Genomic DNA, 115,343 nt, shown 5'->3' on the forward strand with positions numbered 1-115,343 from the left:
CTTGAGGTGCTCGGCGGCCTGCGCGATCCCCTGCGACAGCGAGATGCGCAGCTCCGGCAGCCCTTCGACGTGCCGGTTGACCAGGACGGTGGGCATCTCCGCGCCCAGCTCGCGCAGCCTTTCCGCGGGCAGCGTGGAGGCCCACAGGATCAGGCCGTCCACCTGCTTGGACACCGCGGCGATGGTCTCCAGCTCGTCGTACTCGCGCTCGTCGGTGTCGGCGGCCAGCACGGTGTAGCCGAGCCGCCGGGCGCGGGCCTGCATCGCCTTGAAGATCGGCGGGAAGAACGGGTTGGCTATGTCGGGGATGATCAGCCCGAGCGAGCCCGTCCTGCCGCCGCGCAGCGAACGGGCGGCCGGGTTGGGCGAGTAGCCCAGCTCGGCCGCCACCTCACGGACGCGCTTGAGGGTCTGCGGCTGTACCTGATCCGGCGCGGTGAACGCGCGGGAGACCGTCGAGACGGACACCCCGGCCGCGCTCGCCACCTGCTTGATCGTTACCGCCACCGCGTCCGCCCTTCCGTGTCATTGGTAGAGAGGATGGTTGCAAACGTTCCCGGAACGCGTCAAGAGTGTCCGTACCTGACCTACCCAACTCCCGGCTGCTCTGCCATGATGCGGTGCTGAGTGTTTGCGGGATCGTTTTCATGAGGAGTTGGGTGAATGAAGATCACCGGCTGGGAACTGCTCACCCTGCCCGATCACGGCGACAGCATGATGCTGCTGGTCATCGACACCGACGAGGGGCTGTACGGCCTCGGTGAGGTCGGCATCCGGTCCAGGCAGAAGGCCGTGGCCGGGGGCATCGAGCACCTGGGCGAACTCCTGATCGGCGAGGACCCGGCCAGGATCGAGCACCTGTGGCAGGTGATGTTCCGGCGCGGGTTCTTCCCGGCCGACCGGTTCCTTTCGGCCGCCATCGCCGCGGTGGACGTCGCCCTGTGGGACATCCGCGGCAAGGCCCTCGGCGTGCCGGTGTACGAGCTGTTCGGGGGGCGGGTGCGCGAGCACGTACCGGCGTACACCCACCTGGGCGACGACTACCACGACGTGGAGGCGTTCCTGGACAAGGCGCGCGGCCTGGTCGCCGAGGGCTGGCGGCACCTGCGCTTCGCCGTGCCGCACGAACCGGACGGCGTGCTCGACCAGCGGGCGGCCATGCGGGCCGGGATCTCGCTGTTCCACCGGATGCGGGAGGCGGTGGGCGAGGAGGTGGAACTGATCCTGGACGTCCACACCCGGCTCGACCCGCCGGAGGCCGTCACGCTGTGCCGGGAGATCGAACCCGCCCGGCCGTACTTCGTGGAGGACCCGCTGCGCAGCGAGAACCTGGACGCCTACCGCGCACTCCGGGCCCGCACGGCGGTACCGCTGGCGGCGGGCGAGCAGTTCGGCTCCAAGTGGGAGTTCCAGCGCCTGGTCGAACCGGACCTGATCGACTACGCCCGCGTGGACGTGGGCGTCGCGGCCGGCCTCACCGAGGCCAGGAAGATCGCCGCGATGTGCGAGACCCACTACATCAGGCTCGCCACCCACAACCCCCTCGGCCCGGTGACCGCGGCCTCCTCACTCCACCTCAACCTCGCCACCCCGAACGCCGCCGTCCAGGAACACCAGGCCCACCCCGAACCCGCCATCGACGCCCTCTTCACCGCCCGCCCGACGATCAGAGCCGGCCGCGTCGAACCCCCGACCCTCCCCGGCCTCGGCGTCACCATCGACCGCGCCGCGGCCCGCCACCACCAGGCCACCGCCGCCGAACGCCCCCACCTCCGCACCCGCGACGGCGCCTTCACCAACTGGTGACCAACGACAGGGGAAGCGCTTGTCAGGGGTGGTATGGGTCGTGAATTCAAGTCGGATCACGATTCGATTCGATTGGCTGCGGCCGTATCGTTAAGTGTTGTTTTGTAATGTGTGCCGCCCGGTGTTGTGGTCGCGGGAGTGACCAACCGGTAGCCCTGCCACCTTTGCCGAATGGTCGATATGCGTAATATGATGTGATCGTCGCAGCAGGTCAGGCCTTGCGGCTACCCGTCAGTGCGCCGTACCTTGGTGCTTCTTTGGGAAGCATCGAACGCTCGGGCGATGAACGGGACGGTATGAAAGCGAACGAAACCACCCTTCGTAAGCTAATTCAGGGGGACCAGCAGTTACTGGTCCCCCTCTACCAGCGTCAATACACCTGGGAACGCCCGCAGCTCACTCAGTTATGGTCCGACATCACTGCCCAGGTCGACGTGCTGGCCGAGCACCGGCAAGATGCACCCAGCCACTTCCTGGGATCGGTGGTCCTCGCTCCGGGGCCGGAACTGGCGCCGAGCCGGTCCCAATGGATCATTGTGGATGGTCAGCAACGCCTCACCACCCTGATGCTCGCACTATGTGCGATCCGGGACCATCTGGTGGCCGAAGATCCCACGGCTCTGGAACGAATCAACGAGCTGCACCTGATCAACAAGTTCCAGCAGGGGGAACTACGCTACCGGCTCCTGCCCACCCAGGCAGACCGAACCGCCTTCAAGGCGTGCGTGGATGGCGCCATTGACGGAAAGTCCGACAGCCTGGTCGGTAACGCTTACCAGTTCTTCCGCGGGATGCTGAGGGAGTTCGACGATCCGGCCGATCCGCATGACATCGCACGTGTGGAGTCGGTGCTGCTGGATCGGCTGAATCTCGTGCAGATCCTTGTGGAAAGGGATGACAACGCGTTCCGGATCTTCGAGTCGATCAACAACACGGGCATGCGGCTAAGCCAAGTGGATCTGATCCGCAACTATGTATTCATGTGTCTGCCCACTCGTGGTCAGCACGTCTACGACGAATACTGGAAACCGATTCAGGACCTGCTGGACGCCAAGGCGATGGAACAACTGATGTATCTGGTCCTGGTCCTGAAAGAAGGAGGCGAGGCCCAATATAATGCCGTCTACCGTGGGCATCAGCGGCTACTATTGACGCTATCCGGGAGTGAGAGCCGCATCGAGGAGTATGCTCAGGACCTTTATCGGCGTGCTCGTCATCTCAAGCAGATTCTCTTTCCGGCCGACGATCTGCCGTTCGCGGAGCGATTGCGCTTCCTCAAGGAATGGCAGGCCTCGACAGTGTACCCGCTGGTGATGCGCCTACTGGAGTTTCGGGAGGACGACCACATCGGCGACGAGGAGCTGAACGAAGCGCTGGCCTATGTCGAAAGCTTCCTCGTCCGTCGCCTGATCGCTGGGGTCACCACCGGAAACCTCAACCGCATCTTCCAACGCCTCGCTGTGCAACTGGCGGCCGAAGAGGAGGTGCCACAAGCGATACGGGTGGCGCTCTCTCCGGCAAGGCTGTACTGGCCTTCGGACGCACAGCTTCGCGAGGAGGTTCGCAGCCGCGCCTTTTATTGGCAGGGCCGTACGGTTCAGCAGAAGCTGGTCCTGCGGCGCATCGAAGAGTCGTTGGGCAGCAAGGAGCGGGTGGACCTCGCTGACAAACGCATCACGATCGAGCATGTCCTGCCTCAGTCCATGACCGCCGACTGGCTGAGCGAGCTTGCCACTGGAGGAGACGATGCCGACCTCTTGCATCGCCAGCTTGTTCACACGTTGGGCAACCTTACGCTCAGTGGCTACAATTCCGAGCTGAGTAATAATTCCTTCGCTGCCAAGCGTGAACAGCTCGGACACAGCGGGTTGGTCATGAACCAGGAGATCGCCGCCTGTGAGCGCTGGGGCAAGGCCGAGATCCTGACCCGTTCCGACCGGCTCGCGGATCGGGTGATCGCGATCTGGCCCGGGCCGGAGGAGTCCGGCTGGGGCAGTTCAGCATCCCGCGACTGGACGCTGCTGCACAGCGCGGTGGCAGCGCTGCCGGCCGCCACCTGGACCTCTTACTCGGACCTCGCCGAGTTGATCGGCTCACATCCTGTTCCCGTCGGCGTGCACCTGGCGAGCGTTCCGGTGCTCAACGCGCACCGGGTACTCACCAGATCCGGGCAGGTGTCCGACAGTTTCCGGTGGGCCGATCCTGACGATGATCGAGACGTGTACGAAGTGCTGCGCGCGGAAGGGCTGATCTTCGATGAGGCCGGACGCGCCTCTGCGGACCAGCACATCAGCGTCCGCGAAATCGCTGAATTGCTAGGCCTGCCCATCGTTGCGGATCTGGCTGAGACGGAGACCACCGGTGATGAGTCCCTCTCGCCACAAGCGATGACGACGCTGGAGCAGCGTTTCATGAATCAACTCAACGAGCAGAGCGGGCCTCAGGCAGCAGGCGCAGTTCAGCGGCTGCTGGAGCACTGGCGCTCACGGGGCGGCGAGGTCCAGTACGGCACCTCCGCCAATGCCTCCTGCGCGCCGGTCATCAAGGTCGGCGGGCGGTTGCTGTACGCGATGCGCTTCTATCCCAAGACCACCGAGATTCCTTTCGGACTCCTGCGCAACCGCAAGCCGTTCAACGACCCGGCACTGCGAGAGGAGCTTCGGCAGCGGCTCAACGATGCACCCGGCGTGGACATCCCGGTCGCCAAGCTGGAGCTGTATCCCCCGATCAAGAACACCCTGCTGGCGAGCATCGCTGTGTACGACGTGGTCGTTGCGGTGCTCGATTGGTTCATGGCCAAGGTGACCGTATCGGAGGATTAGGAGGGGCGACCAATGCGTGCCCCGAGTCTCGGGGCGGTGAGGCACCAGATCAAGAACTCTCGAAGGGCTCCAGCCGACCGAGTGCTGATGGACGAGCTCACCCGGCGGAGCATCCTCCGCCGGGCGAGCGGAACAGCTGGCAGGCGCCGATGACCAGGCTGCCAGCCTGTGCCTCACACGTCAGGAGGTGACGCTTGCCGATCCTCCTCGGGATCGGGCTCCGTGAAGAGTCCTGCTCCCAGGGCCGGGGCGCCGTCACTCGCAGGAATCATGTCGGCATCAGTGGGCTGCGGATCCTCGACAGCGGAAGCCTCATCCTCGACCTCCTCCGCGAGCGTCGGCAGGACGTATTCTTGGCCAAGTTCCGCCAAATGCAGCGGCAGAGGCAGAGCGAGGGCCTGAGGGTAGTCCGGTGGCTGGCGCAGCTGGTGTACGGCGAGCGCCAGCGTTTCCGGATCGTCACCGTCGTCTTGGTGGCATCCGAGAACGGCGATTTCCACCAGCCCGGGGTTCCAGCCGGGGATGTTAGTGTCAATTCTGGTATGACCCTTGTGCTCGCCGACGCGACGGGGGGCCAGTTTGTCGGCCTCAATGGCCGAGGTCCTGAACTGTGCCGGCTTGGGCGTGGTGCTGTAGAAGACGCGGCTCGCCCCGGCACACTGCGGTACCCACAGGTGTGATGGCAGTCCGTTCGCCTCGTCTTTCGGGTTGACGCCCCACCACTGAGGGGTCTCCCGGCCCTGCACGGTTCGCACACGGACGAGCCGCAGGTTCGGGTGCAGCCGCCGAGCCGGCGCGTGGCCGTCGCGGATGCGGTCTGCTTCCACTTGGCCGTCCTGAAGCCACGTCCAGTGCGAGCGGGCGTTCTGCCCGTGGGCGAGGAGCAGTGTGGGAGCGCCACGCAGGGAACGAAGCATCTTCTGCAGCCACTCCTCCGTGTCGCGCCGCTGCTTGTCCATGGCGCGGTAGTAGCCGCCCGGCTCGCCGTTCTCAGCACCGGGCACGGTGACCTCCGCAAGTCGCGTCAGCTTCAGCAGCAGCGCGGGGTATGGGATCCACGCATTCGCCTCGGGGTCCCAACCCTGGACAGTGGCGATTCCGCTGCCTGATCCCTGTGGTGTCACGAGCACGGCGATCGGGACGTACGCCGCCCATCGATTGCGTGCCGTGCGATTCTTCCTGACGAGCCAGACCGCGGCGTATCGTAGTCCGACGGGCAAGTTCTCACCAAGGCCATGCTCGGGGTGCACACGAATGCCGAGCTGCCGCAGGCCATCGTCCCAGGCCATGGAAACGCGGTGATCGAGGGTTTTCACCGAGTCGTATCGCCCAGCCTTCTTGGGCACCGTCACGAACTGGGTGAGCGCGCCGGCGTCCGCGAAGCCGAGCCTGAGCGCGAACTTGGGGTCGTGGTCGCCAGTCTCGAAGTCGGCCCTGCGGTCGAGTTCCACCAGTGCCAACGTGGGAGCCGTGCCTGTGATGTCGTCGGCGAGCCAGGAGCGGGCGCTGGTACGCCGGTCACGGACGGCCGCGCCGATCGCCGAGGAGGTACGGGGCCTCCCCTTCGGCGGGAGGGCAAGCCCTTCGCCGAGGCCGGCCGTCAGTTTGACGCAGTGCAGCCGCACGGTGAGCTCGGCGGACTGCCACTCAAGGGTCACCGGATCGGCGGGGCGTGCGGCCTCGTACTGCGCCTCGCTGAAGACGCCGCTCTCACCTTTCAATCCAAGTCGTTCGACGAGTCCCGTGACCGCTGCCTCGCGTAGTTCACAGGTTTGCCAGAGAAGCCGTGCTTCCAGTGTGGGAAGCGTCCCCGGATCGGCCTTTGGGGTCAGCGAGGACATCGCAAAGGCCGCGCCTACCCGCCGTTCCTCTGCCCTGCGGGCGTCTTCTGCAGGCTTGTCCTCCTTCTTCACACCGGTGGGAGGAGCGTTGAGGGGTTTCGCGGACCTCACTCGCCGCGTGCGAACCAATGTGGAAGTCGCCCGCACCTCGGGGGGAAGGGCCTGCTCGGCCCACTCGGTGAGCTCAGAACGCTGATGCGACATGAGGCCCGCCTTGACCTGGTGGCCGCCCATGGCCGTGCTGTACACGATGCCCGCACGCAGCCCCTGGTCCAGCCACTTCTCAGGCTGGGAGAGGATGTCGTCCGCACCGGGGAAGGGCTCGGCCAGCGAGATCCCGCGAAGGATGCCGGTCGGTCCGCCGTTCACCCAGCCGGTGGTCCACTCTCCTCGCTCCTTGTTCCAGCGTCTTTCCACCTTGGCCAGCGCGTAGCGCTCACTGAGCGGGGCGCCCGGCAGGTACGGTGTTCGCGGCCGCAACAGCACCGTCGTCCTGCGCCGATACGGCAGGTGGACCATACCGGTCGCCGAGCTCACCCTCGTCGCCCAGCGGCGGATACCGAAGTGCAGGTGAAAACGGGGGAGAGGGTCGAAGGGAACGGTGTGCAGGGTGATGTTGAGAACGACCGAATACCACCAGGTACGTGCGCCGGACTGGGACGGAAGCGGTTGAGAGACCAGTTCGGCGCCCTTGTCGCGAGGGCCGCGGGGCACGGCGCGGAAATGGAGCCGACCGGCGGCGTGCTCGTACGGACCGAGGGCCAGGACGCGTCTTGCCAGCCAGTCGGTGCTGAGCGGGAATTGGTGCGCAAGGGGTGCGGCCGTGCCGCCGATCAAAGTCGTGGGGCATTGGAGCAACTCGGCTTCGACCGGTTCCCAGATGGGTGGGGATGCCGACAGCTCGGCGCGGACGCCCTTGAGGAAGGCGCGGTGTTCCGGCTCCGGCCGTAGGTCTCCCAGCCAGCGGTCCAGCAGCGCACGAAAGACAGGGGCAGGAAGCGGGTCCACGACTTCCGCGGGCACGTACAGCCAGTGCTCCGACGGGCGGGGCAACGCCAGGAGGTCGGGGGCGAAGGCCTGGATCACCTGCTCGAAGCGGTAGGTGGGCACCGTGCGGTAGGGCTCGGTTTCCTCGGGACGCCCCAGGTTGCAAAGCGCGAGGATCGCGTCGCGCCAGTTCTCGGGGAAACGCAGTGCGCGGTAGCGGCCCACCATGGTGGCATCCGGCGAGACGGGTTGCCAGGAGGAGGTGCGGATGGAGTCGTAGTTGACGGGCACGGTGTCCTCAGCGGTGGTGTTCGAGGTTGGACAGGGCGTTGTACAGCGGTTGGTAGAGCAGCCGGGCGAGGGCCGCGTCCGCCGGGTCCGGGAATGCCAAAGAGTCGGCGTCGGCGTCGAAGTAGGGAGTGAGGATGGAGCGGAGGGCTGTGAGGAGGCCGTCCTCAAGGGGGACCGGGCCCGTGGCGCCGGGAGACAGCGCGCGGGCCGTCTCCGGGGCGAAACTGGCATCGACGAAGACGACCCGGGCAGGCACTCCGCCCCGTACAAGCCGGCCGATGACCTGCCACATGGTGACGAGCTGGTCCCAGGCGAACGCCCGTTTCTCCCAGGGCGACAGCCGCGAAAAGATGTAGCGCCGGGACAACAGGCGACGCCATTCCTGCCGCGCCTCGTGGCGGAAGTCGAGCCCGGCCCTGTCGAGTCCGGCGGCCTTTGCCACAAGCTCGCCGAACGTGGCCGGACCCGTGCGGTTGTCAGGCCGCCTCTGGTTCCGGACGAAACGGCACACCCAGTCGTTCACGGCGAAGATCGCCAGTGCCAGGTCGTCGGGACGGGGGTGCGGTCGGGCCAGGAACAGTACGGTGCCGAAAGCCGCGTTGCGCTCGGAGTTGAGGATGTTGTGCCCACGCTCGACCGCCAGCAGGGGCGCCACCAGCAGTTCGGCATCGTGGTCCTCGGCGAACATGGCGAGGTCGCCCCGCCGCAAAGTGGTGGCGTGCTCAGCGATCGCTGGTTCCGTGCCGCGTACGGACTGGTCGAGGTCGGCGTCGTCGGCGGCCAGGACCCGTACCCTGCCCCGCCAGCGGTCCAGCCCGTGCAGCGTGTCGGCGACGGCGTTCGCCTCCCTGTAGCTACCGACGAGCAGGATCGCCCGGCGCCGGTTGTCGTCCCCGACGAGGGCCAGCTCTTCCTCCAGCGGGCTCGCTCCGCCACCTCGTCCGGGGCTGCCCAGGCGCATGGCGAGAGCCCTGGCGGCCACTGGCCGGACCTTGGGGGCGGTGCCGGACAGCCTCATGGGTGTTCCGTCGGCGTCATAGAGGAAACGCGTGGCGAACCGCGATTTTCCCACCGCGTCGAGCGAGCGTTCCGACGGCATGAGCACGGCGCCCACGGGGGCCAGGACGTGGGCGCGGGTCGAAGCTCCGGCCCAGCTGGTGCCCGACATGAGCACCACGTGCGGTCCAGGGCGCCCCTGCCCCGGGTCCGCACCCAGCTCGTGGAGGGAGAGAAGCAGTTCCCGGCCCACGCCCGCACACCGGAAGAAGCGCAGGGTGCCGCTGTTGTTGCCGTCTTCGTCGCGTTCCCGCTCGTCCGGGAGGTATTGGAAGCCGAGGACGTTGCCCATTGGGGCCTCGGGGATGAGCGGTGCGTAGTCGAGCGGCGGGCGCCTGGCCAGCTCGTTGCCAGTGGAGTCCAGCCGGAGGGCGGCCTCGACCTGGGGCCAGAGGAACGTCAGGCGCTCCAGCCGCTGGTGGAGAGCCGACAGCATGAGCAGGAACTCAAGCCGCCTGCAGGTCAGGTCGCGCCACGTGTCGCCTCGCGTGGAGGCAGGTGTCCCCTCGATCAGCTTGTCGAGCAGAGCCTTGACACGGGCGCGGGTACGGGCCGTGTTGAGGGTGTGCAGGAGGTCGCGCGTGGTGTCGATCAGGTCATCGGTGCTGGTGCCGTACGGGCCGGAGCCGCCCAGCGGATCGTCGCGGAAGGCGTCCAGGAGCTCAGTGAGCTGTGAACGGAGAGGGTCCCGGAAGCTCTGGCTCTCGTCGGCGTCGGGTGAATCGTCGTCGTAGGGCTCGTAAAGCTGACGTTCGTCATGCACGCCTTCGGAGCCCGCGTGCTGCTCGTCGAACCAGTCCCCGAGCAGCTTCTCCTGCAGGGTCCACGGGCTGAAGTACTCGATGTCCGCCCAGTCGCGCAGTTCCTCTTCCGAGATGAGCAGCCGGTAGAGCCGGTCGGTTGCGGCGGTGACAACGGTCAGCGCCGAGTTCCACCGCTCGATGTCCTGGTCCGTGAGGGGCAGTCGGCCGCGCCGCGAGAGCTCCTCGATCTTGTGGGTGTGCAATTGGTCGAGCCAGGAGTCGGGATCCGGGCGGACGAGTGTCGCCGAGGGGGCGAAGATCTCGTCCAGCTTCATCTGGACCGAGTCGGCCTCGTCGACGATGACGATGTCGCTGAGCAGGCAGGCGAGTTCGAGATAGCGCAACCGCTCTTCGTTGAGGTGTTGCGGGACGGCGCTCTGCACGAGGCTCGCCGGGTTGGCGACCCAGATCAGTCCTTCGACGAGGTTGCGCGCCGCGCGGTGACGTGGGCATTTCGCCCACACCGGGCAGCCACGCCGGCTGCCCCGCAGTTCGTCGGCCGGGCGTTTCCGCGCGGCCTCGCCCGGCTGGTACGGCGCAGGCAGAACGATGTCGGAAGTGTGCTGCACTTTCCGCTGCTCCGGGTGGAGAGCAGTGCACGGCGCGTCGGCGTACCGCAGCGGCTGGATGGCTTCCGTGCCCCGCAGCGCGTCGATCACACACGTCGTACTGAGGTCGTCGAAGCCCGCCGCGTCATGGTCGAGAAGGTTGTCCAGACCGCGTGAGGCGAGCCGGCGATGCAGTCGCTGCACATGGGTCTCACGTGTGGTTGGTCCCAGCACTGGGACGGCGGCAAGCTCCAGGTCGTTCAGCAGCTCGCAGAGTCGCAGCTGCTCGGCGACGTCGCCGACGACGAGGGTGACGCGCAGATTTCGCCGGGCGGCCCAGACCGCGACGAGCGTCATCAGCGTGCTCTTGCCCGCACCCACCATGCCGGCCAGATGCATGAGCCCGTTGAGGTGAATATCGTCCCGTTCGCTGAAGTTCCGGCCGTCGGCACCACGAGGCGCGAACCGCAGCTCGTTGGTGCGCCCCTCCCAGTTACCGGGCCGCTCCACGCCCAGCTCCCTTTCCCGCTCATCCATCCAGACGGCCGTGGCGAGCAGCGCGGAGCGCTTGATCGTCAGCGGGGCACCTCCGCCAGGACGTCCCTGCGCGAGGTCGTGACCGGGGATGGGATCGAAGATCAGCGCCTCGGGGATGGTGACGGACGTGGGACGGCGGCGGTCCATGAATCCGCTGCGCCCCGCAGGGGCGAGGGGAAGCGGCTTGCGTGCGTGTTGTGGCAGCCGGGCGAGCGCGTCGTCGTAGACCGTGACGCGGTCGAACGCGATCGTCGGGGTCAGCTGGAAGGCGGGGCCGCCGTCCTCAGAAACGTCGTAGGCGCGCAACCTCGTGGGCACCTGGCGGTACAGGTCCAGCGCCTGGTGCCAGGCGCGGCGTCGGCGCAGCGTCCAGAGCAGGTGCCGGGCGGCGATGAGCATCGTGTCGTGCTCAGCCGTGCGGGCCAGCCCGGCCGCGCGGGCGAAGGGGTAGCCACCGAGCAGCGTGTATACGCCTTCGGCAGGCTCTTCCGGGGCCAGTCGCTGCAGGAGCCGCAGGGCCAGTTCGACCTGGCACAGGTGGGCCGGTTTCATGCCTTGCAGCGCTACGGTCAGGCCGCTCCAGACCTGGCTGAGTTCGCGGCTGACCGGTCGATGCCAGCTTTCGCGGTCACGCACGAGTGTCGCCCTTCTGCCTGCGGAGCCGGGCCCTGGCCCGTCCGATCAGGTCTGTGTCGGAGAGGAGAGGCAGGTCGCGGGCCTGAGAGGGGCGGTTCCGCTCGTACACGGAGATGTAGTCGCGCCTGGCGGCGACCCGGTGGTGGGGTACGACCCAGAACGCCTCGTCGTACGGCGGCTCCTGCGGCACCGGGCGTGCAGAACGGCCGAGAAACAGCGGGTTGGCCCAGTCCTTCACGTCGATGGCCCAGCGGTGACCGTCGGGAAAGGTGACGAGCAGGTCGTAGGCGTCATAGCCTGGCCACATCCGCACGGCTGGCCCCAATGCCGTCAACTCCTTCTGCAGAGCCGCCTCGGCACGCCCAGGCCCGGTGACGAACTGCCGCACCGGCCGCTCGACCTGGTGCACCTCGCCCATCTCCGCCGGGCGCAGCCGTCTGCCCAGGGGCGCCGGTCCCTGGCGGCGGCAGCGGTCGCGCTCGCACCACCACTCCCCGTCATGGATGGGGATGAGCAGTGTCAGACAGCGCCCACAGCAGACGTAATCACCGTCGTACCGATAGCTGTCGGGAACCGGCAGGTAAATGCGCCGGATCAATTCGTGGACCGGCTCCAGGACCAGGTCGTTGAGGACCTCGAAGCTCTCCGGCGCGGTCAGGACAGGGCGCTTGACGAGCAGCTCGCGGAAGGCGCTGTAAGCCTCCTCCTCCCCGAACGCTCGGCACAGGCGAAAAGCGGTGTGAAGGATCTCGCGGTCGCGGAAGGCCAGCGCGCTGTCGCGGGTGCGCTCGGCCCACTCGTGGCAGAGCTCGGTCGGCCGCCCGGAGTCCGCGTCCAGCAGCCGGTCCTCCTGGCCGATCGCGTCCGCAGGCAGGTCCACCGGCCAGTCGGCGAGGGGCACTTCCTTGCACCAGGACACGAGTTCGGTGAGGCTCGCCGGGGGCGTGGCCTCCCTGAGCAGACAGGCGAGGACCGTGCGGTCCAGCGCCCGCTGGGCCTCCGGCGGGTAGGGCAGGGTGAACGCGTCGAGACCGGTCTGCGCGTCGAGCGCGAGCATGGCGCCGGCCAGCGTACGGACCAGCGGAATGCCTTGGTGGGCGGCCCATTCCACGGCGGCGTCAGGCAGCGTGTCGGTGGTCATCGGGCTTCTCCTGAAGCGGTGCACCAACGGCGGGCTTCGCAATCAGCACAGTGGTCGCCGGGGGTAGGGGTGTAGGTCTCGTCGCTCGCCCATCCGGCGGCGAGTCCAGCGACGATCTCGTCTGCCTCGTCGCGGATCGCCTGGTCAAACGGATCGAACTCCTCGCAAACCGACCCGTTCTCCCGAAGAATCTCCAGCTCGATACGTGAGCGGCGGGGATCGCCGCCGGGGACGCCGGCCGCCATCAGTAAGACGGCCAGTGCAAGCTGCGGATATTCGCGGAGCAGGGAACGGCCTTCCCAGGTACGCCGCGACGCGGTCTTCGTCTCACGCCACACCCAGCCGCCCGCTTCGGTGTAGAGCAGGTCAGGATCGGCGATGACGACCGCATCCACGACAGGGTCGTAGGCGGCCAGACGCCACTGCGCGCGGACGAGTTCACCCTCCGGAAGCTCGTCGAGCGGGCAGAAGGCGCGGTGCTCTTTCACCATGCGGACAGCGGAGCCCAACTCGTCCTCTGCCAGGCCCGGCAGTTCCGTGGGCAGTGGCACCTCCCGGCAAGGGATCCGGGAATGTTCGCTGTGCCGGTCGTTGAGCCAGGCGTCGACTGCGCGGCCGCGGCGGATCGCCTCGTTCTCGACCCGGCCGTCCTTGATGTACAGGGTCCGTGTCAGATGGAAGCGCGCCGGGCAGGACTCGTAGGCGCGCAGGTCGCTGATGGAGACGCTGCGCCGCTTGCGTGGACGGCGAGGGGCCGGTACGCCGAGCAGCCCTGGAACTTGGGGAAGAGCCGTGCAGCCGAGTAGTCCTTCACAGGTGGTGCAGTCCGAGCCCGGGCGCAGGGCCTGCCCGTCAAGGATGGCGGCGTACCGCTCCTTGGCGTGTTCCTCGAACTGGCGTACTGCCTCTTCGGCATCCCAATCCGCCAGGACGAGGGGCTTCCCATCGGCGAGGCCGACGCCGATGACGCGAACCCGCTGCGGCTTGACCGCATCGGTCTCGACCTTCCGGTAAGGCTCGCCGAAGGACCCGCGAGCCGGTACTCCGGTCGCCGCGATCGCGGCGGCGCCCGCGATCTCCGCCTCCGCCCGGTTCTCCTTGGCGGAGCCGATGGACGGAATCCAGATTTCCCGCACGGAGCCGTCCCGGGTGGCGTACCTTCGGCACCAGGCGGTGCGCTCGTACTGCATAACCCCTCTCGTGTCCGGTTTGCGCAGCCGACTCAGTCCCACCCATTCAGTGGCCACGGGGAACGTGACCGGGTATCCGGCAGCCTCATGCCGAGCGCGAGCGGCGAGGTAGGCCGGCACGGCTTCGAGCGCCCACGCGCGGTGCACGGGGTGACAGTTGCGGGTGTGCCGGCCGTCCGTCAGCGCGGCCTGCACGCTGCTGCCATGGTGCTCGATCGCGTCGAGCATGCTCTGCACCGGTGCGAAGAAGAAGTCCTGGACGGGCTTCCTACGGGAGCGTTCGGGGGTCTGCGTCAACAGCGGGCGGGCCCGAAGGGCCCTTCCCCAGGCGCAGGCGTCCGCTTCCGAGCGCAGCAAAGGCAGGCCGATCCGGACCACGTCGGATCGGCCGCTGAGGCCGGAAGGCATCGGGTGAGTGCTCACGACAACAGGGAACCGCATCCTGTGAACTTAGTCAAGCGACAGTAAGTCTTCTGTCTTGGTAACGTATGAGCGTGAACACCACGGAGTGGGAGGACGCGATGCGGCCGGGAGACGTTCTCTTCGAGAGGTTCCGGATCGGCGCCGGCCTGAAGACGGGCGGCATGGCACGCGTCTGGCTGGCCGAGGACTTGCACTCGGGGGAGACGGTGGCGGTCAAGGCGCTCGGTCGCGACTACTGGCCCTCTCTGTATGACGTTGATGAGCGGAGTGTCCGCAGCGAAGCGCTCAAGCGCTTCGAGCGCGAGCGGGATCTCCTGGACAAGTTCGCAGGCCCTGGCATCCCGCGGTTGCTCGGCTACGGCTTCTTCCGCGGGGACCCGTGCCTGGTGATGGAGCTGATCTCGGGGAAGAACCTGCGGGACTTCCTCTCCCTCCACCAGCCGCCGCCGATGATCGCGGCCGCCGCGATCGGCGTGCAGATCCTGGAAATCCTCGACAGGATTCACAAGGGCGGTGTCGTGCACCGCGACCTGAAGCCGCAGAACGTGGTACTCGCCAACAGCGGCACCGTGCACATCATCGACTTCGGCATCGCCCTGCCGACCGACCCGCAGGCCACCCGCTACACGCGCCACGGCCACACCCCCGGAAGTACCGGCTACATGGCACCAGAGATCATCCGTGGTGTGAAGAACCCGACCCCTGCTGCGGACCTCTACGGTTTCGGCTGCATGCTGTACGAGTTCGTCACCGCAAAGCAGGTCTTCAGCGAGCTTCCCGACCGCAGCATCGAGGACCAGCACCGCAACGATCTCGCCCCGCGCCTTGACCCCGCGCGGCACCCCGTGGGCGCCGACCTGGCCGAACTGACGGGGGGCCTGCTGCAGAAGGAGGCCGCCGACAGGCCGAGCCTGGCCGACGGGCTGGAGGTGTTGCGCCGCTACCTTCCCCGGCTCGGGGACCCCGCCCCCTCGCCCCGGTTGCACCCGGATCCCACTCTGCCGTTCAGGGAAGGCCGCGAATCACCGCCTGTGCCCGTACCACCGGCGCCCGTGCAGAGGCAGCGTCCTTCTGTGAAGCGCAGGCTCATGCCGAGCCGTCGCGAGTTCGGTGATCTGCTCGAAGCCGCCGAGCGCGAAGTGATGGCGCAGCAGCCTGGCACGCAGACGGAGCGGGTGGCGGCGCAGGCGAGGGAGGTGGAAGCGGCCTGGGGCCCGCGTGAGCGTCTTGTCGTGCGGGCTCAACTGGTCCGTGCGGATCGTGCCAGGCTCGAAGGGGACTGGCCGGGAGCCGGCAGGCTGTACCGCACAGTGGAACGGACGCCTCTCGATGCAAAGGACGTAGACCTTCTCCTGGAAGCCCGCGTCGGCGTCGCCGAATGCCTCGTGCCGGAGAAGGACGACACCGAGGCGGCCTTCACCTTGTGGAAGGCGGTGGTCGTCGACCTTCGAGGCCTGTCCCGCTCGTCCCTCAAAGTGCATTGGCGCTGTCGCGAGTTCGCCGCGGAACTCGCCGAATGGGGCCACCGCGATGAGGTCGAGACGATGCTCGGCTCTATCTCAGCCGTCCGGCGGCCAGAAGTTCCGTGAGTGTCCGGCTCAAGGTCGCACCAACGCCGCCCACATTCGCGATGGCATGTTCAAAACGGACCAGCCGACGATGGATGTCGCCGTATCGGCGCTGCTCACCGATGGGCAGACGAGGTACCAGCAGGCGTCGCGGGTCCACTCGCGATGTGGTGGTGGCGTGTGTACCGGCCTGTCGGGCGTTAAAGTGCGCACGCAGGCAGGCGGCCAGGAACCATGGGTCGAGATGCTCGGTGTCGGGCCGGAGTCGATGGATGTGCGGCCCCAGAACCGTAGGTGCCGCAACATCCACCCATGCGCTGAACTCGGCAGATGGAACGACCACCACCACGTCGTTGGACGATGTCAAGGTGATGCCCTTGTCCCGTTCGAGCTGTTCGACGTCCTCGGCGGTTATCCAGAACTGGGGGGGCTGCCCCTCGCGCAGATCCGCGACGGTGAGCACCGGAACGCCGTCATCTGGCCGCTCACCTCGCCGTATGTATCCGTCCGGGATCGCCTGCCCTGGTGCCAGCGCGAGCGTGCCGGCTTGCTCCAGGTCGGCGACCGCGACGGCGTGGGCATCCGCCACCTCCCGCACCACCTTGAGGTCGCGTAGGACCTTTCCTAGATCCTGAGCTTCTTGGAGGCTTGAGTCGAACTGCCGCCAGGAACGGCGCTGATTGATGACCGATACCGACACGTTGGTGGGCGCATGCCGTGCGGGAGTCAGGTCGGTCTCCTCGCCCAGCAGGTCAAGAACCGGTACTTCGATGCTGCTCTCCCGCGTCTTACCTGCCATCGCGCCGAACACCCGGTCACGGACGGCGTCCCAGTCGACAGCCTGAGCGCCGGCGGCCGACAACGTGGCCCGGCAGTCGGCCGTATCCACCATGAGGAGCGAAGGAGCGGTCCGGCGCTGGGTCGGTGGCTTCAGGATCCACAGGTGCAGGCCGACCCCGAAGGGTGGAGCCGCACCCGGGGGCAGGGCGATGGCAGCTCTGAGCGATCCTGCGCGCAGCATTGCCGCCCTGATGCGACGGCCCGCGCGGCGCGAGGCCACGGCGGGCGGTAGAAGCACGACGGCGACGCCGTCATCGCTCAGCGTGGAGACGATGTGCTGCACCCAGGCGAGCTCGGACTCGGTTCGTGGTGGCAGTCCGAACAGCCATCGTCGATCGGTGGCCAGTTCCGCGTGCCCCCAGTCACGTTCATTGGTGGGCGGATTGCAGAGGATCACATCAGCGGCGGCGACCGGGGATTCGCTTCGCAAGGTGTCGATCGTTCTGAGGTCGATCTCGGGCGCCTCGGCCAGCAGGGACAACCTGGTTCTCGCCAGCATGGCGAGAACGGGATCGCGCTCGTGGCCGAGAAGCCGGTATGCGCCCTTCCAACGCTCCGCGCCGGCCAAGAGCAGTCCGCCGGCACCGCAGGCGGGATCGAGCAGTGTGCTGATTTTGCCCGGTCTAGCGTGAGCTGCCACTTCCGCCATGAACGAGGCGAGTGGAGTCGGTGTGGTGGTGATCTGGCGTATATGCGTGCCGAGCCACCGGTCGAGAAGGTATTGAAAAGTCTCCTGGCCGCCTTCATGCACGGAGAGCTCAAGAGCCTGATCGACCAGATGCTCTTCGCTGGGATCAAGCTCGCGATGAGACGCGTCTCGCAGTCGGGCGCCGAACTCGGCGACGACCCGCCCCATGCGATCACGATCGCCCAGAGCCTCAAAGGCCGGCCAGAGGCGTTCGAGTGAACTGGTGGACGATCCGAGCTTGTCGTGCTCACGCAGCCACTCCTCGACCTGGACCAGGGAGAACTGTGGGCTGGTGTCCGTACCGCTGACGGGCGAGGGGAAGGTGCGATGCCGTCTACGCCAATTGCTGACGGCGGCCCGTCCGACTCCTGCGATTCGCGCGATCTCGGCGAGTGTCACCACGACAGGGCGCTCGCCCATGGATATCAAGCCCTTCCTGAAACCAGCCCGCTCAGGCTCCCACATCTAGCGCGACTCTGTTGACCTAGTTTTCATCATACCCAATCAGTAGGCAGAGTGGCCAGGAAGCTCGTACAAGAGTTCTAGATCTACGGCTGAGCTCGCTGTGAGACGAATGTACTGGGCGCGTCGCTCCACGACACATAGAGCGCCTCGCGCGCCGGCGTGCAGGTGTGCTGGCGACGAAGAGTGCGTGGCGCTCACGCAGCATGTCACTCTCGTGCTGGAGCCGATCCCTCTCTACCGGTGTGATCTCCATGGGGCGCGTACCGGCCGCGCGCCGAAGATGATCCAGGCGGCCTCTGCGCGCCTCGGCACGGCGATCGGGCCGCCCCCTCGAACAGCGGGCTTCCCGTGCCAGGAGGCCGAGGGAGCGGCGCTCGTGGAACGGGTGCGGAAGTGGCTCGGACCGGGGGTCCGGCCAGGCGAGATCGCCGTGCGCGCGTTTCAACATCCTGTCGAACAAGGGCCGCGACCGGTTGGTGTCCGAGGCATGAAGGGACGAGTTCCGTTGTGTGGAGCTGGAAGGGCGACCGCCGACGCGGCGCCGTGTGCCGCCGCTGCGACGGATGTAGGAAGACTCGCCACGCGGCGGACGGCTTGCTGAGCACGTAGCACTGCTGCGGAGGATCGGCGTGACGGCGACGGTGGCGTTGCCGTCACGCCGATCCTGCGCGCGGTGAACCTCTCCCATGTTGCCCTTACCCAGGGGAGCCAGCAGTCGGAACCCGGTCCACCCCACGTCTAGGTTCGCCATCGCCGCTCAAACACGTTGAATGTGAACGGAGTCAACGTATAGGCTGGATGACTTGGATGCTCCCGTCGAGAGCTATTCGTCGACGTGCGGGTCGTCATTCTTGGTTGGGCCTCTGACGCCTTGTCCCATAATGACACCTGCTGGCTCATCTATTACGCTACACACTCCGGTCTCGTTGGTCGTGATGGGTGACATTCGCTGGATCGATCCACTGACCTTCTTGACATTCTGTGGACACCGTTCCGTCAAGAAAGGATACGGCTGTTCGTGATGAATCACGCGCCCGCTGCGGAGCTCCGGAAGCTTGCCGCAGAACCGTTCTTGGAGGCACGTGCCGACCAGCTCCGCTCCCTGGCCGATGCGGTCGATGAACCGGCCGAGAGCGAGCGCTGGTGCGAGGTGGATCTGTTCGCCGCCTTCCCGCCCGAGGAGACTGTCCGGCTTGTATCCCACCGGCCCAGGTGGGCGGGCCTGCTGAACGCCCTGGACCTTTTACAGCCCGTCCTGGTTTTCCTGCCCATTGGGATCACCTGGCTCGGGCTCCAGCGTGCCACCACAGCTTACGGTGAAGCCCTCAAGTCAGGCGGAGCTGAGATTGCCCGTCGCCCCTTTCTGGAGATGTGGCAGCAGGGCTTCGATGGGCGTTTGTCCGGTATTTGGCAATTTGACAGGGTTGCACTGGCCACACTGATGGCGATAACCCTTCTCATCGCTGTCACGCTGCTTGAGCGGCTCTTACGGCGCAGGGAGGAGAACCGTGCCGAGCTGCAGGCCGTGGAGCTTCGTCTCAGATTGCGGGCCGCGCTGACGGAGGCGACTCTGACCCTCGGGCAGGTACGGCTCGCGAGCCCTGCGCGTTTCCAGGCAGAACTCACCAAGAGTGCCATCGAGATCGGTGAGGTCGGATCGACCTTGCGGCGGATCCAGGAGCAAACGGTGCGATCCATGGAAGTCTCCCTGGAGAGCACCAGGCAGGCGATGGAGAGCCTGCTGGAGGCCACGGCCGATATCCAGGCGGCGACGTGGAAGCTCGATGAACACGTGGCGTCCGCGACCGCTGCCACCGTAGATCTCACGCAGACCATCGATCGAACGACGTACGCAATCGACAAGGTGGGTGAAAGGGCGGAAGCAGCGATGGACCAGGCCGGTGACCGCCTTGGCGTTCTGGTGGCCGACTCGACGGGCAGGGTCCGGGCCGCGATGGAGGAGGCCACCACCCGGGCGGGCGCGGCCGTTCGTGACACCACGAAGCAACTGGACGGGCATGTCGGGGAGCTGACCAAACGCGTCAATGAGCTGGCCACGGTCGGTAACGGCATTTCATCCGCGCTGGACGGGCTGCATCGCGCCGTGGCGGACGTCACCTCCATGACACAGGCGACGATGAACCAGGTCGGAGAGCAGATCACGGGGGCGCTCAACGACACGACCAGCGCTGTCACCCACACCTTTGGCAACACCGGTGAGGAGGTTCGTCACGCGCTGGAGGGCTGGGCCGACGCGGTCGGAGATCACGCGTCCCGAATCGAGATCGCATCTGATGCGTCGGGGAGGACGGTGCGGCTCCTGGAGGAACTGCGGGACGTACCCGCCGCCCTTACCCAAGCGATCGAAGAGATCCCTGTTTCGATCCGCGACGTCACCAGCGTGGAGCTGGACCATCTCCGTAGCGCTGTCGGTCAGCTCCCGCTGGCGGTTTCGAGGACCGTGGCCGAGATCTCGCCTGTGATCAGGAAGGCGACGGAGGCCGAGCTCATCGATCTGAGTCAGGCCATCGGTCGCCTGCAGGATGCGGTGAATCAAGTGGGTGAGGTCATCGTCGCGAGTGCGCTGCGTGACGAAAGGGACCCGACATGAGGCGCCACCGCGGACCGATGCCTTTGATCGCGCTGGCCGGCTGGCTTTTCGCGGACCTGTTGCTCGGGTTGACCATCATCATGCTCGGAGCGCAAGCGGCCTCCCCGGCGTCCCCCAAGCCGTCCCTTGGACGTACGGGCTCGCCCGTCGCGTCCCCAAGCCCGTCAGGATGTGCCGCACGCATGGCCGGGGTGGGCTCGAAGCCCTTGAAGCTTTCGTTCCAGGTCGATCCCTCGGCGGGTGGGAGGCGGCTTGTCACTCTGGTGAAGACAGCGCTGCGTACACACAAGCGGCGGCTGGCCGGGCGGCACGCGGGCATGGTTCTCACTTTCGGCGCGAACGGTGCCGCGGGCAATGGGGTGCATCTGGCCGGCCGGGTGAACGAGGCGGCACGGCGCGCCTACCCCGGCGTCTTCAAGGCCGCCGCGACCCGCAACTTCCATGATCTTGCAGCTCCGAGCGGATCGATCTCCATGGAGATCTATTTCGTGACGGAAGGCTGCGCCGACAAGTGATGAGGATGATATGAGCGAGCAGGTACTGCCCTTCTACCTGGTCTGTGACGAGTCAGCGTCCATGGACGGTGAACCCCTTGACGCGATCAACAACGAGTTGCCCAAGATCCACCAGGAGATCGCCAGCAATCCGATCGTCGCCGACAAGGCCAGGTTCTCCATGGTCGGGTTCAGTGACACTGCGGAAGTGCTGCTGCCCCTGACCGACCTGGGCGACATCGATAGCCTGCCGATGCTCTCCTCGCGCGGGCTCACCTCGTACGGCGCGGCGTTCTCGCTATTACGTCAGGCCATCACCACCGACATCGCCGAACTCAAGCAGGCCGGGCACACACCGTTCCGGCCGACGGTCTTCTTCCTGACGGATGGACAGCCGAACGACTACGGCTGGGAAGATGCCTACGGTGAGCTCGTCTCTCCGAATTTCACTGCCCGACCGCACATTCTGGCCTTCGGCTTTGGAGACGTCGAACACCAGACGCTCACCCGCATCGCGACCTTCAGGGCGTTCGTCGCCCAAACCGGTGTGTCGCCCGCGCAGGCCCTCAGCGAGTTCGCCCGGCAGCTGACCAAGTCGATTGTCCGTTCGGCGACTCTGTCGGCTTCTAATCCGGCGAACGCCCCACAGCTGGTCCTGCCTCATGAGAACGTCCCAGGCTTTACCGTACTGGCTGCCGACCCGGTCTGACCTGGAGAGGTTCACACGTGGACAAGGTGATGACACCCCACTTCCCGGAGCCCCTGATCATCGGCAAGCCCCCTCGCCTGCGATCCGCGCCCGGTCCGCTGCCCACTGCGGAACAGGCGGGCCCCGATACTGAGATCGATGGCGCCGATTTGGAGGGGCTCATCATCCGTGGCGCGTCGGTACGGGGTGACTACCATCGCTACGACGGACTGCCCCGGCAGGACGCCATGCTGATCAGGAAACTGGGGGAGTCCCATGTCCTGCTGGCGGTGGCCGATGGGCTGGGAAGCCGGGACATGTCGCATCTCGGTGCGGCCCAGGCATGCCGGGCAGCGTTCGAAGAGTGTCCAGCAAGCCTGCTGGACGGCTACGAGACGCGTTCCGATCCGGTGGTCTATTTTGCCGACATCGCCGAGTCGATGATGGATTTTGCCCGGGACAAGGGTGTCGCGGTGGCGCAGACGGCCACCACGCTTACCGTCGCGGTGATCGACGTTCAAGTTCAGCAGGGGGTTCGCCTCTGTCACATCATGCGCGTCGGCGACAGTACGGCGATGCAGCTACACGGCGGAGAGTGGACCTCCTGCTTCCCGCAGGACGATGACCAGACCCTTGCTTCGTCGGCCACATACGCGCTGCCTGGCGACGCGGCACGCGTGGAGGCGACCACATGGGTTCTCCCTCCCGGGGTCATGCTGCTGTTCTGCACGGATGGGCTGGCCAAGCCGATGGCCGGTCGGGCGGTGCGGGAGCAACTGGCCACATGGTGGCAAGAGGGCACCCCACCATCGCTGCCTGAGTTCCTGTGGCAGCTCAGCTTCCGGGTCAAGACTCATGACGATGACCGCACCGCCATCTGCGTTTGGGGCGTCTGAGGTGGCCTTCGTTCCGCACCCGCTGGATCGCCCGCGCTCCTCGCTTCAGCTTGAACGAGAGCCATTGAACGACGGCGGGCAGGGTGTGGTCACCCGTCTGGTCGGCCCGCAGGACGTGGTGTACAAGGAGTACCTGAAGTCGGCGGGAACCGTGAACGGCCAGGCCCTGGCGGGCTTGGTCGAGTTCGGTGCGAGGCTGCCCCACGATGACCAGAAGCGTTTGTTCTTCTCCTGCGCCTGGCCGACCGCACGAATCGTTGAAGGCAACAGGGCGGTGGGCTTTCTCATGCCCGAGGTTCCCGACGAGTTCCACGATCTCATCCAGGGCCGGCCGCGTCTGGTGGAGCTGCAGTTCCTGTTGTTCCCGCAGAAGCGTGCCTGGCAGGAACTACGCCTGCCGGACCTCGAGGGGCGGATCCAACTGGCGCGGAGATTCGCCGAACTGGTTGATTTCCTGCATGGACACCAGTATGTGATCGGCGACGTCTCCGCCCGTAACCTGCTCTGGTCCACCCACGAGCCGTATAAGGTCCACATTTTGGACTGCGACGGCTTCCGTCGCCTCGGCGCGGAGTCGGTGCTCAAACAGGCGCACAGTCCAGACTGGGAAGACCCCCTAGAGCCGCCAACGGGCCCAGACCTCGATACCGATCGCTATAAGCTCGCCCTGCTGATCGGCAGGATCCTGGCCAGGAACGCCTATGTGCGGCCCGGTGGAGAACTACCGCTACTCCCTGGCTTGCCGGACGACCTTGTGGGACGCGTGCGGTCCACGTTCGCGAGAGCAGCGGGCCCGGTCGGCACCAGACCGTCCGCCCGCGAATGGGCACGCGTCATCGAGGGACGTGAGTGGATCGCCGTGTCCCGGCCGCCCGTCCGGCCCCGGCCCGGTCCGGCCATCAGTTCGCCACCGAGGCAGCGTGCCAGCCAGCCGACGCTGCCACGGATCACGGGGAGAACGCCGTTCCCCACCTCACCGCCGGTCGCGGAGCGCAAATGGATTCCGGTCTCTCCGGCCGGGACCACCGCTCGCCTCGCCCGGCCGGTCCCTCAAGCCGGCATCACCCGGCCGGGCAACACGGTGCGAGCCCCGGAACCTGTCCAGACTCCAGTCCGTGGGCACGGGCTCGGGCAGAAGGTCGTCGAGTCGGCCGCATACGCCGATCAGCGGGTGAGCATCCTCGCCAAGATCACCGACCAGCAGATGGTACTGCTGCTCGACGGTCTTGAACAAGCCGCCGGCGCACTGTCTGTCAAGCAGGCGGCTCGGCTGATCTCCGAGCCTGAGGACCGCACACGACTGCTGATCGGGGAGGCCAGAAAGCTCCTCGACGTCGAGGGCATCTCCGTACTGGTGCTCAAGGACGGCGACAAGACGCTCGACCTGAACATCGCGTTGCTCGTGGAGCAGTTTCTGGAGGACGAGGGATGACGGCGACCAAGAAGGTCAGCCGCGCCAAACGGCGCGAGATCATCGCTGCCCTTGGCCGTGGGACCGTCCCGCGGCTCGGCCTCGATCTGTTCGCGGTGGGCATGGAACGGTTCGAGAAGGGCCTGAACGAGGAACTCGCCGCCGTCACGACTGGCGGGAGCGGTTTCAAAGCCGTGCGCGGTGAGTACGGCTCGGGAAAGACCTTCTTCGCACGCTGGCTCGCCGAGCGTGCCAAGCGCATGCGGATAGCGACCAGCGAGATTCAGATCTCCGACACCGAGACGCCGTTGTTCAAGACCGAGACGGTCTACCGCAGGCTCATAGGCGCGCTGTCCACTGCAAGCAGTCAGCACGGTGCCTTCAGAGAGGTCATCGATTCCTGGCTGCTTACGCTCGAAGAGGTCGTCCTGGCCGCCGGTGATGTGGACAAGCATGACCGGGCGGGCATGGCCGATGCGGTCGACAAGCTCATCGAGCGCAGGCTCGCCGAGGTTTCGAAGAGCGCGCCGGCCTTCGCCGCAGCTCTCCGGGGCTATCGTCGGGCGAGGCTCACAGGAGAGCACGACATCGCAGACGGATTGCTGGCCTGGGCCGGTGGTGAGCCGAATGTCGCGGCACCCATCCGCCGCTACGCAAATATCCGAGGCGACATCGACGCCACCAGCGCGCTCGACTTCCTGCGAGGTCTACTGGTCGTGCTGCGCGATTGCGGATATCCCGGCCTGCTCGTCATCCTGGACGAGATCGAGACGCTGCAGCGGATGCGCTCCGATTCACGGGAGAAGAGCCTCAACACGCTCAGACAGCTCATCGACGAAATCGACAAGGGTAGGTTCCCCGGCCTGTACCTGGTCATCACCGGAACCCCCGCCTTCTACGATGGTTCCAAGGGCGTGCAGCAGAGCACACCGCTGGCACAGCGCCTGGCCGTGGACTTCAGCGGTGATCCTCGTTTCGACGCCACCCGTGCTTCGCAGATCCGGCTCACAGGACTGGACCGGGGCAAGCTCGTCATGCTCGGCCGGGCCGTACGGGATCTTTACGCACGAGGCGCCTCAGCGGAGGCGAGGATCAGGGCGTTGGTCGACGACGCATACGTCGAGGAATTGGCACTCGCCGTGGCAGGCCGGCTCGGCGGCCAGATCGGCAGCTCACCACGGGTCTTCCTGCGCAAACTAGTCACTGAGGTGCTCTATAAGGTGGACGAACATCCGGATTTCAACCCGCGCCGGGATTACCGGCTCACCGTAAAGGACACTGAGCTGACCGACGAGGAACGCAATGCGGCACGAGGAGGACACCGCCCCCGATCAGCCGACGACGTTGAACTCGACTTCTGAGCATGCACCCGACGCTGGCATACCACGTCGCCAACACGCTGGGCTGGTCCCAGCTCCGCCCGCTGCAGATGGCGGCAGGCGAAGCGATCCAGCGCGGCGACGACACGCTCCTTTTGGCTCCGACCGCAGGGGGCAAGACCGAGGCTGCGGCCTTTCCCATCCTGACCATCATGGAGGATCAGCATTGGAGCGGCCTGACGGTCCTCTACATCTGTCCCATGAAGGCTCTGCTGAACAACCTGCACCCTCGGATCGAGCGCTATGCCGCCTGGCTGGGACGCGACGTGGCGATATGGCACGGTGACATCTCTGCCTCTCGGAAGCAGACGATACTCAGAAACCCGCCTGACATCCTGCTGACCACTCCTGAGTCCCTGGAGGCGATGCTCATCTCGACCAGGGTCGATCAGCGCCGTCTGATGCGGAACTTGCGGGTTGTGGTGGTCGACGAGGTCCACGCCTTCGCCAGAGATGATCGAGGTTGGCATCTGCTGGCGGTGCTGGAACGCCTGCACAGGCTCGCCGGTCGGCCACTCCAGCGAGTCGGCCTCTCAGCCACCGTCGGCAATCCGCGGAACCTGCTCTCGTGGTTACAAGGATCAGGAGCAGGGCGTCGCGCGCAGGTCGTCAGTCCTGATGAGAACCACTCGGCCACTCAGCCGGACCTCGAACTGGACCACGTTGGTACGGTCTCGAACGCGGCCAAGCTCATCGCGGTGCTGCACTACGGTGAGAAACGGCTGGTCTTCTGCGACTCGCGGCAGATGGTGGAGGAGCTGGGCGCCCTGCTCCGCGAATACGGGGTGACGACATTTCTTTCGCACGCCTCCCTCTCGGCGCAGGAGCGGCATCGGGCGGAAGAGGCGTTCGAACAGGCGCGTGACTGCGTCATCGTCTCCACCTCGACCCTCGAGCTCGGCATTGACATAGGTGACCTGGACCGTGTGATCCAGATCAACGCGCCATGGTCGGTCGCCTCGTTTCTGCAACGACTCGGCCGTACGGGCCGTCGCTCGAACACGCCGCGCAACTGCCTGCTGCTCGCACTCGACCATGGCGACCTCCTCAGCGCGGCGGGACTCCTGCAACTGTGGAGTACGGGCTACGTGGAGCCGGCACAGCCGCCGCCTCGACCCCGTCACATCGTCGCTCAGCAAATCCTGGCGGTCGCTCTGCAAGACGGAAGGATCGGCGACCAGACGTGGCCGGACTGGTGGAACGGGCTCGAAGCGTTCAAAGACGCAGAGCCCATCCTCGACTTCCTTGTCTCTGCAGGCTTCCTTGAGCGGGACGGGGGCATGCTGCTCGTCGGTACCCAAGCCGAGCAGCGCTTCGGTCGTCAGCACTTCAGGGACCTGGTCGCAGTGTTCACCGCGCCCCCGGAATTCACCGTGCTGCACAGGAATACGGAGATCGGCAGGATGGACCCGAGCCTACTGACCGCGCCGGCCGTCGGGCCGCGTCTGCTCTTGCTCGCCGGCCGTACCTGGCAGGTCGACTGGGTCGACTGGAAGCGGCGCCGCTGCTTCGTGGACCCTGTCGAAGGACTTGGGGGCGAAGCCCGCTGGCCTTCTTCCGCCTTCGGCGGGGCCTCCTTTCGCCTGGCACGGGCGATGCGCGATGTGGCACTCGGCACAGATCCGCCAGTACGCCTCACGGAGCGGGCGAGAAGAGGGTTGGAGAAGGTCAGAGGGGAGTATTCGGATTTGGTTTACGCAGGTGGCACTGTCGTGGTCCGAGAGGGAGGAGACCTGCGTTGGTGGACGTGGGCCGGGCATAGGGCCAACGCGACATTGAGAGCGACGCTCGGCCCACTGTCCGATCCGGCTCAACGAACTGACGCCTTGAGCCTCCGGCTACGCAACGACCTGGACGCTCAGGCCTGGCGCAGCGCTGTGAACCGACTTCCGGTGTGCCTCCCAGAAATCGATCGAAAAGCACTGAACGGGCTGAAGTTCAGTGCCGCACTGCCTGTCGAGCTCGCGCTCGACACCTTGCAGTCTCGTATGGCAGACGTCACGTCCGCCACAGAAGTACTTGGAGAATCCGTCAAATTCTTGATGCGAGAACACTGAATCCGTGACCGCTGTCCTGGCGAGTGGCGACATCGGTAACGGCACCAGATACCTCGATTCACCCGCACGCGGGGCAGTCGAAGCAGGTCACTACGGGCAGGGACAGACTGCGGCATGAGGAGATGCGGGAACATCGGGGAGCATGATCTTGTAGGGATCACCTTGTCTCCGAGCGATATGCACTCGCTGCTCCAGACGGTGTCCGGGGAATTCTCAGGACAGCAGCACGGGCAGTGCGCGCGGACCCTCGGTGATGATCGACGAGGTGTAGGTGAGGTCCTCCTCCGGTACGGCCAGACGTAGGTCGGGGAGGCGGGTGAACAGCGTGGACAGCGCGACGCGGGTCTCCAGTCTGGCCAGTGGGGCGCCGAGGCAGAAGTGGGTTCCGCGGCCGAAGGCCAGGTGGGGCGGGGGTCTCGGGTGACGTCGAACCGCTCGGCCTGCGGGCCGTATCTGGCGGGGTCGGTGCCGCCGGCGCCGAAGGCGATCACTACCGGCTCGCCGGCGCCGACGTCCACGCCGGCGATGCGCACGTCCTGTAGTGGGTAGCGCGGCACGGTGTTGACGACGGAGTTGCGTGAGCGCAGGGTCTCCTCGACCGCAGCGTCCCAGTCGCCGCGCTCGCGTACCCGGGCGAGCTGGGACCGGTCGGCGCAGAGGGCGACGACCGCGTTGGCGATCAGGTGCATGGTGGTCTCGTGGCCTGCCACGATGACGGACCAGAGGATCCAGCGGAGTTCGTTGCCGGAGAGGCGGTCGCCGTCGGCGTCCTGCACTTTGAGCAGGCCGCCGGTGAGGTCGTCGGCGGGGTCGTGGCGGCGTCGTTCGACGTGTTCGGCCAGATATGCCAGCAGTGCCGTACCGGCCTTGGCGGCGTCGGCGGGCGCGGCGTCGTGGGAGACGAGCACCTGGGTCCAGGCGCGGATCCCGGCGCGTTCCTCCGGCGGCACGCCGAACAGCTCGCAGATCACGATGATCGGCAGCGGGCCGGTGTAGCAGCGGACCAGGTCGGCCCCGTCGCCCTCGGCGAGCAGGTCGCCCAGTAGCTCGTCGGCCAGCGCCTGGACGCGGGGCGCGAGCGCCTGGACGCGGGCGGGGGTGAAGGCCCGGCTGACCAGGCCGCGCAGCCTGCGGTGGTCGGCCCCGTCCTTGATCAGCAGGTGCTCGCCCTCGATGACCTGGCGCATCGGCCAGTCGGCGGGGATCCGGCCGTCGTGCAGCGCGGTGAAGTTGCGGGCGTCCTTGCTGTAGAGGACGTCGTCGCCGGCCAGGACGCCGGTGATCGCTTCATGGGTGGTGACCAACCAGGCCGGTACGCCGCCGGGGAGCTTGATCGGCGCGATCGGCCCCACCTCATCGCGGAGGCGGCGTACCGTCCGCACGGAACGTTCGCCGGGGACGGGCAGTTGCTCGGGCGGAAGGTTCATGGACGGACTCCCAGGGGCCGGCGGGACGGATGGCGGACCTTCGCACTGTGCGTGCCGATGCGGGCGGCGGCCAAGGCCAGGACGATGTCACCCCGCGGACACCCGGCCCTCATCCGATGGCGACCACGACGGCCACTGGCTGCGCCGATCGTCGCCGGGTGAGGGTCGTCCGGCTCCGACCCCGGGCTGTCAATGCAGTCAAATGACGGATGCTCCCGTCCGAGGCCGGTCAGAGGATGCGGCCATGGACCTCGCCCAGGAAATCTCCCACCGGCCTCCCGACGTCCCGGGAGGGTGGCCGCTGCTCGGCCACATCGTGCCCATCCTCCGGCGGCCCCTGGAGTTCCTGCCGTCCACGGCCGCGTACGGCGATGTCGTCAAGGTGCGTTTCGGGCGGCTTCCCATCTACGTCGTCACCCATCCGGACGCGGTGCGCGAGGTGCTCGTACCAGGGGACCTCGACTACACGCGGGGACGCATCTTCGACAAGCTGGAGCCGGCCCTCGGCAAGGGCATCGCCACGGTGTCCGGCGCCGAACACCGCAGGCAGCGCCGCCTGCTGCAGCCGGTCTTCGCCCGCGAGCGCCTGATCGGCTACGCCGCCATCATGCGGACCGCGGCCGAGCAGGTCACCGCCTCCTGGCGGGACGGCCAGGTCCTCGCCATGGACGAGGTCATGAACGACCTGGCGCTGACCGCCCTCACCCGGAGCCTGTTCTCCTTCGCCGCGCGCCCGGACACGGCGGAGGCGATCAAGGAAGGCATGCGGTCGCTCACCCACGGGCTGCTGCTGCGTACCGTGCTGCCGACGGCGTGGGAACGCCTCCCCACCCCTGGCAATCTCAGATTCCGGCGCGCGATGGCCACCATGCACCGCGCGATCGACGATCTGATCACCGCCTACCGGGACGCCGGGCAGGACCGCGGCGACGTGCTGTCCGCCCTGCTCACGGTACGCGACGAGGACGGCGGGGGCCTGCCCGACGAGGAGATCCACGCTCAGGTGACCACGCTGGCGCTCACCGGGATCGAGGCGCCGGGGGCGGCGCTGGGCTGGGTGCTGTACGAGATCGGCCGCGCCCCGGAGATCGCCGGGCGCGTGCGGGCGGAGATCGACGGCGTGCTCGGCGACCGGACGCCCACCTTCGACGACCTTCCCGCCCTCGGGTACCTGAACCGGGTGATCAACGAGGTGCTGCGGCTGCGCACCCCCCTGGTCTTCATGCGGCGCACACTGAGGCCGGTCCGCGTGGGCCGGACGACCATCCCGGCGGGCTCGGAGGTCATCTACAGCCCGTACCTGCTGCACCACGACGCCCGCTGGTTCCCCGACCCGCTGCGCTTCGACCCCGATCGATGGCTGCCGGAGAACGCGGGGCGCATTCCCAAGGGGGCCTACGTGCCCTTCGCGGCCGGGGCGTACCAGTGCATCGGCAAGCTGTTCGCCACCACCGAACTCGCGATGGCGGCCGCCACGATCTTCGCGCGCTGGACGCCCCGGCCGGTCGAGGACGCCCCGGTACGCGAGATCGCCACCGCCCTCGTCCGCCCGAGTCGACTGCCCATGACGGTCCACCTGCGGACCCGTACGGATCGGGGATAGCCGCCGTGGAGACCTACGAGATCCCCGATCTGAGGCTTCCGTTCGCCACGTCCGCCCATCCTCAGGCGCAGCTCGTCCAGGAGATGACGGAGCGCTGGTGCCGCGCCCACGGCCTGCTGCGTTCTCCGGAGGTCGCGGCCAAGTTCAGGGCCCTCGGCTACGGCCGGGTCATGTCCACCCTCTGCCCGCACGCCCCCCTCGCCGGCCTGGCCCTGATCACCGACTGGAACAGCCTCTTCTTCATCACCGACGACCAGCAGAACAACGCGATCGTCACCGGCCGCACCGAACTCTACGAGGACCTCGTCGCCCGCATGCGCGCACTCGTCGCGGGCGGCGACCCGGCCGCCCACCTCGGCCATCCGCTGCCGGCGGCCCTGGGCGACCTGCTGCGCCGCACCCTGCCCGGACAGCGCCCGGCCTGGGTGTCCAGGTTCCGCCGCGACCTGGACCTGTGGCTCACGGGCCACCTGACGGAGAACGCCTACCGGGCATCGGGCACCGTTCCCGGCGTGGCGGCGTACATCGCGCTACGGCGCGACGCCAGCACCGTACTGCCCACGCTCGACCTCGTGGAGTCGGTGGAGGGCGCCACCGTGACGGACGCGCTCTACCGGACCCCGGATTATCAGACCCTGGTCACGGGCACCGCCGACATCATGTGCTGGATCAACGACATCCACTCACTGCACATGGAAGGCGACGACCCGATCAACCTCGTCACCGTACTGGACCATCACCACCGCCTTGGCGTGCCCGGCGCGATCGAGGCCGTGGCCGCGCGCATCGCCGCCCGCGTGCAGGACCATCTCGCCGCGGCCGAGGCGCTGCCGTCCACGATGGACCGGCTGGGGATGACGGCGGCGGCGCAGGTCCCGGTCATGCGGTGCGTACGCGACCAGCGGTCGTGGGCGGCCGGCATGGAGAACTGGGACCGCACGGGCACGATCCGCTTCGCCGCCTCCGAGCGTCCCGGCCCCCGGCAGGACCGCCTCGTACGTGCAGGACCTGCTCGACCGACCCACCACAGGAGGCCGATCATGACCGTCGTCCCCTTCTCGCTCCCCGTGGCCGACGAGCCGCTGCCCCGCACCCACGCCCGGTTCCGCGAGGCCGGGCCGGTCGTCCCCGTACGGCTGCCGGGCGGCGTCCACGCCTGGGCCGTGACCACGTACGCGGCCGTACGTGAGGTGCTGAGCGGCGATGACAAGGTGTTCGGCAAGCACTCCTCGCACTGGGCCGCGCTGCGCGACAGCACGGTGCCGCCGGACTGGCCGCTCCTGCCGCTGGTGCTCGGCGAGCACATGCTGGCCCGCGACGGCGCCCAGCACCGGCGGCTGCGCGGCCTGCTGTCCAAGGCGTTCACTCGCGCCCGGGTCGAGGCGCTGCGCCCCTGGATGGAGGAGATGACCGAGACCCTGCTGGACCGGGTGGTCGCCGAGAGCGACGGCGGCCGGGCGCCGGTGGACCTGGTCCCGCTGTTCACCGAGCAGGTGCCGATGGCCGTCATCTGCGAGTTGTTCGGCGTCCCCGGACCGTGGCGTGCCACGTTGCGCGGCTGGACCCGGACACTGGTGGCGCACGACGTCACCTCGGAGCAGATCCAGGCCGCCGTCCAGGAGCTCATGGCGTACCTGGGACGCCTCGCCGAGGAGAAACGGCACAAGCCGGGCGACGACCTCACCACCGCGCTGGTGCGCGCCCACGACGACCAGGACCGCCTGTCCGCCGGGGAACTGGTCGACTCCCTGTTCCTGCTGCTCATCGCGGGCCATGAGACCACCGTGCACCTGCTCGGCGACGCCGTCGTCAACCTGCTCGCCCACCCCCGGCAGCTCGGCCTCGCCCGAACCGGCGACCTGTGGCAGGACGTCATCGAGGAGACCATGCGCCTGCGCCCGCCGATCGCCGCCGCGATCTTCCGGTACGCCCTGCGGCCGGTGGAGATCGCCGGCGTGCCGATCGCGGCGGGCGACGCGGTGATGGTCTGCTACGGCGGCGCCGCCACGGACCCCGCCCGGTATGGGCCCGACGCCGGGGAGTTCGACATCACCCGCGGCAAGGTGGACCATCTGGCGTTCGGCCACGGGGTGCACACCTGCCTGGGCGCGCCCCTGGCCCGCATGGAGGCCGGCGTCGCCCTGCCCCGCCTGTTCGCCCGGCTGCCCCGCCTCAGGGCGGCCATCCCGCTCGACGAGATCCCGTACTCGCCGTCCTTCCTGACGTACGGCCCGCAGTCGATCCCGGTCCACACCGGCACACCGGCGTTCCAGCACACCCGCCGAAAATGACGCCTGATTCCAGACGCCGCCTGACGTACCGACCGCGGATCAGGGCAGGGAACGCATATGACCGGAGACCGCCCGCCGGTGGCCGGCGGGCGGTCGGTGACCGGCTGGTCAGCTCCGCGTGGGCAGCGACCAGATCTCGTACGGATTGAACTCGCAGGTCGCGAGCGTGAACGGCTCCCGGTAGGAGAATCGGCGAACGCTCACGCACAGTCCGGACGCCGTGTTGAGCACGGTCCCATTCGCCTGCTGCCGCCACAACCTCGACGTGTCGCCGGAGTCACAGGGGGCCATCACGATCTTCGTGCCCGGGGCCCGGCCGCGGTTCTGGGTGGTCATGCACCTGCCGCCCCTGCCCTTCACCTGGCCGTCCGAGGCCATGGTGAACCGCTGAGGCTCGGTGTGGTTGCAGTCCCATACCGTCAGGGCGGCGCTGTCGCCGTCGTCGGCGCACCAGATTTCGCTCATGTGGGTGATGTTGTCCGCAGCCGCCAGGCCGCGGACCGCCATCCGGAATTCGGCCGTCGCGGCGCCCGTGCCGTCGGTGACCTTGACGGTCACCTGGTGGAAGTTCACGGTGGTGGGCGTGCCGGAGATGGTGCCGGTACCGGCGTCGATGGCCAGGCCCGGCGGCAGGCCGTCGGCGGTGAACGTCTTCCTGCCACGGCCGCCGGTCGCGGTGACGGTGATCCTGACCGGCTTGCCGACGTCCGCGACCTGCTCCCCAGGCACCTTGACCGCCAGCTTCTCCCCGGTGTCGGGGCCCTGGATGGGCAGCTCCCACTGCTGGGCGGGGGCGCCGGTGCAGTCGGCCAGGGTGAACTGCGTCCGGCTCTCCAGCTTCGGCGCGTTGAGGCAGCGCCCCGAGGCGGGGTTGCGCAGCGTGCCGTCCTCGCTCTGCTGCCAGATCTGCGAGGCGGCGCGACGGCATTCGTCGATCACGATCGGCGATCCGTCGCCGGTGGCGTCGGCGGCCACCGTGAGGCACTTGCCCTTGACCTCCAGGGTGTCGTCGGCGCGGACCGTCCAGCGCTGCGTGTCGCCCGAGTTGCACTCGTACACGATGACCCTGTTGCCGTTGGTGGTGGCGCCGACCCAGTCGTCGACGCACCAATTGTCCGGACCGGTGATCAGACCGTGGTGGACGCTCCAACTGAAGAACGCCCGGCCGGTGGTGCCTGCGCCGTCCGTGGCGGTGACACTGGCCATGCCGTCGCTGACGGTGGCCGCCTTGCCGGTGATCCGGCCGGTGGTGGCGTTGATGGACAGCCCGGCGGGCAGCCCGGTCGCCCGATAGGTGAGGTTCGCCTTGCTGCCGGCGGTGCTGATGTTCATCTCGGTGCCGACAAGCGGGTCCTGGCGGCCGGGATTGGCGATCGCGCCGAAGTCCGGGGCGGTGGGCAGCGTCCACACCTGGGTCCCCGCAGCGGCGCAGGCGGCCAGAACGGTCTGGTCGCCCTGACCGGTGGCCGATGCCGCCAGGCACCGGCCGGACGCCGGGTTGCGCAGCGTGCCGTCCGCCTGCTGCCGCCAGACCTGCGACTCGGCCTTGCCGCACGCGGACAGCACGATCGGGGTCTTCTCCGCGGTGCCGTCCTTGGCCGGCGTCAGGCACTTGCCCATGCCGAGCAGTCGCCCGTCCTCGCGTACCGTCCAGAGTTGCCCCAGGTCGTTCGTGCCGCAGGACCACAACTGGATCGGCGTGTCGTCGGCGTCGCGGTCGTCGCGGATGTCGAGGCACAGGCCGTTGACGCCGGTGATCGCGCCGTCGACCACCCGCCAGGTGAAGGTCTCCGTCACGGTTCCCGCGCCGTTGGTGGCGGTGACCGTCACGTCGGCCGACTGCGAGGTGGTGGGGGTGCCGGAGATCAGCCCGGTGCTCTGGTTGATCTTCAGTCCGGCCGGCAGCCCCGTGGCGCCGTACGTCACGGTGCGGGAGCTGACGTGGTTGGTGACCGAGATCAGTTGCGAGACCGAACCGCCCTTGAGCGAGACCAGCGTGCCGGGATTCTTGATGGCCAGCGAGGGCTTCGGCTCGTTCGACAGTTGCCAGCGCTGACCGGCGCCGCCGTCGCAGGGAGCGAGGGTGAGCTGGGTTCCCCAGTGGCCGGCGGGTGCGGTCAGGCAGTTTCCGGTCGCGGGGTTGCGCAGGGCTCCGTCCTTCTCCGGCCGCCAGACCTGCGTGGCGGCGCCCTTGCACGCGGACAGCACGATGAGCCGGCCGGCGGCGGAGGTGTCGTCCGAGGCGGTCAGGCAGTAATTCGTCGCCGTGCCGTTCCAGAACATGATGTTCCCGTTGTCCCGGGCCAGCCAGTTGTGACCGCAGCCCCACACCTGGACCTTGTTCCCCTCGGCGACGCGCGAGGAGTTGTTGTCGATGCACAGGCCGTTGAGGCCGGTGATCCCGCCGAACCCGTGGATGACCTCCCAGACGAAGCTCGTCGCCGCCGACGTGGTGCCGGCGGTGGCGACGACCTCGACCGTGGTCGCGCCGGTCGCGGTCGGCGTGCCCGAGATGACCCCGGTCGCGGCGTCGATGGACATCCCGGCGGGCAGCCCGGTCGCGCTGTACCGCAGGCCGCTCGCGCCGGTCGCCTTGATCTTGGAGATCGTCACCGCGTGGCCCGCGGCCGTGAGCTGGCGTCCCGGGTTGGTGATCCGGATCGGCCCGCAGGCCGAGTTGAGCAGGCGGTTCGGCGATCCCGGACCCGCGTTCCCGACCACGTCGGTGCTCGCGCACTCGATCAAGGCGTCGGAGACCTGCTGCGGAGTCGCCTGCGGATGCGCCGACAGGTAGGCCGCGGCGGCGCCGGCCACCAGCGGCGCCGCCAGCGAGGTGCCCCCGGCGGTGCCGACGGCGGTGTCGCTGTCCCAGGCCGACGTGGTGATGTCCATGCCGGGCGCGAAGAGGTCGATGCACTTGCCGTAGCTGAAGCCGGGCCGGTTGCCGTTGCGATCGATGCCGCTGACCAGGATCGCCTCGGGGACCCGTTGCGGCGACAACTCGCACGCGTCTTCGCTGTCGTTGCCCGCGGCGATCACGTACGTGATCCCGGACCTGCTGGAGTTGCGGATCGCCTCTTCCAGATCTAGCTGGATGGCCTTTCCGGTGGTCCAGCTGATGTTGACCACGGCCGGGCGCTGCGCGCTGCGCGTGATCCAGTCGATGGCCTCCAGCGCACTGGCCGACTTGCCGTGCGCCGCGCAATCGGCGATCACCCGCACCGGGTGCACCTTGGCGTTCTTGGCCACGCCCCAGGTGCCGGCGGCGGCCGCGCCGGCCACCGCCGTGCCGTGGCCCTGGCAGTCGCCGTGGTCGGTCCCCGGCGGGCCGCTCGTCACCCGCCCGCCGAACTCCTGGTGCGTTGCCCGCACCCCGGTGTCCATGATGTAGATGCCGGCCGCCGACGCGTCCGCGTAGTCGAACGTCCCGCTCAGCGACTGCCCGATCTGGTCGATGCGGTCCAGCGCCCAGTACGGGTCGTTCTGCCTGGACTGCGCCCGCAGCGCCTCGCTGGGCGTGGAGCGCGGCCGCGAGGCCGCGTCCTTCTCCGGCTTCATCGGCGGATCGGACGGCACCACCAGGGCGACGTCCTTGCGGACCGAGGCCACCAGCGGGTCCTTGGCCAGCGCCGCCGCCTGCTCCGGCGACAACTGCGCGGAGAACCCGTGCAGCGCCGTCGTGTACACGTCCTTGAGCCGCCCCCCGACCCGATCGGTCAGGTCGCGGGCCGCCTTGGTGATGCGGTCCTCGCCCCGCAGGGCCGGCCGGTCGGCGAACCGCACGATGTAGCTGTTCGGGATCGGCTTTCCGGCGATCTCCTCGTCCTTGGCGGACAGGCCGTTCCCTGGGGGAGGAGAGGCGGTCGGCGTGGCCGATGGTCGTGGAGGCTCGGGGGCCGCCTGGGCCGCGGCCGCGCCTTCGGCGAGGAACGCGGTGGTGAGCACGGCGAGGGCCGTGACCCGTGACAACGCCGATATGGTCCTGGCGGGTAATGGCCTTCCTGACGTTCCGAACATCACCCGTCGCAGAATGCGAATCATTGACTTCCTGTTCCGGCTAAGTCGTGGAAATGCACCGGAATTAGTGCGGCCATAGCCTAGTGCAACGGTCCGTCAATTCACAAGAGAAAGTAGTGCCGCCAGGGTAGAGCCATTCCTGCGGCAATTGATAATTGAGCGCGGAATTCCGTTAGAGGCTCGGGACGCCTATGCGTTCACGCCCTTGGCAGGGCCTTGGACCAAGGGGAGGAGGTTCTGCGAGCCTCCGTCCGGTCTGCGCTCCGGGCAACGGCCGCCATGGGTTCCGGCCCGGTGGCGACCGCGTGAACAGGCCGGGCCCGGATTCGGGGCGGACACCTCGGGGCGAGCATGCGTTTGAGGCTCGGCGCGCGGGCTCTCGGTGTGCTCGTGGCCCGCCTCGGCTTCACCGGTCATTCTCCAGGCGTCAATTCCCGGAAAGCGTGGAAACGGTTTTACAAATTCGGCCGCGAGCCCGCGGCCGGCGGTGCCCTCCGCTTCGTCCCGGCCGGGGTCCGACCATGCTCCATCGGATCTCGAAGCCGCGGTGCCACGCTCGGTGCGAGTGATGCGACACGGGTGAAGAGGGGAGCGCGACATGACTCTGCCACAGAGGGTATCCGGCGGCACGGGTGTCTCCGAAGGCGCGGACGGCCCGAACGGTACGGCCGTCTCCGGTGACACGGCCCTCTACCAGGAGGTCCAGCAGTTCTACGCGCGCCAGATGCAGCTTCTCGACGAGGGCGTGGTCGAGGGGTGGGCCGGTACGTTCACCGAGGACGGGGTGTTCACCGCCAACGCCCACCCCGCCCCGCAGCGCGGGCGGTCCACGATCGAGGAGGGCGCCCGGAAGACGGCCGCCCAGCTCGAAGCCCGTGAGGTACGGCGACGCCACTGGCTCGGCATGCTGACCGTGGACGAGCGGCAGGACGGCACGATCGCCGCGCGCACGTACGCGCTGGTCCTGGAGACGCCGAAGGGCGGGCAGGCGGGCGTCCTCCTGAGCTGCACCTGTGACGACGTGCTGGTCAGGCAGGGCGGCGAACTGCTCGTACAACACCGCAGCGTGCACAGGGACGACCTGCCCGCGTAGCGGTGGCGGCGCCACGGCCCCGCAGCGCCGAGACGGCGCCTCGAACGGTCGTCGAGGCCGCCCGGTCACTGTTGCGGGCAACGGCGAGCACCCGCGAGGCAAGCAACGAGCGAACGCACGAAAGGGCCGGCCATGCGCAAGCAGGAGGGTACGGCCGCCGTGGACAGCACCGTCCACGGCGCGCCGCTGGAGACGATCGAGCACCTGGTCGGCGGGCCACGCGTCGACGACCTCCTCACGCGGGCCGCCCGCCGGGCCCCCGGCAAGCCCGCGCTGGTCACGGCGGCAGGCGTCCTCAGCTTCGCCGACCTGGACGAGCGGGCCACCCGCTGCGCCTCGGCCATCACGGACCTGGCCGGGCCGGCGACCGGCGAGGAGGCATCGCGTCAGGTGGTCGCCATCGCGACCACGCTCGACCCGGCGTTCGGGATCGCCTTCTTCGGCATCGCGCGCTCGGGCCACATCCCCGCGCTGATCAACCCGCTGCTGCGCGAGGAGGGGCTGGTGCACGTGCTGCGCACCTCGGGTGCGAGCATCGCGATCGTGCCGCCCGAGGTGCACCGCAGGCTCGCGGCCGTGCGGGACCGCCTGCCCGGCCTGCGGCACACGATACTCAACGGCGACGACGGCCTGGGCCCTGAGCCCGGGGTCCCGCTGTTCAGCGAACTGATCGAGCGGGCGGTGGACGGGGCCGCGGGCGGGATGCCCGACGGGCCGGGCGGCGATGAGGAGGAGGTCGCCTGCATCCAGTTCACCAGCGGCAGCACGGGCGCACCCAAGGCCGTCCTGCTGAGCCATCGCAACGTCACGCTCAACGCGGCGCAGTCAGCGTACGCGCACCGGCTCGACGCCCGGTCGGTGCTCTTCAACAACCTGCCGACCTTCCACCTCATGCACCTGACGATGGGCGTCACGGTCGGCGCGACACACGTGCTGTGGCCGGAGGAGGACGCCGCAGAGGCGGTCGAGGCGTGTGCCCGCCACCGTGGCACCCACTACTACAGCCTCCCGGTACGGCTCTCGCGCCTGGCCGCCGACCCCCGGCTGCCCACGCTGGAGGCCCCGTCGCTGCGGGCCTTCCTCTGCGGCGGCTCGGCGCTGCCCGTGACGACCACGAGCACCCTGCTCCAGCACTTCGGCGTGGCCGTCGCCCAGGGGTACGGCCTGCAGGAGACCTCACCGTCGACGCACTTCGACGACCTGGACGACCCGGTGATCCGCTCGTCGGGACGGCCCGTCGTGGGCACCGGCTGCCGGATCGTGGCCGTCGAGTCGCGCGACGTGCTGCCGAGGGGCGAGAAGGGCGAGATCCAGGTCAGGGGCCCCCAGCTCATGAAGGGGTACCTGGGCAGGGACAGCTCCCGCGTCGTCGATCCGGGCGGCTGGTTCTCGACGGGCGACGTCGGCTACGTGGACGAGGCCGGCCGGTTGTTCGTCGTGGACCGGATCAAGGACGTCTTCAAGCGCGACAACTGGCTCGTGTCGCCGACCGAGATCGAGCGCGTCCTGCTCAGGCACCCGGGCGTGCGCGACTGCGTCGTCTTCGACCACCCCGACGACTTCAGCGGGGCCGTCGCCCACGCGCTGGTCGTCCCGGAGACCGGTCACGGGAACGGCGCGGCCGGCGCGGTCAACGGGAACGGCGAAGGACCCGGGGAACCCGGGGTGCGCGCGGAGGAACTGGCCGCGTACGTCGCCGAGCGGTGCCCCCCCTACGAACATCTGCGCTACGTCGAGCTGGTCGACGAGATCCCCCGTTCGTCGAACGGCAAGGTCCAGCGGCGCGACCTGCGAGAGCAGGCCGTCGCCCGCCGGCCGAGGCCGCTCGACGGCACCTGACCCGAGCACATCCACCCACAGGTAAGCCAGGAGGAGAACGATGTACACGTTCATCAACCGCTTCACGGTCAGCGGCGACGCCGCCGAGTTCGAGGGACTGCTCGGCAAGATCACCGAGTACATGTCCCGTCAGCCGGGCTTCCGCTCCTACAAGCTCTACCGGTCCAGCAACGACCCCAAGGTCTACGTGGAGACCGCCGAGTGGGACGACGGCGGGTCGCACAAGCAGGCCGTCGGCCGTGACGGCTTCCGCGCCCTCGTCGGGCCTGTCATGAAGCTGGCCACCGCGGAGCCGGGCCCGTTCGAGCTGGTCTCCCAGCAGGTCGGCTAGGCGCCCGCGGCCGTCCACGGCGACTCCGAGCGAGAAAGGCTGGATGCGATGACGGAAACGGCTCCTGGCGGCCCCCCGCGGGCGGTCATGGAAATGCGGGAGCTCATGCTCGCCGCCGCCTACGCGGCCGCGGTCCGCGCGGCGGTCAGGCTGGGGCTCGCCGACGCTGTCGGCGACACGCCTGCGGCGGTGGAGGATGTCGCGCGGACGGTCGGCGCGGAGCCCGGCGCGCTGCGCCGGCTGCTGCGCGCGCTGGCCGCCAGGGGTGTCTTCACCGAGCAGGACGACGGCCGCTACGCCCACACGGAGCTGTCGCGGTCACTGCGCGAGGACGCTCCCCGCGGCATCAAGTACAACGTGCTGTGGAGCACGGAACCATGGACGTGGGAGGTCTGGCCGCGGCTCGACGAGGCGGTGCGCACGGGTAAGAGCGTCTTCCTCGACCTGCACGGCAAGGACTTCTTCGACTACCTGCACGCCGACGCGCCCGAGTCGGCCGAGGTCTTCGACCGGGCCATGACCCAGTCGAGCGGCCTGTCCGCGCGGGCCATCGCCGACACCCTCGATCTCAGCGGCGCGCACACCGTCGCCGACATCGCCGGCGGTCAGGGGCTGGTGCTGGCGACGCTGCTGGAGCGGCACCCCACGCTCAACGGGGTGCTCCTCGACCTCCCCGAGGTGGTGGCGAACGCCGACGGGCGGCTTCGGGACGGCGGCGCGCTCGCCGCGCGGGCCAGGCTCGTGCCGGGGGACTGCCGCATGGAGATCCCCGTCCGCGCCGACGTCTACATCCTGAAGAACATCCTCGAATGGGACGACGAGAGCACCGTGCGCACCCTGCGCAACGTCGCCGCCGCCGCCCCGCCGGGCGCTCGGGTCATCGTCATCGAGAACCTCGTGGACGGCAGCCCGGAGATGAGCTTCACCACGGCCATGGACCTGCTCCTGCTTCTCAACGTGGGCGGCAAGAAGCACACCAGGGACGGGCTCGTCGCGCTGGCCGGTGAGGCGGGGCTGCGCGTTCTCCGTGTCGAGCCGGTCAACTCCTACCTGCACCTCATCGAGAGCATCGTGGAGACCGAGGGCGGCGCGGGGACGGAGAAGGGCGGCGCTCGCGGAAACGGTGCGAGGGACGCGTGACCACCCCCGGAGACGTGCACGACCGGGCCGATGCCCGCCCGGTCGTGCTGCTGTTCCCCGGCCAGGGGTCGCAGCACCAGGGGATGGCGACCGCCCTGTACGGCAGGGAGCCGGTCTTCACCGCGGCCATGGACGAGTTCTTCGAGCACCTGGGCGCCGAGGGCACGCGTATGCGCGCCGACTGGCTGAGCTCCACGCCGCGCGTTCCCATGGACGACGCGTCGCGGGCCCAGCCGCTGCTGTTCGCCGTGGGGCACGCGCTCGCCAGAGACGTGATGGCCAGGGGCGTACGGCCGGTGGCCCTGCTCGGGCACAGCGTCGGCGAACTGGCCGCCGCGGCGGTCGCCGACGTGTTCGACCTGGCGGGGGCCGCCCGCGTGATGTCCGCCAGGTCGGCCGCGATGGCCGAGGTCTCGCCCGGCGGCCTGCTCGCGGTGGCGGCGGCGCAGGACGAGCTCGCGCCGTACCTCGGGCCCGCGGGCGACCCCGCCGGGGTGGCGGTGGCCGCCGTGAACGCGCCCAGGCACACCGTGCTCGCCGGTCCTGAGCCCGCGCTGCGAGAGGTGGAGCGGCTCCTGACCCAGGGGCGCGTGCCGTACCGGCGGGTGCCGTCCCTCCAGCCGTTCCACTGTCCCGCGCTGGACTCGGCGGCCCGGCGTTTCGCCGCCGGGTTCGCCGGGGTGCCGCTGCGCCCGCCCTCGGTGCCGATCATGTCGACGCGCACGGCCGGTATCGTGCGGCCCGGCCAGGCGGTCGATCCCGCGTTCTGGGCCGGGCAGCTCGCCGGGCCCGTGCTGTTCTGGCCCGCGCTCGACGCGCTGCTCGCCGACGGCGGATACACGCTGGTCGAGGCGGGGCCGGGACAGGGCCTGTCGATGCTGGCCCGCCGCCATCCCGCCGTACGGCGGGGGCGCGGCGCGGTGATCCCGCTCCTCCCCGCCGACGCCGAGGGCACCACCCGGGTGTGGCACGAGGCCCTCGACCGGCTCGCGGCCCACGACCCGGCGGCGCGGTAGACCGGGCGCCGGAGCGTCGCGCCCGGACCAGCTCACGGAAAACCTCATAGAGATGGACGCTGTTATGGAAACCACACTCGACGACCTGCCGCGGCACATCGACGCGGCCGTGAGGCCCGTCCTCAGGCGCGACCCGGTCGGTTCCCGCTTCCGCGAGCGCGTGGCGGTGGCATCGTGAGCGTCACGACCGGCAGAGTGTTCACCGACAAGGAGATCGCCTACCTGAACGGCCAGCGGATCGGCCGCCTGGCGACGGCGGGCGCGGACGGCGCGCCGCACAACGTCCCCGTCGGCGTCCACTACAACGCCGAGCTGGACACGATCGACATCGGCGGCTTCGCGCTCGCGGGCAGCCGCAAGTACCGCGACGTGCTGGCGAACCCCAAGGTCGCATTCGTGGTGGACGACGTGGTGGCGTTCGACCCGTGGGTGGCGCGCGGCATCGAGATCCGCGGCCTCGCGACCGCGTACGCCGAGGGCGGCAGGGCCGCCGGATTCCCGGCCGAGGAGCTGATCAGGATCGTTCCGACCAGGATCGTCTCGTGGGGGATCGAGGCGCACTGGCAGACCGGGTTCCACTCCCGCCGCGTGCCCGCTCAGGCCGCTGGCCGGGATGCGGACCCGCACATCCAGCACCGCGACGGCCACGGCGAAGCCGAAGCCCGTGGCGAGGACCGCGAAGGAGCGCGCCATGCCTGAGCTCATCCACGAGATCGACGTGCCGCTGACCGCGGCGAGCACGGTGTTCAGCCTGATCGGAGACGTGGAGGAGGCGCCGCAGTTCCTCCCGCCGCACGTGTACGCCAGGTACATCAAGCGGGACGGCAAGCGGGACCTGGTCGAGCGCTGGGTGGCGAACGACGGCGGCGCCATCCAGAAATGGACGGTCTGGCAGGAGCGGAGCGGGCCGCCGTACCGAATCGTCTTTGAGCACCTGCACACCAGTCCGCCGGTGCGCCAGATGGGCGGCGAGTGGACCTTCACCCAGCGCGGCGACTCGACCGCCGTGTGGGTCATGCACAACTTCGAGGTGGTGGACGACGACCCCGCCGCCGCCGCGCCGATCGAGGACGACTTCGAGGAGAGGGTGCCGAGGCAGCTCAAGTACCTCGTCGAGCTGGCCCGCAACCTCGACGACATCCGCGCTCGCACGGTGACCTGCGAGCGATCGGTCGTGATCCCCGCGGACGTGGAACGCGTGTACGAGCGGCTGCTCGCGGGGGAGGCCGGCGACGAGACCGACTGGATGCAGGTGGGCCTGCCGTTCGAGCGGGTCGTCTACAAGAGGCGGCCCGACCGGCAGCTGCCGGGCATGAACGCGCTCACGGGGGAGTACGAACTGACCGCCGATGGGTCGGGCACACGGGTCACGGCGCGGCGCACCGCGACGTTCGACCAGGCGATCGTGGACGAGGTCGGGCGCAAGGCCCTCGATGACGCGCTCCTGACGCAGCTGCGCGCGATCGGCGCATGATCACCGGCGCCACCCCCTGATCACTCTGAAGCCCGCCAGAGGCACGGCGCGGAACAAGGACGCCTGGGCCAGGCGGGGGACAAGGTGCCCGGGTCAGGATGAAACGACTCGGACGCCCGAAGAAAGCGCCCGGTCCGGGATCCCCGGGCCGGGCGCCGGCATGTCAGCGCGCGGGGCGATGGGCCGCGACGATCAGCTCCGCGCTCTGGCGGGCGATCTCACGGATCTCGGCGTCGGAGAGGGGCTGCGTACCGTGCAGCGAACGCATCCGGCCCTCGGTGGCCACCAGCAGCACGAACTGACGGGCCGCGCGGGCGGCATCGGAGACCGTCAGCGTCCCCACGGCGCCGGCCGACTCAAGGTAGCGGCCGGCCTCCTCCAGGATCGTGTCGGAGCTGGTCTCCCGCCAGGACTGCTGCAGCTCGGGATGGTGGGTGAGCTCGGCGATCGTGAGCCGGTGCAGCGCCGCGACCGTGGGGGAGAGGACGACGCGCAGAAGGCGCTCGCCCACCTGCTGGAGATCGGCCACCGGGTCGCCGGTGGGCCTCATCGGCGGCGATCCGCCGGGAACGTCGGACGCCGCGGCCCGCGCCTCGGCGATGACCGCGAGGAAGAGCCGTTCCTTGTTGCCGAAATGGCGGTAGACGGTCTGCTTGCCCACCCCCGCGTGCGCGGCGATCGTGTCGACGCTGACCCTGGCGTACCCCTCGCTCAGGAACAACCGCGCGGCCGCCTCAAGGATGACGCGGCGCTTGGCGGGCGAACGGCGGTCCCCGGCATCATGATCCATGGTCAGAGACTACGGGTTTCCGCGCCGGGCACCGGCCCATGCTCATGCCGCCCCGTTCTGGGATCATCACCGGTCGGCCGTGCGGAAGCGGCGTACCGACAACGGCACGAACACCGCCAGAATGACGGCCGACGAGAGCAGGGTCGCGGCGATCGGGTGGGTGAGCGGCCAGGCGGCGTCGGCGGGGACCTTCGTGTCCGGGTCCCCGAGCAGGCTGCGAGCCGCCGTGACGGCGGCGCTGACCGGATTCCAGTCCGCGATGGTCCGCAGCCAGGGCACCATGTGCTCGGTCGGGACGAAGGCGTTCGAGATCATCGTGACCGGGAACACGAGCGGGGTGAGCTTGTCGGCGGTCTGCTCCTTGACCAGCTGGCCGACCAGCACGCCGCACCAGCTCAGCGTGTACCTCAGCAGGATGAGCAGGGCGAAGGCGGCCAGCGTCTGCAGCGGGCCCTGCTGTGGGCGCCAGCCGAGCGCGAGGCCGCAGACGATCATGATCGAGATGGCCAGCGCGCCGATCAGGATGTCGGCGCCGGTCTGCCCGAACGGCACGGCCAGGCGGGCCATCGGCATCGAGCGGAACCGGTCCGTGACACCCCTGGCCATGTCGCCCGCCACGGCCACCGACGTCGCCGCGACGCTCGTGACCGTCATCATGGTGAACAGGCCCGGCATGAGGAACGTGAGGTAGTCGCCGCCGGGGACCGTGATGGCGCTGCCCATGACGTACCCGAACAGCAGCACCAGGGCGGCCGGGAAGATCAGCTCGCCCGCCAGCTCGCCCGGCGACCTGCGCAGCCGCAGCAGGTGGCGGTGGACGACGGTCACGCCGTCGGTGAGCGCCCAGCGGATCGTGCCGCCGATCGAGGCCGGCGGCTCGCGGGAGGTGAGCGCGGCCATTCAGACCATGTCCTTCACGGCCGGGCTGGCGCTCGGGCTCCCCGGCGCCGAGCCGTCGGTGAGACGGAAGAACACCTCGTCCAGGGTGGGGCGGCGCAGCGCGAGGTCCTCGGCGGTGACGCCCGCGCGGTCCAGCGCGTACATCGCCGTGGTCAGCGTCACCGCGTCGTCGGCGACGGAGACGCTGACCCTGCGCTCCGCCCGGTCGACGTGCGGTTCGCCGTCGCCGAGCCGGGCCAGCACCTCGCTCGCGGCCGGGATCGCCGCCTCGTCGGCGACGACCGCGTCCAGCCGGTTGCCGATCGTGGCCTTGAGCTCGGGTGGCGTGCCGGAGGCGACGGTCCGGCCCATGTCGATCACCGCGATGCGGTCCGCGAGCCGGTCGGCCTCCTCCAGGTACTGGGTGGTGAGCAGCACGGTGGTGCCGGTCATGGCCAGTTCGCGCACGGTGTCCCAGATCTGGGTGCGGCTGCGCGGGTCGAGCCCGGTCGTCGGCTCGTCGAGGAACAGCACGGGGGGTACGACGATCAGGCTGGCTATCAGGTCGAGGCGGCGGCGCATGCCGCCCGAGTACGTGTGGACCGGCCGGTCCGCCGCGTGCGCCAGGGCGTGACTTTCGAGCAGTTCGTTCGCGCGGGCCCGGGCGACCTTGCGCGAGAGGTGCGAGAGCCGGCCGAAGATGACCAGGTTGTCCCGCCCGGTGAGCGTGTCGTCCACGGCCGCGTACTGGCCCGCGAGCCCGATCCGGTAGCGGAGCCTGGCCGCGTCCTTGACCACGTCCAGGCCGTCGACGCGGGCGCGCCCGGCGTCGGGGCGGGTGAGCGTGGACAGGATGCGCACCAAGGTCGTCTTGCCCGCGCCGTTGGGCCCGAGCAGGCCGAACACCGATCCGGACGGGACCTCGACGTCCAGTCCGCGCAGGGCGACGGTCGTGCCGAAGCGCTTCCAGAGCCCTTCGGCCACGATCGCCGCCCCGTTCAGGCGTGTGCTCATGCTGCCCCCTGTGCGGCGCGCCGTTTCTCTCGATATGTGAGCAGCAGCCGGTTATCCTCGGCTGTTAAACGAGACCAGTCCGTCTAGTCTCGATTCGATGCTAGACGGACCGGTTCCGTCTCGCAAGACGTTAGGTGCATTCATGGACGAGGTGGACATCAGCGCCGGGCACCGCCGTTCTCCGGCCAAACACCGGGCGATCCTCCAGGCCGCGATCGAGGTGTTCCTCAGAGAGGGCTACTCCCGGGCGAGCGTGGACGCCATAGCCGCCGTGGCCGGGGTGGGCAAGCAGACCGTCTACGGTCATTTCGGCAGCAAGGAGCGCCTTTTCCTGGCAGCGGTCGAGGCCGCCCGCCAGGCGGGCGGCTCCGGGGCGGAGGAGCAGGAGCCGCCCTCCGAGGGCTCGGGCGACGTGGTCGGCTACCTGACGCCCATCGGTACGCGGGTGCTGAACTCGATCCTGTCGCCCGAGGTCGCGGCCCTGCACCGGCTGACGATCGCCGAACTCACCCACCACCCGGAGCTCCAGCGGTCCTGGCGCGGCAGCGAGGCGGCCCAGGAGGCGTCCAAGGCCATCGCCGGCTACCTGGCAGAACGCGACCGGGCGGGCGAGTTGTCGGTACCCGACCCGGGGCGAGCCGCCCGCCAGTTCGTGCGGCTGGTGGCGACGGAGGCCCGCGTACGCTCCCTGTACGGCACCCAGCCGCTCACCGGCGAGGAGCGCACGGCCATCGCCCGCGAGGCCGCCGAGCTGATCGTCCGCGCGCATTCGCACTGCCCGGAGTGCGGCTCCTAGGAAAGCCGCCCTCCCCGGCCCCGGCCGTGACGATCAGCGGTCACAGACCGGCGTCGCGGGCGAGGAACCCGGCCTGCGAGCGGTTCGCGCAGCCCAGTTTCTCCAGCAGCCGGGAGACGTAGCCCTTGATCGTGGCCTCGGTCAGGTGCAGCCTGGCCGCGATCTGCGCGTTGGACAGGCCCTCACCGAGGCAGGCCATCACCTGGGTCTCGCGCTCGGTCAGCTCCCTGATCAGCGCCAGCCGGTCGTCGTGCTCGGCCGAACTCATGCCGGAGGTGGCCAGCAGTTTGCCGCTGGCCGCCGACGAGAGCACGACGTGCCCGCTCGCGACGACGCGTACCAGCTCGACCAGGTCCTCCGGCGGCGTGCTCTTCAGCAGGTAGCCGGCCGCGCCGGCGCGCAGCGCCTGCGTGACGTGGTGTCCGGTGTCGAAGGTGGTGAGCGCCACGACGACGGGCGGCCGCTTGAGCGCGCGGATGTGCCTGATCGCGGTCAGCCCGTCCACGCCCGGCATGCGAAGGTCCATGAGCACCACGTCGGGCTGGTGCCGCACGGCGGACTCGACGGCCGCCGCCCCGTCGTACGCCTCGTCGACGACCTCGATGTCCTCGGCCGCCGACAGGATGGCGCGCAGGTGGGCGCAGACCATCACCTCGTCGTCGACCAGCAGCACCCGGGTCCTGTCACGTTTCACCGGCCGCTCCCTGTGCCTCGCTCCACTCGCCGAGGGAACCCCAGGTGGGGAGGCTCGCCTCGACCTCGTAGCCCCCGTCGGAGGTGGGGCCGTTGCGCAGCGTGCCGCCGACCAGCTCCACCCGTCTGCGCAGGCCGATCAGCCCCATGCCGCCGCCGGTGGCGACCAGTTCGGCGTCCCCGGGGCACGTCGGCTCGGTGTTGCGCACGCTCACGTCCACCCACTGGCGCCGGTGGCGCAGCAGCACGCGTACCTTGGCGCCCGGCGCGTGCTTGCGCGCGTTGGTCAGAGCCTCCTGCACGACGCGGTACGCCGTCCGCGCCACCACCTGCGACGCCAGGCCCGCGTCGCCCTCCTCGACCAGCTCGATCGGCACGCCCACGCTCTCGGACTCCGCGATCAGGGGCCTGACGTCCGGCACGGGGATCGGCCGCTCGCGGTCCTGCGACGCGCGACCGCCCTCGTCGTCCCCGCTCCCGTCGCCCCCGTCGCTCGCGTCTTCGTTCACGTCCTCGGTCTCGCCGTCGCGCCGGCATCCGCCCTCGCCGGGGGTGGCGGTGGCGCGCAGCAGCCCGATCATGTCGTGCAGCTCCTCAAGCGCCTGGCAGCCGGTGGTGCGCAGGCTTTCCGCCGCCGCCCGGATCCGCTCGTTGTCGGCGGTCACCCTGAGGGCGCCGGCCTGGAGGACCATGAGGGTCACCCGGTGGGAGACGATGTCGTGCATGTCGGCCGCCAGCCGGGCCCGCTCCTCCGCCCTGGCCCGCTCGGCCAGCAGGTGACGCTCGCGCTCGGCCCTGTCGGCGCGCTCGATGAGGGAGCGGAGCAGCCGTTGCCGCGCGTAGACGTACATGCCGAGCAGCGCGGGACCGGCGACGAAGACCGCGGCCTGGGAGAGGCTCGGAATGAGCCGGTGGAGCGAGATGGACTCCCACGGCGCGGCGGCGAACAGGATCAGCAGCGCGACCGGTGGCGCGGCACGCCGCCGCCCGCCCTGGGCCAGCGCGGTGTACGCGGCGAAGGGGGTGATCGGCGGGATGGTGGAGCCGGCGTCAAGGCCGGGTCCGTGAGCGATCAGCACGCCAGGCGCGGCCTGATCGACGGTGAAGATCACCACGGTGGCCACGGCCGCGATCCAGAGGAGCGCCAGCGGGGCGCGCCGCCTGAGCAGCAGGGCCCCGGCCAGGACCACGTTGACGATCAGCATCACCTTGGACGATGGCATCACCGGCGGCGAACTGAACACCGTTGCGATGCCGAGGGCCGCGGCGCTGAGCGCCATCACGGCGTCGAGGAGACGGTCGCGCCCGGACACCCGGACCGTAGGCCTCATAAGGGCCACAGTAGATCCTTCTCCCGACCCCACCGATCCCCGCGGCCGGCGCCGCCGACCACCAGGCGGGCTCGCCCAGCAAGATGCCAACGAGGTGCGGAGAACCGACTTTCGTAGGTCCAACTTCCTACCTAACACGCTGTCATGGCGGTGGGTCCTGCGGGTCGAATGGGGAGATGAAGATTCCCCGGCCACGTGTATCCCCCCTGGAGGTCAGTGATGACCGAGCTTTCGCGAGGCCGGGAATGAGCCGTCCCGCGCTGAGGATGCTTCCGATCGCCGTACGGGCCGAAGGCGTGCGGAGGGCGGGTGTGGTCGGCGGAGCGGAGGTGGCCCTGCTCGACAATGTGACGCTGTCGGTACCGCGCGGGCGTTTCACGGCGGTGACGGGGCCGTCCCGGTCGGGCGCGTCGATGCTGCTGCGCTGCCTGGGCGGGCTCGACCCGGTGAACGCGGGCCGGGTGCTCGCCGGGGACGTCGACCTGGCGCTGCTGGACGAGGCACGGCTGGCCAGGCTGCGGCGGGAGCGGTTCGGGTTCGTGGCGAAGGAACGGGATCTGATTCCGTCGCTGACCGTGCGGCAGAACGTCACGATCCCGGCCGGGGTGGACGGGCGCACGACCGACGGCGCGTGGGTGGAGGCGGTGCTGGAGACCACCGGGCTGGCCGGCTTGCAGACGCACAGGACGGCGGAGGTGCCGCCGTCGGTGTGGGTGCGGATCGCCTGCGCGAAGGCGCTGGTACGGCGGCCGGAGATCGTCTTCGCCGACCCCGCGGAGGGCTCGCACCGCGGCGAGGTCGTCGTCCCTGGTGAGGGCATCGGTTCGGGTGAGCACGAGGGGTGGCGGGAGGCTTCGCGGGTGGTGTTGCCGCTGGTGCTGCGGGAGGCGGCGACGAGGCTCGGGCCGGCGGTGATCATGGCGACCCATGACCCCGCCGGGGCGGCGCGGGCCGACACCGTGGTGTCCCTGTGCGGCGGGCGGGTGGCCGGGGTGTTGTCGAACCCGACCACCGACCGGGTACGCGCGCTCGTCGCCGCCGGTGAGGATGGCGCCGGCGGCGAGGAGACGCCTGCGTAGAGGTGTGCGTGGGTGTGGCGTCGTCGGTGGTCCGCCGTGCCCGGGGTGTGGCCGGGGTGGGTGTCCGGCCTGTGGTGTGGTGGGCGGCCCCGCGGGGCGCGGAGGGTTCATCCCCTCCGTGCCCTGCTGGGAGAGATGATCGATGCCGCGATGGCCCGGTTGACCGCGTCGATGCGGGAGGCGGCGCCGAGTTTGGTGAAGGTGTTGTACAGGTGGCGTTTGACGGTGCCTTCGGCGATGGACAGGCGGCTGGCGATCTGGATGTTGCTGAGTCCTTCGGCGACCAGTTCCAGGACGTCGCGTTCGCGTCGGGAGACGCCGTCGGGGCGGGGGTTGCCGTTGGGGGTGAGGGTGGCGGGGGAGACCGACAGCACGACGCGGCTTTCCTGGGTGGCGATGCTGCGGATGGCGGAGACGAGTTCGAGGCGGCAGGCGTTTTTGAGGAGGTATCCGCGGACGCCGAGGGCGAGCAGGCTCCACATGAGCTGGGGGTCGTCGTGCATGGTCAGGATGAGGATGCGTGAGGTGGGGGCGGCTTGGGTGATGCGGCGGACGCGTTCGGTGACGTCGTCGTCGCCGGGGATTTCCACGTCGAGGAGGATGATTTTCGGGCGTTTTTTGACGGCGACGGCGACGGCGGCGGCGCTGTCTTCGGCCTCTCCTGCGATGACGAAGCCGCGTTCGGCTTGGAGGGAGTCTCGCAGGACCTCGCGGAAGAGTGTGTGGTCATCAACGATCAGAATGTCGATCTGGCTCTCTGTTCCCACCATCTCGCTCCTCTCATCTCGCCAGGCGGGCATGCCGCTGGGCCAGGTGTGAACGTTTGCGCCGGGCGAGGCGGCCAGCCCGGCGACGGCAGCGGTGGTTCCGAACAGGCCCGCAGCAGAATGCGCGAGGTGTTTCACGAGGACGCGGCCAACGCAGGAGAAGGGCATCAACGATGGGGCCGTACCGGACCCACGTGTCGCATCTGCTCATCCCCGTTCGCAGCGCGGATCGCATGCGATATACGTGCTGACAATTGCATGCGAATCCGGCGAAGTCCACAGGTAATCCGAGCATCGGTTCGAGGCGGGCGTCTCGGGCGCCGGGGCCGAGCGTCCCCGGCCGACGCCTCCCACCACGGAAAGCCGCACGGTGACCAGGCGATTCGCGATGGTGATCGCGGGCGGCCGTTGTCCGCTTCTGGTCTCTCCGAAAAACCTTGGGTCACAGGTGAACTGAGGGGACGGGACCCGGCGGCCCTTCGCCGTACGGCGCTGAAATCTCGCCGTACGGCCTCAGAGCATCGCCCACGGTGGCCGGCCGCTGACGGCCTGGCCACCGTGGGCGATTCCGGTTCGGCGCCGCTGGCCGAACCCGTTGCTGCTCGGTCGTGGTGGTGGCGATGGGGTGTGGAGCGGGTCAGTGGATCATCTTCCCGGCATGATGAAGCCGTACGTCCGTTCCACCCGCAGGCGGATGACGAGACGCCTGTCGGCGACCTTGGAGGCCCTGAACTCCGCCCAGTCGTGGTGTTCGCCCTGCGTGGAGCGGTACATCTGGATGAGTTCGTCCACGACGGGGTCGTCGGGGGCGGTGGCCGTGGGGGATACCTCCGCGGTGCACTCCGCGACGACGTACGACCCGAAGCCCTCGGCCGTCACGTAGAAGCTGGCGCGGTGGTCGCGCTTGAGGTTCTTGGACTTGGCGCGGTCCTCGGTGGAGGCGATGCGGATGACGCCCTCGGCGTCGTCGTAGCTGAAGCCGACGGTCGAGAGCTGCGGCCTGCCGTCGCGCTTGATCGTGATGAGCACGCCCCGCCCCCCGCTTCCCGAACGCAGCAGGTCGAGGAAGGCGTTCCGTTCCTGAGTATGCGTCATGACAGCCATCCCATCGGCGTTTCGCGAGGCGATCCGCCGGATCGACAATGCGGGCGCCACGTAGCCTAGATAGGATCTTCAATTGTGGGAAGTGACCCTCCAACACGCCTTGAGTCAGCCTCGACGTAAGGGTCGGCCAGGCCATGGCAACATCCTGAGAGTGCCCATGGGGACGGTTGTACATCGAAAGAGGTAGTCATTCCATCGAAGTTGTACTGCCTTTTCGAAACTAAGTCGTACGTCCCTTGAGAGAGCCATCGAGAGCGGTTAGCTTGACAATGCGTAAACGACCGGAGAATGCGTCGACAGGGGAATCGGCGGGATAAGATGAAATTTAACCTACTTGGCCAGTTCGAGCTTACAATCGACGGAGAGAATAGCACGCCAAGCGCTCCTAAAGTGCGGCAGGTGCTCGCGCTCATGACCCTCAGAGCGAATCAGGTCGTCGGGCTCGATGCCATCATCGAGGAACTCTGGGAGGCCGATCCACCGAGGAGCGCGGTCACGACCGCCCAGACGTACGTGTATCAGCTCAGGAAGACGCTCTCCCGGCTGCGGCCGAACAAGGGCGCCGACGATGTCCTGTTCACCCGATTCCCGGGCTACATGCTGCGGGCCGACGAGGACCACATCGACGCCCGGGTGTTCTCCGGGCTGCTCGACCGTGGCAGGTCGCTGCTGGCCGGCGGCCATGTGAAGGAGGCCTCGCGCATGCTCGCCGAGGCCACCGGGATGTGGCGAGGGCCCGTACTCGCCAACGTCGTCTGCGGCCCGCTGCTGCGCAGCTACGCCGCGAACCTGGAGGAACAGCGCACCACGGCACTCGAACTGCGGGTCGCCGCCGACATGCGGCTGGGCCGCCACCGCGAGCTGATCGCCGAGCTGAAGTCACTGATCGTCTCTCATCCACTGAACGAGTGGTTCCACGGGCAGCTCATCATCGCCCTGAGCAAGGCGGGCCGCAGGGGCGAGGCCCTGCACGCGTACCGGGACATGCGCATGATCCTCAAGAGCGAGCTGGGCCTCGACCCGTCGGCGGAGCTGCAGGGCGTTCACCAGATGGTGCTGACGCTGGACCGGCGTCCGAGCCGGGAACTGTCGCTGGAGCTGCGGTAACGGCTCAGCGAGTGTGCGGCGGCCGGTGATCGGGGCGGTTCACAGAGGAATCGACAGCTCGACTCGCGTTCCCTTCCCGATCACGCTGGTCACGGTGAAGCTCCCTCCGAGGAGGTCCACCCGCTCCCGCATGGACGTCATCCCTAGGCGCGTGAGCGGCCCGGTGTCCCACGGGCCGCCGTGGCCCGCCCGGCCGCCCGGGGCGCCGTTCCACCGGACGTCTTTCGCCGGGCGGCCACAGCCGGGCGGGCCGTGGCGAGGGGGGCCGTCCGGTGGGCCGCCCACCGGTGATCTGCGCGCCGGTGGGCCGTCCGCCGGTGGGCCGTCGTCCCAGAAGCCGTCGTCCCACGTGTCGCCGGTCCACGTGCCCCTGGTCCGCGGGTCCTCGGTCCATGGCTCGATCACCTGGCCGACGTCGAAGCCTTTGCCGTCGTCGGTCACGAAGGCCAGCAGCCGCGCCGAGGTGATCTGCGCCCACACCCGTACGTTCCCGGCCGAGGCGTGGTTCAGCGAGTTGCGCAGCGCCTCGCGGATCACCAGGCTCGCCGCGGCCAGGGCCTCGGGCGGGACGAGGCTCTCGTCACCCGACACGGTGATCCGCACGTCGGTGTCGCCGGGGTCGGTGTGCCGCAGGAACTCCGTCAACGTTTCGCGGATCCCGGCTGTCAGCGGCGGGATCCTGACCCGTGGCGTACGGATCTGCGCGGTCATCTCCCTGATCCCTTCGATGGCACGCTGGGTGGCCTCCTGCGCCCGTACGACCCTGTGGAGGTTCCGGGCGCCCTCGGAGGTGCCGCACAGTTCGAGGTTCTGGTAGACGACCCCGAGCTCGTTGCCCACCCTGTCGTGCAGATCGCGCGCGATCCTGTGCCGCTCCTGGACCTCCGCCTGCGCGCTTTCGCGCAGCCGCGCGTCGACGAAGGCCGCGGACACGGCCCCGATCCGCGCCTGCACGGCGCGGTTCAGCGCCCTTACCGCATATCCCAACTCCCGTGGTGAGGCGTCGTTACCTGCCATCAGTTCCAGTGTGGCGTCGGTCATCGCGGTGAAGGCCTCGTCCAGCGCGCGGACCGTCTCCTCGAAGGGCAGTTTCCGTCGTGCGGCCGACGCGGCAATTCTCCGCACCGGTTCCAGCGAAATCCGCTCTTGACCGGAAAAGATCCGGCCCTGCTCCGGATCGGCCCGGCCGCGGGAGCCGGCGCCGTGCCCGCACGCCAGTGATACGGATGTTGCGCAGGAGGACCGGCGGAGATCGTCGGCGACTTCGGCGACGATCGCGTCGATCTGCGTGAGGAACTCGTCGAGCAGGTTACGCTCATCGAAAAGCGGACCGGCTAATTCCTGGATCGCCTGCCCGCTTATTTCCCTGATTCGTGCCCGGGACGACATGATGAGGTCGGCATTGCTGGCGGCCATCCGCACCCCCGTATTGGGTTGTCATTCCTTTCAACACTATGTGCCGCGCAAACAAAGCGGAACCGGTGGCGACCGCTCAATTCGCCTGCGGGACGGCCCCCCGCGCGGCGGCCGTCGTGACAGGTTGTGGAATTGCCATTACAGGGAGAAGCGGCCTTACCGGGGCGTGGCGCGGGCGGTCATCCTCTCCGCGAGGGCGGTTGTGTGCCGGGCGTAGCGGAAGTCCGGGTGGTCGAGGACCTGGCGCAGGAACGGGATGGTCGTCTTGACACCCTTTCCCGCCACCAGGAACTCGCCGAGCGCTCGGCGCATCCTGCGGATCGCGGTGTCCCTGTCCTCGCCCCAGACGACGACCTTGGCGAGCAGGGAGTCGTACGCGGGCGAGATCCTCAGCCCGGCGAAGCCGTGGGTGTCGACGCGCACGAACGGCCCGCCGGGCGGGCGGAACTCGGTGAGCACGCCGGGCGCGGGCGCGAAGCCGCGGTCGGGGTCCTCGGCGTTCACCCGGCACTCGATGACCGCGCCCCCCGGCGTGATGGCGTCCTGCCCGAACCCCAGCGCCTCGCCGGCCGCGATCCTGAGCTGTTCGCGGACCAGGTCCACGCCCGTCGCCAGTTCGGTGACCGGGTGCTCCACCTGGATGCGGCCGTTGACCTCCATGAAGTAGAACCGGTTCTGGTCGTCCACGAGGAACTCGAACGTGCCCGCGCCCGTGTATCCGGCGGCCAGGGCGCCGCGCACGGCCGCCGCGCGCATCTCGTCGAGCAGTTCCGCGGGCAGGCCGGGCGCCGGGGTCTCCTCGATCAGCTTCTGGTGGCGGCGCTGGATGGTGCAGTCCCGCTCGCCGAGGTGCACGCCGCCGCCGTACGCGTCGCACAGCACCTGTACCTCGACGTGCCGCGCGCGTTCCAGGTAGCGCTCCATGAACACGCGGTCGTCGCCGAAGAAGGCCCGCGCGTCGGTCCTGGCCTCCCCGTACGCCGCGGCGAGATCCTCCGGGCCGCGGGCCACCCGCATGCCCCGCCCGCCGCCGCCCGCCACCGCCTTGACGATCAGCGGGTAGCCGATCTCGGCCGCCGTGCGCTCGGCGGCGGCCCGACCGGCCAGCGGTTCGAGGCTGCCCGGCAGCAGCGGCAGCCCCGCCCCCGCCATGAGCCCGCGCGCGACCGACTTGTCACCGAGACCGGCGAGCACGGAGGCGCGCGGGCCGACGAAGACGAACCCCTCCTTCTCGCACACCTCGGCGAGGTCGGGGTCCTCGGACAGGAACCCGTAGCCGGGGTGCACGGCGTCGGCCCCCGACTGGGCGGCGGCCTGGATGATCGCGGCGATGTCGAGATAGCTGCGCTTGGCGGGCGCGGGCCCGATGTGGATCGCCTCGTCGGCCAGCCTGACGACCTCCGAGTCGCGGTCCTCGGTGGAGTACACCGCGACGGCGGCGATGCCGAGATCCCGGCAGGTCCGCAGCACCCGGAGCGCTATCTCGCCGCGGTTGGCGATCAGGACCTTGCCGAACGGCGGGCTCACGAGGACACCACCGCGATCAGCGGTGTCCCGTACTCCACGGGCTCGCCGTCGGCCACGAGGATCTTCTCCACCCGTCCCGCCCGGTCGGCCTGTATCGGGGTCATCAGCTTCATCACCTCCAGGATCGCCACCTGCTGGCCGGCCTGGACGAGATCGCCCTCGCTCACGAAGGGCGGCGCCCCCGGGCCCGGCGCGTGGTAGAAGGTGCCCACGGTGCCGGCGCGGATGTAGTGCAGCCCGTCGCCGTGGTCCTCTCGGCCCCCGTGGTCGCCCTCGCCGGCGATGCGACCGGGGGCGGTGACGCCGCCGGGGGCGGCGTGCGGGGCCGCGGGCCCCGCGGCGGTGGCGCCGGCGTCCGGCCAGTCGACCTCGACGGCGACGTCACCGGCACGTACCGAGATACGAGCGGGGAGCGCCTTCGCGGGCGACGTGAACGCCGACGACATCAACTCCGCGGCAACGCGGTGGACCTCGCGGAGGATGCTCTCCTCCGTGCGCTGGACGTCTCGAAGGACGTCCTCCTCCGTCGGCCCGCTCTTCATGTGACCCCCTCGTTGATTGGTTTCCTGCACATTCGCGATCAGGTGCCCCGCTCGGGCCTGCCGGTCCGCCGGTCAGGCCCTGCGGCGGGATCCTCCGGTCAGGTCCCGAAGGCGCGGAAGCGCGCGCGGCGCCGCCTCACGATCTCGGTGGGATCCAGGCCGAGCAGCTCGCGCAGCGCCCCCAGCACGGCATCGCGCAGACGGCTCGCCGCCAGGTCGGGCGCGCCGGCCGTGCCGCCTTCCGGTTCGGGGATGATGGTGTCCACGATGCCGAGGGCGAGCAGTTCGCCCGCCGTGAGCCGTAGAGCGGCCGCCGCCCGCGGCGCGGCGGCGGCGTCCTTCCACAGGATCGCCGCGCACCCCTCAGGGCTGATCACCGAGTAGACGGCGTTGGAGCAGATCAGCACGCGGTTGGCGACGGCCAGGGCCAGGGCCCCGCCGCTGCCGCCCTCTCCCGTCACGACGGTGACGATGGGCACCGGCAGCCCGGCCATCAGCCGCAGGTTCTCGGCGATGGCGACCGCCTGGCCCTGCTCCTCGGCCTCACGCCCCGGGTACGCGCCCGGGGTGTCCACGAGGGTCAGGACCGGCAGCCCCAGCTTGGCGGCCAGCCGCATCAGCCGGGCCGCCTTGCGATACCCCGACGGCGTGGGCATGCCGAAGTTGCGCGCGTTCAGCTCGGCGAGCGTGTTGCCCTTCTGCTGCCCGATCACGACCATAGGGATGCCGTCGAGCCGCCCGAGGCCGCCGACGATGGCCGTGCAGTCGCCGGAGAGCCGGTCACCGTGCAACTCCTCGAAGACGTCGAGGACCCGGACGAAGTAGTCCAGCGCGGTCGGCCTGGCGACGTCCCTGGCCTCGCGTACGGTCCGCCAGGGGTCGGGGGCGGGGGCGCCCGCGCCGACGGTGATCGTGCCGGGGGCGGGGGCGCCCGCGTCGAGGGCGCCGGTGCCCGGGACGGGGGAGCGCGTGCCGATCGACAGCAGGCGCCCGAGCAGCGGGCGCAGGCCGGCGCGCGGGCACACCACGTCGATCATGCCGTGCTCGCGCAGGAACTCCGCCGTCTGGAAGCCCTCGGGCAGCCGCTCCTTGATGGTCTGCTCGATCACCCGGGGCCCGGCGAAGCCCAGCCGCGCGCCCGGCTCGGCGACGATGACGTCGCACAACGTGGCGTACGAGGCCGCGACCCCCCCGTACGTCGGGTCGGTGACCAGCGCGATGGTGAGGACGCCGGCCTCGTCGAGCTGGCCGAGCGCCTGGCTCGTCTTCGCCATCTGCATCAGCGAGACGGCGCCCTCCTGCATGCGCGCCCCGCCCGACGCCGTGACGATCAGCAGCGGCAGGCGTTCGCGCAGCGCGGTCTCCGCCGCCCTGGTGATCAGCTCGCCGACGTCCGCGCCGAGGCTGCCGCCCATGAACCCGAAGTCCATCGCGGCCACGATCACCGGGTTGCCCTCGATCGCACCGCGCCGGCAGACGACGGCCTCCCGCAGGCCGGTGGCCTCCCGCGCGGCCCGCAGCCGCTCGGGGTACGGCTTGGAGTCCACGAAGCCCAGCGGGTCGGCGCCGCGTACGGGCAGGCCCAGCGGCTCGCCGGTACCCGGGTCGAGCAGCAGGTCCAGCCGCCGGACCGCGGTCATGCGCCGGTGGTCGCCGCACTCGGGGCACACGTTCAGGTTGCGGTCCAGCCGCCTGCCGTACACGAGGTGCAGGCAGCGCGGGCACTGGACCCACGCGGCGACGTCCGTGTGCCGCGTCCGCACCTTGCCGGTGATCGGTGTCATCGGCGTCATCGGGGTCATCGAAGTCGGTGTCATCGATGTCTCAGTCATCGGGCCTTCCTCGCGGGGCGCTCACAGGTCCAGGACCACGTCGTAGGCGCTCAGCCACTGGTTGAGCCACACGGCCATCTCCAGGCCGCCTCTGTCGTACGGGCGGCTCACCTCCCCGACGTCGCGGGCCGCCGCCCGGTGCGCCTTGTCGAGGTCGAGCAGCGGGCGCACGGGAGCGTCCGGGTCGCGCAGGATCGCGGCCAGTTCGCCGCGCAGCGCCTTCTCATAGCCCGGGTCCAGGGTGGCCGGGTAGGGCGTCTTGACCCGCGTGACGACGGACTCGGGCAGCAGGTCGGCCACCGCCGCGCGCAGGAGGCTCTTCTCCCTGCCGTCGAACGTCTTCATGTGCCAGGGGACGTTGAAGACGTACTGGACGAGCCGGTGGTCGCAGTACGGCACCCGCACCTCCAGGCCGGCCGCCATGCTCATGCGGTCCTTCCTGTCCAGGAGCGTCTGCACGAACCGCGTCAGGTTGAGGTAGGTGATCCGGCGCATCAGCCGGTCCCGCTCGTCCTCCCCCGCCACCGCGGGCACCTCGTCCAGGGCCTCGTGGTAGCGGGCCAGGCGGTAGCCGGGGATGTCCAGCTTCTCCTTCAGCCCGCGCTCCAGCAGGCCGAGCCCGCCGAAGTAGCGGGAGGAACCCGAGGTCAGCCAGGGGAAGGTGTCGGCGTGCGTGGCTCCGGGATTGTGGAACCAGCGGTAGCCGCCGAACAACTCGTCGGCCGACTCGCCGGACAGGGCCACCGTCGAGTGCCGCCGCACCGCGCGGGCCAGCAGGTAGAGGCTGGGCCACATGTCACCCCAGAACGCCGGCGGCGCGTCGGTGGCCCGCAGGACCGCGCTGCGCACGGAGGGGGCGGCGAGCTCGACGCTGTCCAGTACGACCTCGGTGTGCTCCGCCGCGACATGCCGCACGACGTCGCGGACGAAAGGGGCGTCGGGCGCGCCGCGCACGGCGTCGGCGCTGAACCGCTCGGCCGATCCCGCGAAGTCCACGGAGAACGAACGCACCGGCCCGCGGCCCTCCCGTGCCAGGGCCCTGGCCGCGAGCGCGGTAACCGCGGAGGAGTCCAGCCCGCCCGACAGCAGCGAGCACAGCGGCACGTCGGAGATGAGCTGGCGGGAGACCGTGTCCTCCAGCAGCTCGCGTACCGTCCTGATGGTGGTGGGCAGGTCGTCGGGGTGCTCCCTGGCTTCGAGAGCCCAGTAGCGGCTCTTGGTCAGGCGGCTCCCGTCCGGCCCCTCGCGGCGTACGCGGACGAGCTGGCCGGGCCGCACCTCGTACATGCCGGAGAAGACCGCCCGCTCGGGGGTCTTCACCATGTCGAGGGCCTCGCGCAGGCCGTCGGCGCCCACCCGGCGGGGCACGTCGGGGTTGGCGAGGATCGCCTTGGGCTCCGAGCCGAACAGCACGCCGCGCGGGGTCGGGTGGTAGAAGAGCGGCTTGACGCCCATCCGGTCCCGTACGAGCAGCAGTTCCTCGCTCCTGCAGTCCCAGATCGCGATGGCGAACATGCCGTTCAGACGCTCGGCGAAGGACGCTCCCCACTGGAGGTAGGACCGCAGCACCACCTCGGTGTCACCGCCGGTGTGGAAGCGGTGCCCGTGCGAGCTCAGCTCCGCGCGCAGCTCGCGGAAGTTGTAGACCTCGCCGCAGAAGCTGAGCGCAGCGAGCGTGACGCCGTCCTCGGCGGCGGTCATGGGCTGGCGGCTGCCGCCGGGGTCGATCACGGCCAGCCGCCGGTGCCCGAGGATGACGTGGCCGGACTCCCACAGCCCTTCGTCGTCCGGTCCCCGGCACGCCAGGGTGTCCGTCATCGCCCGAGCCGTCGCCATGCTCCGCGACAGGTCGCGGCCGAAGTCCGCCCAGCCGGTTATTCCACACATGTCCGGTCACTCCTCGCCCGGTGATCGGGCTGCCGTGTGATGCGATGGGGGCGCCGCGTCACGCGGACCGCCCGAGCGCGGTGCCGACGACACGGAGCAGGTCACCCGGCGTCTTGGCGTTGGTGACGATGTCGTCGTCCAGGGTGACGCCGTGGTCGCGCTCGATGCGGCTCACGGTGTTGAACAGCGCGAGCGAGTCGTATCCCAGCTCCTCGAAGGTCACATTGACGATGTCGCCGTCGAGGTCCACGTCCTCGTCCTCGCCCGCGCACTCGCGCAGCAGCCTGGTCAGGTCTTCCACGGTGAAACCGGCCATTTATCCGATCCCTTCTCGTTGTTCCTGCCGTCGGCTTGGGTTCGGCGGGCCGGTCACGACCATCGCCGAGTTGAACCCGCCGTGGCCGCGCGCGACGACGAGGGCGCGGCGCAGCGGGGCGTGCCTGGGGGTGTCCAGTACGAGGTCGAGATCCTCGTACGCGGGCCTGGAGACGTTCACGGTCGGCGGGATGACGCCGTCGCGCAGCGCGAGCACCGCCGTGGCCAGGTCGAGCGCGGAGCCGCCGCCGAGCAGCCGCCCCGTCATGGTCTTGGGGGCCGTCACGGGCACGCCGCGCGGGCCGAACACGGCGCTCAGCGTCTCCGCCTCGGCGCGGTCGAGCTCGGGGAGCCCGGCGGCGTCGGCGAACACGACGTCCACGTCGCCCGGCTCCAGGCCCGCCTCGGCGAGCGCGTGCTCGATCGCGCGGCGCAGCCCCGGAGGACGCCCCGAGCCGGGACGCGGATCGAACGTGGCCGCGTATCCGGAGACCTCCCCGTAGGAGCGGGCGCCCCGTTCGGCCGCGTGCTCAGGGGTCTCCAGGATGAGGTACGCGCCGCCCTCCCCCGGGGAGTGGCCACGCGCCCCGGCGTCGAAGGGCAGGTAGGCGGCACGCGGGTCGGTCGCCGTGCTCACCCGCCCCGACCTGATCATGCACAGCCACGACCACGGGCACAACGAGCCGTCCACGCCGCCGGCCATCATCAGTGAGGTGCCGTCACGCAGATGCCTGCGTGCCTTGCCGACGGTGTCGAGGCCGCCCGCCTGCTCGCTCACCAGCGCGCCGCCGGGCCCGCGCATCCCGTGCCTGATGGAGATCTGGCCGGTGTTGACCGGATAGAACCAGGCGAAGGACTGGTAGGCGCTGACGTACTGGCTGCCCCTGGACCACAGGGCCTCCAGTTCCCGCTGCCCGAACTCGAAGCCGCCGCCCGAGGCCGCCGTGATCACACCGGCCGCGAAGTCCGGCATCGTCTTCGGATCCGCGCCCGCGTCCGCCAGGGCGTACTGTGCGGTGATCAGCGCCAGCCGCGTCATGTGATCGGTCTGCGGAAGCAGCCTGCTGGGCAGGTGCCGGCCCGGGTCGAGGTCGACCTGGCCCGCGATCACGGCGGAGTAGCCCGATGGGTCGAAACGGGTGATCCGCTCCAGCCCGCTCTCACCGCGCAGCGTGGCGGCCCAGTAGGCGTCCGTGCCGAGCCCGTTCGGCGCGCAGATGCCGAGCCCGGTGATCACCGGCACGAACGCGGCCCTCGGCACGGGACGGCCCGCCCCGGTCCCGGCCTGCGTCGTGGCCGCATGGTCGTTCACGTCGTTCTCCATCCGGGCCTGGTCAGCACCATCGCGCTCTGGAAACCACCGAAGCCGCTGGCGACGCTGAGCACCGTGTTCACCCGCTGCTCCCGCGCGACCAGCGGCACGTAGTCCAGGTCGCACTCGGGGTCCGGGGTGTGCAGGTTCGCCGTGGGCGGGATCACCGAGTGCTCGATGGTCAGCGCGCAGGCCGCGACCTCCAGGGCGCAGATCGCGCCGAGCGAGTGGCCGATCATCGACTTGATCGAGCTGATCGGCGTCTCGTACGCGTGCGCGCCGAGGCTCGCCTTGAACGCCGCCGTCTCGTGCCTGTCGTTCTGCTTGGTCGACGAGCCGTGCGCGTTGACGTAGCCGATGTCGCTCGGATCGAGCCTGGCCCGGTCGAGGGCGCCGCGGATGGCGTCGGCCATTTCCAGCCCGTCCGCGCGCAGGCCGGTCATGCTGAAGGCGTTGCAGCGCTCCGCGTGCCCCGCGATCTCCGCGTAGACGTGCGCGCCGCGCCGTCGGGCGTGCTCGGCCTCCTCCAGTACGAGGATGGCGCACCCCTCGCCGAGTGCGAATCCGTCGCGCGTCAGGTCGAACGGCCGCGACGCGGTCGCCGGGTCGTCGTTGCGCGCGGTGGTGGCCTTGATGGCGTCGAAACAGGCCACGGTGATCGGTGAGATCGCCGCGTCCGAGGCGCCCGCCACCATCACATCGGCCTCGCCGTCCAGGATGAGGTCCGTCGCGTGGCCCACCACGTCGATCCCCGACGTACAGCCGGTGGACACGATGCCGACCGGGCCCTCCGCCTCGGCCAGCCAGGCGACCTCGGTCGCCATCGAGGACGGCAGGAAGTAGTCGTAGAGGTAGGGCACGCCGTGGGCCTGGTCCACCAGCCACGTGGAGCCCTGGTCGCTGACCACGGCGTACTCCCGGTCGAGGCTGATGGTCATGCCGCACGCGGTGCCGATCATGACGCCGGTCCTGACCGGGTCGGTCTCACCGATGATCCCGCTGTCCTCCAGCGCCTCGCGCGCCGCGTGCACGGCGAACTGCGTGGTCCTGTCCCATTTGCGGATCTGCCGCTGCGTCAGGCCGGCGGCCACGGGATCGAAGTCGCACTCCGCGGCCACTCTCGATCGGAACTGCGCCGCGTCGAAGAACGAGATCGTACGCGTAGCCGTCCGCCCCGCGGTGAGCAGATCCCAGAACTGTTTGGTGCCCACGCCGCCCGGTGCGACAACGCCTATACCGGTCACCACGACACGGCGGGTGTCGCGCGTTGCTGACACGTCGTCCCCTTCTGCCGCTCCCACGGCCCGGCGTCTCGTCGGCCGGACCAACCAGGACCGAGAGTCGCCCCCGCCCTTCAAGGCGGCCTTGAGATCCGTTGGGGGCGGCGCGGCCGGCGGCCTGCGCCCGGCGCGTTCACCCTGGGTCTGCGGGGGCTCGCCGGTCCGCCGGGTCTCACGGGAGCTCATGGGGGTTCGGCGGGGACGTTCCGGCCTGCCGGTGGCCTCGAACCGCCCGCGTTCGTACCTCCGACGGGATTCGAGCGAACCTCAGACCCGCGATGCGACGGTAGCCACGTCGAACCGAACCCGCAGGGCCGGGCCCGCACCTTCTCCCGGCCCGCTGAGCCGCGCTGAGCCGGGTGAGCCGCCGTGAGCCGCGGAGGTCCGGTGCCAGGCGAACCCGCGACGTCCCAGTCCCAGCGAAGGGAGCGGACCAGGAATGTGCCAGAGCGAACCCGCGGGGGTCCCCCGTTTCCCCAGGAGGTGCGTGCCGCCGACAGGCCCCCCGCCGGAGCACGAGCGGTTCCCCGGACCGCGGCTCGCGGCCGTGGCCGGTGACCTGCGCGTCAAGAGCGACCCGCGCATCAGGAAGGCCGGCCCGGCGGCGTCCGGCCTCGACTCCCCGCCGGTGACCTGGTGAGCGCCGACCGCCCGCAGAGCGGGCTCGTGTCGGTGCGCTTCTCCGCGGGCGTGGCGGACGGCTGCGTCGACGACGACGCCTTCCTGGCGATCATGAGCGCGTTCCCCAGCGGGGTCACCGCGGTGTCGACGCTCGACGAGCACGACCAGCCCGTCGGCCTCACCTGCAGCGCCGCGTGCAGCGTCTCCAAGTCGCCTCCGCTGCTGCTGGTCTGCATCCACAACGCCAGCAGGGTGCTGCGCTCGATCCTGGACCGCGAACTCTTCCTGGTGAACTTCCTGCGCGACCACAGGGAGCACATCTCCTCGCTGTTCGCCTCCGGCGCGGACGACCGGTTCACCGAGATCGTGTGGCGGCCCAGCAGGGGCGCGGGGCTGCCGTGGATGCCGCTCGACACCATCGCCTACGCCGAGTGCCGCGTGGTCCACGCGCTGAGGGCGGGCGACCACACCATCGTCATCGGCGCGATCGTCGACGGCGGCCACATGGGCGACGAACTGGGCCCGCTCATGTACTGGCGGCGCAGGTACGGCCGCTGGCCGATCGAAGACGACCCCGTCGTGGCCGCGACGACGTTGGCCGCCGAAGGCTGACCCGGCCCTCCCCAGCGGAAAAGCGAAGAAAGGACGAAAATCTTCATGGAAGAGCGCAAGGACCCCTACGACGTCATCATCATCGGCACCGGCCTGTCCGGGACGATGCTGGGCTCGATCCTCGCCAAGCAGGGCGCCAGCGTCCTCATGCTGGACGGCACGCAGCACCCGCGCTTCGCGGTCGGCGAGTCGACCATCGGCCAGACGCTGTTCCTGCTCAAGCTGGTGGCCCAGCGGTACGGCGTGCCCGAGATCGGGCACCTGGGCAGCTTCGTGGACGTCCTGAAGCACGTCGGCGGCTCGCACGGCCAGAAGAGCAACTTCGGCTTCATGATCCACCGGGACGGCGAGGAGCCCGACCCCCGGCACACGAACCAGTTCCGGCTGCTGGACGTGACGGGCAGCGCCGCCCACTTCTTCCGCCAGGACACCGACGCGTACATGTTCCACACGGCCATCTCCTACGGCTGCGAGGCGCGCCAGAACTACCGCGTGGAGAAGATCGACCTCGGGGACGACGGCGTGGCGGTCGTCGGCGCGGACGGCAGCACGTACCACGGCCGGTACCTGGTGGACGCCAGCGGCTTCCGCTCGCCCCTGGCCCGTCAGCTCGGCCTGCGCGAGGAGCCGAGCCGGCTCAAGCACCACGCGAGGTCGATCTTCACGCACATGGTCAATGTGGATCCGGCCGACGCCCACCTCAGGCACGCCGCCGAGGACCGGCCGCCGGTCGAGTGGAACGAGGGCACGCTGCACCACATCTTCGAGCGCGGCTGGATGTGGATCATCCCGTTCAACAACCACGCGGGCGCGACGAACCCGCTGTGCAGCGTGGGCATCCAGCTCGACGAGCGCCGCTACCCGCTCCGCAAGGACCTGACCCCCGAGCAGGAGTTCCAGCTCCACGTGGACCGGTTCCCCGCGGTGAAGCGGCAGCTCGCCAACGCCCGCAGCGTGCGCGAGTGGATCCGTACCGACCGCATGCAGTACTCCTCCACGCGCACCGTCGGGCACCGCTGGTGCCTGATGTCGCACGCGGCCGGTTTCATCGACCCGCTGTTCTCCCGCGGGCTGTCCAACACCTGCGAGATCATCAACGCGCTGTCGTGGCGGCTCATCGAGGCGCTGCGCGACGACGACTTCTCGCACGAGCGGTTCGCCCCGGTGGAGGAGCTGGAGCAGGGCCTGCTCGACTACAACGACAAGCTGGTCAACTGCTCCTTCATCAGCTTCTCCAACTACGACCTGTGGAACGCCGTCTTCCGCATCTGGGTCTGCGCCAGCGCCGTCGGCGGCAAGCGGTTCGTCAACGCGCTCGCCCTCACCAGGAAGACGGGCGACGACACGTACTGCCGCATCCTGGACGACTCGCCGTTCCCCGGGCTGTGGTGGCCCGACCCCGTGTACGCCGAGCTGTTCGACGAGGTCAACCGCACCTGCGAGGCCGTGGACGAGGGGCGGATGGACGCGCAGGAGGCGGCAGGCATCCTCCTGGAGAGGATCCGCACGGCGGACTGGATGCTCCCGCAGCTCGGCCTGCAAGACCCCTCCCAGCGGTTCATCAGCCCGACCGCGAGCCTGATGTCCGAGGTCGCCGAATGGGCGCGCAAGCATCCCCGGCCGGAGATCAGGGAGCTGCTCTCCTCCTCGCCGGACGAGGTCCAGGCGACGCTGAGGGGACGGGCGATATGAACGCGAACGGGACTCCCGGCGTGGCGCTGGTCACCGGCGGGACCAGCGGGATCGGGCTCGCGGTCACCAAGCGCCTGGCCGGGCGGGGACTGCGCGTGTTCATCTGCGCCCGTACGGCGGAGAACGTGGCCGCCACCGTGAAGGACCTGCGCGACCAGGGACTGGACGTGCACGGCGCGGAGGGCGACGTCCGCTCGCGCGAGTCGGTCGGCCGCGTCGTCCAGGCGGCGGTCGAGCGGTTCGGCCCGCTCACCGTCCTGGTGAACAACGCGGGCAGGAGCGGCGGCGGCATCACCGCGAAGATCGCCGACGAGCTCTGGTACGACGTGATCGACAGCAACCTCAACAGCGTCTTCCTGGTCACCCGCGAGGCGCTGACCACGGGCGGCCTGGATCGGGCCGGGAACGCGGGGCGCATCATCAACGTCGCCTCGACCGGCGGCAAGCAGGGCGTGCCGCTGGGGGCGCCGTACTCCGCCTCCAAGGCCGGGGTGATCGGTTTCACCAAGGCCCTGGCCAAGGAACTCGCCGCGAGCGGCGTCACGGTCAACGCCGTCTGTCCCGGTTACGTGGAGACGCCGATGGCCGTACGGGTCAGGCAGGCGTACGCGAACACCTGGGACACCACGGAGGACGCCGTGCTGTCCCAGTTCAACGACAAGATCCCGCTTGGCCGCTACTCGACTCCTGAAGAGGTCGCCGGCCTGGTGGACTATCTGGCCACCGACACCGCCGCCTCGATCACCGCGCAGGCGCTCAACGTCTGCGGCGGGCTCGGCATCTACTGACCTACGGACCGGAGGGATGGGCCGACCAGTGACAGGACCCGGACGCCACCACACCACACACCGGATCGACATCGCGGCGCCCGCCGACGTCGTCTATGGCCTCATCGCCGACGCCGCCGCGTGGCCGCTGCGCTTCACGCCCTCGATCCACGTCGAGCGGCTTCCGCTCGGCGGCGCCGCGGAGCGCCTGCGGATCTGGGCTCTCGCCAACGGCGAGGTCACGAACTGGACCTCGCACCGCGAGCTGGACGCCCGGCGGCGCAGGATCACCTTCCGCCAGGAGCGGTCCTCGCCGCCGGTCGCCTCCATGGGCGGCGAGTGGATCGTCGAGCAGGACGGGAGCGGCACCCGCCTGACGTTCGACCACGACTTCGACGTGGTGGACGACGACCCGGCCGGGCTGGCGTGGGTCAACCGCGCGGTCGACGGCAACAGCAAGGCCGAACTGGCCAACCTCAAGCAACTGGCCGAGGCCGGCGACAGGGAGGCGGCCGGCCTGGAGTTCTCCTTCGAGGACTCCGTGCTGGTCAAGGGCTCGGCGGACACCGTGTACGAGTTCCTCTACCGCGCCAAGCGCTGGCCCGACCGCCTTCCGCACGTACGGCACGCCGAGGTGGGCGAGGACGTCGAGAACATCCAGTCCCTGCGCATGGAGACCAGCGCCAAGGACGGCTCGGTGCACACCACCGAGTCGATCAGGATCTGCTTCCCCGACACGCGCAGGATCGTCTACAAGCAGACGGTCACGCCGCCGCTGATGGCGGCGCACACCGGCGAGTGGACCGTGCACGAGCCCGCAGGTGAAAGCGGCGGTGGCGTGCTGGTCACCTCCCGGCACACGGTCCTGGTCAACGAGGCCAACATCGGCCGGGTGCTCGGCGAGGGCGCGACCGCCGAGAAGGCCAGGAAGGTCATCCGCGACGCGCTCGGCGGCAACAGCATGGCGACGTTGACGCTGGCCAAGGCGTTCGCCGAGGCCGATCATGCGTGACAGCGGGTTCGACGTCCTCGTCGTCGGGGCGGGACCCGTGGGGCTGACGGCGGCGCACGAGCTCGCGCGCAGGGGTGTACGCGTGCGGCTGGTGGACCGGGCCACCGGTCCCGCGACCTCCAGCCGCGCACTGGCCACCCACGCCCGCACGATGGAGATCTGCCACCAGATGGGCCTGCTGACCACGCTCATGCCGCGCGGGCGCAAGGTCGAGCACTTCAGCTTCCACCTGCGCGGCCGGCGCCTGATCAGCTTCGACGCCGACTACGCGGGCATGCCCACCCGGCACCCCTTCAGCCTGATGGTGGACCAGGTCGTCACCGAGGAGGTTCTCAGGAAGGGCGTGCACGACCTCGGCGTCGAGGTCGAGTGGGAGGTCGGGCTGGAGAGCTTCGAGCAGGGGGCCGACGGGGTGACCGCCTGGCTGCGCCGGGCGGACGGCTCCGTGGAGGAGTTGTGGGTGCCCTGGCTCGTCGGGGCCGACGGCGCGCGCAGCACCGTGCGCAAGCAGCTCGGCCTCCGCCTGCTCGGCGACTCGACGGAGACCTGGCTCAACGCGGACGTGCTGCTGGACGCGCCGCTCCCCGCAGACGGCAACCACCTGGTCCACACGGGCAAGGGGACCCTGCTGCTGGTCCCGTTCCCCGAGCAGGACAAGTGGCGCATCATCGACACGGCCGACATCGACCGGGCCGACGAACCCGAGTTCGTCCGCGCCCGGCTGGCGGCCAAGCTCGCGGTCGCCCTCGGCAAGCCCGTACAGGTGTCGCAGCCGAGCTGGATCTCCGTCTTCACCGTGCAGCAGCGGATGATCGAGCACATGCGCGTCGGCCGCTGCTTCGTGGCGGGGGACGCGGCGCACGTGCACAGCCCCGCCTCGGGCCAGGGCATGAACACCGGCGTCCAGGACGCGTACAACCTGGCCTGGAAGCTCGCCGACGTCATCAAGGGGCACTGCGAGGAGGCGCTGCTCGACAGCTACGAGGCCGAGCGCGTGCCGATCGGCGCGACCCTGCTCCGCTCGACCAGGACGGCGACCGCCCTGGTCGCGCTGCGCAACGCGCTCGCGCCGGTCCTGCTCCCGGTGGGCCTCGGTCTCGTCAGGACGATCCACCCGCTCAAGCGCCGGCTCCAGCGCAAGATGATCCGCGGTTTCTGCGGCCTGGCGCTCCACTACACGGCCAGCCCGCTGACCGTGCCCGCCGGAGACGGAGACGACGGGATCGCGCCAGGTCACCGGGTCGGCTGCGACGCGGGGACCGAGCGGGTCAGCGCGGGCTGGCGGGAGCTGTACGAGGAGCTGACCGACACCCGCTGGAAGCTGCTCGCCGCCCCGGCCGATGCCGTCCAGAGCGAAACCGTGGAGTCGGCCGCACGCGCGTACGGCTCCGCCGTCTCCACCAGGGCGGTGACCGACGCGAGCGCGCCGGAAGCCACCGCGGCAGGCGAGGCCAGGGCCGGGAACGCGGTCCCGCTCGCCGACCCCGGTGGCCACCTGCGGGCCGGGCTCGGCCTGCGTCCCGGGCGGTTCGTCCTGATCCGGCCGGACGGCTACCTCGTCGCGAAGGGCGAACTGGCCGACCTGCCGCGGACCCTGGACCGGGTCCACCTCGTCGAGCAACAGTGAGCACGGAGGAGTTCGCGGATCATGCGCATCATCGACCTGTCGTCGCCCATCGACGCCTCCGGCTGGGAGCCGAACACCGTCACGCACGAGATCATGTCGGCCGTCGAGGGCGCGCGGCACATGGCCGACAGGATGCGGCAGAACTGGGGGGTCGACGTCGATCCCTCCGTCCTGCCCGGCGGTGAGCTGCTGACCCTGGACACGCTGACCCTCACCAGCCACACCGGCACCCACGTCGACGCGCCCTCGCACTACGGCACGGCGACGTACGGGCAGGCGCGGCACATCGACGAGATGCCGCTCGACTGGTTCCTGCGGCCGGCGATGGTCGTGGACCTGACCCGCGTGCCCGTCGGCACCGTGGGGGCCGACGAGCTGCGGGCGGAGTTCGACAGGATCGGGCACACGCCCGAGCCCATGGACATCGTGCTCCTGCACACGGGCGCGGACCGGCTGGTGGGTACACCGAAGTACTTCACCGACTTCGTCGGCCTCGACGGGCCCGCCACGAACCTGCTGCTCGACCTGGGCGTACGCGTGATCGGCACCGACGCCTTCAGCCTCGACGCCCCCTTTGAACACATGATCAAAAAATACGACGACACGGGCGACCAGGCCGCGCTGTGGCCCGCCCATATCGCGGGGCGCGCCCGCGAGTACTGCCAGATCGAACGCCTCGCCAACCTGGGCGCGCTGCCGCGCCCGACCGGCTTCACGGTCGCCTGCTTCCCCGTCAAGATCGCGGGCGCGGGCGCGGGCTGGGCCCGCGCCGTCGCCTTCCTCGACGACCCCGGCGACGCGGGCTGAACGCCGGCCACGCGGGAGAACGACGAAGAGAACGAGAAACGAAGGGGCGCCGCCCGCGAGGTCACGGGCGGCACTCCTCCGTTTCCCGGACAGGCACGCTGACGGACCCGCTGGTGCCCCAGGAACCGAACCGGGCGCCTGGGGCCCACGGAGAGGAGACGATGTGTCCGAAGAGGTGATGGCGGCAGGCCGGCGCACCTTCGTCAGGGAGAGGCCGGTCGGCGCCGCCGCGCTGGGCGGGGCCGGCGACGAAGCGGGCAACGGGTGAAGGAGCGCGGCTCATGACCACGCAACACCTGGGTACGACGACGGCCACGGTTCTGGACACCACGGCGGAACCGGGCGGCGGGCTCGCCCGCTTCCTGCTCGCCGTGGCCGTGATCCTGGCGGTCTGCCACCTGTGCGGCGCCCTGATGCGCCGGTGGGGACAGCCGGCCGTCCTCGGGGAGATCATGGGCGGGCTGCTGCTCGGACCGTCGGCGCTCGGCCTGGTCTGGCCGGAGGTGGGGCAGTGGCTGTTCACCGAGACGGTCAAGTCCAACCTCGACGTCGCGGCGCAACTCGGCCTGATCGTGTTCATGCTGATGCTGGGCTGCGAGCTGCGCACCGGCATGATCGGGAACGGCCGGATGGTCGGCGCGGCCGTGCTGGGCGGCATGGGCCTGCCGTTCCTGGCGGGCGCGGGACTCGGGCTGGTGGCCCTGCCGATGCTGATTGGGCGTGGCGCCGGCCAGGCCGAGTTCGTCGCGTTCTTCGGGCTGGCCATCGCCATCACCGCCCTGCCCGTACTGGCCAGGATCCTGGTGGATCTCGGGCTCGACAGGACGCCGATCGGCGCGCTGGCGCTGTCGGCGGCCGCGCTCGGCGACGGCATCGCCTGGCTCGCGCTCACCCTGATCCTCGCGGGGACGGGCACGGTGGCCATGACGGGGGTGTTCGCGCTCGCGCTGGTCGCGGCGGCGATCCTGCTGGTACGCCCCGTGCTCACCGTCCTGTCCCAGCGGATCGGCTCCGACCATGTGCTCCTCGTGGTGCCGGTGGTCGGCGCGATCACCTTCTCCGCCTGCACCCAGATGATCAACCTGCATCCGGTGATCGGCGCGTTCCTGTTCGGCGTGGTCGTGCCGCGCGACTCGCCGATGGTCGAACGCGTCACCAGGCAGCTCCACACGTTCACGATCGCGGTGCTGCTCCCGCTGTTCTTCGCGGGAGTCGGCCTGAACACCTCGGTCGGCCTGCTCGGCGCGTCCCCGGTGAGCTGGCTGCTGTTCGCCGGAGTGCTGGCGGTGGCGGTCGTGACGAAGATCGTCGGCACGGGAGGCGCCGCGCGCCTGGCCGGACTGCCCGGCCGCCAGGCGCTCTCGCTCGGCATCCTGATGAACTGCCGCGGCGTGACCGAACTCGTGGTGGCCTCCATCGGCCTGCGGGCCGGCCTGATCAACGGCCTCGGCTTCACCATCCTCGTCCTGGTCGCCGTGGTCACCACCGCCGCCACCGGCCCACTGATGCGCCGCCGCGTACGGGACGAGACCCACCACGCCGACCGGGAAGCCCGGCCCGACGGCATCGCAGAACGCGACCTCGAACAGGCCGATCTCACCGGACGGACGGAGGGCGGCCGCCCTTGACGGATGCCGTGGCGCACCGAGCATGCCCGAACCCGCCGCAGGTCAGGGAGGGTGTTGCAGAGTAGGGCGGGTGGGACTTGAACCCACGACCCACGGATTATGAGTCCGATGCTCTGACCAGCTGAGCTACCGCCCCCCGAAGGCGCGGAATGACCTGCGGCTTCGGCAAACCTGTGTGAACGTACCATGCGAGCACACCTGGTGCACAGCACAGGATTCACCGATTCGGGTGCGGTTGCAAGCCGGGGGGCGGGTCAGCAGGGGTGGGTGTCCGCGGCGGCGCGGAGGGCGGCGGCGAGGCGGGCGCGGGCCTGGGGGATGCGCGGGCGGGGGCGGTGCGGGATGGCCGGGCGGCTGCTGCTCGCCGCCGAGCCCGCGCCGCCCGGCCGTACGATCGGCCCGCACGAGCTCATCGTCCGGCGCTCGACCGCGCCGCCACCCGGCGAGCAGGCACGCGCGTGGCGCGGGCGGCGGGCGGGCACAACAGCCCTCGGTCACGCCCCATCGCCTACCGCTGAGGAGCGCCAACCGTGCCCGGATCCACAGATTCCTTCCGCGCCGCCCGCGACGCACTGCTCCGGTTCCCGTACGACCGTGCGGCCGCCGCCAGGGAGTTCCGCTGGCCGGAGTTCGGCCCACTCTTCAACTGGGCCACCGACTGGTTCGACGAGATCGCCCGGGGCAATCCCGCCACCGCGCTGTGGATCGTGGCGGAGGACGGCACCGAGACCAGGCTGTCCTTCGAGGAACTGGCCCGGCGTTCTGACCAGGTGGCGACCTGGCTTTCGGACGCCGGAGTACGGCAGGGCGATCCGGTCATCGTCATGCTGGGCAACCAGGTCGAGCTGTGGGAGACCACGCTGGCCGTGATGAAGCTCGGCGGGATCATCATGCCGACCACCACCGCCGCGGGCCCCGCCGACCTGGCCGACCGGGTGGCCCGCGGCGGCGCGCGCTTCGTGATCGCCAGGGCGGCCGACACGGCCACGTTCGAGCGGGTGCCGGGGGAGTACACCCGGATCCTCACCGGGGAGAAGGACGTGCCGGGGTGGCTGCCCTACCGCGAGGCGTACACCGTGAGCCCGCGCCGCTTCACCGCCAGGACCGCGCCCGGCGACCCGCTGCTGTACTACTTCACCTCCGGGACCACCTCACGCCCCAAGCTGGTCGTGCACACCCAGGTGTCCTATCCGGTCGGGCACCTGACGACGATGTACTGGCTCGGCGTACGCCCCGGCGACGTCCACCTGAACATCAGCTCGCCCGGCTGGGCCAAGCACGCCTACAGTTGCCTGTTCGGCCCGTGGAACGCCGGGGCCACCGTCTTCGTCGTCAACTACGCGAGGTTCGACGCCGCGGCGCTGCTCGACCGCATCCGCGCGGCGGGCGTGACGACGTTCTGCGCCCCGCCCACGGTGTGGCGGATGCTGGTGCAGGCCGACCTGTCCGGCGGGCCGGGCGCGCTGCGCGAGGCGACCGCCGCGGGGGAGCCGCTGAACGCCGAGGTCATCGCGCAGATCGAGCGGGCGTGGGGGCTGACCGTCCGCGACGGGTACGGCCAGACCGAGACCACGCTGCTGGCCGGCAACACACCGGGCGTGCCGGTCCGGCCCGGCTCGATGGGCCTGCCGCTGCCCGGCGTCGGCGTCGAGCTGATCGATCCGGTCACCGGGCTGCCGGGCGACGAGGGCGAGGTGTGCCTGGACCTCGCCGCCGGGCCGCCCAACCTGATGGCCGCCTACCTCGCCGACGAGGGCCCGGTCACGCCGGGCGCGTCCGACGGCCGGTACCACACCGGCGACATCGCTGTCCGCGACGCCGACGGCTACATCACCTTCCTGGGCCGGGCCGATGACATGTTCAAGGCGTCGGACTACCGGATCAGCCCGTTCGAGCTGGAGAGCGCGCTGATCGAGCATCCCGCGGTCGCTGAGGCCGCCGTGGTGCCCGCGCCCGACGCGATCCGGCTGGCCGTCCCCAAGGCGTACGTCACGCTGGCCCCCGGCTGGGAGCCCGGCAGGGACACCGCGCTGGCGATCCTCCGGCACGCCCGCGAACGCCTCGCGCCCTACCAGCGGATCCGCCGCCTGGAGTTCGCCGAGCTGCCCAAGACGACCTCGGGCAAGATCCGCCGCGTCGAGCTGCGAGCCAGGGAGCAGCAGGCCGCCGCCGCGCCGGGGGCGCGGGAGTGGCGCGACGAGGAGTTCCCCGAGCTGCGCGCGGGCGGCTGACGGCCGCTCGGTCCAGGTCGTGCGGGCCGGTGATTGCGTCAAAAGTCGGTCTATTAGGTGAATTCGCTATAGAAAGGCGTGTAGCGATATCGAAGCCTGGCTACCTTCCCTCTTACCACGAAGGTGTACAGAGGGGTCATCATGGGCTACACGCTGTTGCGCGGCGAGTTCGTGATCCGCTACCCGGATCGTCCGCGCCAGGGACCTGAGCCCGACGGCGACACGGTCAAGTTCCGTCCCGACACGCCGGCGCTGGTGGAGGGACTGCCCCGGCCGTCGGGCGCCCCTCCGCAGCTCAGCGCCCGCGGGATCTCGGTACGGCTGGAGGCCGTGGACGCGCTGGAGACCCACTTCGGCGACACCCACCAGGAGCTCGCCGGCGCCAACGCCGCCCGCGACGAACTGCTCCGCCTTCTCGGCTTCACCAATGTCGTCTTCTGGCCCGACCTGCCGAACAAGGTCAAATCCGCCGATCAGGACACCATGCGCGGCCATGTGCTGACCAACGGCGTGGACGCCAACGGCCGCCTGATCGCGTTCGTCTATCCCGGCGACCCCACCGGCCCGGACGGATCGGCCGTCTTCATGGACGAGGCGCTGACCGACAGGTCCGTCAACGCGGCACTGCTCGCCGCCGGCCACGTCTACCCGGCCTTCTACGCGACCCTCCCGGTCGCCCTGCGCACCCACCTGGCCGCCGTGTCGCGTGCGGCCAGGGCCGCGGCGTCCCCCACCGGCCTGTGGCCGAGGTCCACCGCCGACCCGGACGGCTTCGGCGAGGTCGCGGACCTCGCCGGGCTGGAAGAACTGGTCGTCTGGCCCAAGCTGTTCCGCCGGATCGTCCCCTACCTCGCGGCCGGGTTCACCGGCTTCGACGGGTTCGACGCCTGGCTGCGGGCCGACCCGGTGCACCGCGACGACGAGTTGTTCCTGCTGGACCGGCTGGAGCGCGGCCACATGCACGACGTCGTGCGCGGCGACGGCGACCGGATCCGGCTGACCGTGTGGCCGGAGGACTTCGTGATCAGCCCGGACCCGGCGCTGCCCGGGGCGCCCACCGTCCCGAGGCCCGCCGCCGCCGCGGACGTGCTGATCGTGGCGGTGCTGCCCGACCCGGCCGGAGCCGACCGCGGCAGGGAACTGATCACCCTGGTCAACACCACCGCGGCCGAGATCGACCTGACCGGGTGGCGGCTGGCCGACGGGGCCGACGGGGCGCGCGGCGGCCGGCCGCTCAGCGGCGTGCTCGGCGGCGGGGCGGTCGTGCAGATCGCGCTGGGCGCGGCCCACCTCGGCAACAAGGGCGACGCGCTCATCCTCGCCGACGGCACGGGGGCCGTGGTGGACCAGGTCGCCTTCAAGGCCGAGGCGGTCAAGACCGGCCGTACGATCTGCTTCGGCCGCGGTTGATCACCCCGATCTTCCGGAGAGAAGGCCGCGCAGGCGTTCCAGGAGCCGGCCGCGGCGCAGTTCCACGACCATGACGACCAGCAGGATCAGGCCCTGCGCGATCTGGTAGAGGAACGGGCTGAGCCGCATGATGTTGAACCCGCTGGCCAGCACCTGCAGCGCGATGGCGGCGAGCACGACCCCCGCCACCGAGCCGCGCCCGCCGAACGGGTCGGTGCCGCCGAGCACCGCGATCACGATGGCGAGCAGCACGTACGAGCCGCCGTAGTCGGGGCTGGCGCTGGTGGACTTGGCCGCGATCACGATCCCGGCGATCCCGGCGAGCAGCCCGCTGATCAGGTAGGTCCGCATCAGCACGCCGCGCTCGTCCACGCCGGAGTAGCGGGCGGCGACCGGGTTCGCGCCCACCAGGACGATCCTGGTGCCGAGCCCGGTACGCGAGACGATGTGCCAGATCAGCAGCGCCGCCCCGATGAAGATCAGGAACACGACCGGCACGTACGCGATCGTCGCGTCGCCGAGCCACAGGAACGTGTCCGGAAAGCCGTACTGCGCCTTGCCGTCGGTCCACAGGATCGCGATGCCGTTGAAGATCTGCATGGTGGCCAGCGTGGCCAGGATGGGGGAGACCCGCACCCGGGAGACCAGCAGGCCGTTCACCGCGCCGCAGGCCATCCCGACCAGCAGCGCCGCCGCGCAGAACGCCACCACCAGCAGCGGGCTGGTCGCGGTCTCGCCGCCGGCCGCGATGTAGAGACCGGCGGTGGTGAGCGCGGCGAGGTTGGCCGTGGCCACCACGGACAGGTCGATGCCGCCGGTGATCATGGTGAGCGCCATCGCCAGCGCGAGCAGCCCGATCTCCGGCACGGAGTAGGCGATCGACTGGAAGTTCAGCGCCGTCGGGAACACCGTGGGCGCGAGCGCCGAGAACACCACGACGAGCAGCAGCGTCAGCGCCACCAGCCGCGATACGTGCGCGTTGCGCAGGGCGGCCCCCGCCACGGTCTGCATGCCCGTCATGACCGCGCCTCCGCGAGGATCGGGGTGGATTTGCGTCTGCCCTGGCCGAGGGCCTGCAGGCCGACGCCCAGAAGGACGAGCAGGCCGACCGCGAGGCGCTGCCAGGCACTCGGCACGCCGAGCAGGACGAGGGAGTTGTTAATCAGCGCGATGAGCGTGACGCCGAGCACGGTCCCGAGGACCGAGCCACGCCCGCCGAAGATCGACGCGCCGCCGATCACGACCGCCGCGATCACGTCCAGCTCGCTGCCGACCAGGTCATAGGGGTTGGCCTGGCGGCTCAGCGTGACGTGCATGAGCCCGCCGAACCCCGCCAGCGCCCCGGCGAACAGGTAGACGAACGTCTGGACGCGCCCGACCCTGATGCCCACCCTGCGGGCGGACTCCACGTCGCCGCCGATCGCGTAGATCGACCGGCCCAGCATGGTGCTCCGCAGCAGCAGCGCGACCAGGACGCACAGCAGCGCCACCGGCAGCGCGAGGAGGGTCATCCGGGCGGTGCCGCCCCCCGTGGTGATGGCGAACAGGTCCGAGCGGGCCAGCGTCTCCAGCCCGGTGGGCAGGTTGGAGAGGTACTGGGAGCCGATGAACGCGATCAGTGCCCCCCGCACGATGCCCTGCGTACCCAGGGTGACGATCAGTGTCGGCAGCCGGAATCCGGCGACCATGGCCGCGTTGAGGGAGCCGAGGACGGCCCCGGTCAGGGCGGCGAGCGCGAACGGCCAGAAGGTCCCGTCCGCGCCGAGGTCGTTCATGAGGACGATGACGCCGTAGCCGCTGAAGATCGCGATGGCGGTGAACGAGACGTCGATGCCGCCCGAGACGATGACCACCAGCATGCCGAGCGCGAAGGTGAGGTCGACCAGCAGTGACCTGACCACGTTGGCGAAGGTCGCCGGGCCCAGGAATCCGGGTTCGACCACCCCCATCACCAGCACGAGGAGAATGATCAGGCCGGCCAGCAGCCCCTCGTTGTTCTCCCCGCGCAGCCGGGAAAGTCGCATGGCGTTCACCCGGTGAGCCCGTCCGTGACGGCCTGGACGCTCATCCGGGCCGAGGCGATCTCATCGACCACCCGCCCCCGCCGTACGACCAGGACCCGATGGCAGACGCTGACCAGTTCGGGCACGTCGTCGGAGATGACGAGCACCCCCATCCCGGCGCGGGCGCGGTCGCGCAGCACCTGGAGGATCCCTTCCTTGGAGCCGATGTCCACCCCGACGGTGGGGCTGTTCAGCACCAGTACGCGCGGCGAGCGGGCCAGCCACTTGCCGAGCACCACGCGCTGCTGGTTGCCGCCGGACAGGGTCCGCACCGGCGCGGCCACATCGGACGTCTTGATCCGCAGCGACTCGACCGCGGTGGTGACCGTGCGCTGGACGGCCTTGTCGCGCAGCCGCCCGGTCCGCGAGATGAGCCGGTCGATGCTGCCCGCGATGAGGTTGCGGCGGATCGACTGGCCGAGGAACACGCCCTGGGTCAGCCGGTCGCCGGGCACGTACGCGATCCCGGCGCGGATGGCGTCGTGGACCGAGCGCACCCGGACCGGCTCGCCGTCCACCAGGATCTCGCCGGTGTCGGCGGGCCGCATGCCGAAGATCGCCTCGGCGATCTCGGTACGGCCGGAACCGAGCAGCCCGGTCAGCCCGACCACCTCCCCGGCCCGCACCGAGAAGGACACGTCGGCGAACTCGTGCCTGCGGCCGAGCCCGCGGGTCGCAAGCACCGGGCGGGTGTCGGGGGGCAGTTCGGTGACGTCGCGGTCCTCGGTGACGTCCTGGCCGGTCATCACCCTGACCAGGGTGGGCCGGTCCAGGTCCTTGACCTCGCCCGCGTGCACGACCTCGCCGTTGCGCAGCACGGTCACCCGGTCGGAGATCCGGAAGACCTCCTCCAGCTTGTGGCTGACGAACACCACGGCCAGGCCCTCGGCGCGCAGCGTGTCCACCAGGGCCAGCAGCGCGTCCACCTCGCGCCAGGTGAGGGCGGTGGTGGGTTCGTCCATGAACAGGACCTTGGCGTCGTGCGCGAAGGCCCGGCAGATGGCCGCGAGCTGGCGCTGGGCGACCGGCAGGTTCGAAGCCCGCTCGGTGAGGTCCAGGGAGACGCCCAGCCGTTCGGTGGTGGCCTTGGCCAGGGCCATCGCGTCGCGGCGGGAGACCAGCCGCCGCCGGGACGCCACCCGGGCGACCATCGCGATGTTCTCGGCGACCGACAGGTTGGGGAACAGCGACAGGTCCTGGTGGATCACCTGGATCCCCAGCTCGACGGCCCGGGTGGGGGTGAGCCTGCCGACGTCGTGGCCGTCCAGCGTGATGGTCCCCGCGTCGGGCTGCTCCACGCCGCTCACTATCTTGATCAGGGTGGACTTGCCCGAGCCGTTCTCCCCGGCGAGGCAGTGCACCTCCCCGCGGCGGATGTCCACATCCGCTTCGCGCAGTGCCGTCACGCCCCCGTACGTCTTCCTGACGCCGCGGGCGCGCAGCACGATCGCCGTTTCCGGCATCCGCGCTCCTTCCGGCGGGGCTGGGGCCGCACGCCGGTCCCAGCCCCGGGATGGTCTAGAACTTGTATTCGGCGGCGTTGGACTTATCCACGTCGATCCAGGCGTTGCCGTGGAAGGTCGTGGGGTTGCCGGGGAACCGCTTCAGCGACTCGTAGCCGGGCAGCCCGAGGTTCGTGCCCTCCTCGACCTGCTTGCCCTCGGCCAGCAGTTGGGCGATCTTCAGCATGGCCTTGCCCGCGACCGCGGGGTCCCAGAAGAAGATCTTGTCGATCGAGCCGTCGGCGAAGTACTTCTCCGAGACCGACGGGATCGAGGTGCCCATCACGCACACCTTGTCCTGCAGGCCCGCCTCCTGGACGGCCCGGCCGATGCCGGCGACGTCGGTCGCGGCGCTGCCGATGATGCCCTTGATGTCCGGGTTGCGGGTGAGCAGTTCCTTGGTCCGGTCGTAGGCGACGCCGGTGTTCTCCTGCGACTCGATCGGGTCGGCGACCCGCGTGACGTTCTTGAACTTCTCCTGCGCCCGCGCCTGCGCGCCGGCCGCCCACTCCATGTGGGTCTTGGCGGTGAGGTGGCCGACGAAGTTGGCGTACTTGCCGGACTCGCCCATGCACTTGGCCAGCTCGTCCATCATGTGCGCGCCGTAGGCGGTGTTGTCGAACGCCTCGATGTCGGCGTCGGTGTTCTTCTGGTCGCTGGCCTCGTGGGTGACGACCTTGATGCCCGCGTCGCGGGCCCGCTTGAGCACGCCCTCCAGCGACTCCGGCGAGTTGGGGACGACCGCGATGGCGGTCGGCCGCTGCGGGATCAGGTCCTGGATGATCTTGACCTGCTTCTCCGGGCCGGCATCGTCGGCACCGGTCTGGGTGGCGTCGATGCCGGTCTCGGTGGCGAACTCCTTGACGCCGGTCTCCATCCGGTTGAACCAGCCGACGCCGGTCAGCTTCACGACGGTGACGAAACGCAGGTCGGCGGGGGCGCCGCTGTTCCCGCCGCTGTTCCCGCCATCTGGGCGGAGGTCCGCGCTGGAACCACAGGCGGCGAGGGCACTGGCGGACGCGACGGCCACCAGGAGCGTTGAGAACTTGCGCATTGAGGGCTCCTGTCCCGGGGTTGATTCAGGCGTCGCCCCTGCGCGACGGCTCCCAGTGGCCGGACTCGGCGGCCGCGGAGAGGAGGCGCTTGACCCGCTCGGGGTCCACCTCGTTCCACGTGACGCCGTCGCGCTTGAGGGCGGTGCCGACGATGCAGGCGTCCGCGATCGCCAGCATCTGCCCCACGGTCTTGGGGTTGACGCCGGTGTTGGCGATGACGGGTACCTCTCCGACCGCCTCCTTGGCGGCTCGGAGCTGCGCGACGTCCACGCCGGTGCCGGTCACGACACCGGACACGCACACCGCGTCGGCGAGCGAGCTGAACACGGCCGACCGCGCGGTGAGCGCGATGTCGCGGGGCGCGATCGGCGCCGCGAACTCGGCGGTGACGTTGTAGAACATCTTCACGCCGTCCGCGCCGATCCGGTCGCGGAAGGAAAGGGTCTCGGCCGGGTCGGTGTTCCACACCCCGAAGTCGCCCGCGTAGGCCCCCGTGAACACTTCACGGACGAAAACCGCGCCGGTGGCGTGGGCGAGCGCGAGCGCGGCCTTGGGGTCCCAGAGCACGTCCACGCCGAAGGGGATCGGCAGGTCGCGGCTCAGCTCGGCCACGGCCGCGCCCATCACCGCCGTGGTCTCCGGCCCGGCCACCGTGCGGTAGGGGCGGTCGCCCTCGTTGCAGAACATGACCGCGTCCACGCCGCTGTCCGCCAGGTGCTCAAGGTCGCGGCGGACGGCGTCGACCACGCCGCGCACCCCGGCCGACCTGTCGTGCAGCGGCTGGCCCGGCAGCGGCGGGAAGTGGGCCATCGCGATGATGGCCTTGCGCTTGCCGAACATCTCCTGGAAAAGGGTCATGCCATCCCTCCATTGCGAAGTTGCGCCGCGCCGCGCGACAGGTCGGTGTCGCGCAGGCGGGCGGTGAGTGCGACGAGCAGATCGGTGGTCGCGACCACGTCCGAGAGCTGCCCGGTTTCCGTGGGCGCGTGGGTGTAGCGCACCGGGATGCCGACGCCGACGGCGGCGATGCCCTCGGCGGTGGCCATCGGCACGAACGCCGCGTCGGTGATGATGCCGACCATGGCGTCGTGCTGGAGCGGGACGCGTCCGTCGCGTCCCGCGGCCTCGACGGCGCGGACCAGCCCCGGGTGCGGGATCAGCCCGCCCAGGGTGCCGCGCCCGTGGAAGGAGAGGCGGGAGAGCGTCGGGCCGCCGCCCAGCACGACCGAGCCGACCCCGCTGAGGTCGGGGGTGTCGGTGGCGGGGGCGACATCGACGTTCACCACCACGTCGGGGGCGAACCGGGACACCAGTGCCAGCGTGCCCCTGACGTGGAACTCCTCCTGCGTCGTGAACGCGACGTGGACGGGCTGCGGCGGCGGGTCGGCCAGCAGCCGGTCCACGTACGCCAGCAGCGCGGCCACGCCGACCCGGTCGTCCAGCGACTTGCCGGCGAACCGGCCGCCGGCCAGCTCGTCCCAGGTGGGCGCGTAGGTGATCGGGTCACCGACCCGCACGCCCAGGCGCGTCGCCTCCTCCCGGCTGTTCGCGCCGAGGTCGAGGTAGAGGTCGGTGGCCGGGCGGGCCACGTACTTCTCCTCCGGCGGGGTCAGGTGGTGGCTCTTCACACCGACGATCGCCGGGATGTCGCCGTCGCGGGTGTGCACGACCAGGCGCGCGGCCGGCAGCACCCGCTCCGGCATGCCGCCGAGCCGGTGTACGCGAAGCCAGCCGTCCGCCTCGATGCCCCGCACGACCAGCCCCAGCTCGTCGAGGTGGGCGCTGACCAGGATGCGCGGTCCGTCACCGGAGCCGCCCACGGTCACCGCCACCTGGCCGAGCCGGTCCACCACGGGGGTGAGCCCGCGAGCGGTGAGGTGGTCGGCCACCGCGGCGGTCAGCCGGTCCTCGTTCCCCGCGGGGGCGGGTGTCGCGGACAGCGACCTGATCAGCCCGGACAGATCGCCGAGCGGGTCCCAGGAGGTCAACCTGTGCCTTCCTTCCTGCGCGAAGTTGGGCGTTAGTTTGCACGCTTACGTGCACCAGCGTCAAGGTTTCTGCACGGAAGCGTGCAATGGCACCGGCTCTGCGCTTTCTCCCGTGCAGGGATTCGCGTATGGTGCTGCCACCGGGAGGGGAGATGCTCACGAGTCAGCGAAGGCGCGAGATCCTGCGCAGGGTGGCCGAGGAGGGCTACGTCGAGGCCCGCGCACTGGCCGGCGACCTTGCGGTGGACCCGTCCACCATCCGCCGCGACCTCGACGCGCTCGCCCGCGCCCGGCAGATCACCCGGGTCAGGGGCGGGGCGCGTCCCGCGCCGAGCGGGGCGGCCGACGTGCCGTACGTGGTCAAGCAGCAAGAACGGCTGCACGCCAAGACGGCCATCGCGCAGGCGGCGGCCGAGCTGGTCGCCGACGGCATGTCCGTGGTCCTGGACAGCGGATCCACGATCTACCAGGTCGGCCTGGCGCTGCGCGGGCGACGGGGGCTCACCGTGGTCACCAACGACCTGCGCACGGCCAAGATGCTGGCCACCGTGCCCGACATGCGGCTGCTGGTCTCCGGCGGCGAACTCCTCGGGTCGGTGTACTCGCTGGTCGGCCACGCGGCCGAGACGTTCGTCCGCGACGTGGCGGTGGACATGGCCTTCCTCGGCGCCGACGCGATCGAGGTGGTGGCGGGCATCACCAACACCAACAGCCTGGAGGTCCCGCTCAAGCGGGCCATGATGGAGTCGGCAGGCACCACGGTCGTGTGCGCGGACAGCAGCAAGTTCGGCAGGCGCGCGCTGGTCAAGGTGGCGGCGCTGGACGAGGTGGGGCTGGTCCTCACCGACACCGAGCTGCCCGAGCACGAGGCCGAGCCGTACGGCGGGGTACTGCGCCGGGTGCCGCTCGCCGAGGCCCCCGCGCCCGATCCCGGCGACGGCGACGGCGAGGCCGTGGCGGTGTTCGCGTGAGCGCGCCGGGTGCCGCGGGCCGCTTCCTGGGCATCGACGTAGGCACCGCCTCCAGCAAGGCGGTCCTGGTCGCCGAGGACGGCACGCTGGTCGCCTCCGCGACCCGCCCGCACGAGACCGCCAACCCCCGGCCCGGCTTCTTCGAGCACGACCCCGAGGGCGTGTGGTGGGCCGACACGGTCGCGCTGCTGCGCGAACTACGCGAGCGCGCGGGCCTTTCCGCGGTCGCCGGGATCTGCGTCAGCGGCATCGGGCCGGTGGCGCTGCTCACCGACGCGGCCGGAGCGCCGCTGCGGCCCGCGATCCTGTACGGCATCGACACCCGCGCCGGGCGGGAGATCGGCGAGCTGACCGGACGGCTCGGCGCCGAGCGGGTCGCCGGGGCCGCGGGCAACCCGCTGACCAGCCAGGCCGTCGGCCCCAAGCTGATGTGGGCGCGCCGCCACGAACCGGAGACGTGGGCGCGGGCCCGCCGCTGGTACCAGGCGTCGAGCTGGCTGGTCCACCGGCTGACCGGCGAGTACGTGATGGACCGCTACTCCGCCAGCGCCTCGGACCCGATGTACGCGCTGGACGCCCACGACTGGTGGGACCCCGCCTGGGAGGTCGCGGCCCCCGGGCTGGAGCGCCCCCGCCTGGCCGCCCCCGGCGAGATCGTGGGCGAGGTGGCCCCGGCCGCAGCGGACGCGCTCGGCCTGCCCGCGGGCGTGCCGGTGCTCGCGGGCACGATCGACGCGCTGGCCGAGGCGTACAGCGTCGGCGTGCGCGACGTCGGCGACATGATGGTCATGTACGGCTCGACGATGTTCTTCATCCAGCACGCCGCCGCCCCCGCCCGCCACCCCGGCCTGTGGAACAACGCCTCCCTGAGCGGCCGGGGCTTCTCGGTGGCCGCGGGCATGGCCACCTCCGGCCTGGTCACCGGCTGGCTGCGGGACCTCACCGGCGTCGGCTACGCCGAACTGGCCGCCGAGGCCGAGCGGGTCGCGCCCGGCAGCGACGGACTGGTCCTGCTGCCCTACTTCGCGGGGGAGCGCACGCCCATCTCCGACCCCCAGGCCCGCGGCGTGTGGGCCGGGCTCACCCTGCGGCACACCCGCGCCCACCTCTACCGCTCGGTCCTGGAGGGCGTGGCGTTCGGCGTGCGGCACAACATCGAGGCCATGGCCGAGGCCGGGGCCGACCCCGCCCGGCTGGTCGCGGTCGGCGGCGGCGCGACCGCGCTGTGGCCGCGCATCGTGACCGACGTGACCGGCAGGCCGCAGGACCTGCCCTCCACCGCGGTGGGCGCCTCCTACGGCGACGCCCGCCTGGTCGCCGACGCGCTCGGCGTGGACACCGCCACCTGGAACCCCATCAAGGAACGCCTGGAGCCCGACCCCGTCCCCCGAGACCGCTACGACGAGCTGTACGGCGTCTACCGCCGGACCTACCAGGCCCTGCGTCCCGACCTGCACCTGCTCGCCGAGATCCAGACCGGCGCGGCCGGCGGGTGAGTCAGCAGACCTGGCGGCTGATGCCGCTGATTCCGTGGCTCGAATCAACCGAGACGACCGTGAATCCGGCTGAATCAGCGGCCAGGTCCAGTCCCGGATCCCGGCGCGCCACGCGCTCACGTAAGTGCTCGATGGCCGCGCCCGGCAGGGCGCCGGTGTCGGCCAGCCGTTCCCGGTAGGCCGCGTAGACCGAAAGCGCCTCGGCGGGCCGCCCGGAACGGTAGCAGGCCAGCATGAGCAGACCCGCCACCTCCTCGTCCGGCGGGCCGTCACCCGCCAGGCGGGACAGCTCCGGGATGATCCGGGCGTGCCTGCCCAGCCGGAGTTCGGCCTTGAGGAGGGCGATCACGGCGGCGCGGTGCTCCTCCCTCAGCGCCCGCCGCTGCTCGGCCGCCCACCGGCCGGTCAGCCCGTTCAGCGGTTCGCCGGGGATCAGGCGCTCCGAACCCCACTCCCGCAGCGCCGCGCGCAGCAGCCGCACGGCCTCGGGATCATCGTCGTGCAGCCGGGCATAACCCTCCCGCGCGTGGTCGCGGAACCGGTGCACGTCCACTTCGTCGCGCTCGGCGCGCACCCGGTACAGGCCGCCCTTGCCCTCGGGCAGCAGGTGGCCGCCCGCCCGCGCCCTGCCGAGGTGGCGGCGCAGGTCGCTCGCGTAGTGGTGGATGACCTTGCGCGCGCTCTTGATCGGCTCGCCGTCCCACAGGGTGCCGATCAACTGCTCGATATGTACCGGATCGGTCTCTGAGAGCAGGAGTACGGCCAGGAGCAAACGCTGTTTACGGTCGCCGAGATGTACCCACACTCCCTCCCGATAAGCATCGACTTCACTCAACAATCGAAACCGCATCGCCCCTCCTTCGCGAACTACAAGCCGCCACCCGGCGCGATATCCGATCCTCTTTTCCAGCGGGCGGCACCGGCACCCCCGCCAACAGCCCCACAAGGGAAAGGACGTAACGATGGAAACCGCACAGGAAACCCGGCGGCGTGACGCCGAATGGTTCAAGGCCACCGCCAGTGACAACGGCGGCGGTTGTGTCGAGGTCGCCAGGCGCGGCGAGGGGGTTTCGGTCCGCGACTCCAGGGACCCCGGCGGTCCGGTGCTCCACTTCAGTGGCAAGGAGTGGACGGAGTTCATCGCCGGGGTGCACGCCGGGGAGTTCGACCTGACGACCTGACACGGGGTTGTGCCTGGCGGGGGAAAGGTGCCCGCCGCCCGTCCGCGCACGGGCGGCGGGCGGCCGGGGCGCCATGGCCACGGCGGTCAACGCGCCGTTCCGCCGATCTCGGCGCGCAGGGCCGCGAGGAATTCGCGTGCCTCATCCTGGTAGATCGCCGTACCGGCCAGCAGATTCCATTGCCGTTCGTAGATGGCGACGTCCTCTGCGGCGTTGGCGTTCAGCCGGACATGGGTGGTCTCGACCTGGACGAAGGTGTCCTCAACGCTTTCGTCACCGATGTACACGGTGAACCCGTGCGCCGGGCAGACGACCGCTTCCCTGTTGTGCGGTATCAACCCGATCGAGACGTTCTCCAGCGTGCTCAGGGACGAGACCCGGTCCAATTGGGCCAGCAGGAGTTTCACCGGGCCTGGGCGGCATCTCAGCGCCGCCTCGGTGACCAGGAATTCGAAACGCCGATTTTCCTGATAAAGTGCGAGCTGGCGTTGCAGGCGGGCGGCCACCGCCATCGCCAGGTCGCCCTCCGAGTAGGGCGGGTCGAATAACAGAAAGACCCGCCGCGCGTACTCGGCGGTCTGTAGCAGGCCCGGGACGAGCGTCGGCTGGAAGACCCTGACCAGCTTGGCCTGGTCCTCCTGCTCCCTTATGTCGTCCTGCAGATGGGGCTGGCGCTGCAGCGCGGCCCGCCAGGTGTGGATCTCGGTGAACGCCGACTCGGTCAGGTCGACCAGCCACTCCCGGGTCTGCGTGGAGGACTCCACCGCGTCGGCCCACGCGGTCACCTCCGGCATCGTCGGGATCACCGTGCCCGACTCGATCCTGGAGATCTTGGACTGGCTCATCCCGATGCGATGGGCCAGGTCACGGCCGGAGATTCCGGCGAGGTCGCGCAGCCGGCGCAGCTCGGTGGCCAGCCGCTGTCGTTTGGTCAGGTGTACTCCGCCATCACCGCTGCTTCCGTCCCGCACAGCGCCCCCCGTGGCAGTCACGCAATTGAACATCCTCGGATTACCTGATTTAGCGTGATTCCAAATGATGTAGCACTAAATCAGGTCGAGTCGGGGATGTCAAACCAGGCGTAGTCCGGACATCTTCCGCGCTCTGCCGCGTCAGGCGGGTCGTGAGCCCGCAGAGTGGCCGACTGCGATTCGGGATGATGCGGATTGATGCGAGACGGCAGCGCCGGGCCTGCCGTCTGGCAGGCCCGGCGCCGGTCGATCAGCCGGTTGACGTGCGGTTTCAGTCGAAGACGTAGCGGACGTTGACGTTGCCGTGCCGCGCGGCGTTGGCCGTCGTGCCGTTGATGTTGTTGACATCGGTGGACAGGTGCCCGTGGCCCAGAGCCTGGGTGATGCTCTCGCCGAACAGGTTGCCCGACTGTGCCGCCTCAAGGTTGCGCGTGCGGTTGCCCCAGACGTCCGCGTGGGCGGGGGCCGCCAGCAACGAGACCGCCGCGGCGGCCGCGACGACGGCGCCTGTGACACACAGCTTCTTGATCACTTGAGCTCCTGCCGAGTTGGTTGACCGTTGTGGATCAATGGCATGGTCATCCTATAACCGAGCGTGCCCGATCAGTAGCGGATCGTGACTACATTTTGATCGCCGCGTGGCCGTGCCCGGCAGGGGAGGTGACCACCCGGCAATCACCCCGAATCACGGCAGATCCCGTCATTAGTCCTTATGGTGGGCTGCGCGAGGAGGGTGGGGATTGTCGCCCTTACGTAGATGTAGCCGAGAGGGTTGACCGGGAGACGGAAGGTAGTGGATAAAGTAAACCGGGAGGGGGCCCCGTATTACAGATCTGTCCGGACCATATCGGAGCCGCCGATGTCGAGCATGGCCGCATCCATTCTGGTGGGCCGTGACACGGAGCTTGCCGCGCTCCTCGACGTGATCACCTTGCCGCCGGCGATCGCGCTGCTGGAAGGCGAGGCGGGCATCGGGAAGACACGCCTGGTACACGCGGCGATCGACGGGCTGCCGGTGCGGGAGCGCACGGTGTTGCTCGGACACTGCCACCAGATACGGGAGCCGTTCCCTTACGGCCCTGTCTTTGATGCGTTGAGGCATGTGTCGGGTCTGTCAGTAGACGAGCTAAATCCGGTCATCGGGGCGCTTCGTGAGTATTTGCCGGAGTTGGCGGGTGAATTGCCGCCCTCGCTGCCGCCGCTCGAAGACCCGAGGGCCGAGCGGCACCGGCTGTTCCGCGCCGTCCACGCGCTGCTCGCCGCGGTGGCCCCCGCCGTGCTCGTCATCGAGGACCTGCACTGGGCCGACGACGGCACCCGTGACCTGCTGAGCTTCCTGACCGACGAGCCGCCCGACGAGCTCGCGCTGATCGTCACCTACCGCCGCGAGGACCTGCCGATCCCCGGCCTGCCGTTCGGGCGGGCCCACCGCAGGCCGCCGGGCACCCGCGGCGGCGTGATCGCGCTTCGGCCGCTGGCCGCCGCCGACGTGGGCAGGCTGGCCGGGGCGCTGCTCGGCCGCTCCGACCTGAGCGAGGCGTTCGCCGCCAAGCTCCAGGAACGCACGGCCGGCATCCCGTTCGTGATCGAGGAGGTCGTGCGCTCGCTGCCGACCGGCGACCGCGACCCGCTCGCCGGAGAGGCGGGCGTGAACGCGCTCGACGGCATCGGCGTGCCGCTGCTGCTGCGCGAGGCCATGGCCGAACGCCTGGCCGGGCTCGCGCCCGACGCGCTGGGCGCGGTGCGGGCCGCGGCCGTGCTGCGCGTCCCGGCGAGCGAGGAACTGATCGCCGCCGTGGCCGGCGGCACCTCGGAGGCCGGGCTGCGCGAATGCCTCAAGGCCGGTGTCCTGCACGAGCACACCGAGGGCCGGTACGGCTTCCGGCACGCCCTCGCCCAGCAGGCCGTCTACGACGCCATCCCCGGCCCCGACCGCCGCCTGCGGCACGAGCGGGCGATGGCCGCGCTCGCCCCCCTGGACCCGCCGCCGCTGGTCCAGCTCGCCTTCCACGCCCGCCGCGCGGGCGCGATCCAGGCATGGCAGCGCTACGGCGCCGCCGCCGCCGACCACGCCGCCTCCATCGGCGACATGCCGATGGCGGTCGACCTCATGGAGGGCATGCTCGCCGACTCCGAGCTGCCGAACGCCGTGCGCGGCCCCCTGGTGCTGCGGCTGAGCAGGGTGGCCGCGGTCGGCCTGTCCCACCGGCGGGTCGTGGGCCTGGTACGCCGGCTGCTCGCCGATGACTCGCTGTCGCGCGAGGTGCGCGGCGAGGCCCGGCTGAACCTCGGCGTACTGCTGTGCAACCAGGCCGGCGAGGTCGCCGCCGGGCGGAGGGAGACCCTGGCGTCCCTCGCCGACCTGGAAGACCGTCCGGACATCGCGGCGCGCGGCCTGGCGCTGCTCGCGATGCCCCCATGGGGTGACGACTCACTGGCCACCCACCTGTCCTACATGGAACGCGCGGAGAAACTGGTCGCCACCACCGGGGACCCCGAGCTGACCACGGCCGTGCACGCCAACCGGGTCGCGCTGACCATGCTCGTGGGCGCGCCCGAGGCGGCCGAGCTGGTCGGCACGCTGCCGGTGAGCGACCCGTCGGCCGCCGTGCGCAGGCAGGTCGCGCGGGCGTACGCCAACTTCTGCGACGCGGCCGTCGCGCTCGGCACCTACGACACCGCCAAGGAGTACGAGGCCGAGACCCGGAGGCTGGCCGAGGAGACCGGGGCGCAGTACCCGAGCTATCTGGTCCACCTGTCCGCGCTGCGCCTGGACTGGCTGACCGGCCACTGGGAGGGGCTGTGGGACCGGGCCACCGCCGTGGTGCGGATGACCGCCGAGACACCGCTGGTCGCGGTGGACGCCCGGCTGGTGCTCGGCATGCTGGCCTCGGCCAGGGGCGAGTGGGACGAGGCGGAGAACCACCTGCAGGAGGCCGGGCTGCGCGACGCCGACTCCGGCTTCCTCCCGGTCATGTGCTCGGCGTCCGGCGGGCTGATCGAGCTGTACCTGACCCGCGACATGGTGGAGGAGGCGGTCGCCGAGGCCGGGCGCGCGATCGGCAGGATGCGCCGCAAGAGCATCTGGGTGTGGTGCGACCGGCTGGTGCCGCCCGCCGTGAGCGCGCTGCTGCGGGCCGGGCGCGACGCCGACGCCGCCGAGCTGGTCACCGACTTCGAGGCGGGCGTGGTCGGCCGCAGCGCCCCCGCCTGCCTGGCCGCGCTGGAGATGGCGCGCGGGATCCTGGTGGAGTCCCGTGGCGGGTTCGAGGAGGCCGCCGACCTGTACGCGCGGGCCCGCGCCGCGTTCGAGCCGATGCCGCAGCCCTTCGCCGCGGCCAGGGCGGCCGAATCCGAGGCGGGCGCGCGGCTCGGCCTCGGCGACCGCGCCGCCGCCGCCCGGCTGCTCGCCGACGCGGCCGGCCGCTTCGCCGGGCTCGGGGCGACCCACGACGCCGCCCGCTGCCGCAGGACGATGCGGGAGATCGGGGTGGAGAAGCCGCCGCCGAGGGGCCGCAAGAGCGGCGGCAACACGCTGTCGCCCAGGGAACGCGAGGTCGCCAGGCTGGTCGGGCTCGGCCGCACCAACCGGGAGATCGCCGAGGTGCTGTTCCTGTCGCGCCGCACGGTGGACACGCACGTCGCCAACGTGCTGCGCAAGCTGGGCGTCCGCTCCCGCGGCGAGGTCACGCCCCCGCCGGACTGAGCCGTTCGCCATGGCACCTCCCTTCGTTCGCTGCTTCCGCTGAAGATGGCGTGCCCCGGCCGGTGGCGGCGCACTGGGGCGAGCGCGATGCCACCGGCCGGGACCGGGCCCCCTTCCTCTGGGGTCTGGGATGGACATGACCGTGCCTTTTAGGGGCCTTTTAGGGGCCTTTCAGGTGCCCTACAGGGTGATGCTCCAGGAGTCGAGCGTCCCCTGGTCCTGCGGGTAGACGTCGGTGACCTGGAGGGTCCAGGTGCCCGCCGCGTTCTGGTTGACCGGCACCGAGTAGGTCCTGGTCTCGTACGGCGTGCAGTAGGTGCCGCCGTACTGGTCCACCAGATAGGTCGCGCCGTTCGGGGCGCGCAGGGTGAGGTGCAGGTCCTCGGCGCAGGGGTGGTCGATCGTCACGCTGAGCCGGACCGGGGACTCGGCCCGTCCGGACGCCGTGGAGGTGATCGAGCTCGACGCCGTGGTGTAGTCGTAGACCGGGTAGTCGGTGTCGTTGGTGAAGGTCCGGTCACCGTCGTCGTCGCCCACGGTCAACCGGTAGGTCGTCGTGCGCGTGGCGGTCTCGCCGGAGCCGGTGATCGTCACGTTGTACGTGCCGGGCGGCGTGGCGTCCGAGGTGGAGATGACCAGGCTGGAGCTACCGCCGGAGGTCACCGTGGGCGGGTCGAGCGTGGCGGTGGTCCCCGCGGGCAGCCCGGTGGCGGCCGACAGGTTCACCGTCTGGGGGGTGCCCGCGGTGGTGGTCGTGCCGACCGTGGCGGTGGCCCGGCCACCGGGCTCCACCGTGCCGGACGCCGGGTTCACCGAGATCGAGAAGTCGCGGTCGTTGCCGGGGCCGCCGACGGCGAGCTTCCAGATCGCGTACGCCGAGGCGTCACCCGCCCGGTCCAGGATCGTGTCGTTGATGTTGCTGATGTTGTCGCACGCCTGGTGGTAGCAGGAGTCGTACGCCTGGTTGGCGTTGCCGCCCCACTTGGTGGCCTGGCCCGAGGTCTTGCGGGCGCTGGCGCCCGCGGCCACGCCGGAGGTGGCGATCCCCGCGTTCCTGAAGGAGGCGTCGTCGGAGCGGTTGGCGCCCTCGGTGTTCTCCTCGGGGGAGAGGTTCAGCTCGTCGTAGAACGCCTTCAGATGCTGGGCGGCGGTCGTGCCGATGTTGTTGATGAAGTAGCCGCCGTTGCGCGAGCCCACCATGTCGTAGTTGTGGTAGACCTTGATCTTGTTCCGCTCGGTGGAGCCGAGCGAGTTGACGTAGAAGCGCGAGCCGTTCAGGCCCTGCTCCTCGTCGGTCCACCAGCCGAAGCGCACGTGCTTGGCCATCGTGGGCCGCTTCTCCGCAAGGGTCAGCGCGACCTCCAGCAGCATGGCCGAGCCCGAGGCGTTGTCGTTGATGCCGGGACCCGCGCTGACACTGTCGAGGTGCGCGCCGGCCATGATGACCTGGTTCTCGTCCCCGCCCGGCCAGTCGGCGATCAGGTTCGGGCCGGAGCCGCCGGTGCAGCCCGAGGTGCAGGGCTGGCGGACCACCGTGTAGCCGGCCGCGCGCAGCTTGCCCTCGACGTAGGAGACCGACGCGGTGTAGCCGGCGCTGTAGGAGCTGCGGTTGCCGCCGTTGCCGGAGGCGATCGTCTGGAACTGCTGCAGGTGCGCCTTGATGTTGCCGACGCTGATGTCGGGCGGTTCGATGTCACCGGGACCACCGTCGTCCACCCGCAGGTTGAAGGTCGCGGTGTGCGTGGTCTTCCCGGCGCCCTTGATCGTGATCGCGTAGTTGCCCTCGTTCACGGAGGAACCGACCTCGAAGGTCGCGGTCGCGGAACCGCCGCTGGTCACCGAGGTGGGGTCGAGGCGGACGGTGACGCCGTTGGGCACGTTCTCGGCCGTCAGGGCGACGGTCTGCGCGTTGCCCGCGGTGGTCTGGGTGTCCACCCGTGCCGCGATCTCCTTGCCGGGCTCCACGGTGCCGGAGGAGGGCGCGAGGGAGAGCGAGAAGTCGTCGCCCGCCTGGCCACAGGCCGGCTCACCGGACTGCGTCGGCACGCTCACCGCGTTCCAGGCGTTCTTGACCGCGTTGCACTCGGCGCTGTTGGTGCCGTACAGCTCGACCACGGCGGCCATGGACGCGGAACGGATGTTGGCGTACCGCCAGCTTGACGTCTTGCGGCTGAGCGCGCCCATGTAGACCTTGCCGGCCTTCTGGATGCCGATGCCGGTCACCGACGAGGGGCCGCCGGTGCAGATCGGGCTGCTGGGCTTGCCGCCGCCGGGGTTGCTGCCTTCGGCGACCAGGTAGAACCAGTGGTTCAGCGGGCCGGCCGCGGCGTGCACCTCGGTGTTGGGGATCTGCGAGGAGTAGCAGTTCGGGTCCCGGTTGACCAGGCTCGGGTTGTACATGTTGCGGATCGGGCCGTTGCCGACCAGGTTGACCTCTTCGCCGACCAGGTAGTCGGGCTCGTCGAGGTTGGCCGGGTGGTTCACGTAGTACTCGGTCAGCGCGCCGAAGATGTCCCCGGTGCCCTCGTTGATGCCGCCGTTCTCGTTGCCGGAGCCGGCGCCGCCGGGCGTCGTCTGGAAGATCGCGTGACCGTACTCGTGCGCCACCACGTCGATCGGGGTGGCCTGCTTGGTGTTGGCCTGGTTGTGGCCGAAGTTGGTGTAGCTGCCGTTCCAGAACGCGTTGACGTCGTTCAGGCCGACCCGCGCGGGGAAGCCACGGCCGCTGCCGTTGATGCCGTTGCGACCCAGCCACTCGCGCAGCATGTCCCATTCCTTGCCGACGGCGAACAGCACGTCGACGCAGGCGGTCTCCAGGTTGGTGCCGCTGCCGTTGCCCCAGTTGTCGTCGGGGCCGGTGTAGGCGGTGCCGCCCTGGCCGCCGCAGGAGATGCCGGGCCTGCCGGAGTCGGTCATCGAGTACTGGCTGCCGGACTGGGAGGTGCCGATGGTCACCGGGTTGCCGTTGTAGTGGCCGTTGCCGGTGCCCGCCAGGATCTCGTCGTAGGAGTCGGCGATCTTGCCGGACCTGGCGTCCACGAACACGTGCTGCTTGCTGGGCTTGCCCGAGGCCAGGCCGGAGACCACGACCTCCCAGGCGAGCTTGGGCTTGGCACCCCAGGCCAGGACGACCAGGCGCGGCTGCGCGCTGTCGTCGACCCGGCTCAGCCGGGTCTTGGCGGTGGCCAGCGCGCGGCCGGAACCGACGCTCGCCTTGGTCGGCACGCCGCTCGGGCTGGGGCCGGAGGCGGCGGCGGTGTCGCGCACCCGGCCGCTCGCGTCGGTGACCACGACGGCGTCGCCGCCGACGACGGGGAGGCCCTTGTAGGTGCGCTCGTAGGCGACGTAGTGCATACCGCCGGCGCCCGGTGTGACGCTCAGGCGGTGGTAAGCCTCATCAGGACCCCTGCGGAGTTCGTCGAGCCCGCTGAAGACCGCCTTGTCGGCGGCGGCCGCGGCGAGCGACTTGGGGTCGGCGGCGGCCTTGAGGGCATCGGCCGCGGCAGGGGTGGCCCCTGGCGGGGCCGCGTACGCGGACGACGCCGGTAACGCCGTCGATGCGACCACGGCGGCGCCTAAAGCCGCCGCGAGGAGGGTCGTGCGTTTCACATGATTCCTTTCGGCTCTCCCTGGCCGGGCCGCCGGTCGGCGGCCGTTGGCCCACCGCGCCGCCGCAGGTCGTACGGCGGCACGGTGATCGGGAAACGGGGGGTGAAGGATATGTAGCGGTCAGTACGGGTTAGGAGGGTGATCGACCCGTTCTGCCCTGTGCCGCCCGACGCTAAGGTCTCGCCCCACCGAGAAAAATCCGTAAGCGTATCGGTAGCCCATACGTAAATCGGCTGAGCAGCCCGCATACGTACCGGTCCGGTCTGGAGGCGGGCGCGAGCGTCGCCTATGGTGGCCGGGGGGTGGAGACCGGCCGCGAGGCCGAGGTACGTGATGAGGCGGTTCCCAGTGCAGGTGAGTCATCAGTCCCTCCGTCGCTTCTCGCCGCGGCCGGCTCGGGGTGAGATCGTCTTCGGCATCGCCGATCTGCAGGCCGTACGGGCGTACGCCGCCGCCTACGTCCGGGCGCTCGGGCTCACCGCCGACTGGATCGCCGACTTCCTGGTCGCGACGAACGAGGTCGCCACGAACGCCGTCGTCCACGGCGCCGGCGTCGCCCGGCTGCGGGTGTGGGACGCGGGCGGGCAGGTGGTGGCCGAGGTGTACGACGAGGGCGTGTGGCCACGGGCCGAGGGCGAGCCCGAGCTTGAGCCGCCGGGGCCCTACCCGACCGGCGGAATGGGGCTGTGGCTGGCGCACACGGTGGCGTCCGGCTTCCGGTTGAGCACCGGCGCGGCGGGTACGACCGTGACGCTGTGGTTCGACCGCGGCTGACGATCGACTCTTACCGCAAATCCTCCATACCAGGAGGAAACTCTCCGTTTCCAGGCATATACGATGTGTTGCTACTTGGATACCTCCCACGTGACACCTGGTGTTCACCCCGTCACCGGCTGCGCGCCAGACGGGCCGCCTACCTTTCGTCCGGGGCGCGTTCCCCGAGCGCCCCGGACGAAAGGAGTCGCCGATGAAACGCCGTAACTTACTCCGCGCATCGGTGGTCGGCGCGGGGGCGCTGGCCTTCACCGGAAGCCTGTGGGAGGGCGCGTTCGCCGCCCCCGCCCAGAACGCCACCGGCCCCTACGGCCCGCTCCAGCCCGCCGACGCCAACGGCATCCAGTTGCCCGCGGGCTTTTCCAGCCGGGTGGTCGCCCGTTCCGGTCAGACCGTCCCCGGTACCTCCTACACCTGGCACGCGGCCCCCGACGGCGGCGCGTGCTTCGCCGACGGCAGCGGATGGATCTACGTGTCCAACGCCGAGATCGGCAGCCGCGGCGGTGGCGCGTCGGCGATCCGGTTCAACTCGGCGGGCACGGCGACGTCCGCCTACCGGATCCTCGGCGGCACCGACCGCAACTGCGCAGGCGGCGCGACCCCGTGGAACACCTGGCTCTCCTGTGAGGAGGTGGACACCGGGCGGGTCTGGGAGACCTATCCGTTCAGCGGCTCGAGCGGCACGGCGGTCGTCCGCCCGGCGATGGGACGCTTCAACCACGAGGCCGCCGCCTGTGACCCGGTACGCCGGGCCATCTACCTCACCGAGGACAAGTCCGACGGCTGCTTCTACCGTTTCCTGCCCACCACCTGGGGCGACCTGTCGTCCGGCACCCTCCAGGTCTTCCGCGCGGGCACCGCCACCTCCGGCTCCTTCACCTGGGCGAACGTACCCGACCCCGACGGCTCGCCCACCGCCACCCGCAACCAGGTCGCAGGGGCCAAGCGGTTCAACGGCGGCGAGGGGTGTCACTACGCGAGTGACACCGTGTGGTTCACCACCAAGGGCGACAACCGCGTGTGGCAGGTCAACCTGGCCGCGGGCACCTACGAACTCGCCTACGACGACAACCTCGTCAACCCCGGCCCGGCCCCGCTGACCGGCGTGGACAACATCACCGGCTCCGGCTCCGGTGACCTGTACGTCGCCGAGGACGGCGGCAACATGGAGATCTGCCTGATCACCCCCGACGACAAGATCTCCGTCTTCCTGCGGATCGGCGGCCAGAGCTCGTCGGAGATCACCGGCCCGGCCTTCACGCCCGCGGGCGACCGCCTGTACTTCTCCTCCCAGCGCGGCACCAGCGGCTCCTCCTCCGGAGGCATCACCTACTGCGTGACCGGACCGTTCCGCACCTGACCCCCTCCTAGTGCCACCATTCCGTCACAATGGGTGAAAATCCCTATTGAAGGTGTCGGGAAAATGCAGAATCCTGGGGGGTGGTATCCGGCCGCTGAAGAGAGGGAACCCGATGAGCGTCACCGACGAGGTACTGGCCAACGCCGAGCGCTACGCCGCCGCCTTCGCCCTGGGCGACCTGCGGCTGCCCCCCGCCAAGCGGCTGGCCGTGGTCGCCTGCATGGACGCCAGGCTCGACCCCTACGCCGTGCTCGGCCTGCGCGAGGGCGACGCGCACGTGATCCGCAACGCGGGCGGCGCGGTCACCGCCGACGCCCGCCGCAGCCTGGCCATCAGCCAGCGGCTGCTGGGCACCGTGGAGATCATCCTGATCCACCACACCGACTGCGGCATGCTCACCTTCACCGACGACGCGTTCAAGGCGGGCATCCAGACCGAGACCGGGATCCGGCCGGACTGGGCCGCCGAGGCGTTCAGCGACCTGGAGGAGGACGTCCGGCAGTCGATCGCCAGGATCAAGGGCGACCCCTTCATTCCGCACACCGACCAGGTGCGCGGGTTCGTCTACGAGGTGGAGACCGGCCGGCTGCGCGAGGTCAAGCCCTGAAGCGGGCCGTCGCGAAAGGCGGCGCGGACGCCGGGGGACCAGCCCCCGGCGCCCGCGCCGCCGGAACGCTCCCGAGGGAGCCGGTTCAGTGCTCCTGCTCCTCTCCGCCGCCGCCCAGGCCGGGGGCCCACGGCTTGGCGGTCATCCCGTTCAGGTCCCAGACCACCTCGCCCGCGCGGACCGTCAGCTCACAGGTGAGCTTCTGGTCTCCGGCGAGCTTGAACCCGAAGCTGTCGGTGTAGCCGAACGCGCCCTTGTCCAGGTTGAAGACCGCGATGTCGGCGGGCGCCCCCACGGACAGGTGACCGAGGTCGGCGCGCTTGACCGACTGGGCGGACTTCCAGGTGGAGGCCGCCACCACGTCCTTGAGCGGCATGCCGAGGACGAGGAACTTCGACATGACGTTGGCCATGTCCTTCATGCCGGAGTTCATGCTGGTCACGTGCAGGTCGGTGGAGAGGGTGTCCGGGGTGAAGCCCTCCTTCATGCCCGGCACGGCGACCTTCCAGGCGAAGCTGCCGCCGCCGTGCCCGACGTCGAACAGCACGCCGCGCTTGCGCCCGGCCCACATGCCCGGGTTGAGCTTGCCGTCCTGGCCGAGTTCGCCGCGGTTGCCGGAGTAGGCGTGGGTGTAGATGTCACCCGGCCGCAGCTTCTCGGTGAGCAACTGCGCCAGCGGACGTTCCGGGCGATTGCTCCCGAAGTCCACCATCACCGGGATGTTCGCCTGCTCCCCGGCACTCACCGAGCGCTCCACCGGCTTCCAGTCCATGCCCTCGTAGTGGGCGGTCTTGATGCCGACGATCACGCCCGGGTACTTCTTCGCCGTCCGGGCCGCGGGCCCGGCCCGCATGTCGCTCAGGTCCTGTTCGTACCTCCCGCCGGCCATCCCCCTGCCGACGATGTTGAGGAAGGCCAGCACCCGGGTCTTGGACTTGTCGATCACGTACTTCTTGAACTCGCCGAAGTTCTTCCAGCCCGCGGAACCGGTGTCCACCGCGGTGGTCACCCCCGACCGGAAGGTGAAGCCGTCCGGGGCGACGGCCAGCACGCCCGCCGCGTAGGCGTCGTTCCTGCCGGTGAACAGGTGGGCGTGCAGGTCGATGATGCCGGGCGTGACGTACTTGCCCGAGGCGTCCACGGTCCGCGCCGCCTGGGCCGGGTCGATGCCCGCCCCGACCTTGGCGATCTTGCCGTCCTTGACGGCGACGTCCGTGACCGCGTCGATCCCGTTCTTGGGGTCGATCACGTGACCCTGCCGGATCACGAGGTCGTAGGCGGCCTCGGCGTGCGCGGCCGGGGCCGCACCCGCCGTACCGGCGACCAGGGTGAGGACCGCCGGAAGCACGGCCCGGCCGAGGAGGGACCCCGGTTTGCGCGATCGTGATCTCATGCCCATCTCATCCCGTCCAGGCTCATCTGACCGCGATGCAGTCGATCTCGACGAGCGAGTCGCCGGGGATGCCGGACTTGGCGGCGATGGTGGTGCGCACGCCCGGCTGGGCGCCGAACCGGCCCTTGAACACCTCGTTCATGCCGTCGTAGTCGGCGAGGTCGTTCAGGTAGACGTTCACCTTGAGGACCTTCTCCATGGAGGAGCCGACCGCTTCGAGGTTGCGCTTCAGCTCCTTCAGCACATGGTCGGTGTGCGCGCGGATGTCACCGGGGAAGTGCGCGCCGATCCCGGAGAGGAACACCAGGTCGCCGTACGTGACGACCGGGCTGAACAGCGGGTCCTTCGGCGGCTGGCCGCCCGGCCAGTGGACCTCCTTGCGCGGTTTGCGGCCCTTCCCGTGGCCGGCCGCCTCCACGTCGTCGGCCGCGGCGGCGGTGGCGGTGGCGAGGACCGGCACGGCGGCGACCGCGGCCACGGCCGGCGCGCTGCGCATGAAGTCCCGGCGGTTCGAGGTCACGCTTCCTCCTTCTTCCACGCCGCTCGGGCGTGCTGGGGTTCGGGGGGTTCGGGGGGTCTTCGGGACTGAGGGGTCAGCCCGCACGGGTGGCCGTCCAGGTGGCCTTGAGGTACTCGCCCATGTCGAGGTCGCCGCGCATGGCGCCGCCCGCCACGGTGCCGGTGAAGGTGAAGTCGAGGGCGTCGCCGTGCGACTCGGGGTAGACGCTGCGCAGCCGTACGGTGTCGCCGCTCACGGTGCCGGTCAGGTCCCGGGTGACGAACTCCCCGGTGTGGGAGCCGGTCACCTTCTCGCCGCTCTGGGTGAGTTGCAGCCGGTGCGCGGTGGAGCTGCCGGCCAGGTACTGGATCTTCACCGCCCAGGTGCCGCCGACCTGGACCGCGGGCGGCTTCGGCGGCTCCGGCGGGGCGGGCGGGTCGCGCAGCAGCTCCACCAGCCGCCGCGCGATGACCTTCTCGTCGCCGGGGGAGAGCATGTACGGCGTGATCGACACGCCGGTCTTGCCTCCGCCGCCGGTCTGGTTCAGCGCGATCCGCGGCTCGTCGTCGTAGAGGGTGTCCATCACGGTCTTGCCGGACACGCCGAGCCGCTGCTCCTCCCACAGGATGCGCAGCGACGGCGTCCGGTTGGACAGGCCCTCGGGCTGCACGACCTCCGTGGTCACGCCCTTGACGGAGGAGACCCGGCGGGCGATGTAGCGCAGCCAGGACTCCCAGCGGGCGTACTCGGCGTCGTGGTCGCGCCGCACCCACGTCTCCACGGCCATGAGCATGCCCATGGCCTCTTCCTTGCCGACCTTGAAGCCGCGGGCGAAGCCGTGGTGCGGGGCGCTGTGCACCCAGGCCGCCCGGACCAGGTCCTCGCGGCCGAGCAGCAGCCCGGCCGACTGCGGGCCGCGGATGGCCTTGCCGCCGCTGTAGGCGACCAGGTCGGCGCCGTAGCCCAGGTGGACGTTGGGGATGGTCAGGATCTCCGCCGCCGCGTCCACCAGGACCGGCACGCCGCGCGGCTTGGCCACCTCGGCGATGACCTTGGTGTTCAGCTCGCTCTTGTCCACGCGCGGCCCGGCCATGATGTAGACCAGCGCGGTCTGCGGCCCGATCGCCGCCTCCAGCTCCTGGCGGGTGGAGACCTCCACGACCTTCACCCCGACCGCGCTGATCGCCGCCTCGTAGACGTTGCGGGAGTGCTTGGGGATGATCACCTCGGTCTTCTGGAAGCCGGTGAGGTCGGGGATGCGCACGTGCAGGTCGGGGTTGCCGCCCGCGACGCAGGCCGCGGTGGCGTGCGTCAGACCGGCCGCGCAGCCCGAGCTGACCAGCCCGAACTCCGCCTTGGTCAGCTCGGCCAGGCGCCTGCCCACGGCGTCGGCCAGCTCGTCCAGGTGGACGTACTGCCGGGACGCCTGGTCGATCGCCTCCCGCACCTGGGGCAGCATCAGCGAGCCGCTGAGGATGGTGAACGTGCCGCGCGCGTTGATCAGCGGGCGCACGCCGATGGCCCGGTAGATGTCCTTGGCGGCGGCGCCCGCGGCTCCGGTGGGTACGGCGTGCGCGGCGGCGGCGGCTTCGGCGGCGGGGCTCAGTAACGGACCCAGCGCGAGGGCGCCGCCCACTCCCGCGCTGCTTCGGAGGATATTACGACGAGACAGAGCGTCAGCACGCACCATGGCCCCCAGGCACTTCGTATATCGTCGGGCAGCCCAACGGTACGAAGGTGGGGGACGGGTGTTAAGCGCGTTTTTCTGATGACCGTATTCGCGGGGCGAATGAACGGCGCGCATCCGCCGGGTGAAGAATCGGCGGTCAGGGGGCTGAGGTGCGGATTTGCCCTGGTAGATGGGGTAATGAGCGCGCCAGGGCCTCCTCACCGGTGGGCGGGGGCTGCACCTGGCGGCCGGAGAACGGCCGGTCGGCGTGTTCTGCGTCGCGGCACAACCGATCCGATCGGATCGCGCCCTAACTATACAGATAACTCCAGTTAAGGGCTGTTCGCCCCCCTGTGGGGCATTGCGCGGGCCGGGCCCGGCCCGGCTACGTAGCGTGCATCCGTAACGCCGGTACTTGCATGGAAAACCGATGTCATTACGGAGTCACGGCCCGAGTGATGCCCGCGCGGGGCGGACGGCGCTCCGCCTCGCGCCCGCGCCGGTATGACGGCCGGGGCCGGGCCGTCGTGGGCGCCGCCCGCGCGGGGGAGCGGTACCGGGGCGCTCACCGCGCCGGGGATGAACGAACTGTTTCTGGGCAGGGTGAATCGCCCACCGTGCAGGGGGCGTTTTCCATAACGCCGTGATATGCACCGGGGTGATAGATGTTATGGCCATGAGGGCTGGATGTTATGGGCTTGGATTATGGGCTAGGGCACGGTCCCGAATCCGGGGTGGGCGCCGAGCCAGTTCAGATAACGCTGGCTGCGGCGTACCGCGTCCATGTGAGCGGCCTTGGCGTGCACCACGAGGGCCGGGGCGGCCTCCGCGGCCGGTGACTCCGGGTGCCAGCCGAGGACCTGCCGCCAGCGCAGCGGCGCGCCCGCGATGGGCAGCAGGGTGACCCCCGGCGTCAGCCGGAACGTCGCCTGGCACAGCGCCACGGCCCGGCCGAGCTGGGCCAGGTGGACGCAGGTCGCCACGTCGGTCTCGTAGATCGTGCGGGGGGTGAAACCGGCCCGTGCGCAGGCCGCGGCGAAGCAGTCGGCGAAGCAGCCGTCCCCCGGCGTGACCGCCCAGTTCTCCTGGGCGAGCGCGCCGAGTTCGACCTCCGGCTCGCCCGCCAGCGGGTGGTTCTCGCCGAGCAGGATGCACACCGCGTCCAGCGCCACCGACCGCCAGGACAGATTCTCGCCGGACGGCGGAGAACTGTCCCCGCAGACGCCGACAGCGGCGAAGTCGAGCCTGCCCAGCATCAGCATCTCCGACAGCTCGTTGGCCGACCAGGAGGTGTGGGTGCTGACGCTGGCGTTGGGATGGGCCGCGGCCAGCCGGTCCACCAGACCGCCCAGGATGGGGCTGTTGGTCGCGCCGATGCGGTAGCGCTGCTGTTCACCGTCGGCGTTGTCGGCGAACCTCGCGAACCGGGCGGCCTCCTCCTGTAGCTGGCGGGCGGCCGGCAGCAGCACCCTGGCACGGGTGAGCACCAGCTCTCCGAGCGCGGTGGGGCGCGCCCCGGTGTGGTCACGCTCGAACAGGGCGCCCCCGAGCGCGCGCTCGATGCGCTTGAGCTGGGCGGTCAGGGCGGGTTGGGCCAGGCCGAGCACGGTTGCGGCCTTGGATACGCTGCCTGCTTCCGCGACGGCACGAACTATCCTGAGGTGGCGGAGCTCCAGATCCATAGCCGAACGGTATGGCCCGGACGTCCCCCTGCCAATGAGAAAATGTCACGAAGTTTGACGAATCTGAGTCGGACCGTTCCTAAATCCGGCTTAACCCCGTTAATCGGTCATCTTGTACGCTTTGGCGATCAACTCATACGAGCGGATGCGATTCTCGCCGCCGTACATCGTCGCCGTGATCATCAGCTCGTCCACGCCGGTCCGCTCGCGCAGCTCCGACAGCCCGGCCCGGACGGCGTCCGGCTCGCCGTACACGACATTGGACAGCCAGGAGTCCAGGAACTCCTCCTCGACCATGGAGTAGGGGTGGTTCTCGGCCTCCTCCGGTGTGGGCACCGGCGAGGGCGTGCCGCGGCGCAGCCGCAGCATGGCCAGGCCCCCGGTGCGCGCCAGCCGGTGCGCCTCCTGGGCGGTGTCGGCGGCGATCGCGCCCACCCCGATCATCGCGTACGGCCGGTCCAGCACCGCCGAAGGCTGGAACGCCGAGCGGTACAGGGCCAGCGCGGGCTCGGTGTTGGCGGCGCTGAAGTGGTGGGCGAACGCGAACGGCAGCCCGAGCAGGCCCGCGAGCTGCGCGCTGAACCCGCTGGAGCCGAGCAGCCAGACCGGCGGGCGGCCCGCGGGGTCGCGCGGCACGGCCAGGATGCGCTCGAAGCGGTGGCCGGGCTCGAAGGAGCCGTCCATGAACGACACCAGCTCGCCGACCTCCTGCGGGAACCGGTCGGCGTCGCCGCGGCGCAGCGCCGCCGCGGTCGCCCCGTCGGTGCCCGGGGCGCGGCCGAGGCCCAGGTCGATGCGGCCGGGGTGCAGCGCGTGCAGCATGCCGAACTGCTCGGCGATGATCAGCGGAGCGTGGTTGGGCAGCATCACCCCGCCCGAACCGAGCCGGATGGAGCTGGTGTGCGCCGCCAGGTGGGCGATGAGCACCGCCGGGGAGGAACTCGCGACACCCGGCATGCCATGGTGCTCGGCCACCCACAGCCGGTGGTAACCCCACGCCTCCGCCTTGCGCGCCAGCTCGGTGCTCGTGCGCAGCGCGTCGGCGGGGGTGTGGCCGGTGCTCACGGTCGCGAGGTCCAGCACCGACAGCGGAACTTCGGCATCGCCCTTGGCGATGCCCCTGATCTCGTCGCTCACGTCGGGCACAACCCAGAGCATGCCCGGCCCTATTCCAGGTGACGCGGGGTCTCTGGTGGGTAAGCGGTAAGTATGACAATGGGTATAGATCCTCGGGTACTCCCGGAAGAAGACCTGCTTCGCGAGCTGCGCCACGTCCACGTGACGCGCACCGAGACCCTGCGGCACGGATCCGACGACGCCCTCGACAACCACACCGTCCGCACCAGGGAGCTGGAGGCGGAGTACCTGCGCCGCCACCCCGAGCGGGAGATCGACCCGGAACGCCTGAGGGAAGGAGCGCGACAACGTGTCTAGACATGCGCCGCATTCATCGCATTCGCCGCCGAGAAGCCTGCATGACGTCCAGGCGCTCACCGACGCCGAGACCACCGTGTACGAGGCGGTCTGCTCGCTCGCGGTGGACGGCCGGATCGCCCACGTGCCCGACGTGGCCCAGATGACCGGCCAGCCCGAGCACGAGGTGCGTCAGCGCCTGGTCCGGCTGGTGGAGAACGGCTGGCTGAACCAGAAGGGCGAGGGCTTCGCCCTGGGCCCGCACGACTGGGGCCTCGAATACTGAGTTTCCGTCCCCCTGCCCCCCGGGAGGATCGATGACCCCTGCCGACCCCGGCGCCCTCGCGCCCGCCAGGGCACGCGAGCTGTTCCGGGGCGGGTTGCGCACGCCCACCGCCGGATGGTGCCGCGGCTGGACGCAGGCCAACCTGCTCGCCGTGCCCCGCTCCCTCGCCTACGACCTGCTGCTGTTCGGGCAGCGCAATCCCGCGGCCTGCCCGGTGCTCGACGTGGGCGACCCGGGGGCCTTCCGCACCGAGATCTTCGGTGGCGACCTGCGCACCGACCTGCCCGGCTACCGCGTCTACGAGAACGGTGAGCCGGTCGCCGACGCGGCCGAGGTGACCGGCCTGTGGCGGGACGACCTGGTGGCCTTCCTGATCGGGTGCAGCTTCACCTTCGAGGACGCGCTGGTCCAGGCGGGCGTCCCGGTACGGCACCTGGAGGCCGGCACGAACGTGCCGATGTACCTCACCTCGGTGAAGTGCCGCCCCGCGGGGGCGCTGGCCGGGCCCCTGGTGGTGTCGATGCGGCCGGTGCCCGCGCCGCTGGTGGCCGAGGCGGTCCGGATCACCGCGCGCTACCCGGCGGTGCACGGCGCCCCGGTGCATGTGGGCGACCCCGCGGAGATCGGGGTGGCCGACCTCGCCCGGCCCGACTTCGGCGATCCGGTGGAGGTGCGGCCCGGTGAGATCCCGCTGTTCTGGGCGTGCGGGGTGACCCCGCAGGCGGCGGTGATGGCGAGCGGGGTGCCGTTCGCGATCGGGCACCTGCCCGGCCACATGGCCGTCACCGACGTCCGGGACCACCGCTTCCTGGTCCCCTGACCGGCTGATCCGGCCACTCCCAATATTGTTGAGTGACAGGACATTATGAGGGGGTCAGGTGGCGGTCTCAGGCGGCGATGCTCGGGAGACGCCGGGCGGTCCGGCGACCACGCCCGGGCCGCGGGCGGGCGTGGAGGTCGGCGACGCCGACGCCGTGAAGGAGGACGCCGCCCGGCGTTCCGGGCTGCGCGGCTGGCGCGAGGGCATCCGGGCCACGCCCGGCGGGAGCCTGGCGCTGAAGATCGGTGTCGGCGTGGCCGGGGCGGTCCTGGTGATCGGCGGCCTGATCATGGTGCCCTTCCCGGGGCCGGGCTGGCTGGTGGTCTTCGCCGGTTTCGCGCTACTGGCCACCGAGTTCGTCTGGGCGCATCGGGTGCTGCAGTTCGGCAAGCGCACGCTCGCCGCGTGGACCGACTGGCTCAAGCGGCAGGGCTGGACCGTCCGCATCCTCGTCCTCGCGGTCACCCTGGTCGCCGCCGGGGCCATCGTCTGGCTGGGGCTGAAAGTCGGCTTTGGGATTGATGTCGTCCGGATGGCATTGTCCTATTTGGGAATGGCTTAAGGATTCGTCGCTCGTGGGGCTTAGGATGCCCGCGTGAGATTATCGAACCGTACTGGCGTGGTGGCGGGTTGCCTGGCGTTGTCCGCGTCGCTGACCCCCGCCGCGGTGGCCCAGACCGCCGCAGACACGGAGGTCGAGCTCCCCGGCACGGGAGTCGTCCTGCACGAGAAGTCCACCGACCGCCTGCTGGTCACCGCCTACACCGTGGGCGACGACGTCTACCTGCGGGACAAGGGCGGCGACAGGTTCACCAAGAAGACCGGCTACACCGAGATCACGGTCTCGCCCGGCGGCGCGCGGGCGGCCGGACTGCGCGACAAGTACGCGAGCAGCGGCTACGACCAGGTCGTCATCATCGACCGGGCGGCCGGGACGGCCAAGTTCATCAAGACCGTCAAGGACCCCTTCATCACCGCGGCGCTCTACTGGTCCCGCGACGGGCGCAAGATCCTCGGCACGACGCAGCGGAAGTCCGGCAAGGTGTGGTACACCCACGGCTTCTCCGTGATCGACGTCGCGGCGGGCACGCACAGCGAGGTCAGGCTGCCCAAGCCGCTCAAGGACCACAGCTTCGAGTGGAGCCCCGACGCGCGCGGCGTGTACATCGTGCAGGACAAGAAGATCCTGGAGTACGGGCTCGACGGCAAGCCGCGCCGCACCCTCGACGTGGGCGTCACCGCGTCCGGTGACGACGTGTTCTCCCCCTCCGGCAAGCGGCTGCTGACCTGGTGCCCGAAGAGGTACCGGGAGCCGGTGTGCGTGGCCGACCGCCGCAGCGGCAAGGTCGTCAAGCGGCTCGCGGTGGACCCGGAGCACCTGTGGGGCTGGTGGGACGAGTCCCACCTCATGATGGTGTACAAGAACGACGGGGCCTACCGGTCGGTCGTCACCGACCTGAACGGCAAGACCACCCGGGTGCTCGCCGACATCACCTCCGCCGCGTGGAAGAAGGACGACGTCTACCTCTCCTACACGCGCAGGTGAGCCGCCGTACCGCGGATCACGACCGGATGGTCGCCGCGCGGCGTCAGCCGGCCGATGACCGGCGCGCCGGGGATCTCCCCGGCGATGAGCAGCCCGCCTGAGGTCTGGGCGTCGGCGAGCAGCAGCAGCGTGTGCTCGCCGGCGTCGCCCGGGTCGAGGTGCGGCGCCACCCACTCCAGATTGCGCCGCGACCCGCCGGGCACGTAGCCGTCGCGGATCGCCTCCCAGGCCCCCTCGATGACCGGTACGGCGGCGGCGTCGAGTTCGGCGGTGACGCCCGAGGCGCGGGCCAGCTTGTACAGGTGGCCGAGCAGCCCGAAGCCGGTCACGTCGGTGGCGCAGCGCACGCCGGCGTCCGTCGCGAGGGCGGCGGCGTCGGCGTTGAGCGCGGTCATCACCTCCACCGCCTGGGGGAAGGTCTCGCCGGTCGCCTTGTGCCGGTTGTTCAGCACGCCGGAGCCGATCGGCTTGGTCAGGGACAGCGGCAGACCCGGGCGTCCGGCGTCGTTGCGCATCAGGCGATCGGGGTCGGCCATGCCGGTGACGGCCATGCCGTACAGCGGCTCGGGGCCGTGCACGCTGTGGCCGCCCGCCAGGTGGCAGCCCGCCTTGGCGGCGATGTCGGCCCCGCCGCGCAGCACCTCGCCCGCGACGTCGTAGGACAGGCCCTCGCGCGGCCAGCACAGCAGGTTCAGGGCGACGAGGGGGCGGCCGCCCATCGCGTACACGTCGGACAGCGCGTTGGCGGCGGCGATGCGCCCCCAGTCGTAGGGGTCGTCCACGACCGGCGTGAAGAAGTCGGCGGTGCTCACCACGGCCTGGCCCGCGGAGATCCGCACCACGGCGGCGTCGTCGCCGGTGTCCAGGCCCACCAGCAGGTCGCCCTGCGGCGCCCCCACGGTCAGCCCGGTCAGCCCGGCCAGCACGGCTTCGAGCTCACCGGCCGGGATCTTGCAGGCGCAGCCGCCGCCCAGGGCGTAGTGCGTCAAACGGAGCATCGGTACCTCCCTTTCGCGGGGGACGAGCCACGGGCCGGTTCGTACCCCGCCGCGCGCCGCACCACGCGGGGCTCAACGGACCTTGCGCCGCAGGTGCTGCCCCAGCGCATGCAGGGCCAGGCGAACGGCCGCGCCCCGGCGGCCGGGCGCGACCAGTCCCGCCATCCGCAGCGGCAGCGCGAGCCCGCGCCAGACCCGCATCCGCCCGTTCCCGTCGACCGCCACGGCGAGCGGCGCCCCGCACCCGGCCCGGGGCGGCACGGGGTACTCGGCGGCCAGCCCGGGGTCCCGGCACGACCGCACCACGACGGGCACGGCCAGCACCGCCGCCAGCCGCCCCGCGATCACCGAACACCCCCCGCACCCGGCATCGTGCACCACCACCAGCCGCGCCACGTCCCCCATCGAGGTCACCACCCGCAGGCCGACGCGCGAGCGACCGGCCACCGCGCGCCCCCGCCTGTCTCCGATTCCGCAGGCCGCCGCGTGCCCTCGGCCCTGCCGTGGACCATCGCCGGCCGCGTCCCTTCGTTCATCGGCCGCCGATGCCGCAGGCGAGGGCGATCACTGTGGCCAGGGCGGTCGCGAAGGCGAGGGGGCGGTGGGCGGCTCGCCAGCGGGCGTTCCAGGTTCCGTCGCCGCCGGGGGTGGGGCCGTCGTGGGCGACGGTGGCGGCCGCGGCGGTCCAGCGGGCCGCCGCGAAGCCGGTCGCGGCGGCGAGCGCGCCCACGGGGGGGACGGCGAGCAGCAGCGCGGCCAGCAGCAGGTGGGGGAGCGCCGAGGGGGAGTAGGTCCGCATCCCGGTGCCCATCTCGAACCCGAACTGCAGCGCCCCCGCCACCCGCCCGCGCAGCACCACGTGCTCGGGTACCAGCCGCCGGTTCTCCGGCACGGCGAACCGCAGCACCCCCGCCTCGCGGAACAGCACCGCCACCGCGGCGGGCACGAGGAGGGCGGGCCGCAGCGGGCCCGGCAGCAATGCCTGGAGCACCCCGCCCACGGCGGCGGCGCAGGCGGCGACGCTCCACGCGCCGGCCAGGAGCCCGAGGCCGAAGCAGGCCAGGGCGGTGCGTCCGCGCCAGACCGGCGCGCTCAGCAGGAACGCCGAGTTGTGGCTTCACGTACTGCCCGAGTTGGCGTACCCGGCGTTGAGCCCCGCCCACAGGAACATGACCAGGACGGGCGCGTCCAGCCCGGCGAGCGCCCACGCTCCGCCCGCGATCGGCACGGCCAGCGCCTCCGGGCGCAGCATCGCTCGCCGCGCGGCCGTACCCGCGGTCACAGTTCGCACATGGCGATGGTCAGGCCCCGGTAGCGGGTGCCGTCGCCCCAGGTCACGGTGGTCATCGCGTCGGAACACCGGTAGAGGTCGCCGTCCGCGGTCCAGCGCCAGGCGCTTCTGGTGTCCCGGGAACCGCAGAAGGAGTCGGTCCGGTGCGCGGTGTACTCCTCGCCGACGTCGGAGTCGGAGCGGGAGCCCTCGAAGTGCCAGTTGGCGTCGTTGCAGGGGTAGGAGCCGATCCGCCAGCCGCCGTAGCAGGCGGCGGGTCCGGAATACCAGTTCGCGTCCGCTTCGGAGTACCCCTCCGGGTAGGCGTCCTTGCAGTCGCCCGAAGGCCACTCCGAGGACGGTCCCCGGGAGGCGCGGGCCGCGCGGCGGGTCAGGTACCAGTCGAACGGCGTGAGCGTGGCCGCGAGGGCGGCGGCGGCCAGGCCGCGCAGCAGGGCGGCGCGCGAGATCGGCGGGCCGCCGATGAGCGCGCGGACCTGGCTGGGTTCCCGTCCGGTGCCCGTGCCGATCTCCGGGATGGAGTCGGTGACCTGTGTGCTCATGAGCGTCCTCCTTGGTTCGCTGGTACGGCTGGGGCGGGCAGGACCCGCGAGAGGAGGGCGGGAACGTCGGTGTCGGCGTAGACGAAGGCCCGGTGGGCGATGATGCCGTTCGCATGGACCAGGTAGAGGCAGGGGGTGTAGCCCTCGTACATCTCGGCCCACGCGCCGGGGTCGGCCAGCGGCCCGCCGGTGCCCGTGCCCGTGCCGGCGGCGGGGTCGGCGAGGCGTCGCGCGGCGTCCTCCCCGGCCACCAGGCCGAGCAGCCGGACGTCCGGCCGGCCGGCGGTGAACGCGCTCGCCTGCCGCCACAGCGCGGGGCACAGCGCGCAGCCGCCGTCCAGCAGGACGACGAGCGAGACCGACCGCCCTTCGGCGGGCGCCAGCCGGGCGGGCGCGAGCCGTACGGCGTCACCGCTTCCCTCGGCCCGCTCCAGACCCCGCAACCGCGCATAGACGGCCCCCACGGCGAGCACCGCGAACGCCGACACCCCCATCGAGCACAGCGCCAGCGCCGTCCCGGCGTTCACCGCCCACCTCGGCGACCGGTCAGGGGCGAGCACATGTTCGCGCGAGGCCCGCCGCCTGAGCGAGGGCGGGGCGCGGAGGTCAATCGGACCACCGGACTCGGATGCCGGTGAGGACGGTGTCCACGACGGTGCCGGCGGCCAGGCCGCGGGTCTCGTCCCGGCCGGGGCGGGTGGGGAAGACGACGGTGTAGGCGGCGGTGCCGGTGGCGTAGACGTAGCGCCACTCGAACGGCGTGCCTGCGAGGGCGGCGCGGGTGGCCGGGTCGAGGTCGAGGCGTTCCTTCCACACCTCGGCGTCGCCGAGCCGGGCGCCGCGCCATTCCGGCAGGCCGTCCCTGGCCGCGCGGGCGTCCCGGATCATGACCACCAGCCGGTCTCCCATGCCGACCACGAACGTGCCGTACTGGCGTACGCCCGGACCGGTGCCGCGGCGCGGCGTCAGCGTCGCCCCCTGACGCGAGTCGCGGAAGCGGACCGATGTCGTGATCGAGTCGAGGACCGCAGAGCGCGGCGCGGGACCGGCGAACCACGTCGTGGCCTCGTTGTAGGGGCCCGCCCAGACCAGGCAACTGCGCGACCGGTCCGCCGCCTCGTAGAGCACGAGGTCGTACCCCTTGCGCCCGCGCACCTCACGCCGCGCCCCCGGCAGGATCTTGCCGGGGATCACCTTGTGCTGCCCGGCGGGCGCGAGGTCATAAGCGCGCAGCAGGCCGGGCCCCGCCATCCGCGTGTGGCCGTACCATTCCAGCCCGCCCGCCTGCGCCGGCAGGTCCACCGTCACCCGCGCGCCGTCCGCCGCCCGCAGGACGGCCTGCGCCATCGTCGCGACCATATGCCCCTCAACATGCCCTTCATCGACCGAAGTCACGAAACCCGGCCAGGCTATGCGCGCGGGCCGCGTCGCCCCCGGCGAGGACACACCACATGGTCAACGCTTGAACCGCACCCGGTGCACCCTGGGCGCGAGGCGGCGGGGCTCAGAGGTACAGGCCGGTGCCGTGGTCGGTCTGCGGGGTGGCCACGGCGTGCAGGTCGCGCTCGCGCATCACCAGGTAGAGCTGTCCCTGGACCTCGACCTCGTACTGTTCTTCGGGGTTGAACAGCACCTTGTCGCCGACCTTGACCGAGCGCGCGTTGACCCCCACCCCGCATACCTCGCCCCAGGCGAGCCGGTTGGCCATCTTCACCGTCGCGGGGATGACGATTCCAGAGGTGCTGCGGCGCTCTTCCGTCTCGCCGTCCGCCTTGATCATCACGCGGTCGTGCAGCATCTGGATCTCGAACTTCGGGTCAGCCACAGGGGAAGTCTATGCATCTGTGCGACCACAATTGCGGAAAGCGCTCTCTTGGCCGGATCCGACGCCGCCGGTCAGCCGCTCGCCGCGGGGGCGGGGCTACGCCGGCGCGACTCGGGGACGATCAGCGGGGTGCGGCTCTGCGGGTCTTCGATGATCTCGCAGCGCAGGTCGAAGACCTCGGCCACCAGGTCGGCGGTGACGATCTGCGCGGGGTCGCCCTCCGCGATGATCCGGCCGTCGCGCATCACGATCAGGTGGGTGGCGTAGCGGCACGCCTGGTTCAGGTCGTGCAGTACGGCGACCAGCGTGCGGCCCTGTTCGTGCAGGTCGGCGCAGAGGTCCAGGACCTCGATCTGGTGGGCGATGTCCAGGAAGGTGGTCGGTTCGTCAAGCAGCAGGATCGGCGTCTCCTGGGCGAGCACCATGGCCAGCCACACCCGCTGGCGCTGTCCGCCGGACAGCTCGTCCACCGGGCGGTCGGCCAGGTCGGAGACGTGCGTGGCGTCCATCGCGGCGTTGACCGCCGCCTCGTCCTCGCGCGACCACTGGCGCATCAGCCGCTGGTGCGGATAGCGCCCGCGGGAGACCAGGTCGGCGACGGTGATCCCGTCGGGCACGATCGAGCTCTGCGGCAGCAGCCCGAGCCGCCTGGCCACCTCCTTCGACGGCAGCGAGGTGATCACGCCGCCGTCCAGGTAGACGGCCCCGGTGCGCGGCTTGAGCATGCGGGCCAGGGCGCGCAGCGTGGTGGACTTGCCGCAGGCGTTGGGGCCGATGATCACGGTGAAGGACCGGTCGGGGATGGCGATCTGGAGGTTGGTGGCGATCTCACGCTCGCCGTACCCGAGGGTGAGGTCGGTGCCGTGCAGGCGCGGGCCGGTGCCATCGATGCTCAACGTCGTTCCTTCCGCAGGAGCAGGACCAGGTAGCCACCGCCGAGCGCGGCGGTGAGCACGCCGACCGGGAGCTGGACGGGCGCGAGCACACGCTGCGCCGCGAAGTCGGCGAGTACCAGCAGCACCGCGCCCATCAGCGCGGACGCCACCAGCGTGACGCCGGAGGAGCGGGTCAGTCGGCGGGCGAGCTGGGGCGCGGTGAGCGCGACGAACGCCACCGGGCCCGCCGCGGCCGTCGCCACGCCGCACAGCATCACCGCGACGGCCATCGCGCAGCCGCGTACGCGCTGCACCTTGATGCCCATCGCCGCGGCGGCGTCGTCGCCCATCTCCATCATCCGCATCGGCCGCGACAGCGGCACGCACAGCGGCAGCAGCACGGCCAGGGCGAGCGCGACGGGCACGGCGTGTTCCCACCCGCGCCCGCCCAGGCTGCCGGTCAGCCAGGCCGCGGCCGTCGCCGCGTCGTTGATGTTGGCGCGGGTGAGCAGGTAGGAGTTGACCGCGAGCAGGATGGCGTTGACGCCGATGCCCACGAGGACCAGCCGGTAGCCGTGCACGCCGCGCCGGTAGGCCAGGACGTAGACGCAGACCGCCGCGAGCGCGCTGCCGGCCAGCGCACCGCCCGCGATCATCGCCGTCGCCCCTCCGGCGACCGTCGCGATGATCGCCCCGGTGGCCGCGCCGGAGGTGAAGCCGAGGAAGTCGGGGCTGCCCAGCGGGTTGCGGGTGAGGCTTTGGAACAGCGCGCCGCTGACCGCGAACGCCGCCCCCACCAGCAGCCCGGTGACCACGCGCGGCGCGCGCAGGTTGCCGACGATGAACTCGCTCGCCGGAGTGCCGCCACCGGTCAGCGTGGCCACCACCTCGCCGATCGGCAGCGGGAAGTCGCCGGTGGCGATGGCGAGCACCGCGACCACCGTGCCCGCGACCACCAGGCCCGCGGCGACGATGATCCCGCGTGGGGACAGCCGGATGGACAGCCGCCGGGCGCGCAGGGCGGAGATGCCTTGGCTCATAGCGCGGCGAGCCTCCCCTTGCGGACCAGCGCGATGAAGAAGGGGGCTCCGAGGATCGCGCACACGATCCCGGCCTGTACCTCGCCCGGCCGCCCGATCAGCCGCCCGGCGATGTCGGAGCCGAGCAGCAGGATGGGCGCGAGCAGCGCGGAGAACGGCAGCACCCACCGCTGGTCGGGGCCGACCAGCGCGCGTACGGCGTGCGGCACCGCCAGGCCGACGAAGAAGACCGGGCCGATCGCCGCGGTCGCCGAGCCGCACAGCAGCGTGATCGCCACCGCGGCCAGCAGGCGGGTGCGGCCGACGCTCATGCCGAGGGCGCGGCCCGCGTCGTCGCCGAGCGCGAGCGCGTTGAGCGGCCCGGCCAGCAGTACGCCGAGCAGCACCCCCGCTGCCATGAACGGCACGAGCTGGGCGACCACCTCACCGCCCTGCCCGGCCAGCGAGCCGGACATCCAAAAGCGCATCCGGTCGTAGGTCTCGGTGTCGATCCTGAGCACGGCGGAGGAGGCCGCGGTGAGCACCGCGCCCATCGCCACGCCCGCCAGGGCCAGCCGTACCGGGCTGGTCCCGCTGCGGCCGGCCGAGCCCAGCGCGTAGACCGCGGCGAAGGCGAGCGCCGCCCCGGCGAAGGCGAACCAGACGTAGACCGCCGGGCTGGACCAGCCGAGCAGGGCCAGCGCGATGACCACGCCGAACGCCGCCCCCTGGCCGATGCCGAGCAGCCCCGGGTCGGCGAGCGGGTTGCGGGTCAGGCTCTGCATCAGCGCCCCGGCCAGCCCGAGCGCGGCCCCCGTGCCGATGCCGAGGACGGTGCGCGGCACCCGGAGCTCACGGATCACGACGTGGTCGGCGGAGCCGGTGGGGTCGGTCAGCGCCTGGACGACGGTGGCCAGCGGCATCGACCGTGCGCCCAGCACCAGGCTGAGCACCGCGACGAGCAGCAGCAGCGCGACTCCTGCGGCCAGGCCGATGCTCCGTGCGGTGTTGGCCTTGCGCGGCACTCGGCGGGACGTCTCAGGTGTGGTCGCCGCCAGGGTGGCCGGGCTCACTCCACCCCCTCCTTTCACTGTGCGGCCGAGGCCGGGCTACCCTCAAGCGCACTGAATGAAGGTTAGCCTAACCTCATAAGATCGTATGGGAGGGGTCATGTCCAATCCTGTCCTGCACCGCCGGGGCTTTCTGACCGCGGTGGCGGGCTCCGCCGCCCTCATGGGGCTGGCCGCCTGCGGGGGCTCGGGCGGCGGCGCGGCGGCCTCCCCGGCCGCGAGCGGCGGTGGGTGGGCCTTCACCGACGACCGCGGCAAGAAGGTGTCCCTGTCCGCGCGGCCGACCCGGGTCGTGGCACAGGCGGCCGCCGCGGCGGCGCTGTGGGACTTCGGGGTGCGCCCGATCGCGGTCTTCGGCCCGCACCGGCTCAAGGACGGCGGGCGCGACCCGCAGGTCGGCGAGGTGGACATCACCAAGGTCGAATCGCTCGGCAACGTGTTCGACGAGTTCAACGTGGAGAAGTACGCCTCGCTGCGGCCGGAGCTGCTGGTCAGCGGGATGTACGACAAGAACGAGCTGTGGTACGTGCCGGAGAAGTCGGCGGCGGCCATCGAGAGCGTGGCCCCCACGGTCGGCGTGATGCTCTCCGGCCCGCCGCTGGACAAGGTCATCGGCAGGTACGCCGAGCTGGCCGCCGCACTCGGCGCCGATCTCAACGCGCCCGCCGTGCTGGCCGCCAAGGCCAGGTTCGACGCCGCGTCGGCCAAGCTGACCGAGCTGGCCGGGGAGAAGAAGCTGAAGGTCCTGATCATGTCGGGCGGCCCGGACAGCATGTGGGTCGTCGTTCCCGCCGACCACGCGGGCGTCACGTACATGAGGTCCGTCGGGGTGGATGTGGTCGTGCCGGAAAAGCCGGACTCCGCGGGCTTCTTCGAGACGTTGAGCTGGGAGAACGCCGACAAGTACGCGGCGGACGTGATCCTCTACGACGACCGCGCCCGGTCGATGACCATCGCGGAGATGAAGCAGAAGCCGACCTTCGCCAAGCTGCCCGCGGTGGCGGCGGGCCAGACGTACCCGTGGCGCGCGGAGGAGCGGTTCAGTTATCTCGGCCACGCGGGGGTGCTCGAAGAGCTGATCGCCGCCCTCGACAAGTCGAAGAAGCTCGTCTAGCCGGGAAGGTGCGCCCCGCGGACCTCGACGATCTCGGCCAGCGGGAACTCCAGATAGTCGCCCGCCTCCTCGCACCAGGCGTCGAGCACGCCGCTGCGCAGCTCGCCGTGGCTGATGGTGGCGGTCAGGCCGCCGGTCAGCGTGATCGCCGCGCGTACGCCGCGGTCCACCACGAATCCGAGCAGCGACTGCTGCGCGGTGGGCAGGCGGGTGGCGCCCCGGCCGATCACGGCCCAGGTACGGCCGCCGGGGCGGGGCTCGGTACCGGCCGCCGCCAGCAGCCGCCTGGCGTGCTCGCGTGGATCGGGCGGCGGCTCGGCGATGTCGGCGGGCGGGGCCTCCTCCAGCTCGGCGACCTGCCCGCCGGGCAGCAGGATGAGCCGCCCGCCCCGGGGCTCTTCGATCTTGGCGCGGCGGATGGTGATCTCACCGGTGTCGTCGATCGGCACCGGGGCGTACCCCGCCTCGCGCAGCGCCGCCAGGGTGCGGTCGGCGGGGGCCGAACCTGCCAGCACGGTGGGGGCCAGGGCG

95 protein-coding genes, 1 tRNA gene and 1 pseudogene (2 of these 97 running past the window's edge) are annotated in these 115,343 nt (G+C 70.4%); 45 read left to right on the top strand and 52 right to left on the bottom strand.

The genetic code is table 11. The annotated features are described in order from the left end of the window. Window positions 1-507, bottom strand: the 5' portion of a protein-coding gene (locus tag DP939_RS09485; RefSeq protein ID WP_113980256.1) for a LacI family DNA-binding transcriptional regulator. Its footprint begins 465 nt before the window's first position; 507 of the gene's 972 nt are visible here — the first part of the coding sequence; the start codon lies at window positions 505-507; the stop codon falls past the left edge of the window. A 156-nt stretch (window positions 508-663) separates the two neighbouring features. On the opposite strand from DP939_RS09485, the gene DP939_RS09490 reads away from it, so the two are divergent. Next, window positions 664-1,806, top strand: a complete 1,143-nt coding sequence (locus DP939_RS09490; RefSeq protein WP_113980257.1) for a mandelate racemase/muconate lactonizing enzyme family protein — start codon at window positions 664-666, stop codon at window positions 1,804-1,806. A gap of 194 nt (window positions 1,807-2,000) precedes the next feature. Beyond that, window positions 2,001-4,628 (top strand): DUF262 domain-containing protein, encoded by a 2,628-nt coding sequence (locus DP939_RS09495; protein ID WP_147267939.1) that lies wholly within the window; start codon window positions 2,001-2,003, stop codon window positions 4,626-4,628. Between the two features lie 173 nt (window positions 4,629-4,801). Here the strand turns inward: DP939_RS09495 and DP939_RS09500 are convergent, their stop codons facing one another. The 4 genes from DP939_RS09500 to DP939_RS09515 are packed head-to-tail and all read right to left on the bottom strand — an operon-like array spanning window position 4,802 to window position 14,081. Next, window positions 4,802-7,747, bottom strand: a complete 2,946-nt coding sequence (locus DP939_RS09500) for a pPIWI_RE module domain-containing protein (protein WP_113980259.1) — start codon at window positions 7,745-7,747, stop codon at window positions 4,802-4,804. Window positions 7,748-7,754: 7 nt separating this feature from the next. Then, window positions 7,755-11,327: a pPIWI_RE_Z domain-containing protein gene (locus DP939_RS09505; protein ID WP_113980260.1), complete on the bottom strand. Its 3,573-nt coding sequence runs from the start codon at window positions 11,325-11,327 to the stop codon at window positions 7,755-7,757. After that, entirely contained in the window at window positions 11,320-12,468 is a 1,149-nt protein-coding gene (locus DP939_RS09510; protein WP_113980261.1) for a pPIWI_RE_Y domain-containing protein, read from the bottom strand. Before DP939_RS09510 ends, DP939_RS09505 begins: the two co-directional genes overlap by 8 nt. Then, a complete protein-coding gene (locus DP939_RS09515) occupies window positions 12,465-14,081 on the bottom strand; it encodes a PD-(D/E)XK nuclease family protein (RefSeq protein ID WP_158578521.1) in 1,617 nt (538 codons plus the stop codon). The genes DP939_RS09510 and DP939_RS09515 overlap by 4 nt, the downstream gene beginning before the upstream one ends. Window positions 14,082-14,152: 71 nt before the next feature. Here DP939_RS09515 and DP939_RS09520 point away from each other — a divergent pair, with 71 nt between their 5' ends. Continuing rightward, window positions 14,153-15,670, top strand: coding sequence for a serine/threonine protein kinase (locus DP939_RS09520; protein WP_158578522.1), 1,518 nt, complete (start codon window positions 14,153-14,155; stop codon window positions 15,668-15,670). Here DP939_RS09520 and DP939_RS09525 read toward each other — a convergent pair. Next, the gene (locus tag DP939_RS09525; protein WP_199565064.1) at window positions 15,636-17,642 is read right to left on the bottom strand and encodes an N-6 DNA methylase; all 2,007 of its coding nucleotides are present in this window, start codon (window positions 17,640-17,642) and stop codon (window positions 15,636-15,638) included. The two genes, DP939_RS09520 and DP939_RS09525, sit on opposite strands and share 35 nt — an antisense overlap. A 1,018-nt stretch (window positions 17,643-18,660) precedes the next feature. Between DP939_RS09525 and DP939_RS09530 the strand changes: the two genes are divergently transcribed. Genes DP939_RS09530 through DP939_RS09560 form a run of 7 tightly spaced genes read left to right on the top strand, consistent with a single transcriptional unit; the run spans window position 18,661 to window position 27,178 of the window. Next, the gene (locus DP939_RS09530) at window positions 18,661-20,253 is read left to right on the top strand and encodes a methyl-accepting chemotaxis protein (protein ID WP_147267940.1); all 1,593 of its coding nucleotides are present in this window, start codon (window positions 18,661-18,663) and stop codon (window positions 20,251-20,253) included. 17 nt (window positions 20,254-20,270) lie between these two features. Beyond that, window positions 20,271-20,768 carry a hypothetical protein gene (locus tag DP939_RS09535; protein WP_225878127.1) on the top strand — a complete coding sequence of 166 codons (498 nt, stop codon included), beginning with the start codon at window positions 20,271-20,273 and terminating at the stop codon, window positions 20,766-20,768. Between the two features lie 10 nt (window positions 20,769-20,778). After that, window positions 20,779-21,456, top strand: a complete 678-nt coding sequence (locus DP939_RS09540) for a vWA domain-containing protein (protein ID WP_113980266.1) — start codon at window positions 20,779-20,781, stop codon at window positions 21,454-21,456. A 17-nt stretch (window positions 21,457-21,473) separates the two neighbouring features. Further along, the gene (locus DP939_RS09545) at window positions 21,474-22,331 is read left to right on the top strand and encodes a protein phosphatase 2C domain-containing protein (protein ID WP_113980267.1); all 858 of its coding nucleotides are present in this window, start codon (window positions 21,474-21,476) and stop codon (window positions 22,329-22,331) included. Between the two features lies 1 nt (window position 22,332). Next, window positions 22,333-23,763 (top strand): hypothetical protein, encoded by a 1,431-nt coding sequence (locus tag DP939_RS09550; protein ID WP_147267941.1) that lies wholly within the window; start codon window positions 22,333-22,335, stop codon window positions 23,761-23,763. Beyond that, the gene (gene brxD, locus DP939_RS09555; protein WP_113980269.1) at window positions 23,760-25,103 is read left to right on the top strand and encodes a BREX system ATP-binding protein BrxD; all 1,344 of its coding nucleotides are present in this window, start codon (window positions 23,760-23,762) and stop codon (window positions 25,101-25,103) included. Before DP939_RS09550 ends, brxD begins: the two co-directional genes overlap by 4 nt. 2 nt (window positions 25,104-25,105) lie before the next feature. Further along, window positions 25,106-27,178, top strand: coding sequence for a DEAD/DEAH box helicase (locus tag DP939_RS09560; RefSeq protein ID WP_113980270.1), 2,073 nt, complete (start codon window positions 25,106-25,108; stop codon window positions 27,176-27,178). Between the two features lie 428 nt (window positions 27,179-27,606). Here DP939_RS09560 and DP939_RS49090 read toward each other — a convergent pair. Then, window positions 27,607-28,605 (bottom strand): annotated as a pseudogene (locus tag DP939_RS49090) (cytochrome P450); the annotation flags it as partial. A 244-nt stretch (window positions 28,606-28,849) separates the two neighbouring features. On the opposite strand from DP939_RS49090, the gene DP939_RS09570 reads away from it, so the two are divergent. Further along, window positions 28,850-30,208, top strand: coding sequence for a cytochrome P450 (locus DP939_RS09570; RefSeq protein WP_158578523.1), 1,359 nt, complete (start codon window positions 28,850-28,852; stop codon window positions 30,206-30,208). 5 nt (window positions 30,209-30,213) lie between these two features. Beyond that, on the top strand, window positions 30,214-32,499 hold the full coding sequence (locus tag DP939_RS09575; RefSeq protein ID WP_113980273.1) for a cytochrome P450: 2,286 nt from the start codon (window positions 30,214-30,216) through the stop codon (window positions 32,497-32,499). 108 nt (window positions 32,500-32,607) lie between these two features. On the opposite strand, the gene DP939_RS09580 is transcribed toward DP939_RS09575, so the two are convergent. Continuing rightward, window positions 32,608-36,468 carry a ricin-type beta-trefoil lectin domain protein gene (locus DP939_RS09580; RefSeq protein WP_158578524.1) on the bottom strand — a complete coding sequence of 1,287 codons (3,861 nt, stop codon included), beginning with the start codon at window positions 36,466-36,468 and terminating at the stop codon, window positions 32,608-32,610. A 646-nt stretch (window positions 36,469-37,114) separates the two neighbouring features. On the opposite strand from DP939_RS09580, the gene DP939_RS09585 reads away from it, so the two are divergent. The 7 genes from DP939_RS09585 (at window position 37,115) to DP939_RS09615 (ending at window position 43,409) form a co-directional block, all read left to right on the top strand. Continuing rightward, the gene (locus tag DP939_RS09585) at window positions 37,115-37,609 is read left to right on the top strand and encodes a nuclear transport factor 2 family protein (RefSeq protein WP_113980275.1); all 495 of its coding nucleotides are present in this window, start codon (window positions 37,115-37,117) and stop codon (window positions 37,607-37,609) included. Between the two features lie 132 nt (window positions 37,610-37,741). Continuing rightward, window positions 37,742-39,448, top strand: a complete 1,707-nt coding sequence (locus DP939_RS09590; protein WP_113980276.1) for a class I adenylate-forming enzyme family protein — start codon at window positions 37,742-37,744, stop codon at window positions 39,446-39,448. Window positions 39,449-39,488: 40 nt separating this feature from the next. Next, window positions 39,489-39,779 (top strand): antibiotic biosynthesis monooxygenase family protein, encoded by a 291-nt coding sequence (locus DP939_RS09595; protein WP_113980277.1) that lies wholly within the window; start codon window positions 39,489-39,491, stop codon window positions 39,777-39,779. Between the two features lie 87 nt (window positions 39,780-39,866). Beyond that, window positions 39,867-40,919, top strand: a complete 1,053-nt coding sequence (locus DP939_RS09600; RefSeq protein ID WP_450097537.1) for a methyltransferase — start codon at window positions 39,867-39,869, stop codon at window positions 40,917-40,919. Further along, window positions 40,916-41,935 carry an acyltransferase domain-containing protein gene (locus DP939_RS09605; protein ID WP_225878129.1) on the top strand — a complete coding sequence of 340 codons (1,020 nt, stop codon included), beginning with the start codon at window positions 40,916-40,918 and terminating at the stop codon, window positions 41,933-41,935. Before DP939_RS09600 ends, DP939_RS09605 begins: the two co-directional genes overlap by 4 nt. Window positions 41,936-42,109: 174 nt before the next feature. Beyond that, complete coding sequence (locus DP939_RS09610; protein WP_225878130.1) at window positions 42,110-42,634, top strand: PPOX class F420-dependent oxidoreductase; 525 nt, start codon at window positions 42,110-42,112, stop codon at window positions 42,632-42,634. Further along, window positions 42,627-43,409 (top strand): SRPBCC family protein, encoded by a 783-nt coding sequence (locus tag DP939_RS09615; protein ID WP_158578525.1) that lies wholly within the window; start codon window positions 42,627-42,629, stop codon window positions 43,407-43,409. The genes DP939_RS09610 and DP939_RS09615 overlap by 8 nt, the downstream gene beginning before the upstream one ends. Before the next feature lie 163 nt (window positions 43,410-43,572). Here the strand turns inward: DP939_RS09615 and DP939_RS09620 are convergent, their stop codons facing one another. The 3 genes from DP939_RS09620 to DP939_RS09630 form a co-directional block, all read right to left on the bottom strand. Beyond that, window positions 43,573-44,199, bottom strand: coding sequence for a TetR/AcrR family transcriptional regulator (locus DP939_RS09620; RefSeq protein ID WP_113980280.1), 627 nt, complete (start codon window positions 44,197-44,199; stop codon window positions 43,573-43,575). Window positions 44,200-44,265: 66 nt separating this feature from the next. After that, window positions 44,266-45,099 carry an ABC transporter permease gene (locus DP939_RS09625; protein ID WP_113980281.1) on the bottom strand — a complete coding sequence of 278 codons (834 nt, stop codon included), beginning with the start codon at window positions 45,097-45,099 and terminating at the stop codon, window positions 44,266-44,268. Continuing rightward, the gene (locus DP939_RS09630) at window positions 45,100-46,092 is read right to left on the bottom strand and encodes an ATP-binding cassette domain-containing protein (RefSeq protein WP_113980282.1); all 993 of its coding nucleotides are present in this window, start codon (window positions 46,090-46,092) and stop codon (window positions 45,100-45,102) included. It abuts the gene before it with no gap. A 142-nt stretch (window positions 46,093-46,234) separates the two neighbouring features. Here DP939_RS09630 and DP939_RS09635 point away from each other — a divergent pair, with 142 nt between their 5' ends. Then, on the top strand, window positions 46,235-46,888 hold the full coding sequence (locus tag DP939_RS09635; protein WP_113980283.1) for a TetR/AcrR family transcriptional regulator: 654 nt from the start codon (window positions 46,235-46,237) through the stop codon (window positions 46,886-46,888). A gap of 40 nt (window positions 46,889-46,928) precedes the next feature. Here the strand turns inward: DP939_RS09635 and DP939_RS09640 are convergent, their stop codons facing one another. Together DP939_RS09640 and DP939_RS09645 are read right to left on the bottom strand one after the other, a co-directional pair. Further along, the gene (locus tag DP939_RS09640) at window positions 46,929-47,582 is read right to left on the bottom strand and encodes a response regulator (protein WP_225878131.1); all 654 of its coding nucleotides are present in this window, start codon (window positions 47,580-47,582) and stop codon (window positions 46,929-46,931) included. Then, on the bottom strand, window positions 47,572-48,912 hold the full coding sequence (locus DP939_RS09645; protein ID WP_113980284.1) for a sensor histidine kinase: 1,341 nt from the start codon (window positions 48,910-48,912) through the stop codon (window positions 47,572-47,574). Before DP939_RS09645 ends, DP939_RS09640 begins: the two co-directional genes overlap by 11 nt. 266 nt (window positions 48,913-49,178) lie before the next feature. Here DP939_RS09645 and DP939_RS09650 point away from each other — a divergent pair, with 266 nt between their 5' ends. Continuing rightward, window positions 49,179-49,991, top strand: a complete 813-nt coding sequence (locus DP939_RS09650) for an ATP-binding cassette domain-containing protein (RefSeq protein ID WP_158578526.1) — start codon at window positions 49,179-49,181, stop codon at window positions 49,989-49,991. 107 nt (window positions 49,992-50,098) lie between these two features. Here DP939_RS09650 and DP939_RS09655 read toward each other — a convergent pair whose 3' ends face one another. Both DP939_RS09655 and DP939_RS09660 read right to left on the bottom strand, forming a co-directional pair. After that, window positions 50,099-50,761 (bottom strand): response regulator, encoded by a 663-nt coding sequence (locus tag DP939_RS09655; protein WP_113980286.1) that lies wholly within the window; start codon window positions 50,759-50,761, stop codon window positions 50,099-50,101. 642 nt (window positions 50,762-51,403) lie between these two features. Then, window positions 51,404-51,853: a PPOX class F420-dependent oxidoreductase gene (locus tag DP939_RS09660; protein WP_113980287.1), complete on the bottom strand. Its 450-nt coding sequence runs from the start codon at window positions 51,851-51,853 to the stop codon at window positions 51,404-51,406. Between the two features lie 327 nt (window positions 51,854-52,180). Here DP939_RS09660 and DP939_RS09665 point away from each other — a divergent pair, with 327 nt between their 5' ends. Then, on the top strand, window positions 52,181-52,969 hold the full coding sequence (locus DP939_RS09665) for an AfsR/SARP family transcriptional regulator (protein ID WP_113980288.1): 789 nt from the start codon (window positions 52,181-52,183) through the stop codon (window positions 52,967-52,969). A gap of 39 nt (window positions 52,970-53,008) precedes the next feature. Here the strand turns inward: DP939_RS09665 and DP939_RS09670 are convergent, their stop codons facing one another. The 8 genes from DP939_RS09670 to DP939_RS09705 form a co-directional block, all read right to left on the bottom strand. Further along, a complete protein-coding gene (locus DP939_RS09670; RefSeq protein WP_113980289.1) occupies window positions 53,009-54,385 on the bottom strand; it encodes a sensor histidine kinase in 1,377 nt (458 codons plus the stop codon). A gap of 156 nt (window positions 54,386-54,541) precedes the next feature. Further along, window positions 54,542-55,912, bottom strand: coding sequence for an acetyl-CoA carboxylase biotin carboxylase subunit (locus DP939_RS09675; RefSeq protein ID WP_113980290.1), 1,371 nt, complete (start codon window positions 55,910-55,912; stop codon window positions 54,542-54,544). Continuing rightward, window positions 55,909-56,454, bottom strand: coding sequence for an acetyl-CoA carboxylase biotin carboxyl carrier protein (locus DP939_RS09680; protein ID WP_113980291.1), 546 nt, complete (start codon window positions 56,452-56,454; stop codon window positions 55,909-55,911). Before DP939_RS09680 ends, DP939_RS09675 begins: the two co-directional genes overlap by 4 nt. A gap of 98 nt (window positions 56,455-56,552) precedes the next feature. Then, on the bottom strand, window positions 56,553-58,286 hold the full coding sequence (accD, locus tag DP939_RS09685; RefSeq protein ID WP_225878132.1) for an acetyl-CoA carboxylase, carboxyltransferase subunit beta: 1,734 nt from the start codon (window positions 58,284-58,286) through the stop codon (window positions 56,553-56,555). A 21-nt stretch (window positions 58,287-58,307) separates the two neighbouring features. Beyond that, entirely contained in the window at window positions 58,308-60,173 is a 1,866-nt protein-coding gene (gene asnB / locus DP939_RS09690; RefSeq protein WP_113980292.1) for an asparagine synthase (glutamine-hydrolyzing), read from the bottom strand. A gap of 58 nt (window positions 60,174-60,231) precedes the next feature. Continuing rightward, the gene (locus tag DP939_RS09695) at window positions 60,232-60,489 is read right to left on the bottom strand and encodes an acyl carrier protein (protein WP_113980293.1); all 258 of its coding nucleotides are present in this window, start codon (window positions 60,487-60,489) and stop codon (window positions 60,232-60,234) included. Next, window positions 60,490-61,800, bottom strand: a complete 1,311-nt coding sequence (locus DP939_RS09700) for a ketosynthase chain-length factor (RefSeq protein WP_404828583.1) — start codon at window positions 61,798-61,800, stop codon at window positions 60,490-60,492. Then, window positions 61,797-63,077 (bottom strand): beta-ketoacyl-[acyl-carrier-protein] synthase family protein, encoded by a 1,281-nt coding sequence (locus DP939_RS09705; protein ID WP_113980295.1) that lies wholly within the window; start codon window positions 63,075-63,077, stop codon window positions 61,797-61,799. The genes DP939_RS09700 and DP939_RS09705 overlap by 4 nt, the downstream gene beginning before the upstream one ends. A gap of 490 nt (window positions 63,078-63,567) precedes the next feature. Here DP939_RS09705 and DP939_RS46090 point away from each other — a divergent pair, with 490 nt between their 5' ends. The 8 genes from DP939_RS46090 to DP939_RS09740 all read left to right on the top strand — a co-directional run bounded on the left by DP939_RS46090 (window position 63,568) and on the right by DP939_RS09740 (window position 71,846). Beyond that, entirely contained in the window at window positions 63,568-63,720 is a 153-nt protein-coding gene (locus DP939_RS46090; protein WP_158578527.1) for a hypothetical protein, read from the top strand. Continuing rightward, entirely contained in the window at window positions 63,717-64,313 is a 597-nt protein-coding gene (locus DP939_RS09710) for a flavin reductase family protein (RefSeq protein ID WP_113980296.1), read from the top strand. Before DP939_RS46090 ends, DP939_RS09710 begins: the two co-directional genes overlap by 4 nt. Before the next feature lie 45 nt (window positions 64,314-64,358). Further along, window positions 64,359-66,005, top strand: coding sequence for an NAD(P)/FAD-dependent oxidoreductase (locus DP939_RS09715; protein ID WP_113980297.1), 1,647 nt, complete (start codon window positions 64,359-64,361; stop codon window positions 66,003-66,005). Next, window positions 66,002-66,793 (top strand): SDR family NAD(P)-dependent oxidoreductase, encoded by a 792-nt coding sequence (locus tag DP939_RS09720; RefSeq protein ID WP_113980298.1) that lies wholly within the window; start codon window positions 66,002-66,004, stop codon window positions 66,791-66,793. Before DP939_RS09715 ends, DP939_RS09720 begins: the two co-directional genes overlap by 4 nt. A 28-nt stretch (window positions 66,794-66,821) precedes the next feature. Then, a complete protein-coding gene (locus DP939_RS09725; RefSeq protein WP_225878133.1) occupies window positions 66,822-67,784 on the top strand; it encodes an aromatase/cyclase in 963 nt (320 codons plus the stop codon). Beyond that, window positions 67,777-69,411, top strand: coding sequence for an FAD-dependent oxidoreductase (locus DP939_RS09730; RefSeq protein WP_113980300.1), 1,635 nt, complete (start codon window positions 67,777-67,779; stop codon window positions 69,409-69,411). Before DP939_RS09725 ends, DP939_RS09730 begins: the two co-directional genes overlap by 8 nt. A gap of 21 nt (window positions 69,412-69,432) precedes the next feature. Next, window positions 69,433-70,218, top strand: coding sequence for a cyclase family protein (locus tag DP939_RS09735; RefSeq protein WP_113980301.1), 786 nt, complete (start codon window positions 69,433-69,435; stop codon window positions 70,216-70,218). A gap of 281 nt (window positions 70,219-70,499) precedes the next feature. Continuing rightward, window positions 70,500-71,846 (top strand): cation:proton antiporter, encoded by a 1,347-nt coding sequence (locus tag DP939_RS09740; protein WP_113980302.1) that lies wholly within the window; start codon window positions 70,500-70,502, stop codon window positions 71,844-71,846. Window positions 71,847-71,908: 62 nt separating this feature from the next. On the opposite strand, the gene DP939_RS09745 is transcribed toward DP939_RS09740, so the two are convergent. Both DP939_RS09745 and DP939_RS46095 read right to left on the bottom strand, forming a co-directional pair. After that, window positions 71,909-71,982: transfer RNA gene (locus tag DP939_RS09745), tRNA-Ile, on the bottom strand. Window positions 71,983-72,100: 118 nt separating this feature from the next. Then, window positions 72,101-72,259 carry a hypothetical protein gene (locus DP939_RS46095; RefSeq protein WP_158578528.1) on the bottom strand — a complete coding sequence of 53 codons (159 nt, stop codon included), beginning with the start codon at window positions 72,257-72,259 and terminating at the stop codon, window positions 72,101-72,103. Window positions 72,260-72,376: 117 nt separating this feature from the next. Here DP939_RS46095 and DP939_RS09755 point away from each other — a divergent pair, with 117 nt between their 5' ends. Further along, window positions 72,377-74,077, top strand: coding sequence for an AMP-binding protein (locus DP939_RS09755; protein ID WP_113980304.1), 1,701 nt, complete (start codon window positions 72,377-72,379; stop codon window positions 74,075-74,077). 141 nt (window positions 74,078-74,218) lie between these two features. Next, window positions 74,219-75,487 carry a lamin tail domain-containing protein gene (locus DP939_RS09760; protein ID WP_113980305.1) on the top strand — a complete coding sequence of 423 codons (1,269 nt, stop codon included), beginning with the start codon at window positions 74,219-74,221 and terminating at the stop codon, window positions 75,485-75,487. On the opposite strand, the gene DP939_RS09765 is transcribed toward DP939_RS09760, so the two are convergent. From DP939_RS09765 to DP939_RS09790, 6 genes are read right to left on the bottom strand one after another with little or no spacing between them, the layout of a single operon-like run. Then, window positions 75,488-76,507, bottom strand: coding sequence for an ABC transporter permease (locus DP939_RS09765; RefSeq protein ID WP_113980306.1), 1,020 nt, complete (start codon window positions 76,505-76,507; stop codon window positions 75,488-75,490). Beyond that, window positions 76,504-77,511 (bottom strand): ABC transporter permease, encoded by a 1,008-nt coding sequence (locus tag DP939_RS09770; RefSeq protein WP_113980706.1) that lies wholly within the window; start codon window positions 77,509-77,511, stop codon window positions 76,504-76,506. The genes DP939_RS09765 and DP939_RS09770 overlap by 4 nt, the downstream gene beginning before the upstream one ends. A 5-nt stretch (window positions 77,512-77,516) precedes the next feature. After that, window positions 77,517-79,013 (bottom strand): sugar ABC transporter ATP-binding protein, encoded by a 1,497-nt coding sequence (locus DP939_RS09775; RefSeq protein ID WP_113980307.1) that lies wholly within the window; start codon window positions 79,011-79,013, stop codon window positions 77,517-77,519. A 55-nt stretch (window positions 79,014-79,068) separates the two neighbouring features. Beyond that, window positions 79,069-80,106, bottom strand: a complete 1,038-nt coding sequence (locus DP939_RS09780; RefSeq protein ID WP_113980308.1) for an autoinducer 2 ABC transporter substrate-binding protein — start codon at window positions 80,104-80,106, stop codon at window positions 79,069-79,071. Window positions 80,107-80,131: 25 nt separating this feature from the next. Continuing rightward, complete coding sequence (locus tag DP939_RS09785; protein ID WP_113980309.1) at window positions 80,132-80,965, bottom strand: BtpA/SgcQ family protein; 834 nt, start codon at window positions 80,963-80,965, stop codon at window positions 80,132-80,134. Beyond that, on the bottom strand, window positions 80,962-82,095 hold the full coding sequence (locus tag DP939_RS09790; protein ID WP_113980310.1) for a M42 family metallopeptidase: 1,134 nt from the start codon (window positions 82,093-82,095) through the stop codon (window positions 80,962-80,964). Before DP939_RS09790 ends, DP939_RS09785 begins: the two co-directional genes overlap by 4 nt. A gap of 152 nt (window positions 82,096-82,247) precedes the next feature. Here DP939_RS09790 and DP939_RS09795 point away from each other — a divergent pair, with 152 nt between their 5' ends. Continuing rightward, window positions 82,248-83,066, top strand: coding sequence for a DeoR/GlpR family DNA-binding transcription regulator (locus DP939_RS09795; RefSeq protein ID WP_113980311.1), 819 nt, complete (start codon window positions 82,248-82,250; stop codon window positions 83,064-83,066). Next, complete coding sequence (locus DP939_RS09800) at window positions 83,063-84,562, top strand: FGGY-family carbohydrate kinase (protein ID WP_199565067.1); 1,500 nt, start codon at window positions 83,063-83,065, stop codon at window positions 84,560-84,562. Before DP939_RS09795 ends, DP939_RS09800 begins: the two co-directional genes overlap by 4 nt. A 1-nt stretch (window position 84,563) precedes the next feature. On the opposite strand, the gene DP939_RS09805 is transcribed toward DP939_RS09800, so the two are convergent. Further along, entirely contained in the window at window positions 84,564-85,412 is an 849-nt protein-coding gene (locus DP939_RS09805; RefSeq protein WP_113980312.1) for an AfsR/SARP family transcriptional regulator, read from the bottom strand. 112 nt (window positions 85,413-85,524) lie between these two features. Between DP939_RS09805 and DP939_RS09810 the strand changes: the two genes are divergently transcribed. Next, window positions 85,525-85,743, top strand: a complete 219-nt coding sequence (locus DP939_RS09810) for a DUF397 domain-containing protein (protein WP_113980313.1) — start codon at window positions 85,525-85,527, stop codon at window positions 85,741-85,743. 86 nt (window positions 85,744-85,829) lie between these two features. On the opposite strand, the gene DP939_RS09815 is transcribed toward DP939_RS09810, so the two are convergent. Both DP939_RS09815 and DP939_RS09820 read right to left on the bottom strand, forming a co-directional pair. Then, window positions 85,830-86,714, bottom strand: a complete 885-nt coding sequence (locus tag DP939_RS09815; protein ID WP_225878134.1) for a helix-turn-helix domain-containing protein — start codon at window positions 86,712-86,714, stop codon at window positions 85,830-85,832. Between the two features lie 271 nt (window positions 86,715-86,985). Continuing rightward, entirely contained in the window at window positions 86,986-87,246 is a 261-nt protein-coding gene (locus DP939_RS09820; RefSeq protein WP_113980315.1) for a hypothetical protein, read from the bottom strand. A 336-nt stretch (window positions 87,247-87,582) separates the two neighbouring features. Between DP939_RS09820 and DP939_RS09825 the strand changes: the two genes are divergently transcribed. Continuing rightward, window positions 87,583-90,420: an ATP-binding protein gene (locus DP939_RS09825; protein ID WP_225878135.1), complete on the top strand. Its 2,838-nt coding sequence runs from the start codon at window positions 87,583-87,585 to the stop codon at window positions 90,418-90,420. A 180-nt stretch (window positions 90,421-90,600) separates the two neighbouring features. Here the strand turns inward: DP939_RS09825 and DP939_RS09830 are convergent, their stop codons facing one another. Continuing rightward, window positions 90,601-94,029 (bottom strand): M28 family peptidase, encoded by a 3,429-nt coding sequence (locus tag DP939_RS09830; protein ID WP_113980317.1) that lies wholly within the window; start codon window positions 94,027-94,029, stop codon window positions 90,601-90,603. A 354-nt stretch (window positions 94,030-94,383) separates the two neighbouring features. On the opposite strand from DP939_RS09830, the gene DP939_RS09835 reads away from it, so the two are divergent. From DP939_RS09835 to DP939_RS09845, 3 genes are all read left to right on the top strand, one after another. Further along, entirely contained in the window at window positions 94,384-94,803 is a 420-nt protein-coding gene (locus DP939_RS09835) for an ATP-binding protein (RefSeq protein ID WP_158578529.1), read from the top strand. Between the two features lie 193 nt (window positions 94,804-94,996). Continuing rightward, entirely contained in the window at window positions 94,997-96,163 is a 1,167-nt protein-coding gene (locus DP939_RS09840) for an alkaline phosphatase PhoX (protein WP_113980319.1), read from the top strand. Window positions 96,164-96,275: 112 nt separating this feature from the next. After that, complete coding sequence (locus tag DP939_RS09845; RefSeq protein ID WP_113980320.1) at window positions 96,276-96,770, top strand: beta-class carbonic anhydrase; 495 nt, start codon at window positions 96,276-96,278, stop codon at window positions 96,768-96,770. An 85-nt stretch (window positions 96,771-96,855) separates the two neighbouring features. On the opposite strand, the gene DP939_RS09850 is transcribed toward DP939_RS09845, so the two are convergent. The 5 genes from DP939_RS09850 to DP939_RS09870 form a co-directional block, all read right to left on the bottom strand. Then, window positions 96,856-98,163, bottom strand: coding sequence for an amidohydrolase/deacetylase family metallohydrolase (locus tag DP939_RS09850; RefSeq protein ID WP_113980708.1), 1,308 nt, complete (start codon window positions 98,161-98,163; stop codon window positions 96,856-96,858). 22 nt (window positions 98,164-98,185) lie between these two features. Next, a complete protein-coding gene (locus DP939_RS09855) occupies window positions 98,186-98,683 on the bottom strand; it encodes a RidA family protein (protein ID WP_113980321.1) in 498 nt (165 codons plus the stop codon). Window positions 98,684-98,756: 73 nt separating this feature from the next. Next, entirely contained in the window at window positions 98,757-100,298 is a 1,542-nt protein-coding gene (locus DP939_RS09860; RefSeq protein WP_199565068.1) for an aminotransferase class V-fold PLP-dependent enzyme, read from the bottom strand. 743 nt (window positions 100,299-101,041) lie between these two features. Then, window positions 101,042-102,013, bottom strand: a complete 972-nt coding sequence (locus DP939_RS09865) for a LysR family transcriptional regulator (protein ID WP_113980323.1) — start codon at window positions 102,011-102,013, stop codon at window positions 101,042-101,044. A gap of 99 nt (window positions 102,014-102,112) precedes the next feature. After that, complete coding sequence (locus tag DP939_RS09870) at window positions 102,113-103,159, bottom strand: LLM class flavin-dependent oxidoreductase (protein WP_225878136.1); 1,047 nt, start codon at window positions 103,157-103,159, stop codon at window positions 102,113-102,115. 69 nt (window positions 103,160-103,228) lie between these two features. On the opposite strand from DP939_RS09870, the gene DP939_RS09875 reads away from it, so the two are divergent. The 5 genes from DP939_RS09875 to DP939_RS09895 are packed head-to-tail and all read left to right on the top strand — an operon-like array spanning window position 103,229 to window position 106,078. Beyond that, entirely contained in the window at window positions 103,229-103,447 is a 219-nt protein-coding gene (locus DP939_RS09875; protein ID WP_225878137.1) for a DUF6158 family protein, read from the top strand. Then, entirely contained in the window at window positions 103,440-103,712 is a 273-nt protein-coding gene (locus DP939_RS09880) for a hypothetical protein (RefSeq protein ID WP_147267942.1), read from the top strand. The genes DP939_RS09875 and DP939_RS09880 overlap by 8 nt, the downstream gene beginning before the upstream one ends. Before the next feature lie 31 nt (window positions 103,713-103,743). Beyond that, window positions 103,744-104,532, top strand: a complete 789-nt coding sequence (locus tag DP939_RS09885) for a putative hydro-lyase (protein WP_113980326.1) — start codon at window positions 103,744-103,746, stop codon at window positions 104,530-104,532. Between the two features lie 58 nt (window positions 104,533-104,590). Continuing rightward, window positions 104,591-105,094: a TIGR02611 family protein gene (locus DP939_RS09890; RefSeq protein WP_225878138.1), complete on the top strand. Its 504-nt coding sequence runs from the start codon at window positions 104,591-104,593 to the stop codon at window positions 105,092-105,094. Window positions 105,095-105,127: 33 nt separating this feature from the next. After that, on the top strand, window positions 105,128-106,078 hold the full coding sequence (locus tag DP939_RS09895) for a hypothetical protein (RefSeq protein WP_147267943.1): 951 nt from the start codon (window positions 105,128-105,130) through the stop codon (window positions 106,076-106,078). Here the strand turns inward: DP939_RS09895 and selD are convergent. The 11 genes from selD to DP939_RS09945 form a co-directional block, all read right to left on the bottom strand. Continuing rightward, window positions 106,063-107,076 carry a selenide, water dikinase SelD gene (gene selD, locus DP939_RS09900; protein WP_113980329.1) on the bottom strand — a complete coding sequence of 338 codons (1,014 nt, stop codon included), beginning with the start codon at window positions 107,074-107,076 and terminating at the stop codon, window positions 106,063-106,065. The two genes, DP939_RS09895 and selD, sit on opposite strands and share 16 nt — an antisense overlap. A gap of 72 nt (window positions 107,077-107,148) precedes the next feature. Next, window positions 107,149-107,523 carry a hypothetical protein gene (locus DP939_RS09905; RefSeq protein ID WP_113980330.1) on the bottom strand — a complete coding sequence of 125 codons (375 nt, stop codon included), beginning with the start codon at window positions 107,521-107,523 and terminating at the stop codon, window positions 107,149-107,151. 85 nt (window positions 107,524-107,608) lie between these two features. After that, window positions 107,609-108,076, bottom strand: coding sequence for a hypothetical protein (locus DP939_RS09910; RefSeq protein ID WP_113980331.1), 468 nt, complete (start codon window positions 108,074-108,076; stop codon window positions 107,609-107,611). Window positions 108,077-108,193: 117 nt separating this feature from the next. Next, a complete protein-coding gene (locus DP939_RS46100) occupies window positions 108,194-108,367 on the bottom strand; it encodes a hypothetical protein (RefSeq protein ID WP_158578530.1) in 174 nt (57 codons plus the stop codon). After that, window positions 108,355-108,909, bottom strand: a complete 555-nt coding sequence (locus DP939_RS09915) for a hypothetical protein (protein ID WP_113980332.1) — start codon at window positions 108,907-108,909, stop codon at window positions 108,355-108,357. Before DP939_RS09915 ends, DP939_RS46100 begins: the two co-directional genes overlap by 13 nt. After that, the gene (locus DP939_RS09920; protein ID WP_113980333.1) at window positions 108,906-109,436 is read right to left on the bottom strand and encodes a hypothetical protein; all 531 of its coding nucleotides are present in this window, start codon (window positions 109,434-109,436) and stop codon (window positions 108,906-108,908) included. The genes DP939_RS09915 and DP939_RS09920 overlap by 4 nt, the downstream gene beginning before the upstream one ends. A 79-nt stretch (window positions 109,437-109,515) precedes the next feature. After that, complete coding sequence (locus tag DP939_RS09925; protein ID WP_147267944.1) at window positions 109,516-110,256, bottom strand: hypothetical protein; 741 nt, start codon at window positions 110,254-110,256, stop codon at window positions 109,516-109,518. A 157-nt stretch (window positions 110,257-110,413) separates the two neighbouring features. Then, entirely contained in the window at window positions 110,414-110,734 is a 321-nt protein-coding gene (locus tag DP939_RS09930; protein ID WP_113980335.1) for a GroES family chaperonin, read from the bottom strand. Window positions 110,735-110,805: 71 nt separating this feature from the next. Continuing rightward, a complete protein-coding gene (locus DP939_RS09935; RefSeq protein WP_225878139.1) occupies window positions 110,806-111,630 on the bottom strand; it encodes an ABC transporter ATP-binding protein in 825 nt (274 codons plus the stop codon). After that, on the bottom strand, window positions 111,627-112,649 hold the full coding sequence (locus tag DP939_RS09940) for a FecCD family ABC transporter permease (protein ID WP_113980336.1): 1,023 nt from the start codon (window positions 112,647-112,649) through the stop codon (window positions 111,627-111,629). The genes DP939_RS09935 and DP939_RS09940 overlap by 4 nt, the downstream gene beginning before the upstream one ends. Further along, window positions 112,646-113,701, bottom strand: coding sequence for a FecCD family ABC transporter permease (locus tag DP939_RS09945; protein WP_113980337.1), 1,056 nt, complete (start codon window positions 113,699-113,701; stop codon window positions 112,646-112,648). The genes DP939_RS09940 and DP939_RS09945 overlap by 4 nt, the downstream gene beginning before the upstream one ends. A 97-nt stretch (window positions 113,702-113,798) precedes the next feature. Between DP939_RS09945 and DP939_RS09950 the strand changes: the two genes are divergently transcribed. Beyond that, window positions 113,799-114,812, top strand: a complete 1,014-nt coding sequence (locus DP939_RS09950) for an ABC transporter substrate-binding protein (RefSeq protein ID WP_113980338.1) — start codon at window positions 113,799-113,801, stop codon at window positions 114,810-114,812. On the opposite strand, the gene DP939_RS09955 is transcribed toward DP939_RS09950, so the two are convergent. Continuing rightward, window positions 114,809-115,343, bottom strand: partial view of a helicase-associated domain-containing protein gene (locus DP939_RS09955; RefSeq protein ID WP_113980339.1) — the end only. It continues 1,880 nt past the right edge of the window; the window shows 535 of its 2,415 coding nt (coding positions 1,881-2,415); its start codon lies beyond the right edge, outside the window — the gene reads right to left on this strand; its stop codon occupies window positions 114,809-114,811. The two genes, DP939_RS09950 and DP939_RS09955, sit on opposite strands and share 4 nt — an antisense overlap.

Source organism: Spongiactinospora rosea (assembly GCF_003315795.1).
Classification (GTDB): Bacteria; Actinomycetota; Actinomycetes; order Streptosporangiales; family Streptosporangiaceae; genus Spongiactinospora; species Spongiactinospora rosea.

Bases quoted from the DNA above. Each gene is read 5' to 3' on its own strand.
- DP939_RS09525 (WP_199565064.1), bottom strand. From the start codon at position 17,642: ATGTGGGAGCCTGAGCGGGCTGGTTTCAGGAAGGGCTTGATATCCATG.
- DP939_RS09760 (WP_113980305.1), top strand. From the start codon at position 74,219: ATGGGCTACACGCTGTTGCGCGGCGAGTTCGTGATCCGCTACCCGGAT.
- DP939_RS09630 (WP_113980282.1), bottom strand. From the start codon at position 46,092: ATGAGCACACGCCTGAACGGGGCGGCGATCGTGGCCGAAGGGCTCTGG.
- DP939_RS09560 (WP_113980270.1), top strand. From the start codon at position 25,106: ATGCACCCGACGCTGGCATACCACGTCGCCAACACGCTGGGCTGGTCC.
- DP939_RS09775 (WP_113980307.1), bottom strand. From the start codon at position 79,013: ATGCCGGAAACGGCGATCGTGCTGCGCGCCCGCGGCGTCAGGAAGACG.
- DP939_RS09735 (WP_113980301.1), top strand. From the start codon at position 69,433: ATGCGCATCATCGACCTGTCGTCGCCCATCGACGCCTCCGGCTGGGAG.
- DP939_RS09810 (WP_113980313.1), top strand. From the start codon at position 85,525: ATGGAAACCGCACAGGAAACCCGGCGGCGTGACGCCGAATGGTTCAAG.
- DP939_RS09925 (WP_147267944.1), bottom strand. From the start codon at position 110,256: ATGGCGCAGGCCGTCCTGCGGGCGGCGGACGGCGCGCGGGTGACGGTG.
- DP939_RS09950 (WP_113980338.1), top strand. From the start codon at position 113,799: ATGTCCAATCCTGTCCTGCACCGCCGGGGCTTTCTGACCGCGGTGGCG.
- DP939_RS09600 (WP_450097537.1), top strand. From the start codon at position 39,867: ATGGAAATGCGGGAGCTCATGCTCGCCGCCGCCTACGCGGCCGCGGTC.
- DP939_RS46095 (WP_158578528.1), bottom strand. From the start codon at position 72,259: ATGAGCTCGTGCGGGCCGATCGTACGGCCGGGCGGCGCGGGCTCGGCG.
- DP939_RS09510 (WP_113980261.1), bottom strand. From the start codon at position 12,468: ATGACCACCGACACGCTGCCTGACGCCGCCGTGGAATGGGCCGCCCAC.
- DP939_RS09715 (WP_113980297.1), top strand. From the start codon at position 64,359: ATGGAAGAGCGCAAGGACCCCTACGACGTCATCATCATCGGCACCGGC.
- accD (WP_225878132.1), bottom strand. From the start codon at position 58,286: ATGACTGAGACATCGATGACACCGACTTCGATGACCCCGATGACGCCG.
- DP939_RS09625 (WP_113980281.1), bottom strand. From the start codon at position 45,099: ATGGCCGCGCTCACCTCCCGCGAGCCGCCGGCCTCGATCGGCGGCACG.
- DP939_RS09720 (WP_113980298.1), top strand. From the start codon at position 66,002: ATGAACGCGAACGGGACTCCCGGCGTGGCGCTGGTCACCGGCGGGACC.
- DP939_RS09695 (WP_113980293.1), bottom strand. From the start codon at position 60,489: ATGGCCGGTTTCACCGTGGAAGACCTGACCAGGCTGCTGCGCGAGTGC.
- asnB (WP_113980292.1), bottom strand. From the start codon at position 60,173: ATGTGTGGAATAACCGGCTGGGCGGACTTCGGCCGCGACCTGTCGCGG.
- DP939_RS09590 (WP_113980276.1), top strand. From the start codon at position 37,742: ATGCGCAAGCAGGAGGGTACGGCCGCCGTGGACAGCACCGTCCACGGC.
- DP939_RS09655 (WP_113980286.1), bottom strand. From the start codon at position 50,761: ATGGTGGGAACAGAGAGCCAGATCGACATTCTGATCGTTGATGACCAC.
- selD (WP_113980329.1), bottom strand. From the start codon at position 107,076: ATGCTCCGTTTGACGCACTACGCCCTGGGCGGCGGCTGCGCCTGCAAG.
- brxD (WP_113980269.1), top strand. From the start codon at position 23,760: ATGACGGCGACCAAGAAGGTCAGCCGCGCCAAACGGCGCGAGATCATC.
- DP939_RS09885 (WP_113980326.1), top strand. From the start codon at position 103,744: ATGACCCCTGCCGACCCCGGCGCCCTCGCGCCCGCCAGGGCACGCGAG.
- DP939_RS09540 (WP_113980266.1), top strand. From the start codon at position 20,779: ATGAGCGAGCAGGTACTGCCCTTCTACCTGGTCTGTGACGAGTCAGCG.
- DP939_RS09770 (WP_113980706.1), bottom strand. From the start codon at position 77,511: ATGCGACTTTCCCGGCTGCGCGGGGAGAACAACGAGGGGCTGCTGGCC.
- DP939_RS09620 (WP_113980280.1), bottom strand. From the start codon at position 44,199: ATGGATCATGATGCCGGGGACCGCCGTTCGCCCGCCAAGCGCCGCGTC.
- DP939_RS09570 (WP_158578523.1), top strand. From the start codon at position 28,850: ATGGACCTCGCCCAGGAAATCTCCCACCGGCCTCCCGACGTCCCGGGA.
- DP939_RS09765 (WP_113980306.1), bottom strand. From the start codon at position 76,507: ATGACGGGCATGCAGACCGTGGCGGGGGCCGCCCTGCGCAACGCGCAC.
- DP939_RS09635 (WP_113980283.1), top strand. From the start codon at position 46,235: ATGGACGAGGTGGACATCAGCGCCGGGCACCGCCGTTCTCCGGCCAAA.
- DP939_RS09780 (WP_113980308.1), bottom strand. From the start codon at position 80,106: ATGCGCAAGTTCTCAACGCTCCTGGTGGCCGTCGCGTCCGCCAGTGCC.
- DP939_RS09915 (WP_113980332.1), bottom strand. From the start codon at position 108,909: ATGAGCACACAGGTCACCGACTCCATCCCGGAGATCGGCACGGGCACC.
- DP939_RS09730 (WP_113980300.1), top strand. From the start codon at position 67,777: ATGCGTGACAGCGGGTTCGACGTCCTCGTCGTCGGGGCGGGACCCGTG.
- DP939_RS09850 (WP_113980708.1), bottom strand. From the start codon at position 98,163: ATGAGATCACGATCGCGCAAACCGGGGTCCCTCCTCGGCCGGGCCGTG.
- DP939_RS09585 (WP_113980275.1), top strand. From the start codon at position 37,115: ATGACTCTGCCACAGAGGGTATCCGGCGGCACGGGTGTCTCCGAAGGC.
- DP939_RS09785 (WP_113980309.1), bottom strand. From the start codon at position 80,965: ATGACCCTTTTCCAGGAGATGTTCGGCAAGCGCAAGGCCATCATCGCG.
- DP939_RS09680 (WP_113980291.1), bottom strand. From the start codon at position 56,454: ATGAAGAGCGGGCCGACGGAGGAGGACGTCCTTCGAGACGTCCAGCGC.
- DP939_RS09650 (WP_158578526.1), top strand. From the start codon at position 49,179: ATGCTTCCGATCGCCGTACGGGCCGAAGGCGTGCGGAGGGCGGGTGTG.
- DP939_RS09660 (WP_113980287.1), bottom strand. From the start codon at position 51,853: ATGACGCATACTCAGGAACGGAACGCCTTCCTCGACCTGCTGCGTTCG.
- DP939_RS09740 (WP_113980302.1), top strand. From the start codon at position 70,500: ATGACCACGCAACACCTGGGTACGACGACGGCCACGGTTCTGGACACC.
- DP939_RS09840 (WP_113980319.1), top strand. From the start codon at position 94,997: ATGAAACGCCGTAACTTACTCCGCGCATCGGTGGTCGGCGCGGGGGCG.
- DP939_RS09805 (WP_113980312.1), bottom strand. From the start codon at position 85,412: ATGCGGTTTCGATTGTTGAGTGAAGTCGATGCTTATCGGGAGGGAGTG.
- DP939_RS09875 (WP_225878137.1), top strand. From the start codon at position 103,229: ATGGGTATAGATCCTCGGGTACTCCCGGAAGAAGACCTGCTTCGCGAG.
- DP939_RS09670 (WP_113980289.1), bottom strand. From the start codon at position 54,385: ATGGCCGCCAGCAATGCCGACCTCATCATGTCGTCCCGGGCACGAATC.
- DP939_RS09845 (WP_113980320.1), top strand. From the start codon at position 96,276: ATGAGCGTCACCGACGAGGTACTGGCCAACGCCGAGCGCTACGCCGCC.
- DP939_RS09615 (WP_158578525.1), top strand. From the start codon at position 42,627: ATGCCTGAGCTCATCCACGAGATCGACGTGCCGCTGACCGCGGCGAGC.
- DP939_RS09940 (WP_113980336.1), bottom strand. From the start codon at position 112,649: ATGAGCCAAGGCATCTCCGCCCTGCGCGCCCGGCGGCTGTCCATCCGG.
- DP939_RS09535 (WP_225878127.1), top strand. From the start codon at position 20,271: ATGCCTTTGATCGCGCTGGCCGGCTGGCTTTTCGCGGACCTGTTGCTC.
- DP939_RS09825 (WP_225878135.1), top strand. From the start codon at position 87,583: ATGGCCGCATCCATTCTGGTGGGCCGTGACACGGAGCTTGCCGCGCTC.
- DP939_RS09795 (WP_113980311.1), top strand. From the start codon at position 82,248: ATGCTCACGAGTCAGCGAAGGCGCGAGATCCTGCGCAGGGTGGCCGAG.
- DP939_RS09595 (WP_113980277.1), top strand. From the start codon at position 39,489: ATGTACACGTTCATCAACCGCTTCACGGTCAGCGGCGACGCCGCCGAG.
- DP939_RS09490 (WP_113980257.1), top strand. From the start codon at position 664: ATGAAGATCACCGGCTGGGAACTGCTCACCCTGCCCGATCACGGCGAC.
- DP939_RS09865 (WP_113980323.1), bottom strand. From the start codon at position 102,013: ATGGATCTGGAGCTCCGCCACCTCAGGATAGTTCGTGCCGTCGCGGAA.
- DP939_RS09645 (WP_113980284.1), bottom strand. From the start codon at position 48,912: ATGAGGCCTACGGTCCGGGTGTCCGGGCGCGACCGTCTCCTCGACGCC.
- DP939_RS09665 (WP_113980288.1), top strand. From the start codon at position 52,181: ATGAAATTTAACCTACTTGGCCAGTTCGAGCTTACAATCGACGGAGAG.